Raw genomic sequence first — 115343 nt, 5'->3', positions numbered from 1 at the left:
GTTTTGAAATTTTGGTAGCAATCCAATTTTCAAAAACGTCTGTACTAGCTCTTCTATTGTTTTTTTTCTGTATACTTTTTTCGTATTCAGTAGAATAACATCTTATATATCCGTTGGGAGATTTGCTAAGTATTTTACTTGTTTTTTTTGTCTGAGCCGAGATATTTATTGATAATAATCCAGCCATTAGAAAGAATAGAATTTTCTTCATCTACATAAATTTTAATTATTTTTTTAATTTTAAAGGGTATCAAAGTTATACACTTTTATTCAATTATTTAAAATAAATTACATTTTTTTTAAAAAAAAGTAACATTTTTACAATCTCAATAAAAACTTGCTAAAATTGATACGCTAAATTCCAACTAAAACCTACATTAAACTTAGTAGAACTTTTGCCAAATCCAGGTACAATCATGGGTTTCATTTCTTCTTGTTTGGTAGAAAAAAATAAAAATCTTGGTTGAGCATTCACATCTACATATAAATTAGACTTAAATAGCTGAACTCTAGCTCCAGCAAAACCTTCTAACCAATAGGCAGACTGATTCACTGATGGAAAGGCAAGATATTGGTCGCTGCCACCAAAACCACGAATGGGAACTTTTTTGTACTCTTGATTGTAAAAACTTGCTGCCATTTTTGCTCCTGCATAAAAACCATTATTAGGATTTTCGGTATCCATAGAAAGCATATAATAGCCTCCTAATTTTCCGAAAATTCCGTTTGCACTAGCATCATAACCGTTTTTCTGATAAATATTTTTTTCAAAACCTACATCTAAAACGGCATGAAGATTTTTCTTAATCTCAGAAGAAACATATCCTTGAAATAATTTTCTATCACTAAAAGCAGATAATCCAGCATTCAGCACATCTACTCCTACTGTAAAATTGGGTTTATATTGATATTTGGTTTTTACTGAATCTTTCTCTTGAGAAAAACCCAAACAAAAACTAAAAAACAAGATAAAGGTGAGCTTTGTTTTCATTGATAATTTGATTTTGATTGAGTTCTACTTTAGTGACTGGATTGGCAGTTTCTAGAGTTCCAGTAAGGTTTTGGTAAAGTCTTTTGAAACCACAAGCTGGCGAAACATACTCAGAAGTGGTATTATAATTCAGTTTTATTTTAGAAACGTTACCTTTTTTAGTTTTTCTCACATATAATTCTGTAAAACCTGCATCATCTACTCGAATTGGAATCAATGCAGAATCTACTTTAGCAGCTCTTACAACTGTTAAAATATTATTATTACCATAATCTACATCTAAATAAAGCGAATCTAAAGTCAGCACTTTATTATCTGCACTTTTAAATTTAATTTTTAGTCGAGGTGTAGCTTCTCCACTTACGCAAACATCGTCATCGTTTTCGCAAGAAGTGAGCAAAAACCCTAAAATCAAAAAGGGAAAGATTAATTTTTTCATTTTTTTACGAGGAAATAATATTCTGAAAACGCCTATTCAACTTGAAAGTCGGTTTCAGATATTTAACTTACTATTTTGATTTTTCTTATTTCAAATTTCTAGAAAAATCTCTTTTATAAAACAAAGTTCACCATTTTCTGGAAATGATGAACTTTATTTTTGAATTATTTTACTTCTAAAGCTTTATCTATCCTGTAAACCAAATCTTCTAAATGATATTTGGTCACTGCATCTTGTGCATTTTGTGCATTTTTAGAAGCATCTGCTTTTATTTCTCTTAGAACTCCTCTGGTTAATGATTTCACATCAGAATTATCAGAAACATTTTCAGCATTTCTACCCGTACTTGGTTTACTTGCTTGAGTTCTCGCAATTAAAGTTTCTACAAAATTTTTCTGTAAATTTCTTCTGTAAATATCAATTTTAGAAGAAGATTTCAACTCAGAAAATACACTATTTTTAATATCTTGAAGATAATCATACACAGCGTAAGCATTAGCATCTAAAGATTCTCCTTCGTATAGTTTATTCAAAACACCTTCGCTTAAAACTCTATTGAGCACTGTTTTTTGAAGATTTTCTACCACTTCTACAGGCGATTTATCTATTTTGGTTAAAACAGAAGTTTTCAACAACCAATTTGGAGTGGTAAATACATTTTCTGATAAAAATTTCAAAGCTTCTTTTTGCTCTGATTTAGAAACCAATTCATAAATAGCTCCTTTTTGTTCTACCATTTTCGGCGTTTCTTTTACGCCACCGATGTATTTAGAAACATGACCTAAATATCGAGCAAACTGACCAGAAACTTGAGTAAATCTATTATTAAGACTGCTGTAATCTTCATTTGGTTTTGTACTCCACGCTTCTATGTTTTCCATGATTCGCTGAAGATTTTTCACTCCGTATTTTCCAGCAATCATAGGATTATCTCCTACTTGTTCGCTCTGCGAACGCGGATCATAAGGATTGGTTTCTGTACCAAACCAAAGTCTTGGATTCTGTAATTTTTCCATCACCCATTTATTAAGATGAGCTTTTTCTTTTTCTGGAGAATTATAGTTGTAAAATCTTCTGTAACCCCATTCTATTGCCCAATCATCATAATCACCAATTCTTGGCATTAATCCAGCTTCTCCTACATTATCTTCTGGTTGTGCAACGTAGTTAAATCTCGCATAATCCATGATTGAAGGAGTGTGTCCATTGGCTTTTAACCAAGCTTTATTTCTAAGATTTTCTACAGGAACAGTAGAACTAGACCCGAAATTATGTCTCAAACCAAGGGTATGACCTACTTCGTGTGAAGAAACAAATCTGATTAATTGCCCCATTAATTCATCATCAAAATCTACTTTTCTAGCTCTAGGATCATTCGGTGAAGCTTGTACGAAATACCAATCGTTCAACAATTTCATCACATTATGATACCAATTGATGTGACTTTCTAAAATCTCACCAGTTCTAGGATCTGCAATTGAAGGACCAGAAGCATTAGGAACATCTGAAGGTTTATAAACGATAGCCGAGAATCTTGCATCTTCTAAACTCCATTCTGGATCTTCTTTAGCATTCGGAACTTTTGCATAAATAGCGTTTTTGAAACCTGCTTTTTCAAAAGATTTTTGCCAATCATTTACTCCTTGAATTAAATATGGAATCCATTTTTTTGGAGTTAATGGGTCTATGTAAAAAACTATTGGTTTTTCTGGCTCTACCAATTCTCCTCTTTTATATTTTTCTAAATCTTTTGCTTTGGGTTCCAGTCTCCATCTTTTTACTAGAGAAACTCTTTCTACGCCTTGAGGATTTTCATCAAAATCGGTATAACCTACTGTAAAATAACCTACTCTAGGATCGAAATACCTTGCCTGCATTTTATTTTCTGGCAAAAGAATAATAGAAGAATTGACTTCTACAGTATAATTTCCGCTCACTTCAGGTTTTGGAGCACCTGGAATTGGCGAAGCTTCTCCTGCACTTCTGTTGTAGGTTTTAGTCGTATTAATTTCAATATTGGCTGGGAAAGATTTCACGAAATTGACAAAAGATTTATCTTTTTGAAAAGCGCCTACTCTAAATCCTTTCTTGAAACGAGTGTCAAAAGAAACCACATCATTATCAGCATTGATAAAATCTGTAACATCTATCACGGTAGAGTTTTTTTCTTTACCGAAAGCTTTAATGTCAAAAGCTTGTTCAATAGAATTTACGTTGTTTCTCATCACTGTTTTATACATTGCAGAGGTAGAATCTTTAGCATAATCTACGTAAGAAATAGAACGTAAAAACACTTTATCATTTGGTCCTTTCTCGAAACTGATAACGTTTTGACTGATTTGATCTCCTGCATAACCTACTGTTCCCATTCTCATTTCGGCACCGGCTTTGGTCAATCTGGTGACTACCAAAAATTCTTTTTTTAGTGCTTTATCCGGAATTTCGAAATAATATTTGTCTTCTACCTTGTGAACGGTAATAATTCCTTCATCGCTAACTGCTTTGCTGGTAATTACTTTCTCGAAAGGTTGAATTTTTTCTGGTTTTTTGTCTTTTGGTTTTGCAGTGTTTACGGTGTCTTTTTTAGCTTTTACATCTACTTTTACACTGTCTTTCTGTTGAGAAAATGCGCTCGCTGACATCATTAATGACAATGCGCAAAACAAATTCAGTACATTTTTCATTCGATATTTTAATTTTTTATTTGGTTAAAATACCTCAACTATAAGATAAAAAAATTGAGGATTCTGTTTCGAACCCCCAATTTAGTTATTTTTTTATTAATAGCGCTATATTTTCTACGTGATGTGTCTGCGGAAACATATCTACTGGCAAAATCTTCACCACATCATAATGTTCCTTCATCAGTGCTAAATCTCTAGCTTGAGTAGCAGAATTACAGCTAACATAGACAATTTTAGGCGGTGCTATTTTCAGAATTTGTTCTACCACTTTTTGGTGCATTCCGTCTCTAGGCGGATCGGTAACCAAAACATTTGGTTTTGGATGATTAGCTAAAAACTCTTCGGTGAAAACGTCTTTCATGTCACCACAATAAAACTCACAGTTATCCAAACCATTGAGTTTAGCATGTTCTTTTGCCGCATCAATTGCTTCCTGAACCGACTCGATTCCGATTACGTATTTTGCTTTTTTGGCAATATATTGTGCAATCGTTCCTGTCCCTGTATATAAATCGTATACTACATCATTTTCAGAAATTTCTGCAAATTCTAGTGTTTTTCTGTACAAATTAAGCGCTTGTTTATAATTGGTTTGGAAGAAAGATTTTGGTCCGATTTTAAATTTCAGCCCATCCATTTCTTCATAAATAAAACCTTCGCCGAAATACGTTTGCACATCTAAATCATAAATAGAATCATTCTGTTTCGGATTAATGGCAAATACCAATGTTTTGATTTGCGGGAATTTCTCTAAAATATAATCGAATAATTGTTCTCTGTTTTCCTTCTCTTCTCTGTACAATTGGAATAAAACCATCCACTCGCCTTGCGAGTTTTGACGAAGCATTAAAGTTCTCAAAAAGCCTTCTTGATTTCTTACATCAAAGAAATCTAGACCATTTTTGATGGCGTAATTTCTTACAGCTAATCTTAAATCATTAGATGGTGCTTCTTGAAGGAAGCATTCTTGCAAATCTAAAATTTTACTCCACATTCCTGGAATATGGAATCCTAAAGCATCTTTATTACCGAAATTTTCTTCGGAACTGATTTCATATTGAGTAAGCCAACGAGCATTAGAAAAAGAAAACTCCATTTTATTTCTGTAGAAATATTCTTGCTCTGAACCGAGAATTGGCAAGATTTCAAAATTTTCGATTCCTCCGATTCGTTTGATATTGTTATAAACTTCTTCTTGCTTGAAATCGAGTTGTTTTTGGTAAGAAAGGTTCTGCCATTTGCAACCACCACAAACTCCGAAATGAATACATTTCGGCTCAACTCTGTAAGGTGATTTTTCTAAAATTTCTATGGCTTCTGCTTCGAAGTATTTAGATTTAGATTTTTTCACTCTGGCATTTACTACATCACCCGGAACCGCACCAGAAATTAAAACTGTTTTCCCTTCTTCAGTTTTTCCTACGGCTACACCTTTTGCACCAGCAGTAATTAATTTAATATTTTCTAAAATAATGTTTTTCTTTTTCTTACTCATAACGTTGCAAAATTAATGTTTTAAAACTAATTTTCAGAGTGATTGTTGATTTGATGTCTATTGAAAAATAAAAAGCGGACTAAAGTCCGCTTTTTGATATGATATTTTTATCTTTTTTTAGTGACCGTGACCATCATTTGCAGAATGCTCAGTTGGTGGAGCCATCATTTCTGGAGTTTGAGGAATTCCAGTTGGAGCTTGTAAACCAGAAGCTTTGTTCAATCCATCTACTAGAGCTGGGTCTGCGATATTTAAGTAAGTTTTACTAGAAATTTTACCGTCTTTATCAATGATGATGAAACTTGGCATTTTAAATCCGTATACTGCAAATTTCTTAGCAACTTCAGATTTCATGCCACCAGTTGCATAATAATTGTTTCCTTGAATCCCTGTAAACATCGCTTTAGAAGTTTTCACGAATTGGTCTTGAGTATCATCTAAATTAATGAAAGCAAAATTCATTTTTGAACCATAGAATTTCACCATTTCTTTAAGAACTGGCATTGTGCTTTCCGTAATGTAAGGATTCCAAGAAGCGTAGAACACTAATGCTGTAGGTTTTCCTTTAAGATCTGCTAAAGTTATTTTACTGCCATCTTGTTTTACTAAACTTAAACCAGAAACATCAGTTCCTTGCTCAATTCCGTAAATTGCTTCTTCTAAATTTTTCAACTCAGATTTGATTGCAGAATTTTTGATTTTAGTATCTAAAAATTTGAAAACTTCTTGTAATTTAGGATTAGCAGGCTCTCTTAAATCATATTGAGCAGCTACCGCAGCAAGAAGATATTCTTTAGTTTTATCTGAAACATCTTTTTGTGTATCTAAGAATTTAGAGAACATTTGCACATTAGAAGTAGGAGCAGCATTCTTTTGTCCTTCGAAGAATTTTTGGAAACCTGCACTTAATTTACTGATAACGTAGTTTCTGTAATTAGGCATATCTTCTACATAGCTTTCGTTTTCTAGACCTTTCTGGAAATCTAACAATTTAGCTCCTGCTTTATATTTAGGATCATTGGTAGCTGGACCATGCATGCTTTCGTACTGAGAAGAAATCATCAATAAGGTTACATCTAGTTCTCTTTTATTGAATTTTTCTACATCGCTGTCTGGTTTTTTAACCTTAGCGATTTCATCCATTTTTTTGGTAATATCACCTTTATATTTTTCTAATTCTTTTAGGAAATCTTCTTCTTTTTTAGAAATAACAGATTGGTCTAATTTAGACATATATTGGTTAATGAATTGCTGAGATTCCATTAAGTATTCTGTATTTCCTTTAGCATCACCAGTAATTTTCATTCCTTGAGGGAAAAGCATCGCTTCAAAATCAAGATTTACTTGATCACCACCTTTTAGATAAAGGAAACCAGTGTTCCCACCATAAGTAATTACATAAACTCCATCTCTAGGAATTTCTATAGTTTCTGAGAAATTTCCTTTGGCATCTACACCAAAATTAGCAAGCGGTAAAGTTGCAATTCCTGAAGCATCTATAATTTCTAATCTTTCTAATGGTGAGCCATTAGTCACTTTACCATTTATAGTTACTTTGCCACCTTTAGAACATGATAGCATTAAAATGGAGAATAAGAATAATAAAAAATATTTTTTCATTTCTTTAAAAAAGTTGTTTTTGTTTTTAATCACGCAAAAATATACTTTTAGTTTTATTTGCAGAAAAAAACTTTGTGTTTTGGGAAAGTTTTAACGAAAAATCACCTCAAAGAAAGAGGTGATTTTTAAATTATTTCATTGATAAGGTTAATCTACTGTAGTAAATTGAGCCGCAAGAAATTCTCTGTTCATTCTAGCGATGTTTTCTAGAGAAATTCCTTTAGGACATTCTACTTCGCAAGCACCTGTGTTAGAACAGTTACCGAAGCCTTCTTCGTCCATTTGTTTTACCATGTTCAGTACTCTTCTCTTCGCTTCTACTCTACCTTGTGGTAAAAGAGCAAACTGAGAAACTTTAGCACCTACAAATAGCATAGCAGAACCATTTTTACAAGTTGCTACACAAGCTCCACAACCAATACAAGCTGCTGCATCCATTGCTTTATCTGCATCTTCTTTTGGAACTGGGATTGCGTTTGCATCAAGTGTATTTCCTGAAGTATTTACAGAAACGAAACCTCCTGCAGCCATAATTCTGTCAAATGCGCTTCTGTCTACTACCAAGTCTTTGATTACTGGGAACGCAGCACTTCTCCAAGGTTCAATAGTGATAGTTTCGCCATCTTTGAACATTCTCATGTGCAATTGGCAAGTTGTGATTCCTGTATCTGGACCGTGAGCTCTACCATTAATGTACAATGAACACATACCGCAGATTCCTTCTCTACAATCGTGGTCGAATGCTACTGGTTCGCTTCCGTTATTTACCAATTGTTCGTTTAGCATATCTAGCATTTCAAGGAAAGAAGAATCCGTAGAAACATCTGATATTTTGTAGGTCTCGAACTGACCTTTTGATTTATTATTTTTCTGTCTCCAAATTTTTAGAGTCAGGTTTAATCCTTTTTTTGCACTCATTTTTTAAATTATTTTATGGAGATTATTTATAACTTCTCGTTTTCACTTCAATATTCTCGTACACCAATTCTTCTTTGTGCAATACTTCGGCGTTGATATCATCACCTTTGTATTCCCAAGCTGCTACATATTTGTAGTTCTCGTCATCTCTTTCTGCTTCACCTTCTGGAGTAGCGTGATCCCAACGGAAATGTCCTCCACAAGATTCTTTTCTTTCGAGAGCATCTTTCGCCATTAATTGACCCAGTTCTAAGAAATCTGCCACTCTGAATGCTTTTTCAAGTTCTGTATTCATTCCATCTGCTTCGCCAGGAACTTTTACATTTTTCCAGAAATCGTTTCTGATTTCTTCTATTTCTTTAATTGCTTCTGCTAAACCTTCTGGAGTTCTACCCATACCTACTTTGTTCCACATTACGTTTCCTAGTTTTTTGTGGAAGTAGTCTACAGAATGAGTTCCTTTATTGGTTAAGAAGAAGTTTACTTTATCTTTAATTTCTTTTTCAGCAGCTTCAAATTCTGAAGAATTGGTAGGAATTTGTCCTGTTCTGATATCTGCAGAAAGATAATCTGCAATCGTGTAAGGCAATACGAAATAACCGTCTGCTAAACCTTGCATTAAAGCAGAAGCTCCTAATCTGTTTGCTCCGTGGTCTGAGAAATTAGCCTCACCAATTACGAAACAACCAGGAATAGTACTCATTAAGTTATAATCTACCCAAACTCCTCCCATGGTATAGTGAACTGCAGGATAAATTTTCATAGGAGTTACGTATGGATCGTCTGCTGTAATTTTCTCATACATTTGGAATAGGTTTCCGTATTTTTCTTCCACCCATTTTTTACCCAAAGCATATATTTGTTGTTCAGAAGGATTGTGAATATTTTTCTCAGTCGCTGCTTCTCTACCTTTTTTCATAATTTCTGTAGAGAAATCTAAGAATACACCTTCTTTAGTATCATTATTTTCGATTCCGAAACCAGCATCACATCTTTCTTTAGCAGCTCTAGAAGCTACGTCTCTAGGTACTAAGTTACCGAATGCAGGATATCTTCTTTCTAAATAGTAATCTCTATCTTCTTCTTTTATACTTTCTGGTCTAAGTTTTCCTTCTCTGATTGCTTGAGCATCTTCTAATTTTTTAGGAACCCAAATTCTTCCAGAGTTTCTAAGAGATTCAGACATCAGAGTCAGTTTAGACTGTTGTGTTCCGTGAACTGGAATACAAGTTGGGTGAATCTGTACGAAACAAGGATTTGCGAAATACGCTCCTTTTTTGTGAATTTTCCAAGCTGCAGAAACGTTAGAACCCATCGCGTTAGTAGAAAGGAAATATACGTTTCCGTAACCACCAGAAGCAATCACTACAGCGTGAGCAGAATGTCTTTCGATTTCTCCTGTTACTAAGTTTCTTGCGATAATACCTCTAGCTTTACCATCTACCATTACTAAGTCCATCATTTCGTGACGGTTGTACATTTTAATTCTACCTTTACCGATTTGACGGCTCATTGCAGAATATGCACCTAATAGTAATTGCTGACCTGTTTGACCTTTTGCGTAGAAAGTTCTCTTCACCTGAGTTCCACCGAAAGAACGGTTATCTAACTGACCGCCGTATTCTCTACCAAAAGGAACACCTTGTGCTACACATTGGTCAATGATATTTGCAGAAACTTCTGCTAATCTGTGTACGTTAGCTTCTCTTGCTCTATAATCTCCACCTTTGATGGTGTCATAGAATAATCTGTAAACAGAGTCACCATCATTTTGATAATTTTTAGCTGCATTAATACCACCTTGAGCTGCAATAGAGTGCGCTCTTCTTGGTGAATCTTGGTAGCAAAAAGCTTTTACATTATATCCTTGCTCTGCAAGAGTTGCCGCAGCAGAACCACCAGCTAAACCAGTTCCTACTACAATAATATCTATTTTATCACGGTTATTTGGTGCAACCAAATTCATGTGTGCTTTATGATTTTTCCATTTGTCTGCTAAAGGACCTGCTGGAATTTTTGAATCTAATTTGCTCATAATATTATGTAAATTATTGAGTTACGAAATGAAATACAGCTACTATGATAAATCCTAGCGGAATTAAAATAGAATACCAAGTTCCTAAAGTGTTTACACATTTTAAATACTTAGGATGTCTAGCTCCAATCGATTGGAATGATGATTGGAAACCGTGTGATAAGTGCAATCCTAATAAAACAAAAGAAACTGCATAAAAAATCACTCTCCATAAATCTGCAAACTTAGCATGTAACTCTTCCCAATATCTTGTTTCATTGATTGATAGAGCTTCTACATACTTATAATTCATCTCATGCATCCAGAAATCATACATATGCAGTCCTAAGAAAGCTAAAATTACTGCTCCAGAAATAATCATATTTCTAGAAGACCAACTAGAATTTCCGCTGTTATTTGCTACAGCATACTTTACTGGTCTTGCGTTTTTGTTTTTCATTTCTAAAACGAAGCCCATTACAAAGTGAAAGATTACACCCGCTACTAAAACCGGCTGCAACACAAATTGTATTAAAGGATTGTATCCCATAAAATGAGACGCTGTGTTAAATGCATCTTCACTAAATATCGATAGTAAATTTACCGACAAGTGAATCAACAAAAAGACAAGCAAAAACATTGCTGAAAGCGCCATTAAAAACTTTCTACCAATTGTAGATTGAGTTAATCCTGCCATTGTTTATTTATTTTTTTGAATTTTCACAAAATTAAGAATTTGTTAACGTTTGAAACTATGACAAATGTCATGTTTTTCAGTTTATAACTATTCTAAATAAATTATTATAGTCTATAATTTTTCTTATTTATGACTATAGATTTTACATTTTGAGGAACAAATACAATTTTAAAATCATTCACTCTTCTAGCAACCAAATAAGGCTCTATGATGTACTTTTTCTGCTTTTCTAAATTTTTAGAATTTTTCACAAAAAAGACTACTTTATCTTTTTCTTTAACAGAAATTATTTTTTCTTTAAAAAATTCGTGTACTAAGATTTCAGATTGAGAATTTTCATAGTAGTTAAATCCTATTCTAAGCATTAAAAATAAAATGACCAAAAATCCTACTTTGATGAGTGATTTTAAATGATGACGTGTTAAAAATTTCCTCAAAAAATAAATCATAAGAAAAAGAACGATGACTTCTGACCAATGCATTGGTATGTTTTTAAAGAAGAAAACATCAAGGCTTGCGAAAAAATGAATCACTTTCAAAACCAGTTGAACTCCAGAATCGTAAAGAGCATTTAACCAAGAAATTTCGAAGCCAAAACCCAACAAAATGGTCATCAACAATGCAAAAACGATAATTACTTCAGAAAAAGGAATCACCACCAGATTCGCAATAACCGAAATCAGAGAATATTGATGAAAATAAAAAATAACCAATGGTAAAGTCGCCAATTGCGCAGCAATACTAATCGAAATTACATTCACCAAAAAATTCTGAACATTATTTTTAGGCTTTGGCAAATATTTCAAAATCGGTTCATTGAGCCAAAAAATTCCGAAAACCGCAATAAAACTCAATTGAAATCCTACATCAAAAAGTTGATTTGTATCAAAAATCAAAATCGCTAAACCAGAAATCGCCATTGCATGTAACAAATCTGGTTTCCGTTGCAATAAAACATAGAAATAATATGCTGTAATCATAATACACGAACGAATCACAGAACTTCCAAAATCTATAAAAATTGCAAATAACCAAATGAATATCAAAGAAATAACAATCGGAACATTTCTAAAATTTGCAGGAAAAATTGGTTTCAAAAGCAGTAAAATCAGCCAAAAAATAATTGCCATGTGCGAACCTGAAATCGCCAAAATATGCACCAATCCAGATTTGCTAAAATCTTCTACCGTTTCTCGGTCCATTTCTGTTCGGTCTGCCAATATAATTCCTTTCGTAAATTCTTTAGATTTTTCAGAAAGTTTTGCTTTGTCGATATTTTTCAAAATTTCTAAGCGTTTTTGTTTAATTTTTTCGGACAAAGTAAGGTTTTCTTTCTCCGCAACTTGAAAAGAATTAGGAGCATATCCTTGAAAATAAATCTGCTTTCTACCAAGATATTTTTGATAATCAAATCCAAAATCCTGCACATTCGCTTTTACTTTGTTGAGATAAATTTCGGCTTTATAAAAATGTTTGAAATCCAGTTCCTTTTCTTCTTTTGGAACCGACAAAACCAAGCCTAAATCAACCGATTTCTCATTAACTTTCAAAATTTTGACTTCGTAGCGTTTATTTTTCTCGTTGGAATTCAGCTTTTTATCCAAAGTAAAAACCACTTCCGAAGAACTAGGAAAATTTGGAAGAACTTGTTCTTTATTATGGAGTTCATGTGCGAAAACACCTAATCCCAAAAAGAAAATTGCCAATACAAAATCTTTAATTTTGAAGAAAAAATGAATTTTTAAAAAGCTAAAAACTAAAAATAGGAAGCTAAAACTCAAAAATACATGGACTAAAACCGTTGACAAACTCAACTTTTCGGAAATAAGAATCCCGAAAATAAAACAAATCCACAAAATCAAAAGTGGTTGCTTGTTCATACAATTTGGTTATTAGTTTAACCAAATATAAAAATTTATTGAACTCACGAGTTCTTTTTCTCCATTTTTAAACAAAAAAATTCCTTAAACGTTACATTTAAGGAATTTTATACTCTTATCCAGTGTTTTTCAAGCCACTTGAAATGGCATTGATTAAACTTAATAATTTATTGAGAATTTTGTCTTTTTCTAGTTTATTTTCGTCATCTAAATTTCTCCATTGTTGTAGATATTGAAGGTGTAAATGGTGTAAAACATCTAATTTTTGGTTTCTCCATTTCAAGTTATCATATTGTCCGCTTCTTCTTTCCAGAGCAGCTTCACCGAACAATTCTTCTATCAGCTGAACTCCATTTTGATGGTCGGTAAGAAATTTATCCATCAATAGGTTTCTTTCTTCTTCATTTTGGTCTAATTCTGCATATTTTTTCATAATTTCTAGATTAGACAAAATAAGATTGGTCTCGGTCTGAATCATTAAAAATTTGAAGAAATTCCAATTTTGAGCCGCTTCTTTTAACTGTTGATATTCTTGTGGTTTTTCTGATTTCAAAATTTTGAGCGCTTCACCTAAACCGTACCAACCTGTGAGTGCGATACGAGAAAGATTCCAGCTGAAAACCCAAGGAATGGCGCGTAAATCCTGCAATGTTCTGGTTCCCGTTCTTCTAGCTGGTCTAGAACCTATTTTACTTTTCTCTAAAACATCTATGCAAGTTGCTTTACCGTAAAAATTGATAAATCCTGGAGTTTCTATTAAACTTCTATAATGTTCAAAGGATTTTTGAGCCAGAAATTCCATAGAATCAAATGGATATTGTGGTTTTTCGGTTTTGTATTTATTTTGAATAATATGTCTTGCAGTTCCAGACGAAAGTGCATTGAGATTATATTTCGCTGTCATAGGATTTCCGAAAAGTTGCGCTACAGATTCACCTTGAACGGTGATTTTCACGGTTCCAAAAACGGTTTGTTCTGGCATACTTTCTAGAAAACGATGATATTTACCACCACCTCTACTGATGGTTCCTCCAGTTCCGTGGAAGAAATAAATTTCGGTATTATGTTTTTTGCCGATTTCTGATAAAGCAATTTCTGCTTTATGAAGATTCCACTTGCTTGCAATGGTTCCGCCATCTTTATTGCTATCACTATAACCTAACATTACTTCTTGTTTTCCATCTAAATTTTTAGCTCTGCTAATTGTGATAGGATGCTGCAAGAATTTTTCTAAAATTTCTGAACCATTTTGTAAATCTTCGATAGTTTCTAAAAGTGGAACTACTCTTATTTTGGTATTAAGAAGTTGAGTTTCTCTCATTAATAGATAAACCACCAATAAATCACTTAAATTTCTGGTCATACTTACAATTAAAGAACCTATTCCTTCTGCTCCGTACTGACTGATATGTTGACGAATGACTCTATAACAATCTAAAACATTATCTGCTTCTGGACCGTAAGAAATGGTAACATCTGTAATAAAAGCATTGTTGCTCAAGACTTGGTTCAGGTAATTTACTCTTTTTTCTTCTTCCCAGTTTTCGAAATCATAATCTGTTTCACCGCTGGCTTTAAGAATCTGCGAAATAGCTTTATCATGGAAAGCGCTATTTTGTCTAATATCTAATTTAGCCAAATGAAAACCGAAACATTGAACCGCTCTTTCTACCGAGAATAATAAATCTTCGGCAATGCTTTGGAAACCATTCTGTACCAAAACTTCTCTCAGATTTTTTAAATCTTCTTGAAGCGCTTTGCTAGATTTATAATAGGTTTTAGAATCTTCAAAATTTTCTGTTATGGTATTTTCTAATTGACAAATCATAAGATTTACGAATTGTCTCCACGGTTCATAATGATTTCTTTCTACTGCTTTTTTGCCCATTTCACCTAATGCAGAAACTTTCTCCTGAATCATTTCAGAAAGCTGAAAAGGAACAGGATTAGACACCGCCGAAATAGAAATTTTCTTTGCCAAATGAATTAAATCTTCTTTAATCAATGCTAATGCGGCTTTTCGATGAAGTAAAAGTGTTTCCTTAGTCACTGCAGGTGTTACAAAAGGATGACCATCTCTGTCACCACCAACCCAACTTCCAAAATTAATTTTCGGAAAATAATCTGGATTTTTAATTTTCTGAGGATTAAGCCCTAACTCAATCCAAGAATTGATGATTTCTTGGTCACTTTTCACTAAAACATTCGGGAAAATTTTGGTAAGATAATATAAAACATTTGCTCTCTCATCTTTAATATCTGGTTTTTCTAGGTAAATTTCGCCTGTTCTCCACCATCTTTCTAGAAGCTGAATAATTTTTTCTTTAATTTCATTTTGCTCTAATTTACTGAGAGAAGTATTTTCTTTTTTCACCAAAAGCAAGTACAATTCTCTATGCAATTCTATAACTGTAACTCTTTTTGCTTCAGTAGGATGCGCAGTAAGCACAGGAATAACATGTGTAGCAGAAACCGCATTCAGCATATCTTCTTCTGTCACATTGGAATTTTTCCAAAAATGGAATGCTTCTCCCCATGAACCACGAATTGCGGTAATTTTTTCTTGGTCTTCTAATCTTCTTCTATATTGTGTAGCTCCGTTTTCTTCTACCAATGTCATCAATTGAAAATAGATACTTAATGATTGTATAATTTTCTCGCTAGACAATTCATTTTCTTCGAACTTTTTCCCTTCTTCTGTATTGTTGATTAAATCTACTAGTTCCTTTTCATTAATTCTAGACAACATTTCTGTATAGCAATCAATGATGAAAGTACGGTCCGTAGAAATTTTCTGATAATCCTTTTCGTTAAAAGCCATAATTCTTAATTTTTAACAAATTTACGCAATGAAATTGATTAAAACATGAAGAAACTATCCTGAAAACACTCACCCTTATAATAAAAAAAGAGCAACCTCTTGTTACTCTTCTATTTGTCATTTATTCTTAATTAAATTCACGAATGAGATTTAGCCAATATGTCTCTTGCAATTTTAAGATGATGCTGAGTATGAATTTTTAAAAATTTTAAAGTTTGTTTTACATCTAAATGTCCGAAATAAGGATGTTCTATATAAGATTGAGAAGGGAGATTCTTAATCATTTGTAAATTTTCTCGAACCGAATTTAGATAATTATCTATATTTTCTAGAAAGTTTTCATTTGTAGGAATAGTGAATTTCGGAGCTTTTCCTTTTTTTCTAGGTATATATCCCGAAGTCATGACCATAAATTTAGCCCAAGAAAATTTAGGTTGATATTTTTCTGGATGAGAAGTAGGCAAACCTTCTAAAATTCTAGAAATCACCAAAAGAGAGTGTTCTAAATGCCAACCAATATTGGCTTCTGAAATTTCAGGTGCATTTTTATGGGAAAATTGTTTTAAACTCTCTATTTCTGCGAGTTGTGTAATTATTTTTTTCATCATAGATTAACAATAATTTCTGCGGCGTGATTACTTGCTCCTTTTCCACCCAATTTTTCTCTGAGAAGTTCATAGTCCTGAAGCATTTTGTCACGTTTTGGCCCTTCCAGAATTTTTTGAAGTTCATCAACTAAATTTTCTGTATTGAGTTGATTTTGAATCAATTCCTTCACCACTTCTTTGTCCATAATCAAATTCACCAGAGAAATAAATTTGATATTTTTCACCACACGTTTCCCAATTTCGTAAGAAATTTTACTGGTTCGGTAACACACAATTTCTGGAACATTCAGCAACGCCGTTTCTAGAGTTGCCGTTCCCGAAGTCACCAAAGCTGCTCTAGAACATCTCAATAAATCATAAGTTTTATTGGAAACAAAATGCACATCATCATCTACAAATTTCTGGTAAAATTCTTTGGGTAAACTTGGCGCTCCTGCTATTACAAACTGATAATTTTTAAAAGAATCTCTAACCGAAAGCATCAAAGTGAGCATTTTTTCTACTTCCTGTTCGCGAGAACCTGGTAAAAGTGCGATGATTTCTTTTTCATTTAAACCATGTTCCTTTTTGAAATTTTCAACAGAAATTTCTGGCAAATCAGAAATCGCATCGAGTAAAGGATGCCCCACAAAATGCGCATCTACTTGATGTTTTTTATAAAAATCTTTCTCGAAAGGAAGAATCACTAGCATTTCGTCTACATATTTTTTGATGGTTTCTACTCTGCCTTCTTTCCAAGCCCAAAGTTGAGGAGAAATATAGTAAACTACCTTTATTCCAAGATTTTTGGCAAACTCTGCAATCCTCAAATTAAAACCCGGATAATCTACCAAAACCAAAACATCTGGTTGATAATTCTTAATATCTTCTTTGCAAAGTTTTATGTTTTTCAAAATGGTTCTAATGTTCATCGCCACTTCTAAAAAACCCATAAAAGCGAGATCTTTATAGTGTTTTACAGGTTTTTCACCCGCAACTTTCGCCATTAAATCTCCTCCCCAAAATCTGAATTCTGCATTTTGGTCTTTCTGTAAAATGGCTTTCATTAAATTACAAGCGTGTAAGTCTCCTGATGCTTCTCCTGCGATGATATAGTATTTCAAGATTTTAGATTTTTTAGATTTTAGATTTTAGATTTTCAGATGGACTAAAAATTTTTATTCTAAAAATTTGACTTAATTTTGCTCAAAGATAATAATAAAAAATGTCAGAAGATTTCGAAATAAAAAATAAAGTAGCAGAAAGCGGTTTGGTGAATTTTGATTTATCAGCACTTTCTCCTAAAGGCAAAAGAATTGGAATAGATTTGAAAGAATTTCTTTTCATGGAAATGATTTTGAAAGAAAAAGATTTCCGCAAAAAAGTTGCAGAAATAGACTCTGAAATCTATCGTGACGCTTATGTTTACGTTTATTGTTCCGTAGACGCTATTGTTCCGATTTGGGCTTATTTCCTCATCACTTCCAAACTTACCGGAGTTGCTAAAAAGATAGTTTATGGAACCAAGAAAGATTTAGAAGTGGTTTTAATGCACGAAGCCATTTCTCATTATAATTTCGCTGATTTAGAAGCTAAACGTGTTCTCGTAAAAGGCTGTAGCGAAGAAGACATTCCCGAAAATGCTTACATAGAATTGGTAGAAAAACTGAAACCTATTGTAAAATCGCTCATGTTCGGCGAAGCTTGTTCTAATGTCCCAATTTTTAAAAATTAGAAAAAGTCTCAATAAAAAAAACCGAAGATTATTCTTCGGTTTTTTTCTTTCTAGTAGTTTTTGGCTTTTCTTCAGCTACTTCTTCTTTAGGTTTTGCTGCTTTTTTAGGTTTTTCAGCTTTTGCTTCCACTTTTGGAGCCGCTACTTTAGATGTTCCTGATTTTCTTGGTCTTGTTTTTCCGTAGCTTCCTGCGGTTACTTTTCCTCTTCTCGTTTTTTTATCGCCTTTTCCCATAAATATTAGTTTTAAATGATTGGTTCTTACAAAGTTAAAAAAATTAAAATAGTACACAAATGCATTTTATCATCTTAAAAATGTATATTTTTTGGGCGTGCCTTTTTGTTTTAAGCCACTTCATTCCTTTCCAAAAAAAACAAAAAGTCGGTCTTCACCTACAATTCCTCATGCCAAAGCTTTAGCCTGCGCCTACTGCGGGATTTTCGGTTACGCCCTCACGCAAAATGCAAAGCAGAAAAATAAATTTTATCAAAATTTGAAATATTTTATTGTTTTACAATAATTATTTATATATTTGCGATATAATTTTAAAACAAATAATTATGAAATTAATCGGTAAAAATTCGGTTTTATATTGGTTGAGAATCCCATTTGCAATTTATGTTGCAGGCTTTATTTTAAGTTCTCTTTGGATTATACTTTTAGCGACGTATTATTTGTTTACAAATAATACAAATTCTTATATAAGTAAAAACTTAATTGAAAAATATAAATTTGATGAAGGACAGAAAAATGAACTGGTTGTTGAACTGATTAACTTCAAATATCCTTTTTCTTCAATGGTTGTTCAAACCGATAACTCTACATTGAGTATAATTATGACAATTATTGGTCTAATATCAGTATCTTTTATACTTTGGGGTGTCTTAAATTTTATCAATAATTTGGTGAAAAAAAATATCTTTACAAAAAACACAGTTAAAACGCTAACTGTTTTAGGTTTAGGTTTGATTATTTTAGGAATAGTGCATATTATTATTGAATACATAGACAAAACACACCATTATGGAATTGGAACACCTTTGCTTTCCATATTAATAGGTATAATTATATTATTTATTAGAGAAATTTTTTCTGAAGGTAAAAATATTCAAGAAGAAAACGACTTAACCATTTAAAACAAAAATTATGAAACTCATCGGCAAAAACTCTGTCTCTAAGTATTTCAGTTACTTTTTTTTAGTCCTTTTCTTATTTATTGCTTTTCATTTTATTTATGAAATCATTGGATTTTCGGTACTCTACTATAAATATAAAACAGGAAGCAATATTTTATCAGACTATTTTCTTCTGGGAAATGATGTAGGTTGGGCAAAAAATGAATATACCAATCCAATAAAAGATGTTCTGAAATTTAAAATTTATTTTCCATTTTCAGAACAAAATCTATTAACTGGAATTTATACTAAAAGTTTCATTATCAATAGCTTAATAAGCTCTAGCTTTTTTACAATTTTCAGTTTTGTATGCTATAAAATTACCGAAGCTTTAGGTAAAGATTATATTTTTAACTTAAAAACAATAAATTGGTTCAAAAAATTGGCTTGGTTGAGCATTCTATTTGTTCCTATTCAAATTATTAATTGGTTTTTTAATCTTAATTTAAAAATGAGTGCTAGTCTGCTTTATATTAGCTTTATATTTTTGTCATTAGGAATCATTTTATTCTTTATTATTGCTTTCTTCAAAAAAGGTTACGAACTTCAATCAGAAAACGATTTAACAATTTAGAAATATGCCAATCATCATCAACCTAGACGTAATGCTTGCCAAACGCAAAATGCAATCGCAAGAACTCGCAGAAAAAATTGGCATTACACAAGCCAATCTTTCCATACTAAAAACAGGTAAAGCCAAAGCAATAAAACTTTCTACTTTAGAAGCCATTTGCAAAGCTTTAGATTGTACACCAGCAGATTTATTAGAATATATTCCATAAAAATAGTTTTTACCATCAAAAAAACTTCTATAATCTCACTTCCATCTTCCATCCTAAAATCTTATCTTTGCAACTTGAAATTCAGAAAAATCTGAAATCAAAAATCTTACATCTAAAATTTAAATTTTATGTTCAGAACGCACACTAACGGAGAACTTACAGTCAAAAATCTTAATGAAAAAGTTACACTTTCTGGTTGGGTACAAACCATCAGAGACAAAGGTTTTATGGTTTGGATAGATTTGCGAGACCGTTACGGAATTACACAATTGGTTTTCGATGCAGACAGAACCTCAGCAGAAATTCTAGAAAATGCTAAAAAATTAGGTCGTGAATTTGTGATTCAGGCAGAAGGAACCGTAATTGAACGTGCTTCTAAAAACCCAAAAATCCCAACTGGAGAAATTGAAATTTTAGTAGAAAAATTAACGATTCTCAATAGCGCAGAATTGCCACCTTTCACAATCGAAGACGAAACTGATGGCGGCGAAGAATTGAGAATGAAATACAGATATCTCGACATTAGAAGAAATCCTGTGAAAGACAAACTGATTTTCCGTCATAAAATGGCGCAAAAAGTTAGAAATTATCTTTCAGATAAAGGCTTCATCGAAGTGGAAACTCCAGTTTTGATAAAATCTACACCAGAAGGTGCGAGAGATTTCGTGGTACCAAGTAGAATGAATCAAGGGCAATTTTATGCGCTTCCGCAATCTCCACAAACTTTCAAACAATTGTTGATGGTTGGTGGAATGGATAGATATTTTCAAATCGTAAAATGTTTCCGTGACGAAGATTTACGTGCAGACCGTCAACCAGAATTTACCCAAATAGACTGCGAAATGGCGTTTGTAGAACAAGAAGATGTTCTGGAAATTTTCGAAGGAATGACGGCGCATTTGTTGAAAGATATCACTGGAAAAGAATTTGGTAAATTCCCAAGAATGACTTTTGATGAAGCAATGAAAACTTACGGAAACGACAAACCAGACATTAGATTCGGGATGAAATTCGTGGAAGTAAATGAATTGGTTCAAGGAAAAGATTTCAAAATATTTGACGAAGCAGAATTGGTTGTTGGGATTAATGTAGAAGGTTGTGCAGATTATACCAGAAAACAAATTGACGAACTCATTGATTGGGTAAAACGTCCACAAATTGGTGCTTCTGGAATGGTTTGGATTAAATTCCAAAATGATGGAGTTGTTACTTCATCGGTAAATAAATTCTACTCTGAAGAAGACCTAAAGAAAATCGCAGAAAAATTCGGTGCAAAAGAAGGAGATTTAATGTTACTAATGAGCGGAAACGCCAATAAAGTGAGAACTCAACTTTCTGCATTGAGAATGGAATTAGGGAACAGATTAGGCTTAAGAAAAGGCGATGAATTTGCTCCACTTTGGGTAATAGATTTCCCGCTTTTAGAATGGGACGAAGAAACTGGAAGATATCACGCAATGCACCATCCTTTTACTTCGCCAAAACCTGAAGATGTACATTTATTAGAAACTGAACCAGGAAAAGCAAGAGCCAATGCTTATGATATGGTTTTGAACGGTAACGAAATTGGCGGTGGTTCTGTAAGAATTTTCAATAAAGAATTGCAGTCGAAAATGTTTGATTTATTAGGATTTTCTAAGGAAGAAGCGGAATCGCAGTTTGGTTTCTTGATGAATGCCTTCAAATTCGGAGCGCCACCTCACGCTGGATTGGCTTTCGGTTTTGATAGATTAGTTGCCATTCTAGATGGAAACGAAGTGATTAGAGATTACATTGCTTTCCCGAAAAATAATTCTGGACGAGATGTGATGATTGACGCACCTTCACCAATTCACGACGAACAACTTAATGAATTGGCATTGAAGGTTAATTTGTAGAAATTCAAAACCTTCGAGGTTTTTAGAATAAATTTGTAAATTAGAGCGAGGTTTTTGAACTTCGCTTTTTTAAATTAAAATTTTCTCCAAATGAAAAAATATTTTATCATTATTATTTTACTTATTAACAATGTTTTCATTTATTCTCAAACATACTTGGATAATACTCCTGCAAAATATTTTGATTCACTTATAAAGAATGATTTTCAAAATGAAAATTTGGTTTCATCAAATAAAATAAAAAAACAAATTTATATAGAAACTATTAAAAATGACACTTTGTTTATTAACCAGTTTGATAAATATGGAAAAATAATTGAAGAAATTAAGTTTGAGAATGGTAAAAGAAATGAAAAATGGATTTATGATTATAAAGAAAATAATAAATCTATTTCGGTATATAGATTTCAAAACAATAAAATCCTTAATGAAAAGCCAGATATTTATCTTTTTCAATTTGATCAAAGAAAGAATTTAATATTTCAAAAAAATATTTATCGTATTGGCGTTGAAATGAGTTATAAATATTTTTATGACAGCAACATTAATTTAATTAAAAGAGAAGATTATATAAATAATAAACTAACAAACTCTTATAAATATAAATTCTTAAATAATCAACTAATAGAATACATTTCTAGAAGGCATTTTTTAGAAGGCAACAAATTAAAAACAATTGAATCAGAAGATGTAATCTATTCATATAACAAAAACAAACAATGCGTGCTTATAACTGCTCAATCTTTAGGAAGAAAAAGTTTTTATAATTTTAAATATTTAAATGAAAAATTAATTGAAGAAAATTATGAAACTTATGACAATTTTGATGGAAACATAAAATATACATATGAAAATGGCTTACTAACAAATATGATTCAAGAGATACAAAATAAAGGAAAAGGAGAAACAAAAATTTTTTATGATTCAAAACAAAGAATTTCCAGAATTGAAACCTATAATAATGGAGGATTGATTTTTAGAAATTTTCTTGAGAGAAAAGACAAAACAAAAACTCTGAAACAATATTTTTTTGATAAATATAATTTTTGGACAAAAATGGAAATAAAACAAGATGAATTTTTGATTAAAAGTTATGAATATAAAATTGAATTTTACGACTAATAATAGAGAGCAAGGGAAATTTTCCTCTCTTTTTTTCTTGTTTTTTTAACATCGGATAAAATAAAAATAAATTTATCCGATATTAAGAAAAATTCCTTACCTTTGTCAAATGAATTGGCAAAATTATTCTTATCACTTTGAAGGTTTGGAAAAACACCTCGAAAGAATTCTGCAAAAAAAAACAGAATTAGATCAATTACGCCCAATTCCTAGTTATGCTGTGAAAAGCATTAAAGAAAGTTTAATGCTAGAATGGACGTATAATTCTAATAGCATCGAAGGAAATACTTTGACGCTACACGAAACAAAAATGGTGATTGAAGAAGGTTTTACCATCAAAGGAAAATCTTTGAGAGAACATTTCGAAGCGGTAAATCACCAAGAAGCGATAGAATTTGTAGAGTCTTTAATATCGGATAAACAAAATTTAAACAAAACCGATATTATGAGAGTTCATTATTTGGTTTTACAAAAAATTGAAAAAGATTTTGCTGGAATGTTCAGAACTTCTGGTGTAAGAATTTCTGGAGCTAATTTCACTCCACCAAACGCTTTTAAAGTAGATGAATTGGTAACAGAATTAATTGATTGGGTAAATTCATCAGATATAAATATTATTATAAAAGCGGCAATTTTTCATCACAGATTTGTTTGGATTCATCCGTTTTTCGATGGAAATGGTAGAACTGTACGTTTGATTTTCAATCTTTTATTGATGAGAGAAGGTTTTCCTCCTGCAATTATCCTTAAAAATGATAGAAAAAAATATTATGATGCTTTAAACTTAGCAAATAATGGAGATTATTCTAAAATTTTATTATTAGTTCTTCAAGCTTTAGAGAGAAGTTTAGACATTTATTTAGGTTCTCTCAATAATACGTATGATAATTATCGCCCGATTTCTAATATTGTAGAAGAAGAAAGGCTTCCTTATGGACAAGAATACGTAAGTTTATTGGCTAGAAAGGGAAAAATAGACGCTTTCAAGGAAGGTAGAAACTGGCTTACAACCAAAGAAGCCGTACTAGATTACATAGAAAAGCGAGAAAGAAAAAGAAAATTAAATTGATTTTTATAAATTAGAGCGAGGTTTTTTCCTCGCTTTTTTTTGGAAATTAAAAGATTATTTGATTTCTGATATATTTCAGTTTAAAAATATTATTCACGCAATAGCAATAGCGTAACTTTGCACTACTAAAAAACTATTATTATGTTCGAGTGGCTTAAAACCTTACTTTTCCCAACTGAAGACCCAAGTGTAATTCAATCATTAGTTACCATAATGCTTGCAATAGGTACTGGAGTTTTCTTTGGAAGATTGAAAATGGGCAAAATTACCTTCGGTGTTTCTGCAGTAATGTTTACTGGATTAATCTTGGGGCATTTTGGCTATAGAATGAATGAAGAAATATTCGATTTCATTAGAGATTTCGGTTTGATTTTGTTTGTTTATGGTATCGGATTACAAGTAGGACCATCATTCTTCTCTTCTTTTAGAAATGAAGGTTTAAAGTTTAATATCCTTGCTGTTTCTACAGTTTTATTCGGCGGATTCATCACTTTTCTACTCTTTAAATTCACAGGAGTGAGTATAGAAAACTTAGTAGGAATTATGAGTGGTGCTGTAACCAATACACCAGGTTTAGGAGCTGCTAAAAATACCATTGTAGAATTAAAAAATCAGTTTCCAGATAAAACATTTGACGACCCAACAATTGGTTACGCCATCACTTATCCTTTAGGTGTTTTTGGAATCATTGGTGTCATTATTTTATCTAAAGTTCTTTTAAAAATTCATCCTGATGTAGAAATGAGAAAATTCAGAATGAATAAAATTAATCGCGAAGAACCATTAATTCACAAAAAACTAAGAGTTACGAATCCTCAATATTTTGGAATTCCATTAGGTGAAGTAATTAGCAATATAGGATATGACATTGTAGTGTCTAGATTAAAACACAGTGGCGAGGTTTCTGTTTTTTCACCAAAATTAGACACAGAGCTTCAAGACAGAGACGTACTGATGATTGTAGGAAAAGAAGCTGATTTACAAGACTTCATCAAAAAAGTAGGAAGACCTTCTACTGACTCTTTCATAGAATCTGATTCTGATATTAACAAGAAAAATATTTTCGTAACCAAACCTTCTGCAGTTCACAAAACACTCTCAAATTTAGATTTGTACAATGCGTATGATGTAAAAGTAACTAGAGTTTTCAGAGCGGGTAAAGAAATGATTCCTAGACCAAGTTTAGAACTTTTCTACGGAGATATTTTGAGAGTTATCGGTACTGATCAAGGTATTAAAGAAGCAGAAAAAATCATTGGTAATCAAGAGAAAAAATTAATAGAACCAGATTTCTTATCCCTTTTCGGAGGTTTATTAATAGGGATTATTGTAGGTTCTATTCCATTGATGATACCAGGTTTACCAATTCCTTTAAAACTAGGATTTGCAGCAGGACCACTGATTGTAGCATTGCTTATTTCTAGATATGGCGGTATTTCTTTCATTCACTCTTATATCAATAACGGTGCGACTTATTTCATGAAAGATTTAGGAATTTGTTTATTCTTTGCAGCAGTAGGTATCCATGCAGGAGAAGGATTCTATGAAAACTTCATCAAATATAACGGTTGGCTATGGATTTTATATGGTTCTGCAGTAACTTTCATTCCATTAATCTTGATGGTGATTGTAGGCAGATTTTTCTTAAAAATCAATTATTTACAATTGGTAGGAATTATGAGCGGAAGTTATACAGACCCAGCTGCATTATCATTCAGTACCAATTATTTAGATTCTGACATTCCAATTCAAAGCTACGCGCAAGTTTATCCTTTGGTTACCATTGCAAGAATTTTTACAGCGAGTTTATTAATATTACTACTGACTTAAAAAATAATATTATACCAAATAAAAAAATTCCATCAATAATTTGATGGAATTTTTATTTTATAAATTTCTAAATTTTTTAGAATTATTTTCCTACTGTTTCAGGGAATCTAGCTTCTGTAAATTCTCTAGAAATAGCAGCTTTTTCGAATTTTAATTTACCGCTCATGGTTTCTAAAATCACGCCATCTTCTACTACTTGTACAATTTTAGCATGCATACCAGAAGTGGTTACTACTCTAGCGCCTGGTTTTAGAGAATCTTGAAATTGTCTTTCTTTCTTTTGCTTGGTAGTTTGTGGTCTCAAGATTAAGAAGTAGAAGATTACAATCATTAAGACAAATGGTAATATCATTGAGAAGAAATCACCTCCACCTTGTGCTTGTAGAAATATTGTTGTAAACATTTTTTTATTTTTTAGGGTTGAATATCTGCTGAGAATCTAATTTCGATAGGAACTTGTGATACGTTTGCATACACTTCTGCTGATTTATACACTACACCATCAAAATTTGTAGAATCAAATTTTAGCGTAATTTTACCTTTTTGACCAGGCATAATTGGTTCTTTAGTATAATCTGGAGCAGTACATCCGCAACCTGGTTTTACCGCAGAAATAATCAAAGGATTTTTACCTGTGTTGGTTACTTCGTAAACGTGTTCTACCACATCTCCTTTTTTGATTTTTCCGAAATTAAAATCTGGTTCAGAAAGTGCTAATGTAGTTTCTGCATGATTTTTTGCTTCGCTTACCAAGTCACTTTGTTTTACTACTCTATCATCTGCAAAAGGATCTTTTTGCTCTGTTGTTGAAGTAGTAGCAGTTGATGTTTCTGCTGCTTCATTTTTTTTACAAGAAGCTAAAGTCAAAACAGCTAGTAAGCTTAAAACTAATATTCTTTTCATTGATTCTGATTTTTTAAAAATTTCCTCAAATTTAATCAAAATTTATGCTCTAGAAATATCTTTCGTGTATTTATCTAAGATTCCGTTCACAAAAATCTGACTTCTATCGGTAGCAAAAACTTTAGAAACCTCTATATATTCGTTGATAATCACTTTTGCTGGAGTGAGAGGGAAATTATCTATCTCTGTAATAGCTGTAATTAAAATCAATCTATCCATTAAAGAAATTCTTTCTAAATCCCAATTTTCAAGTCTTTCTTCGATTTTTTTCTCAGAATTTTCCCAGTGAGAAATGCTTTGTAGTAATAATTTTTTAGCAAAATGCCTGTCTTCTTCATCTTTAAGCATTTTGATTAAAGTATGACTCGGCTGATTTTGTTTCATAAAACCAATGGTCTTCTGAATCATAGAATTCGAGATATGGAAATCATCTGCCCAAGACAATTCTAATTCTTCTAAACGCTCATGAAAATCTTCATTTTCGGCAACATATTTTAGAAATAATTTCCCAACAAACTTTTGGTCTTCTTCAAAACTTAGGCTTTCTACGGCCATATATTCTTGGTAACGCTTACTCGCAACGATTCTCTGAAATGTTTTCACCAACAATTCATCGTGTAAGTCCCACTGATATTTTTTGTGTTTTGAGTTAAAGGAAAGTCTTTCTTCGTTTTGATCAAGTTGTAAAAAAACTTGATTATTCACGAATTTCATGTTAGGATTAAGGTCTTCTTCAGTCTTAATAAATTTATTTTTACCGATTTCAATTTGTCTTTCGGCAAGATCTTTTAATGCAACCAAGAAGTTGAGTTGATAAATATAGAGATAATAGATTTTTTCAATCTCTGTAAACATATTTTTCTCTAAAACATCAGTTTTTATAGGATTCTGATGATAAGAATATAGTGTCTGCACTACTTTTTCGCGGATTTGTCTTCTTCCTAACATTTTCAAAGAGCTTTTAATAAGATGCTGCAAAGATAGAAAAAAATGCTGGAAGTAAGAAACATGAAGCCAGAAGTTATTTTTGCTTCTTTTTCAAACTTATATTTTCTGTATTTTTGCAACTATGAATTCACTTAAAACGCTTAATCCTTACTTTTGGAAACACAGAGTTCTGCTATTCTGGGGCTTGCTATTTATCATAGCATCTAACTTTTTTGCTATTTATCAAGTACAGTTTGTAGGCCAGAGTGTAGATGTTATCAAAAGTGTTTTAGATAAAAAAAGTGTAGATAAAGAATTATTATTTAATACTTTACTGATTAATGGAGCCATTATCGTAGGAACTTCAGTTTTGTCTGGAATTTTTAGATTTATGATGAGACAAACCATTATTGTAGCTTCTAGAAGAATAGAATACGAACTCAAAAATAAAATTTACAGACATTATCAGGAACTTTCGCTTACTACTTATAAAAAAACCACAATTGGGGATTTACTGAACAGACTTTCTGAAGATGTAGTGGCGATTAGAATGTACCTTGGTCCTGGTGTAATGTATGTGGCGAACTTGGTGATTTTATTAGTCATCACGAGTATTTACATGCTCATGACTAATGTAGAGATGACACTTTGGACACTTATTCCTCTTCCTATTTTGTCTTTTCTAATTTACAAAGTAAGTTCTATTATCAATCGAAAATCTAAAATTATGCAGAAAAGCCAAAGTGCGATTTCTACATTTGTACAAGACAGTTTTTCGGGAATTAGAGTGGTGAAATTTTTCAACAAAGAAAAATACATCGAAAAAAATTATGGCGAAAAAGTAAAGGATTATCAAGACAAAGCATTAGATTTAGCCAAAACAGAAGCGTATTTCTTCACCATTATTTTATTTGTTATCGGTTTATTAAATGTTGCCATTTTATACATCGGTGGTAAAAATTATTTCGAAGGAAAACTTACAGTAGGAACCATTGCAGATTTCTTCATGTATATTAACATTCTGATTTGGCCATTTTCTATGGTAGGTTGGGTTTCATCTGTTAATCAAAGAGCTGCTGCTTCTATGACCAGAGTGAATGAATTTTTGGACATAAAATCTGAAATCGTCAACAAAAATTTCGACCAATATGAAATTAAAGGCGATATAGAATTCAGAAATGTATCATACACTTATCCAAATACAGGAATTAAAGCTTTAGAAAATCTAAGTTTCAAACTAGAAGCTGGGAAATCTATGGCAATTATGGGAAAAACGGGCAGCGGAAAATCTACAATCGCATTGTTACTATGCAGGTTAATTGATCCCGATGAAGGAGAAATTTTAATTGATGGGAAAAATCTAAAAGACCATAATCTAGAATTATACAGAAAACACATTGGCTATATTCCTCAGGAAAGTTACTTATTCTCAGATACGATTGAGAATAACATTGGCTTTGCAATAGACCATCCTACGCATGATTTGGTAGAAGAATTTGCAAAAAAAGCAGATGTGCATAAGAATATTGTAGAATTCAAAGACCAATACAAAACCATGGTTGGCGAACGTGGCGTAATGCTTTCTGGAGGGCAAAAACAGCGTATTTGTATCGCAAGAGCACTCATTAAAAAACCAGAAATCCTCATCTTTGATGATTCGCTTTCTGCACTCGATACAGAGACCGAAGAAAACATCCTTCAAAACATAGAAAAAGACATTAAATCTTGCACTTCTATCATCATAACTCACAGAGAATCAAGCGCAAAAAGAGCAGACTTCATATTAAATCTTAATGATTTAGATACTACGGAAACTTCGTAAAAACTTAAAAATTACGCTAAAATCTCAATTTCTTTAAAATTTATTTTGAGATTAAAAGAAATCTTTTATATTTGTTCAATAGGATTTCTAAAATAAGTAACAATGAGTGATTACAAGGAGAGAAACGAAAATGAAATTTTCACAAAGGTGTTGAAGGCAGGTAGAAGAACTTATTTCTTTGATGTGCGCGAAACAAAAGCAGGAGACTATTATCTTACCATTACAGAAAGTAAAAAGAATTTTGGTGAGAATGGAGAAGCAACTTTCGAGAAGCATAAAATCTATTTATACAAAGAAGATTTTGCAAGTTTCAGAGAAATGTTTAATGAATCTACAGATTTTATCATCGCTCAAAAAGGTGAGGACGTAATTTCTGAAAAACATGACAAAGACTTTAAGTCTAGATCTTTCACAATCGAATCTGACGACGAAGTATAAATAAAGCACTCCTTTTTTGGAGTGCTTTTATATTTCTAAATGATTCTTTTGATCCAAATTCTTGGATTATTTTTCTATTGATTTGGCGCTGGAATACTTGAAAATCTCATGCTAATAGTGAGATTAGTATCATTAGTCGCCGTATCTTTCAATACATAAGCTACTCTAGCTTTCACAGAACCGCTTTTTACAATTTGGTCTAAAATTTTAGAAGTATCAGGATCTAAATTGAGCGTATTCCCTATATTAGAGCCAATATCTGTTCTTTGAGCCACTAAAATTTCACCAGTATTATTTCCAGAAAGATAAACTTTAATGGATTTAAAAATTCCCAATTCGCCATTCGTACTCAAGTTGGTAGCAGTCGCTTTGGCGCTAGAAATTCTAATATCTTGAACCATGCTGGTTCCTGCTCCTACATATTGAGCGAAACTTGTAGCAGAAGACGTTACAGAAATTTCTTGATTTCCTGGCACTCCTGAAGAAACCAAAACATTAGTAGTATAAGGAACGGTATTCTGCACGATGCTTTGCACTGTACCACAACTCACTGTAGTAGCTGCAATTACAAAAGCTGATAAAATTAAATTTTTCATATTTACATTTTTTTATTTTATTCTACTGTCACGGAGATATTTCCCTTCAGTTTTCCTTCTGCCATTAGATTTTTGCCAAAAATAATCTTATAGGTTCCGCTTTGTTTTTTAGTATATTTCATTTCTCTCGAAAAAGGACCATCCGCAGAACCATCTGGTAAAATAATTTGATTGATTCTGAGATTTCTACCTTTCTCTACGGTATTGATTTTAGCAGAAAGAGTGGGCTTATTAAAATTTTTAATCACGAGAATAAATTGCTGGTTCTCATCTGTAAACTCTTCACCAATGGTAAATGGAAGTTGAGAAGCATCTACAGTTCTGATGATTTTATTACCTTCTACCGTTCTCATTGCACCTCGTCTTCCTTGTGATGGTTGAGACGAATTATTTTCCATGATTTCTGTTTTAGTGGTAGTTGTATTTGCATTTTGAGAAATTCCGTTGTTTGAACAACAACTCACTCCCAAAATAGAACTCCACAAAACATTAATTAAAATTTTCATATCATCTGGTTTATCATTAGCGAGCTAATATTATACCAAAGTTACTCAATAAATTGTAGAATATTCAGCTTGATGTAAATGTTGTAACAATTCGTTAGAATTCTAAAAATTTAGTGTTTCGTAGTAAAGAATTTTTGATAAAAACGGTTTTTTATTATTCAATTCTTTTTCGTAATTCGATCTTTCACTCATATCTTTCGGGAATTTTTCTTTAAGAATTTTATCATTGTAATTCAAAGAATACAGAAATTTAAAGTCTGCTTTTTCGTTCTTAATATTGTAAACTGTGGCAATATTTCCCCAATTGATAAAACTACACACCAAAATCGTTCCGTAGAAATACCAAACCATTTGGTTAAAAAGATATGCATTGGTTTTTTGCTGATGAATTTTAATGAAAGTAAAAATCAATCCAATAATGGCTAAAATTAAAAATGCATAAACACCTAATCTTTTGTAGGTTAAGCCTAAATTCAATACGTATTCAGAATTTTTTGCAAAAGCCGAAATCACTAAAACGGCATTCAGAAATACCCAAATTTTTGCCAAAATTTTCAAAGATTTCGCTTGTGTATCAAAATTGAAACTGCCTTTAAAATAGAACATAATCACACCTATTGCCATCACAATACTCGCAATTACCGCTCCTACTCTTTCGTGCGTTTCTTCGGCAAGTTGATTGGCCGTAGCTTTTGGCAATTCTACAAACTGCTCATAATTAAACGTGATGATAAAGAATAACAATAAAATATTCAATGCTACAAAGGAAACTACACCGCTTAATCTTTCAAAAGGAAGGTCTAGAAAATCGTATGTAGGTTTCAGTTTTTTGTCTTCATTCAAAAAATCGTTTTTCAAATAATGATTGTTCTTGATAAAAAATTCATAAATCGAAAAATTGAAATAATTAAAAGCCAAGAAAAACCCTAAAATACTTAACGCAATCACTTGCCAAAGATTAATATCTAATTCATAATCAGAAAAAAGCGAAGCAAAATGTGAACTTCCGTGCGTATAAATCGCAAAGAAAATCAACAGCAGAAAAGCTGGGATTAGAACCACCGCTAAAACTTTTTGCCAAAAACTTTCGGTTTTTCTCTTTGGTAACCATTGTTCCAACTGAAAAATACGGTAAATAAAAGTCACAAAATTAATCGCAAAAACAGGAATTACGAGAATGGATTTAAGTTCTTTGTTTTTGGAAGTGAAACCCAATAAAAAAAGCGAAGTGAAAATGGCCAAAAAAGAGGCAAAATCACCATACCAAGCAAAAGCAATACTGCTTAAAATGCTGGTGAGCAAAACTGAATAAAAAGTTCGAGTTTTGAATCTTTTTTCGGTATTAAAATAAGTAAGAACCGCTACTAAAATTCCTAAAATACCGATATTTAATCCAGGTTCTTGGTCATAAAACAGTACAACAAACATTGCTGTAACTAAAAAGATTAAGTGATGTGTTTTCATAAGATGTTTTTAAAAAAAATTAACTTCCCGCAACTGGACTTCCGAAAATCCCTACCGCTAATTCTGCCCAAATCAGAAATAATGCTAACAGAATTATTACGATGTAAAACATTCTTTTGGCATTCTTTTTCTCCATTTTTAGAACCATATCTACGCAAAATGCGGTTCCAAAAAGAAGAATTCCCGCGATTAAAAAGTCAAAACCAGACCAATTAATTTCTTTGGTAAACTGCATCCCAATAAACGGAATGACTAATAATAAAGCTGCAATTCCATAAATTGCGAAGCTTCTTTGTTTGCTTGTTATCATAATTTTTAATTTAAATTTCATTTAAAGTACTTTGAATCACAAAGTAAATTTCTAAAAAATTAAAGGATTGCTCCTTTTTGATTTTTGACTAATTGTTGTCAGTTGATTGTTTTAAATTTTCAATTCTCCACTTTCAATTTTCAATTTAAAAAATTACTTTCCTAATAATTTTTCTAAAGCTGACAGATGTTCTTCGAAAGCTTTTCTTCCTGCTTGTGTAACACGGTAAGATGTTTTTGGTTTTTTGCCTACAAATTCCTTCTTGATTTCTATGTAATTAGATTTTTCTAATGCAGAACTGTGACTTGCTAAATTTCCGTCTGTTACTTCTAAAAGTTGCTTCATTTCATTAAAATCAACCCAATCGTTAACCATCAGAACGGACATTATACCCAATCTGACACGGCTTTCAAATTCTTTGTTGAGTTGATGAATCTTTAACATTTAATTCAATTCTTTTACTAATTTATTTCTGATTTTATTTATACTTCTTATGCATTATCAAACCATAAACAATATGCAAAACTCCAAAACCAATTGCCCAGAAAAATAAACCATACCCTAAAAAAAACAGTGATACAATTCCTAATGCCATTTCGCACAATCCTAAATATTTAATGTCAGAAAAAGTGTAATTTCCAGCATTAAATAGCGCTAATCCATAGAAAATTAAAGTGGCAGGAGAAAGTAAACCATGTAAACCGTGATACAATAATCCTGCGCAAAATAAACCTCCAATTCCCAATGGAATGGCAAAATTATACAATAATTTTTTGGTGGTAGCATCCCAAATTTGAAGATGATGGGCTTTGCTTTTTTTTATGGTAAAATATGCTCCAGAAGAAATCGCTAAAACCATAATAATCATCGCCACAATAACCAAATGAGTAATGATATCTTTTTCATAGTATTTTACCGTTCCCTCGAAATAATCTACACCATTTTTTTTGAAAAAGAAATAAACATAAATAGCACCAGCTAAAGCAAATAATCCTGCAAAAACGCCTGAAATTCCGCTCAAAGAAATAAATCGAGAGCTTTTTTCCATCATTTTTCTGATGTGCTGCAAGTCTTCTTGGTAGTTTTTATTTTCCATAAATAAAGCACTTTGAAATACAAAGTTAATATTTATTTTGAAACTGCAAAATTAATTTGCAGTTTCTTTCTTATTTATTTCTCAGATTTTCTTTAATTTTTTCAATATTTTTCTTGGCTGTATCTTCTAGAATAAGACTTGCGCTCATGTGAATTCTTTCTGGGGAAAGCTCTGTAAAGTGCTCTGTTCCTTCCCAAGAAACTTTTTTGATTAAAGCTAAAGCATCTGAACTTCTACTCGCCAATTTTTCTAAAAATCGTGTTATTTCTGAATCCATTTCTGCAATCGTTGGAGAAACCGAATGGTAAATATTATGCTGTTCTGCCCAATTTGCGGTACGGAAATCGGCATCTATTGCCATCGCAGTAAATTGTGATTTACCTATTTTTCTTTCAACATAAGGTCCAATCACAAATGGCCCAATTCCTAAATTAATTTCGGTGAGTGCCAAACTTGCATTCTCTGTCGCAAAACAATAATCTGCAGCACAAGCAATTCCTACTCCACCTCCAGTCGTTTTTCCCTGAACTCTTACCACTACAATTTTTCTGCAAGTTCTCATGGCGTTGAGCACTTTAGCAAAACCCCCAAAGAAAGTTTTTGATATTTCTAAATCGTTGATTTCTAACAACTCATCAAAACTTGCTCCTGCACAAAACGCTTTTTCGCCCTCAGATTTTAGTAAAATGGCTTTTACTTCTTCTTTAGCCGCTTCGTCTAAAATGGTTTGTGCTAATTTTTCTAAAATTTCGCCGGGTAATGAGTTGCTTTTTGGCGTCCCGAAAGTGATTTCGGAAATATTATTTTTAATTTCTGATATTACAAATGGTAGCATAACTAGTTTTTTAAATTAGATTAAATTGTTCAAAATGATGCGTAAAATGTTTTCTGTGCATCAACTCCATCATTTCTTTATTGAGCTTTCCAAAGACAAAATGCATATGCTCCGCTTCTGGATTTTCTCTATAATAAATCTGATATTTCTGAAGATTTTCTAAAAATTTCTCTTTGGCTTGCTCCAGATTTTTATACTTCAACACTGGTAAAGTTCCATCTTCTGGAAGGAACGGCGCAGGAAAATCTTTTGGCATTTTTCGGTGATTGTATAGAGAATCTTGATACTTTTCTAAATGCTCTTCTGGTGTGAAGCATTTCTCAGCTTCTGGTTCACCCATGCTATACAGTATAGTTGTTTCTAGATGTTCCAACATTTGCTGAGCAGTCATTTTACCCCAATTCGGCTTCGTATTTTCAGTTAAACCATTCAATAATTTTTGAATATTTCTTCTATTTAGTTCAATGAAAGGAGATTTTTTTGCCACCAAAGTCAAAATGGTAGCTACACAAACCACTTCTTCTCTTTGATTCACTACCTCAACCAACCATTTTACTACTCCACTTGGAATATTTCTACCTTTTACACCTCTGTTGATTTTTTCTTTCGCCGTCAAATAAACGGTAATGGTATCTCCAGCATAAACTGGTTTAAAAAAACTTGCATTTTCCAGTCCATAATTCGCAATAACTGGCCCTTTTTTCCCTGAAACAAATAAACCAGCCGCTGCAGAAAGGATAAAATATCCGTGTGCAACGGTTTTGTCAAAAATAGTTCCATTTAAGCTGGTTGCATCTGTATGTGCATAAAAATGATCCCAAGAAACATTAGAAAAATTGACAATATCTGCCTCTGTAAAAGTTCTTCCTGCGGTTTCTAGAGAATCTCCAACTTCCACTTCTTCAAAATATTTTTGGAAAGGATGTTTATCACTGAATTTCTTTTCTGCACCTTGTGTATAAACTTTAGTAATCGCTGTCAAAACATCTGGCGAACCCTGAATCGCAGTTTTTTGAAGGAAAAAGTGAAGTCCATTTAAACCTCCCATTTCTTCGCCACCTCCAGCTCTACCAGGACCACCATGCATTAAAGTTGGCAACGGAGAACCGTGACCTGTACTTTCTTTGGCATTATCTCTATTCAAAACAAAAATTCTACCATGAGAACTCGCCATTTTCCAAGAAGTTTCTGCCACAAATTTCTCATCATGAGAAACAATAGAACCTACTAAACTTCCTTTTCCTCGTTTTGCTAAAGCTGCAGCTTCTTCTGCATCTTTGTATGGCATAATCGTAGAAACTGGGCCAAAAGCTTCGAGTTCGTGAGATATATTTTTTTCAAAAGGTTTATCATTATAAAAAACTTTCGGAGTAAAGAAAGCTCCGTTTTCGTAATTTGCATCTACCAAATCATGCTTTCCATCGTAGATGAGTTCTGTTTCTGCTTTTAAGAGATTTACTTTTTCTTCTAAAATCTGCATTTGTTCTTTTCCAACAATAGAGCCCATTTTGGTTTCTCTGCTTAATGGATTTCCAATTTTTGTTTGGTCAAGAGCTTTTGATAACGCATTTTGAACATCACCAACTAAATTTTCAGGAACAATAATTCTACGGATTGCCGTACATTTTTGTCCTGCTTTTGTAGTCATTTCATTTTTAACTTCTTTGATGAACAAATCAAATTCTGGAGTTCCCGGTTTGGCATCTAACCCAAGAATAGAACAGTTCAAAGAATCGGCTTCCATATTGAAACGAACTGCATTTCCCGAAATTGATGGAAGCGCTTTCAGTTTTCTACCAGTATTTGCGGAGCCTGTAAACACTACAGAATCTCCATCTTTTACAAAATCTAAAATATTGCCTGGTTCGCCACAAACCAATTGAACTGCACCTTCAGGAAGATAACCGCTTTCTATCATGTCTTTGAAAACTTCATTCGTAAGATAAGAACTGTACGGCGAAGGTTTTACAACGGCTGGAACTCCTGCCAAAAGCGATGTTGACAATTTTTCTAACATTCCCCAAACTGGAAAATTATACGCATTGATTTGCACAGAAACGCCTTCACTTGGTGTCAAAATATGCGTTCCGAGATGCGTTCCGTTGGCAGAAATTTTCTGAGTTTCTCCATCTACCCAAAATGGTGTATTGGGAAGCATTCTTTTCGCCAAACCTGAATAGGTGAAAAAAGTACCAAAACCGCCTTCTATATCTACCCAAGAATCAATATGAGTGGCACCTGTTTTGTAAGAAAGTTCATAATATTTTTTCTTTCTTTCTAAAAGATACAATGCAATTTTTTTAAGCATTTCTCCACGGTCGTAAAAAGTCATAGAAGACAAGTTTTTATAACCTATGGTTCTACCAAAATGCAATGCTTCTTCAAAATCTAGTCCCGAAGTATCTGAAATGGCAACCAGTTCTCCGTTTACAGCATTGTAAAGCGGAATTTCGTGGCCGTTTCCTTCAATCCATTGTCCTGATATGTAGTTTTTTAGTTTCATTTTATGTGAGGATGTTAGATTTTAGATGTTTTGAGTTTCTTGAAAATAAATTTTAATATCATAAAAAGTAAAAATAGAATAATTGCCAAATCAAAAATAAAAACTAAATAAATTATGATTTCTGAAAATGGAAATTCCTGATTTTTAATAAATTGTTCTTGTTGTTTTGATTGCGCGTGTTCTAATGAATCTGAAATTCTCAAACCTTCTTGATTTAGATAAAACCCAAAAATATTTAGTGCAATTAGAAAAATCACTCCAAGAATTACAAAAAATATTTTTTTTGAAAATTTCATTATAAATTTTGGCTAAAGCCAATTGCTTTTTTATTTTTTTAAAAACGGGCTAAAGCCCGTTTCTATTGAATTTATTTTTCGTGGTTAAGATACTCAAATTTTAAATTTTGGAAAAATGGTGAAATTGTAACGAAATTGCGCCCCGACTTGAGTGGAGCTCTTTTTATTTTTTTAAAATAAAAAAGCGGGAACGGAAGGCGGAAATTTGGCGCCATTACTTCGTCCAAACGGAGTAATCTACAATTTTGGTGGGCGTTTGTTCTACAAATTCTATGTATGGTTCGCATGGTTGAATGGCGGTTTTTCCTTCACGAGCCAGTTCTTGATAAATAGCGGTTCCTTTGGTTTTCCAAGCAATCATTTCGTCTGAAACTTCGCGAATAATTTTCGCAGGACTGCCAACTATCAATTTTCTATTTTCCGAAATAAAACCAGTGGGAACAAAACTCAACGCACCAATAATACATTCGTCTCCAATTTTGGCATTGTCCATTACGACGGCATTCATCCCAACCAAACAATTTTTGCCAATGTGCGCCGAATGAATAATCGCGCCGTGACCAATATGCGCCGATTCTTCTAAAATAGTCGGAATTCCCGGAAAAACGTGAAGCGTACAGTTTTCTTGAACGTTTGCGCCGTCTTTGATGATGATTTTTCCCCAATCTCCACGCAAAACTGCATTAGGACCGATGTATACTTCTTCCCCAATTTCTACATTTCCTATAATTACCGCTTGAGGATGGATGTATGCTGATTTTTTGATGATGGGTTTTATGCCGTGGTATGAATAAATATTTGCCATATATTTTTATTTATGTTCTTTTGTCTTGAAACAAAAGAACCAAAAGTTCAAGACTGTGAATTCTCGGCTAAAATTTTTCATTAATTCTAAAATCCCTGAAACTCGCTTCGCTCAAACAACAGGAATTTATTAACAAATCAATTTCAAAATTTTTTAACGCCTCCAATTCAATGTCAGTTTTTTAAAAAAACTTTTAAATTTTTTCGATAATCATTGCGTAACCTTGTCCGACTCCGATACAGAGCGTACAAAGTGCATATTTTTTATTTTTTCTCTGTAATTCTAAAGCGGCAGTTCCTACAATTCTGGTTCCTGACATTCCGAGAGGATGACCTAATGCAATCGCGCCACCATTTGGATTTAATCGTTCGTCTTTTGCATCAATCCCTAATTCCTGTAAAACTGATAATGCTTGAGCTGCAAAAGCTTCGTTGAGTTCAATAATATCCATATCTTCCAACGAAAGATTGGCTCTAGAAAGTGCTTTTTTGGTCGCTTCTACTGGACCTATTCCCATAATTCTAGGTTCTACACCAACCACTGCGCTTGAAATAATTTTTGCCAATGGCTTCAAATTATATTTTTTAACGGCGTCTTCACTTGCCAAAATCATGGCAGCAGCTCCGTCATTTAAGCCAGAAGAATTTCCTGCAGTAACACTTCCTCCTTCTTTTTTGAAAGCAGGTCTTAACTTCGCTAATTTATCTAAAGTAGTATCTGGTTTTACAAATTCGTCTTGTGAAAAAATTTTCGGTTCACCTTTTTTTTGTGGAACTTCTACGTTTACAATTTCTTGAGCTAATCTTCCTGAATTTTGAGCAGAAGTAGCTTTTTGCTGAGAAAGTAATGCAAATTCATCTTGCGCTTCTCTGGAAATTTTATAGATTTCGGCTAGATTTTCCGCGGTTTCTCCCATTCCATCAACTCCGTAGAGTTCTTTCATTTTAGGATTAACAAACCTCCATCCAAAACTGCTATCAAACAACTGAACATCTCTACCAAAAGGTTGAGCTGATTTACTCAAAACATAAGGCGCTCTAGTCATTTGTTCAACTCCTCCTGCAATGTAAAAATCGCCTTCTCCAATTGCAATCGCTCTGTACGCATTGGAAATTGCTGCCATTCCAGAAGCACATAATCTGTTCACAGTTTCTCCTCCAATTTTTACAGGAAGCTCTGCCAAAAGTGAAGCCATTCTTGCTACATTTCGATTGTCTTCTCCAGCTTGATTGGCACAACCTAAAATCACGTCTTCTATTTCTTCGGCGGGAATTTGTGGATTTCTCTTTACAATTTCCTTCAAAACGATGGCTGCTAAATCATCTGCTCTTACTTCTGATAAGCCTCCTTGAAATTTAGCAATCGGTGTTCTGATATAATCTATGATGTATACTTGTTTCATATCTGATTTCGAAATTATAAATCAACTACTTTTTTATCAATTTTATAAACAGTTCCTCTGAAACTTGCGACCACCACTTTATGCTGATTGGTAATCGTAATATCATAAACTGCCGTTTTTCTGGTATCTGCCATGAGAATACTCTCTGCAAAAAGGGTGTCTCCTAAACGTACTGCTTTGGTAAAATTAATCATGCAATTGAGCGCAACTGCTGCATCTCCCATATTGTTAGAAGAAAATGCCAATGCAGAATCCGCAAAAGCAAAAGTTACTCCGCCATGAACCGTTTTTAAGCCATTAATCATCTCTTTTTTGATGGGCATTTCAATCAAACAGTAGTGTTCACGAACCTCAACCAAAGAAATTCCCATCCATTGTGAGAAATAGTCTTGATTGAGCATATATTGTGCGGTTTCTAGAGGAGTCATTCTAATAAATTCAATGTTTAAAGTTCATTTTTTCTTTTAAAAATATCTTTCCATGTGATTTCTCCATTTTTTGAAATTTTATTTACAAAAAAGAATATTACAAACCATAATAAAAACGTTACAGTCATTTTTGTTTTTTGTGAAAACACATATTCGTAAAAAGACATTTGCATTTTATTAAAAAAATATCCTAAAGTAGTGTTAATTAATACAAATAAGATAGATTGAACTAACGTTGTGATTATTATTTTTTTCATAACTTTTATTTTTTCAATTCTGATTTATTCCAGAAAAAATTTGTGATTAAAAGTCCGATAAAAGCTGCAACTCCATAAAACCAATAGTTTAAAATGTATTCAGAAATCGTATAATTATTTTTTCTAACGAATACTTCTAATAAATAGTAACCAAGTGATAAAATTATTACTTGAGTTATTGTTTGTACTAATGCAATTTTGAAATTCATAATTTATAGTTTTTTTAAAAGTGGACTTTGTCTGTATCGCTCTTCCTGATATTCCTCGTATAAATTTTGTAAGGTTTCTGAAATCTTTTGATAGCCAATTTCTTTTCCCCAATTCAATAATCCTTTCGGATAATTTACACCTTTTTGCATCGCAGTTTCTATGTCTTCATCATTGGCAATTCCTAATCTTTTTGCTTCTACCGCTTCATTAATCAACATAGAAATAATTCTCATGAAAATCATTTCATACAGACTTTCATCTTTTACAATTTCTTGATTCTTGACTCTTGATTCTTGATTCTGTTCAGAATAATCATAAAAGCCTTTTCCTGTTTTTCTACCAAGTAATTTGGCTTCGCTCATTCTTTGCTGAAGAAGTGATGGTTTGTATTTTGGGTCGTAGAAATAATCCTGATAAACCGTTTTCGTTACCGAAAAATTAACATCAATTCCGATTAAATCCATCAATTCAAATGGTCCCATTTTAAAATTTCCAAGAGATTTCATCGCGTCATCCACTTGTTCTGGAGTTGCTAAATTTTCTTCTACGATTTTCAAAGCTTCACCATAAAAAGGTCTTGCAATTCGGTTAACAATAAAACCGGGAACATCTTTAGCGATGATAGGAGATTTGCCCCAAGATTTCATTAAATCCAACATTTCTTGAGCTAAATTATTTTCAGTCAACAATCCTGGAATCACTTCAACCAAAGGCATTAATGGCGCTGGATTGAAAAAATGAATTCCGATAAAACGTTCAGGATTTTTAAGTTCTGACTGAAGCGAAGTAATGGAAATAGACGAAGTATTAGAACCCAAAACACATTTTTCCGAAACATAAGTTTCTAACTCGGCGAAAACTTTTTGCTTGATTTCTTTATTTTCGATGATGGCTTCTATGACCAAATCACAATCTTTCAATTCTTTGATTTCTTGACAAGGCTTAATTTGATTGAAAATTTCTAAGGATTTTTCAGTAGAAATTTTCCCTTTTTCCGCTAATTTATTTAATGTGATTTTTAAATTTTTTAGAGATTTTTCGGTTTGTGAGAAGTTGGCATCGTATAAAAAAACCTCGCAATGTGCAGTAGCTGCTACTTGCGCAATGCCAATTCCCATAGTTCCTGAGCCGATGATTCCTACTTTCTTCATAATATGATGATGTGATGATGTGACGATGTGATAATCTGCAAATCAACACATCATCACATCTTTTTTATTTTCCTGTATAATTCGGTTTTCTTTTTTCTAAAAATGCAGTAACTCCTTCTTTGAAATCTTGGGTTTCTGCTGCGTCTTGTTGATAAATTCCTTCTAACTCCAATTGCTCTTTTAAATCGTTTTCATAAGAATGATTGAATGCTTTTTTGGTTAATGCAATCGCTTTTGTAGGTAAATGAGAAAGCGTTTCCAGCACTTCCATAGATTTTGAAGAAAATTCTGCATCACCGAAAACATCCGCAATTAAACCCAGTTTCAAAGCATCATTTGCCGAGAGTTTTTTTCCTGTAAAAGCAAGATAATTCGCTTGTTGACGTCCTAATAATTTAGGCAACCAATACGTTCCGCCTGTATCTGGTATTAAACCAATATTTACAAAAGCTTGAGAAAAATAGGAATTTTCTGTAGCCAAACAAATATCACAAATCAGCGCTAACATTGCTCCAGCTCCAACTGCAGGACCATTCACCAAAGAAACGACTGGTTTTCTGCAATGTGCAATTTCTTCAACCAAAGGATTGTAATAGTCTACCACCATTTTCTGAATCACTCTTTCTTCCTCTACATTTCCGAGTGAAAGTGCTTCCTTCAAATTTTGCCCCGAACAAAAAGCTTTTCCTCTCCCAGAAAGTGCTACACAACGCACATTTTCATCTTCATTGCATTCTACAATAAAGTTTTTCAACTCTTGGAGTAAAACTTTATTGAGTGAATTGTAGGTTTCGGGCTGATTGAGATATGCGATTTTCAACTTACCCTCGAAATGGGTTTCTATTTCTATCTGAGTGTACATTTTCTTTAGAATTGTTAATTTGTAAAATCGTAAAGTCGTTTTTACAAATCTAATGTTTTTATGTGATTTTTTTTGGTTCTGCGATTTTGCAACTTTACAGTTCTACAATTTTACGTTAATGACATTTAAAATAATCAAAAGGTTCTAAACAATCTTGGCACTGATAACTGGCTTTGCAAAGTGTGGAACCAAATCTGCTGATTTGCGTAGTGTTTTCACTGCCACATCTCGGACATTTTTTGGGAATGTGAAGATGATTTTCGTCTGCGCCTTTTTCTGGTGGAACAATTCCGTAAGCTCTCAGTTTTTCTCTGGCTTCATCAGTCATCCAATCGGTAGTCCAAATCGGAAACATTTTGGTAACTACTTTTGCAGAAATTCCTTTCTCTTTAAATAATTTGATAATATCTTCTTCGATATTAAACATAGCAGGACACGCAGAATAAGTAGGCGTAATGATGATTTCTGCTTCTGTTTCAGAAATCATTTTTGCATCACGAACAATCCCGAGTTCCACAATGTTAATCACTGGAATTTCGGGGTCTGGAATCTGAGTGAGTATTTCTAATAAATCTTGCATTTCTACCAAACACAATTTGGATAGGTTCTTTGCATATACTGTAATTCACACAAAATATATCCAAAATATTCGGTATGAATTCCTTTTCTGCTTCCTTTTTGCATAAATTCTGAAGTTGGAACTTCTAAACCAAATTTGGCAAAATCTTCTGCGATTTTAGCTTTCCATTCTTCATGAAGTTGTTTTGAAGCAGGAATTAAACTCAGTGCCACCAAATTTTCCTCTTCTTCTACTTCATCAAAAAGTCCGCCTGTGTATTCCCAAAGATTTTCGAGAGCCGCTTCTATTCTTTTTCGGCTTTCATCTGTTCCTTGAGCAAAAATACGCATCCAAGTTTCGGTATGAGTATAGTGATATTTTACTTCTTTCAGAGATTTTTGAGCAATGGCTCTCAGTTCTTCATCTGCAGAATTGCTTAAATTTTCGTACAATAAATTTTGGTAAACCGCAAAGAAATAAGCCTTCATAATGGTATTGGCATAATCTCCGTTTGGTAATTCTACCAATTGAGCATTGAGGTATTCTTTTTCGACACGAAGCATGGCAAAATCATCTGCAGTTCTGCCGTCATTAAATAAATTTGCCGCTAAATTGTAGAAATTATTGGCTTGACCCAATTGATCAAGAGCGATGTTAATGACCGCAATATCTTCTTCCAAGTACGGACCTTTTCCGCACCATTCTGCCAATCTTTGCCCCATAATTAGGGAATCATCTGCGAGTTTTAGGATATAATTCTTCATAACTTTTGGTAGTTGGTATTTTGGTAGTTGGTAATTAGTACCAAATACTAATTACCAAAAGTCTAATTACCAATTTTTACATGTTTTTCACATCATTAGGAATTTGGTAAAAAGTAGGATGACGATAGAGTTTATCATCTGCAGGATCAAAGAATGCTTCTTTGTCTATTCCTTCACTTGTTACCACATATTTGCTGGGAACTACCCAAATAGAAGTTCCTTCTCCGCGTCTTGTATAAACGTCTCTAGCATTTTGAAGTGCCAGTTCTGCAGTTGGCGCTTGAACCGTTCCTGCGTGTTTATGAGAAAGTCCAGGTTTGGTTTGGATAAAAACTTCCCACATATCTAAATTGCTCATATATTTTGGTTGTCTGTTGTTAGTTGATGGTTGTCAGAATTTTTAAAAATAACTAATCCAATAAGTAGTAATAATGAAAATAAAATACAAAAAATTAATCCTCCATTATTCGTCTTATAATTAGAAAAATTTATATTAAATCAATAGCGTCCTAAATAAAAAAATAAGAAGGAATTAAAGTAACTCAAAGTATCTTTGAGGTTGCACAACAAAAAAACCTTCTTATGGACTCAAAATTAACATTATTTTCTCAGATTATTTCAAAAATAGACCGAGGGATTTTCAAAAAAATAGTAATTGAGAAGAAAACCGATTACCGAAATAAAGGATTTGATAGTTGGAACCACTTAGTTTCTATGCTTTTCTGTCATTTTGCCAAAAGCACTTCGGTTCGGGACATTTCCAACGGACTTCGCAGTGCCACAGGAAACCTGAATCATTTAGGGATAAAAACAGCACCTTCCAAATCTTCTATTAGCTACCAGAATGGAAAACGAGATGCAGATTTGTTTAAAGACGTGTATTTCAAACTATTAGAACAATTAGGACAGCACACGAAAGAAAGACGGATAAAACTCAAAATAAAAGTTCCTGTCTATTTATTAGATTCTACCCTTATTTCTCTATGCCTGTCTTTGTTCGATTGGGCAACATATCGAACTAAAAAAGGAGCCGTGAAAATGCATACCTTACTTGAATATGACGGGAAACTTCCTGTTTATGTGAATATTACCAAAGGAAGTGTTGCTGATAACAAGGGAGCGGAAAACATTCCTTTGGAAAAGGGAGCAGTCATTGTTGCAGACCGATTCTATAACGATTTTCCAATGCTCTCTATTTGGGACAGCAAAGGTGTTTTCTTCGTAATAAGACATAAAGAAAATCTGAAATTTGAAACTTTACAGGAACGAGAACTTCCACCAAAAGGAGCTCAAAGCATCCTAAAAGACGAAGAAATAGTACTCTCAAATCCTTTATCCAAAGAAAAATATCCAAAAAAATTAAGAAGAGTGGCTATTTGGGATAATGAAAACAAGCAAACCATTGAAATGATTTCCAATAATTTCTCTTGGGCTGCTTCTACCATAGCAGAATTATACAAGCAAAGATGGCAAATTGAGATCTTTTTTAGAGATATCAAGCAGTTGCTTCACATCAAAACCTTCATTGGAACTTCTGAAAATGCAGTGAAAATCCAAATTTGGACGGCACTTATCACTATTCTCATTCTGAAATACCTGAAATCCATCGCTAAATATAATTGGCAATTATCAAATCTGGTAGCTTTTATCCGATTGAATATTTTTGTTAAAATTAATCTTCAATTTTGGCTCGACAAACCATTTGAGCAACCGCCTGAAACCCCCAAAAACTATTATCAAGGGGTTCTTTTTTGAAATTAAATGTAAAGCTAAATGTAAAATAGGTATTTAGGCTGTTTCTATTTTTAATAATTTTTTTTTAGGACAGTATTGATATTAAATAAATAAATGTATGTTGATAATGTTGTTATAAACGAAATCAAGAATGTAATTACAAATACTTTTATATCAGAAAATTTTTGTTTACTCATGATAATATAAAATATATTTGAAATTAATAATGATGGAATTGAAATGAAAAAACCAAGAAATATTTCAAAAAATATAAATTCAATTATACCAATCATAAGTTTTGATTCACTTTTTAATTTAAAATGTAGAAAAGGAAATATTATTGAACCTATTACTAGAATAAAAATCCAAACTTTAATTAAATAAAAATCTCCAAATCTTCCTTTAAACATTTTATAAATTATCTAATTAACTCATTTTCAAATTTTCCTGTTTTGCAGCATACGCAATTGCTGCTTCTTTTACCCAAGCGTTTTCTGCTTGTGCTTTTCTTTTGGTTTCGAGGCGTTTTTTATTACACGGTCCGTTTCCTTTTAGCACTTCAATAAATTCGTCCCAAGGTAAATCGCCAAAATCATAATGCCCCGTTTCTTCGTTCCATTTTAAATTTTTATCAGGAACTTTCAGCCCTAAAAATTCTGCTTGAGGAACGGTAACATCTACAAATCTTTGGCGGAGTGAATCGTTACTTTCTCTTTTCACTCGATAATTCATAGATTTTTGAGAATTAGGAGAAGCGTCATCATTCGGACCAAACATCATCAAAGCTGGCCACCAAAATCTGTCTAAAGCATCTTGAGCCAATTGTTTCTGTTCTTTGGTTCCACGGCAAAGCGTCATCAGGATTTCGTAGCCTTGTCTTTGGTGAAAAGATTCTTCTTTACAAATTCTGAGCATCGCTCTGGAATAAGGGCCGTAAGAATTTCCCATCAACATTACTTGATTCATAATGGCAGCACCATCTACTAACCAACCAATCGCTCCAATATCTGCCCAACTTAACGCTGGATAATTAAAAATACTAGAATATTTGGCTTTTCCAGAAAGCATATCATTATAGGTAGAATCTCTATCTGCAGCTATTTCTCCGTTGTTCAGCGTTTCTGTAGCGGCATATAAATACAAACCGTGACCTGCCTCGTCCTGAATTTTTGCCAAAAGTGCCATTTTTCTTCTCAAACTTGGCGCTCTGGTAATCCAATTGGCTTCTGGCAACATTCCCACTACTTCAGAATGAGCATGTTGAGAAATCTGTCTTACCAGAAGTTTTCTGTAATCTTCTGGCATCATATCTTTGGGTTCTACCTTATTTTCGGCTTGAACGTATTGTAAAAATTTTTCTGTATCCATATTTTTGCTTTCAGCTTTCGGCAATCTGCTTTCAGCATTTTTTAAATTTTTTAATACAATATTTTTTTGATTATGAGCTCTTTTCAGCTGATTGCAGAAAGCAGACAGCGATAAGCCAAATCATAATTTTCCGTCGCTTAAATCGTCTTTTATATAAATCCCTACTTTAGAATTTACAAATTCTCCTGCCACGAAGTTTAGTTTTTGGTCTCCGTTGGTAATTTCATACTCTTTGAAAAAGTAAACTTGCCCTTCATAAGGTCCTTTTACTTCTACTTTTTTGTTGACACAATGCCAATAATGGTTCCAAATGTTTGTGCCATTTATTTTAAACTCTTCGTTTTCATCGATGGCTTTTGCGAATTTCCAATTGACCATTTTTTTAATTTTTTAGAATGAATTATACATCATAATTCAGCATCACAATATTGGTAGTAGGGTGACACTGACAAGTTAACACAAAACCTCTTGCGACTTCGTCTTCGGTAAGCGCAAAGTTTTTTTCCATAAAAACCTCACCTTCCATCACTTGAGCCTTACAGGTGCAACAAACACCGCCTTTACAAGCAAACGGAACTGGTAAGTTTTCTTTCAATGCTTTATCTAAAATACTTTCTTTTTTAGAATTGAGATGAATAGAATACTCATCATCATCTATAATCAACGTTACAAAACTTTCTAAGTTGGGTATTTTCTTGAATTCTTCGCTCATTTCTGCATTATCTTCATCATCTGGAGCGGAGAAATATTCATATAATACCTGCAATGCAGGAACTTTTCTTTCTTTTTTCAGAAAATCCGAAGTGGACTTAATCATTTCGGTTGGTCCACAAATAAAAAACGTAGAATCTTCTGGTTTTATTTCGGAATTTTTATCTAAAAGTTGTCCTAACTTTTCAGTAGTGATTCTTCCTTCAAAAAGAGCATCTTCTTGTGGTTCTCTACTCAAAACATGTGTTACCTGAAATCGCTCTGGAAATTGTGCTTTCAAAGCATCTAATTCTTCTTTGAGCAAAATATTTTGAGAATCTTTATTGCCAAAAAACAATAAAACTTTAGCATTTGGTTCTTGAAACAATGCTTCTTTGAGATTAGACAAAACCGGAGAAATACCGCTTCCTGCTGCTATTCCTACATAATTTTTGTGATTAGATGCGTGATAATTGGTACAGAAATTTCCCATAGGTTGTTGCACTTCTACCTCGTCATTTTCTTTAAGATTTTGGTTAAGAAAGGTAGAAATAGTGCCATTTTCCATCTGTTTAACTAAAATGGAAAGCGTTTGAGAATTTTCGGAAGGTGCATCTATGATAGAATACGAACGGCGAAACTCTTCTTCCCCGAAATTAAACTTGAGGTTAAGATATTGCCCCTGTTTAAATTTAAATTTATCTTGTATAGAAGAAGGTATTTCGAAGGTGATTCTCACTGCCTCATCTGTAACCTTCTGAATTTTAGCTACTTTTAATATATAAAAATGGTTCATATCAATTCATTTCTTCGGGAGTAACCCAATGTCAACAAATATAATATTTTATGCGAAAAATAAAAGATAAATTTATTTTTTCCCAATCACGCCATAAAGCAACATATCCCTTAAAAAATCGGTATGATTTTCTACATTAAATTTATCTTCTGGAATGTATCTATAAACATTATTAAGAATGTTAATAGAGAATTTAGTTACCAGTTCTAGACTTTCATCATCTTTCATACCTTTACTTTTAAGATAATCTTTAATAATACTTTCAGCAAAAGCGATATAAAAATCAATGTTTTCTAAATATTTATGCTGATGTTTAAAATCTACTCTTAGTCTAAAGATATTAGTAAAAAAAACATCGTAAAGTTTTACATTATGGAAAATAGAATTAAGGTGATTTTCTACCATTAACCTAAACCTTTCTTCTACAGATAATTTAGAATCAAGAATTTCATAATATCTTTCCATAAATCTAGTTCTCACATCCTCACTTATCCACTCCATAATTTCTTCTTTAGACTTAATGTGGGCATAAAGAGAAGCAGCTTTTATATTCATCACTTCTGCAATGTCTCTCATGGAGGTATCTGCAAAACCTCTTTTATAGAACAATTCAAGAGCTACATTTAGTATTTCTTTTTGTCTCGGAGTGAGATTCTTCATTAGTATTTGTGTTTCCAACAAATATACAATATAAATTTTCTAAAAAAATTAACATTATATAATAAAACAAATAAAAATTATGAATTTTATTTAACAAACACCTAATCATAAACAAGAAAAAATGTCAACATCCAAACTCAATAATATATAAAATCCAGAAATTTTGTCTATAAAAATTTTAAGAAATTACAGAAATCAGGAAATTTTGACCTAAAAATTACTTTAGAATACATTTTGAAGCATACCAATCAAAACCATTAATATGAACTTAAACCAATATACCACAAAATCACAAGAAGCCATTCAAAAAGCACAACAAATTGCGCTGGATTTTGGCCATCAAAGCATTGAACCTCAACATTTATTAGAAGGAATTCTTCAAGTAGATGAAAATATTTCTGCATTCTTGATGAAAAAATCAGAAGCAGACCTCAACCTTATTAGAGAAAAAAACCGTGAGGCATTAGAAAAACTTCCAAAAGTAGAAGGTGGAAACATTTATCTTTCTCAATCAGCAAATAAAATTCTTTTAGACGCACCGAATGTTGCCAAAAAAATGGGCGATGAATATGTAACCATTGAGCATCTTTGGCTTTCACTTTTAGAGGTAAATTCTGAAGTTTCTAAAATTTTAAAAGATTTTGGAGTGACTAAAAATTCATTAGAAGCAGCCATCAAAGAATTGAGAAAAGGAAGCAAAGCAACTTCGGCAAGTTCAGAAGAAACTTATCAAAGTTTAAATAAATACGCTAAAAACTTCAATGAACTCGCTGCAGAAGGAAAACTAGACCCTGTAATTGGTAGAGACGAAGAAATAAGAAGAGTTTTACAAATTTTATCAAGAAGAACCAAAAACAACCCGATTCTCATTGGCGAACCAGGTGTAGGTAAAACCGCTATTGCAGAAGGAATTGCTCATAGAATTATTTCAGGTGATGTTCCAGAAAATTTAATGGACAAAACCATTTATTCCCTAGATATGGGTGCATTAATTGCTGGTGCAAAATACAAAGGTGAATTCGAGGAGCGTTTGAAATCTGTAGTAAATGAAGTCATTAAAAGCGATGGACAAATCATTCTCTTCATCGATGAAATTCACACTTTAGTAGGAGCTGGTGGTGGAGAAGGAGCGATGGACGCTGCGAATATTTTAAAACCAGCTTTAGCAAGAGGAGAGCTTAGAGCGATTGGTGCAACCACTTTAAATGAATATCAAAAATATTTTGAAAAAGATAAAGCTTTAGAAAGACGTTTCCAAAAAGTAATGGTAGAAGAACCAGACACAGAATCTGCGATTTCTATCTTGAGAGGAATTAAAGACAAGTACGAAGCACACCACAAAGTAAGAATAAAAGACGAAGCCATTATTGCTGCCGTAGAAATGTCTCAAAGATATATTTCAGACAGATTTTTACCAGATAAAGCCATCGACTTGATTGATGAAGCTTCAGCTAAACTAAGAATGGAAATCAATTCTAAACCTGAAGAATTAGATATTCTCGACAGAAAATTAATGCAGTTAGAAATAGAACTCGCTGCAATTTCTAGAGAAAAAAATGAAGTAAAAATCAATCATCTGAAAGAAGATATTGCGAAAATTCAGGAACAAAGAAACGAAATCCACGCAAAATGGCTTGGCGAAAAACAAAAATCTGAAGATTTAACCGCCATTAAAAAAGAAATAGAATCTCTGAAATTAGAAGCAGAAAGAGCGTCTAGAGTTGGTGATTACGCAAAAGTTGCCGAAATACAATACGGTAAACTCAGAGAAAAAGAGGAAGATTTGAAAAAATTAGAACTCGAAATGCAAAAACATCAGAATGAGCTCATCAAAGAAGAAGTTACCGCTGAAAACATTTCAGAAGTGATTGCAAAATGGACTGGAATCCCAGTTACCAAGTTGCTTCAATCTGAAAGAGAAAAATTGTTAAATCTAGAAACCGAACTCCACCACAGAGTGGTAGGTCAAGAAGAAGCTATCTCTGCAGTTGCAGATGCTATTAGAAGAAATAGAGCCGGATTAAATGACGAGAAAAAACCAATCGGAAGTTTCCTATTCCTTGGAACAACTGGTGTTGGTAAAACCGAACTAGCAAAAGCTTTGGCAGAATTTTTATTTGACGATGAGAACAACATGACCAGAATTGACATGAGTGAATATCAAGAAAGACACTCTGTTTCTAGATTAGTTGGTGCGCCTCCAGGTTACGTAGGTTATGATGAAGGCGGACAATTAACCGAAGCGGTGAGAAGAAGACCTTATTCTGTAGTGCTTTTGGACGAGATAGAAAAAGCGCATCCAGATGTTTTCAACACGCTTTTACAAGTTTTAGACGATGGAAGATTAACCGATAATAAAGGAAGAGTAGTGAATTTTAAAAATTCTATCATTATTATGACTTCCAACCTTGGTTCGCATATTATTCAGGAACGTTTTGACGCTGCACAGCGTGACAAAGATGACAATATCGATTCTGAAACTTTAGAAGCAACCAAAGAAGAAGTTTTCGGATTATTGAAACAATCTCTCCGTCCGGAATTTTTAAACAGAATAGATGAAGTGGTACTTTTCCAACCATTAAGCAAATCAGAAATTGGTAAAATCGTGAATTTCCAATTAAGAGGCTTTAATCAAATGCTAGAAAAGAGAAACATCATCTTAACTGCGACTGAAGACGCTTTAAAATATCTAACCAACAAAGGTTACGATCCTACATTTGGAGCAAGACCATTAAAAAGAGTGCTTCAACAAGAAGTTCTGAACAGATTATCTAAAGAAATTCTCGCAGGAAAGATAAATGATGGAGACAGAATCACATTAGATTATTTCGAAGAAAGCGGACTGGTTTTCAGACCAGTTGAAATATAACATTGATATTTTTCATATATAACTTACCATTTAAGTTTTTCATAGGAGATCCGTCTGGAATTTTTTCAGGCGGATTTTTCTATTTTGAGAACTTTACAAAGAAATTATCTAAAAAATAAAAAATTTCTATCATTTCACACCAAAATTACAAAATCAGCAATAAAAAAAAACCTAATAAAATTAATAAATCCATAAAGAATTAAGTAAATTTAATACTCAATCATCAAAGAAAAAACCTATCTATTAAATAAAAATCAACACTTTTTGAAAAAAAATTTAAAAAAAATATTGCACACTAAATTTCAACTCTATATATTCGCAGCTGTGAATTAAAAAACAATTTTATTAAAAATTAATTTGATATGAAGAAATTACTATTCGGAGTTATAGCGCTAGGTATGTTAGCAGCATGTAACACAACAGAGGAAACTGCAAACTTAACAGAAGACACAAATGCTAGAACAGCAACTGCATCTAGAAAATCTTGTCCATCTGAAGAAATCAGAGCAGAATTACTTAAAAATGACGCAAAAGCAAGAGCAAGATTTGCTGCAATAGAAGCGGGAACTGAAAAATTCATTCAAGCTAAAAAATTAGGAAGAGTATTAGCTGATGGAACTGTAGAAATCCCTGTAGTTGTAAATTTATTATACAGAACTACAGCAGAAAATCTTTCTGATGCTAGAATCGCAGAACAAATCGCTGTACTTAATAAAGACTTTGGAGCAACTAACTCAGATATTAATAAAATCCCTGCTGAATTTGCTTCAGTAGCTGCTGGTGACACCAAAGTAAGATTTAGATTGGTAAAAACAGTTAGAAAATCAACTTCTGTAAGATCTTGGAGAACCAATGATGCCATGAAAAAAGCTTCTACAAAAGGAATTGATGCTACAGACCCAACACAATATTTCAACATTTGGGTTGTAGGTGATATGGGAAGTATCTTAGGATACGCAACTTTCCCAGAATCTGCTGGTTTATGGAATGATGGAGTTGTTTTAGCTTCTAAATACACTGGTGTAACTGGTGCTACTGCTCCATACAACTTAGGAAGAACTGCAACTCACGAAGTTGGTCACTACTTAAATCTTCGTCACATTTGGGGAGATGCAACTTGTGGAAACGATTTCGTAGCTGACACTCCTACTCAAACAGGTTCTAATGGTGGTTCACCAACTTATCCTTTATACAATACTTGTGGTGGTGTACAAAGATCTGTAATGTTCATGAACTATATGGATTATGTATATGATTCTGCAATGTATATGTTCTCTGCAGGTCAAAGAGACAGAATGCAAGCTGTAGTAGCTGCAGGTGGAGCTAGAGCAGGTTTAAGAAATTTATAAAATCCTATACATTAATGAGAAAAGCCGAATCGTTGATTCGGCTTTCTTATTTTATCTGTTTTTTAGAAAAATCCAACCCGTTCTGGTATAATGTCCATCAATTTCCATAACATACCAATAAGTTTCTGAAGGTAATATTCTTCCGTTATATAGACCATCCCAATTGAATTTTAAAACATCTTCCGCCATAAAAACTTGAGTGCCATACTTATCAAAAATTTTAAGTTTCACATTAGAGAAAAACTCAATATTAGAAACCCTCCACACATCATTATAACCATCATGATTAGGCGTAAAAGCATTTGGAATAAAAAGTACCGCCGAAGTAGCAACCGCAGTACAACTATTGGTTTGAGATTTTACATAAATCTGATAAATCCCAGCATCCAAATTTTTAAAAATATTAGAAGTTTGCCAATTTACATTGTCTAGAGAATACAAATAAGGAGGATTACCATTTTCTGCTAAAATTTCTAGAAAATTCTCCCGTGCTATAATCTGCATTTACTACCAACATATTTCCATAAGTTCCAGAGGGATCATTGGTATGATCTAATGAATTTTTCCAACCCCAAGGTAAATATTCCGTAGTATTTGAAATCGTATAATAACCATCATTGGGTGGCATTACTGACGAATAAATATAATTGGTAAATGCTGGAGATACCAATGCTGGAGAAACCGTCTGATAAGAATTATTTACCCTCCCAAAATCTTCTACGAAAATTGGAGCTCCGAACGAACCTCCACATGTTTGAGAAATTACCCTTACTGAAAAACAAAGAATTAGAAATAAAAGGAATTTAAAGTACTTTTTTTCACAAAACCTCAATTTTTTGGAAGGATAAAATTAGGGATTTAAAATTAAAAATCCCGAAAATAAATTTCGGGATTAAAAAGTTGATTTTTATGATTTCTTTTTTGCTTTTATCATCATTTCCAGCATATCCCACATTTCTTGTGGAATTTGTTCTAGCATATTAAATTCTCCAGCACCTTGCAACCATTCTCCACCATCTATGGTTACTACTTCTCCGTTAATGTACGCTGAATAATCAGAAACCAAATACGCCGCTAAGTTTGCCAATTCTTGATGTTCTCCCACTCTTCTCAATGGCACTTTTTTTCTCATATCAAATTTTTCGGCTAAATCTCCCGGCAATAATCTTTCCCAAGCTCCTTTTGTAGGGAATGGACCCGGCGCAATTGCATTAAAACGAATATTGTATTTCGCCCACTCTACAGCTAAACTCCTGGTCATCGCTAAAACTCCTGCTTTTGCACAAGCTGAAGGAACTACATAAGCAGAACCCGTCCAAGAATAAGTGGTGACAATATTAAGTACAGTTCCCGGAATTTTATTATCAATCCAATATTTTCCTACAGAAAGTGTACAGTTTTTGGTTCCTTTCAAAACAATATCCAAAATAGAATCAAAAGCAGAATGCGTCAATCTTTCGGTGGGTGAAATAAAATTTCCCGCAGCATTATTGAGCAAAATATCTATTCTACCAAATTCTTTAATCGCAGCTTCTTTCATAGCTTCTACTTCGTCCCAATTTCTTACATCGCAAGAAACACAAAGTACTTTACCGCCAGTTTCTGCTTCTAATTCTGCGGCAGTTCCTTGTAATTTTTCTAAATTTCTAGAAGTAATCACTACTTTGGCTCCTAATTGAAGAAAATATTTGGTCATGGCTTTTCCCAAACCACTCCCACCACCAGTAACGATGGCTACTTTATCTTTTAATGCGTTCTCTTGAAGCATCGGTTGCGTGTACATATTCATGACAAGTCTTGTTTAAAATTATTGCTTAAAAGTAAGCATTTATAAAATTCCGAGAAAAAAATCTATTATGTAAAGAAGATAATTCACAAAAAAAGACCGCAAAATTGCGGTCTTTTCTAAAAATATTTTGAAAGTTTCTAGTATCCGAAAATTTCTTCTAAAGAAAGTTTTTTTACTTCTCCTAGTTTTTTCATATCGTCCATAGACACTCTTTTTTCAGAAGCTACAATTGCATACGTGTAAGGTTTTCCTGAGAAATAATTCTGGTGGAATTTCTTAACATCTGCCATCGTAATTTTATCTACTGTTTCGTACATTTTCTTTCTAATGTCATCAGTAAGACCTAAATTTTTAGCGTTTAAATAGTTGTAAATGATACCATCTTGAGTAATTCTCTCTGTCTGAATATCTTTTTTCACTTGATTTTTAGCCAAATCTAAATTTTTAGGCAATTCTGGCATTTTGGTTAGCAATTCATTCATAGCAACCGTAGCATCATTAAATTTATCTGCTTGAGAACCTACATAACCTAATAAATAGTAATCTTGGTCTTTTTTCTGTGGTTGCACATAATATCCGTAAGTACTGTAAGCTAAAGCTTTACTTTCTCTGATGGTTTGGAATACTAAACTTCCCATACCTCCACCGAAATAGTTATTGAACACATTCACCATCGTAGTTTTTTCTGGGTTGTAAGTTTCTGTATTTCTAATCCATCTGGTTTCTGCCTGAACCATATCATAATCTGCAAAAAGCACTTGATTTTTAGCAGGAACTTCTTGTTTGAAAGTTTTTGCTGGAGCTGCTACTGCAAAATTTGCAGGAACTTGGTGCAATGTTTTCAACTGAGAAACAACGTTATAAACAGGAGTTGGTCCGTAATAAATTACTGTTTGCTCATAATTATTAAGGTTTTTAATTCTGTCTACTAATTCTTGAGCGGTTACCGCATTCAGTTCTTCATTGGTCAAAACATTGTTGAATTTATTTTCTGAACCATAAAGCGCATAACTTGTTAAACCTTGTAAAATAGCACCTTTGTTGGCTTTAGCATCTTTTCTAGCTTTGTTTAATCTAGCTTTAAGTGCTGCCAAAGCTTTATCATCTGCTTTTACATTATTTACCACTTCTTCGTACAATTTCACTGCATTTTCGAAGTTTTCTTGCAAACCTTCAATACTTACCGTAGTGTATTCTTCTCCTGTAGAAACATTAAAACTACATGCAATTTTGTAGAATGCTTTAGAAATTTCTTCGGCAGTCATTTTATCAGTTCCTAAAAACTGAATGTATTGAGAAGCTAAACCTTGTTTTTTATCATTCAAAGAACCGATTTTGTAACGATAGCTTAATCTGAAAATATCATTGTCTTTGTTCGGAACGTAAAGTACTTCTGCTTTTCCTAATTTAGATTTCTGAATATCTTTTTTGTAATCTAAGAAAACTGGTTTCGCAGCAGTTGCAGGCATTTCATTTATTGTTTTCACAAATGAAGACTGTTTATCTGGATTGGTTTCTACTGGTGTAATTGATGGTTTTTCAATTTTTACAGTTGCAGGAGATTCTCCTTTTCTTTTCAAAACAGCTACATAATTGTCGCCAAAATATTTATTGGCAAAAGCTACGATGTCTTCTTTTTTAATTTTAGACAAATCATTTACATACGCAACTTGGTCTCTCCAATCTAGTTCAGAAGTGAAAGCATCCATCAAAACACTAGCTCTATCACCGTATTTTTCGGTTTCGTAGATTTTGTTTTTCTTGATGTTATTGATGATAGAAGTGATAAGTTGGTCATCAAAATTTCCTTTTTTAAGGTTTTCGATTTCATTTAATACTAAAGCTTTTACATCTTCTAAACTTTGGCCAGAAGTTGGCGCAGCAGAAAGATATAAAATTCCATAATCAATTAATGAATAGGTGAAAGCTGAAGCTCTCAATAATTTTTGTTTTTTAACCAAGTTCAAGTCTAATAAACCCGCTCTTCCGTTGGTTAAAATTTGACCAACTAAGTCAGCTAACAAAGCATCTTTATCTTTATTTCCAGGCAATCTGTAACCGATGGTTAAATTTTCTGCATCTGGACCTACAATTTCTTTTACAATTGGTGCTGTAATCGCATCTTCTGGTTGGAAAGTGTATTTATCAAATGGTTTTGGTTGCATGTAAGAAAACGCTTTGTCCACTTTTGCAATTACCTCATCTGGATTAAAGTCACCAGAAAGGATAATTCCCATGTTATTAGGAACGTAATATTTATTAAAATACTTTCTGATTTCTATTAACGAAGGGTTTTTAAGGTGTTCTACAGTACCAATAGTTGTTTGTAAACCGTAGTTATGCTTTTGGAAAAGATTAGAGAATAAAGTTTCAGAAACTTTTCTCCCGTCATTATCTAGCGTTCTATTTTTTTCTTCGTAAACCGCTTCTAATTCAGTATGGAAAATTCTCAAAACTGGATTTCTGAATCTTTCTGCCTGTACTGCTAAATATTTATCTAAAGAAGCACTAGGAACATCATCTGTATAAACGGTTTGTTCAAAACTGGTGAAAGCATTGGTTCCTTGAGCGCCCATTGCAGACATCATTTTGTCGTACTCGTTTGCAATTGCATATTTTGCAGCAACTCCAGAAACAGAGTCTATTTTTTTATAAATGGCTTTTCTTTGAACTTCGTCTTTAGTAGAGTTATACTGTTCGTATAATGCGTCAATTTTTTCTAATTCTACTTTTTCTTTAGACCAATCTAATGAACCGTATTTATCAGTTCCTTTGAATAACATGTGCTCTAAATAATGCGCCAAACCAGTATTGGTTGCAGGATCTGTTTTACTTCCTGCTTTGATGGCAACATACGCTTGGATTCTAGGATCCTTATTCGTAGGACTTAAAATAACAGTTAAACCATTCTTTAAAGTGTAAAAACGAGCTTTCGCAGGGTCATTGGTTACATATTTATACGTGTAACCGCCACTCGAAGCTTCTTTCCACTGAAACTGGTTTTGGGCAAAAGCAACTACAGAAACTAATACTGCAGCAAATGCCAAAGTAAGCTTTCTAATCATATTGAATTAATTTTTTTCTATTAGACGCAAAAAATGCAAAAATGTTTCTTAAATATTCAGATTTTTTGAAAAGGAATGATTTTATCTTTCAAAAAGCAATCTTTCTCCGTGTTTTTCAGGAGAAACTTTACCATTTTCATAAGCCAGAAAACCATTCACGAAAGTATGTGTAATTTCTGAATGAAAAGTCTCGTTTTCTAGTGGACTCCAACCACATTTTGAGAGGATATTTTCTTTAGAAACTGTAATTTCTGCATTTGGATTAATGATTACCAAATCTGCTTTGTACCCTTCTTTCACATAACCTCTTTTTTCAATTTCGAATAAAATAGCAGGGTTATGACACATTTTTTCAACTACTTTTTCTAAAGAAATCTTGCCTTTTTTGAAATATTCAAACATAACAGACAAAGAATATTGAACCAAAGGCGCACCAGAAGGACATTTTAAATATTTGTTGGATTTTTCTTCCAAAGTATGCGGAGCATGATCGGTTGCAATAATATCAATTCTATCATCTAAAAGTGCTTCCCAAAGTCCATTTTTATCCGTTTCTGTTTTTACAGCAGGATTCCATTTGATGAGAGAACCTTTGGTTTCATAATCTTCGTTGGTAAAATGAAGGTGATGCACACAAACTTCAGCGGTGATTTTTTTTTCTTTTAACGGAATATCATTTCGGAAAAGCTCCATTTCTTTTGCGGTAGAAAGATGATAAACATGCAATCTCGCGCCAGTTTTTTTGGCGAGTTCTATTGCTTTTGAACTTGAAAGATAACACGCTTCTTCGCTTCTAATTAAGTGATGAAATTTCACAGGAATATCTTCTCCGTATTGTTCTTTATAGATTTCTGTATTTTTTCTGATGGTCGCTTCGTCTTCACAATGCACACAAATCGGCATTTTTACTTTAGAGAAGATTTCTTCCAAAATTTCGGGATTATCTACCAACATATTTCCTGTGGAAGAACCTAGAAAAAGTTTAATGGCCGCTACATTTCTTGGATTGGTCTTTAGAATTTCTTCTAAATTATCATTGGTTCCGCCCATCGAAAAAGAATAATTGGCGTAAGATTTATCCGAAGCAATTTTGTATTTTTCTTCTAAAAGTTCTTGCGTTACCGCATTGGGAACGGTGTTCGGTTGTTCTATAAAACTGGTTACTCCACCAGCAATTGCAGCTTTTGATTCGCTTTCTATATCGCCTTTGTGCGTTAATCCCGGTTCACGAAAATGCACTTGATCATCAATTACTCCAGGAATTAGGAATTTTCCTTCAGCGTTAATGATTTTATCTACATTTTCTTCGGAAATAGTTGAGGAAATTTTTGCTATCAAATCATTTTCAATCAATACATCAGATTTAAAAATCTTTCCTTCGTTTACGATTTGAGCGTTTTTGATTAGGGTTTTCATTTTACTTTTAGATTTTTACAAATTTAATTTAACTTTTGAGTAAAGCCAAAGAAATTTAGGTTTTTGTGAAAGTGTAAAAGTTCAATTCTAAGGTTTATGAAAAATTCGTAAATCTAAAATCCCAAATCCCAAATCTTATAGTTATTTTTGCATTCTAAAAACGCTAAAAAATTGTATAAAAAACTATTTGGACAAACCGCCATTTATGGTTTAAGTTCAGTATTAGTAAGGATTTTTCCTTTTCTTATCGCTCCTATCGTTACACGAGCATTTGGGCCAGCTGCATCTTCACCATTTGTAGATTGGTACTCTATTGCTGGAGTTATTACGGTTTTTTTAACGCACGGAATGGAAACTTCATTCTTTCGTTTTGCGCAAGAAGATGATATTGACAAAAAAACCTTAATTTCTACTACTGCACTTAGCATTCTTTCGGTAGGGTTCATTTATTTGATTTTAGGTTATGTTTTCAGGCAAGAATTAGCGAACGCTTTTGAAACGCCAGACCAAGTGAATTTTTTGGTCATTTTCTTATTTATTTTATCTTTTGATGCGTTTTCTACTATTCCTTCAGCAGTTTTAAGATTAGAAGGAAGACCTATTCAATATATGCTTTCTAAAGTAATCGGTTCATTGGTTTACTTTTTTTTAGTGGTATTTTTCATCAAATGGTTGCCTAAATTTCCACAGGGAATTCTTGGGCTAAAATACAATCCAGAAATTGGGGTAGGTTACGTTTTTATTGCTAATTTGGTTCAAAGTATTGTCACTTTAGCGATTGTAGGCAAAGAATTTGTGAATTTCAGCATCAAAAAATTTGATTTTCAACTTTGGAAAAGAATTATGAATTATTCGTGGCCAGTAATGATTGCAGGGTTGGCTGGAATTGTAAATCAAACGCTTGACAGACAATTTCTTAAATACTTACTTCCTGATAAAGAAGCGCGCCATCAGATTGGAGTTTATGGCGCTGTTTACAAAATCGCCACTTTTATTACGGTTTTCAGACAAGCTTATCAATTAGGCATTGAGCCTTATTTTTTCAGCAGTTTCAAAGATAAAAACAATCATAAAACCTATGCAGTTTTAATGGACGTTTTTGTAATTTGTAATTGCTTGATTTACATGGGATTGATGGTCAATCTTCAATGGATTTCAGAAAAATATTTGAGAAATCCACTTTACTACGAAGGCATAGAAATTATTCCGATGGTGATGTTAGGTGCTTTATTTTTAGGGATTTACCTTAACCTTTCTATTTGGTACAAACTTTCAGACCAAACTAGAGTTGGTTTATATATTTCTATCATCGGAGCAGCAATTACAGTGCTCATTAACGTTCTTTTTATTCCAGAATATGGATATTGGGCAAGTGCAACTGCTGCATTAGTAACGTTTACGAGTATGATGGTAATTTCCTACATTTGGGGAAGAATAAAATATCCTATTCCTTATAACACGGGAAAAGTAATCCTTTATCTCGTCATTTCGGTTTCACTTTCTATGATTTCGTTTTACTATTTTAGAACCAATTATATTGTAGGAAACTTATTTTTAGCATTATTCATCGGTTTTGTAGCCTTTAAGGAACAAGCCATTATCAAAAGAATTTTAAAAAGATGACCATAAAAGTAATCAACAAATCAAAACACGCTTTACCAAAATACCAAACTGCATTTTCTGCAGGAATGGATTTATATGCTAATATTTCTGAACCCATCACGCTGAAATCTTTAGAGAGAAGATTAATCAGTACAGGTTTATTCATTTCACTACCAGAAGGTTACGAAGCACAAGTAAGACCTAGAAGTGGTCTTGCCCTAAAAAACGGAATTACGGTTCTGAATACCCCAGGAACAATAGACGCTGATTATCGTGGAGAAATTGGAGTAATTTTAGTAAATTTATCGGCCGAAGAATTTACCATCAATGACGGTGACAGAATCGCTCAAATGATTATTGCTAAACACGAAACCGCAACTTGGGAAGAAGTAAACACTTTAGAAGAAACAGAACGCGGAGAAGGTGGTTTTGGCAGTTCAGGAGTCGCAAAAAAATAACAATTAAAAACACAAATAAATTTAAATTCAATAGACTATGAAAATTATAGTTCCAATGGCAGGACGTGGTTCTAGATTAAGACCACATACACTTACCGTTCCTAAACCATTAATTCCTATTGCAGGAAAACCAATTGTTCAAAGATTAGTAGAAGATATAGCAAAAGTAGCTGGTGAAAACATAGATGAAATAGCATTTATCATAGGAGATTTCGGACCAGAAGTTGAACAATCTTTGATAGAAATTGCAGAAAAACTAGGAGCAAAAGGAAGCGTTTATACGCAAGACGAACCTCTAGGAACAGCTCACGCTATAAAATGTGCAGAACAATCAATGCAAGGAGACGTAGTCGTAGCATTTGCTGATACCCTTTTCCGTGCTGATTTTAAATTAGACACCAATTCTGATGGGGTAATTTGGGTTAAAAAAGTAGCTGATCCATCTGCTTTTGGTGTTGTAAAATTAGATGATTATGGTTTCATCACAGATTTTGTAGAAAAACCACAAACTTTCGTTTCAGACTTGGCTATTATTGGAATTTATTATTTCAAATCTGCAGAGAATCTAATGAATGAAATTAATTATATTATGGAAAATGATATAAAACAAGGTGGTGAATATCAACTTACTACTGCATTAGAAAACCTTCGCCAAAAAGGAGCAAAATTCTCTCTAGGAAAAGTAGATGATTGGATGGATTGTGGAAATAAAAATGCTACCGTAGAAACCAATGGTAAAATCCTTCAATACGAAAAAGAAACATTTGCAAATTTCCCAGCATCAGCAGAAATAGAAAACAGTCTTATCATTCCGCCATGTTTTATAGGGGAAAATGTAAAAATTAAAAATTCTAAAATCGGGCCTTATGTTTCTTTAGGAAACGGAACTTGCGTAGAGAATTCTAATATAGAAAATTCTTTGATTCAAGAGAAAACGGTCATCAATCATGGTAATTTAAGCAACTCTATGATTGGAAGTCACGCACAGTACTTTGGTGTTTCTAGAGAAATTTCCTTAGGAGATTATTCGGTGTTAGATTTCTTATCAAAAGGAAATGATTAATCCACTATAAATCAATAAATTAACTAAACCACACAAAACATTTTGTGTGGTTTGGCGTTAAAATTGTAATGTTCTTCCACAAGTAACATTTACAATCATAAAATATGAAAAATTATATACTTATCCTTATTTCATCATTAGCTTTATTATCTTGTAAAGCTAGAAAAACCGTAGAACAAGCTCCTGCTCCTGCAGAAAATGTAAGTTCTAATAAAGCTTTTTTCGAAACAATTACTAAAAAAGATGCTTTTGAGAGTTTAAAAATCACCAGCAAAGTAAATGCGGAGACAGACAGATTTATCCCAACTATTGATGGAACATTTTACATAGAAAATGACCAAAAAATTTGGGCAAATTTCTCATTCCTTTTTATGTCTCAAGCAAGAGCCAATATTACTCCTGCTGGAATCAAAGCCTACGAAAAGATAAATAAGACGTATATTGATTCTAATTTTGACTATATCAACAATCTTTTGAAAGTTAATTTCATAGATTACAGAGCTTTACAAAATTTACTTTTGGGTAAAACCTTTATTCCTGTCAATGAAAAAGATTATACTTTCTTGCAAAATGAAAATGGTTATTTGCTGAATTCTGCTAAAAACCAAATTATCACGGTAAATGGCAAAACCAGTGAATACAAAACTTCACTAGAATATACTCCTGAATTGACTTTGAAAAAGGTATTTTTACAAGATATTAAAAACAATAATAGCCTAGAAGTGAGCTATAATGATTATGAAATTTTAGGTTCACAAAAACTCCCAAAAAGTGTTAAAATAATTATAAAAGCACAGAAAACAGACCAAATTTTAATAGAAAATACGAAATTTGAATTTTTGAAGATGGAAACTCCTTTTTCCATTCCTACTAATTATACAAAGACAGAAATTAAATGATGCATAAGAAACTGAGTTTATTATTAGGATTACTAGCCTTTAGCATTTTCTTTTCTCAACAAGGAAGAAAAGAACAACTGCAAAAACAAAATTCAGAGCTAAAAAAACAAATTGCTGCCATTAATGCTACTCTTGCCAAAGCTAGAGGAGAAGCAAAATTATCTCTTGCTTACCTTAATGATGTCAATAAAAAAATTGCGCTCCGAGAAAAAGTTTATAATAACACTCAGAAAGAGAAAAGATTCATAGAAGATGACATCTATCTCCGTCAGTTAGAAATCAATAAACTTAACCGTGAACTGAAAGTTCTTCGTAAAGAATATGCTGATATTCTTGTAAAAGCATACAAGAACAAAGGTGTTCAAAACAAAGTTACTTTCATTCTTTCTTCCAGAGATTTAGGAGAAGCATTGAGAAGAGTTCAATACATCAAGCAATACGGAGAATATCAAGATAAAAAAGCAGCTGAGATTAATCAAAAAGCTACTCAAATCAAAAAATCAATCGGTTTAAAGCAAAAATCTGTAAAAGAAAAAGAAAACCTTCTTAATAAGCAAAAACAAGAACTCGCTGTAATTCAAGTAGAAAGAAAACAAAAAGAAGTACTTCTAGAAGAATTTAAGAAAAACGAGGCAAAACTGGTAGGAGAACTTAGGACTAAACAAGCCGAGAATAAAAAGGTAGAAAATGCCATCAGAAATCTCATCAATGAAGAGATAAAAGCGGCCAAAGCTAAAGCTGAAGCAGATAAAAAAGCAGAAGCAGAAAGAATAAGACTAGCAAAAATTGCAGCTGAAAAAGAAAAAGCAAAAATAGACGCTGAGAATAAAGCGAAAGCTGATGCTCTTGCTCTTGCGAAGAAAAAAGCAGAAGAAGAGGAAAGAAAAGCCACAAAACTTGCCCGTGAAAAAGCAGAAGCAGAAAGAGTTGCCAAAGAAAAAAATGATGCCGAAAAAATAGCAAAAGCAGAAAAAGAGAAAAAAGAGTCTGAAGAAAAAGCAAATGCTGCCAAAGCAAAAGCTGATGAAGCTAGAAATGCATCAAAAGCATTAGCAGATAAAACAGATAAAGAAAAAGCAGCTGTAGAAGAGAAAAAAATGAAAGACTTCGGAGTGGGAGCAATTACCGCAGGAAGTAACTTCGCAGCAAATAAAGGAAAAATGTCTTTCCCTGTTCCTTCTGGTCAGGTTACCGAACGATTTGGCAGACAACCGCACCCAGTTTTCAAAGGAATTACTATTGAAAATAACGGAATAAAAGTGGTAGTTCCAAACGGAACGAGAGCAAGATGTGTATTCCCAGGTGTTGTGAGCAACATTTTGGTAAGTGGTGGCGCAAAAACTGTATTGGTTAAACATGGAGACTACTTCAGCATCTATGGAAACTTGGACAATGTAAACGTTGCCAAAAACCAACAAGTCTCTGCAGGAACCACCATTGGAAGCATCGGAACTGATTTTGATGGAAATTTTGCACTCGATTTTCAAATTTGGAATGGAGCCAATCCAGTTAATCCATTAGATTGGGTTTCGTATTAAAAAATCCTTACCTTTGTAAAAATTTTCAAAAATGATTTCACCAATTATTATACTATCACTTTCTTGGCAGCATATCCTAATTGTTGCTATCGTACTTTTATTACTTTTCGGAGGTAAAAAAATTCCTGAATTAATGAGAGGAGTTGGTAGCGGAATTAAAGAATTTAAAGACGCTGTAAAAGAAGACGAAAAAAAACCAGAAGATAAATCTCAAAATCCTTCTTAACATGTCTTTTACCGCACACGCTTGGAATATCTTCAACAAATCTGTTGAAGATTATCATTTACATGATAATGTAGACTTTCCTATCAATAATCCATTCGAAAATGGCAGTTTGGAACATCTTTTGTATACTAAGAATTGGATAGATACCGTACAATGGCATTTAGAAGATATCATTAGAGACGAAAATATTGATCCGGTAGAAGCACTACAATTGAAAAGAAGAATTGATGCTTCTAACCAAAAAAGAACTGATTTGGTGGAATATATTGACAGTTATTTTTTTCAAAAATATCAAAATATTACGCCTAAACCAGAAGCTAAAATCAATACAGAAACAGTAGCTTGGGCAATTGATAGATTTTCAATTCTCGTTTTGAAAGTTTATCACATGAACCAAGAAGCTACTAGAGAATCTGCTACAGAAGAACATAGAGCAAAATGTACAGAAAAACTCAATGTACTCCTAGAACAGAAAAAAGATTTAAGCCAAGCGATTGATCAATTACTTTTAGATATAGAAAACGGTGATGTTAAGATGAAGGTATACAAACAAATGAAAATGTATAATGACGAAAGTCTTAACCCTATCCTTTATCAAAAATCTAATTCATAAAAATGAGAAATACAATAAATTTACTTTTCGCCTTGCTTCTATTGACTTCGTGCTCGGTAGAAAAAGTAAATTTATCTCCTTTGTCTAATAGTTTTTCGAGTTATTCTACCCAAACTAGTTTTTCTGAACAGACATATAAATCTATGGAAAGGGTGAATTATCTCTCAGAAATCACCAATACGCTTACAGAATTTCCAGTTTTTAAAAATCAAAAACTCAATGCAGAAATTTATAAAATGAAACTGCATATTTCTGATTACATTTATTCTATCAAACAGAATAACAAGGCGGAACAAACTAAGGCTTATAAAAATTACACCAATTCTTATAAAACGATTCAGACCTTAAAAACAAGTCTTCCAAAAGACGATTTAGAATTACTGAATAGATATTTGGCTAAAATCAAAACAAACATTAGTCTTATAGATTCTTTCGATAGTACAGAATCTAAGTAAATCTTATCTTTACATAAAAAATTAGATGATAACATTACAGGCAGAATCATTAGTTCCTACCGATTTTGGAAACTTTAGAGTAATGGCTTTTTCGGATAGTGAAAAAGACTGGATGCCTCATATTGCTTTGGTTGCAGAAAACACAGATTTTTCTAAACCTATCAATGTTCGTTTTCACTCAGAATGTATTACTGGAGAAGTTTTCCATTCTAAAAAATGTGAATGCGGTCAGCAATTAGATGCAGCCATGAAATTTATTCAAGAAAACGGAGGCATCATCGTTTATCTTCGTCAAGAAGGTAGAAATATTGGCATTATCAATAAGCTCAAAGCTTATGCTTTACAAGAAAAAGGATTAGATACCGTTCAAGCGAATCTCCAATTAGGTCTTCCTGCAGATGATAGAGATTTTAATGTAGCAATTGAAATTTTAAAATTATTAGACGTAAAAGAAATCAATCTTCTAACGAATAATCCTGATAAAATAAAATTCGTAGAAAACAGTGAAATTCATCTCAATAAAAGAATTCCACTTCAGATGGAAGCCAATGAAAACAGCAAAGAATATCTGAAAACTAAAAAAGAATATTTCGGGCATCTTCTAGATGACGAAACAGAAAAATAAAAAAAACGCTTCGAGAATTTCGAAGCGTTTTTTAGTATCTATTTGAAATTATTTAAAGTTTAATTCCGCTTTCTAGAGCCAGAGTCATCATGGTTCTAAGAGCAGTTTCTCTTTGATCTGCAGAAATTTCTTCACCTGTTGGAATAATATCTGAAACCGTCAAAATCGTTGCTGCATTTTTCCCTAAATGTTTGGCATTAGCAAAAAGTGCGAAAGCTTCCATTTCTACTGCTGGACAATTATATTTCTCTGCAATGGCAGGAATTCCTGGTGTTTTTCTGTAAAAAACATCACTGGTGTGAATATTAGCTGCTTTAGTTTCAAGAGCTAATTCTTTAGCCGTTTCATTAATTACATCAAAGGCTTTTCCTTGGTGATACATGATTTCTTCATCCATTTCCCAAGCAAATTTAGCATAAGTAGATTCACTTGCTGCTCCATCTACATTAATCAGGTCAAAAACATTAAGATCTGTAGTATAACCACCACAAGTCCCAATTCTGATAATGGTATCTACATCATATTCTGTAAATAATTCGTAAGAATAAATCCCAATACTTGGCACTCCCATTCCACTCGCTCCTACAGAAATTTCTTTTCCTTTATACAAACCTGTAAAATAAAATATATTTCTGGTCTTGCTTACCAATTTTACATCTTCTAGAAAATTATCTGCGATGTATTTAGCTCTTAAAGGATCTCCTGGCTGTAATACCGTTTTTGCAATTTCGCCTTTTTTGGCACTGATGTGAACACTCATAATTTTAATTTTAAAAGGACAACAAAGGTAAGAACTTTTTATGGGAAAAAAATCTGATTTTTATTAACCAACAAAAAATCCCAGCAATTCATTTTGCTAGGATTTCTTTTTTGTAAAAAATTAATATATGGATGGTTTTGAATGATTTAGTGATTATTTTGGTTCTTTTAAGTTAAAATATTTCACTACCGCATTATAATCCTCGTAATTTACTTGTGAGGCAGTTCTATTTGCTCTAGAAGCTGGAACCAGTACAATTCTAAACGTTTGATTGTTAAGATAAGTAGCTCTTTCTGTACTTGTCATGGTAGATTGGTCAAAATTAGCTTCGGTTCTTACTTGAACTCTTTTTGTATCAAAAATAAAGTTGTAATCTAATTCTCTGTTATCGCTCAAGTAAAAAGTTTTAGGTAAAAGTTGCCAAATTGCACTTGCTGAGCTGTTAGAATTGATATTTCTATACACCAAAACTACATCAGAAGAAGGAATATCAATCGCTTGATCTAAGGCATAATTATTAGTAGAACTAAAAGTTCCCGTTACATCCTTCATCACAGGATACGTATCATTATCTTGAATATCTCTATCTACTACTTCGTTCATTTCGCAGCTCATCATCAATAATCCTCCGAAAATCGCAAGAACCATTAAAGTAAAATATTTTTTCATATCAGTAATTATTTGTTGGTTAATGGTTTTTACATTCCAAGTTGCGTGCCAAAATAAATTTTTAACTTTATTGTTTAATTTTCATCAAAGATTTAAAGCATTTAAAATGAAAAACACAATCATCGTTTTCTTATTGATTTTCAGCACAAAACTATTCGCTCAAACTGAAAAATTTTATCAAATTAATGGCGTAGAAAGAAAAGCACTTTTTTTTGAGCCCAAAATAAATTCAGAAAAAATTCCAGTGGTTTTTGTTTTTCACGGTCATGGTGGAAATGCGAAACACGCCAGTAGAAATCTTAAATTTCATCAAAATTTCCCCGAAGCGTTAGTCATTTATATGCAAGGAATTCCCGGAGTTACCAATTCTATTGTAGACAAAGAAGGAAAATACAACGGTTGGCAAATGAATCCAGACGAATTACAAAACCGAGATGTAAAGTTTTTTGATGAAGTTTTTTCTCAAATTTCTAAAAATCACAACATAGATTTAGACAGAACTTATGCAGTCGGACATTCTAATGGTTCTAGATTTGTAAATGTTTTATGGAAAATGCGACCAGAAAAATTTGCTGCATTCGTTATTGTTGCTGGTCCTGGTGGAAATTGGCTAAAATCTGCACCACAAAAATCTGTTTGGATCAGTTTTGGAAAAAATGATAAAATCGTGCCTTATAAAATTCAAAAATTCTCTTCCAAGCAATACTTAAAATTCTTTGAAGCCAATGAAAACACAGCACAAACAGAAGGCGAAATAACCGTTTATCAAACTTCTGAAAACAAAGAAATTATCATAGAAGACCGAAATGCAGGACACGAATTTCCACAAAATTCTATTCCAAAAATGGTAGAATTCTTGAAAAGAAATCACAGATAATTGGTTCAAAAAAGGCTAAACTCTAAGCATTTTCTTAACTTTTAATGATTTAAAATTTTAGAAATACATTATTTCTATAGCAATCACAAAAATATGTTTGTATTTTTGTTGAATAACATTGTATTTATGAAATTCATCAAAAATATACTCACTTATTTATTCATTTTAATTTTCGCCAATCTTTCGGCACAATATTTCCCCAAAAACGCTCCAAAAAATTTAGAGCAAAAAGCCGAAAAATATGCTGATTCTCTGTATCAACAATTGTCTTTAGACGAAAAAATCGGGCAATTATACATTGTAGCTTTGTACAACAATCGTGGAGAAGAAGAAGTTCAGAAAATTAGAAATTTGGTAGAAAAAGAAAAAATCGGTGGATTGATTCTCATGCAAGACAACGCAGAAAAACACATCCAATTACTGAATGAATTTCAAGGGAAATCTAGAGTAAAAATGATGATTGGCATTGATGGAGAATGGGGATTGTTCCAAAGATTTCCTGCTGCTCATAAATTTCCATGGGCTATGACTTTAGGAGCTATTCAAGACAACTCTCTCATTTATGAAATGACTTCTAAAATAGCCGAGGACTGTAAAAGAATGGGTATTTATTGGGATTTCGCGCCCGTTGTAGATGTGAATACCAACCCTTCAAATCCTATTATTGGCAACAGAAGTTTCGGGTCAGACATCAATAATGTGATTGCGAAAGGTTTAGCTTATGCACAAGGTTTACAAGACAATGGTGTTCTCGCTTCTATGAAACATTTCCCTGGTCATGGCGATACAGATACCGATTCTCATTTAGATTTACCAGTGGTTTCGCACAATTTGGAGCGACTCAATTCTGTGGAATTAGCTCCTTTCAAAGCTTTGCTTGATAAAAAAATTGGCGGAGTTATGGTAGCGCATTTATATGTTCCTGCTCTAGAAAAACAATCGGGAATTCCTGCTTCTGTTTCTTATGAAGTCATTACCAATTTGCTCAAAAAATCTTATCAATACAATGGTTTAATTATTACTGATGCTTTGAATATGAACGCTGTAGCGAAAAAATTTCCTGCAGGTGAATTAGATTTGAGAGCTTTCAAAGCGGGAAATGACATCATGCTTTTTTCACAAGACGTTCCGAACGGAAAAGCTTTGATAAAATCAGCTTTAGAAAAAGGAGAAATCTCCGAAAACCGTCTCGCAGAAAGTGTAAAGAAAATTCTGAAAACCAAATATTTATTAGGACTTCAAAATTTAAAATCCATAAACTCTGAAAATATTAATGAAGATTTAAACAACGCTTCTCACGCAGAACTTTCAGAAAAATTATATTCCAACGCAATAACTTTATTGAAAGACGAAAAAAATCTTTTGCCTTTAAGTTGCACCGAAACCTATTATTATCTTCCTTTGGAAGAAGCGCCGTTTCAGAATTTTATAGAAAATTTAAATTTAGGAACTACTGTAAAACTCATTTCAAAAAATGAAATTGCTCAAATTCCAGAAAATTCTACGGTGATTGTTGGTTTTCACAAAGACAATTCTACGGCTTACAAACCGTACAAAATTTCGCAAGAAAGTAAAAATATTTTAGCAGAATTAAACAAAAAACAAAATGTAATTTTAGACGTTTTTGGTTCGCCTTACGCTTTGAAAGATGTTGATATTTCTAAAATTTCTACGGTTTTGGTAAGTTATGAAAACAATGATTTGTCTATGAAAGCTTCTGCAAAAGCACTTTTAGGAAAAACAAAAATTTCTGGAAAGTTACCAGTTATTGTCAATGAAAATTTAAAAGCAGGAAGCGGAATTGAGAAATAAAAAAAGTTTAACCGCAAAAGCATCAAAAGAAATGATTGAAAACAAGTATTACAAAAGTAAAAAAAGAAAAACCGATCCTTTTTTTACTTTTGATTAACTCAAAAATTTATATAGCTTTTGTTCCTTTTATGGTTAAAAAAATATAATAAATTTAAAAACAGAAACGGAAAACTTCGTTTCAAAAAAATAAAATGAAAATAGGAATCCTTTGTTATCCAACATACGGTGGTAGCGGAATCGTAGCCACAGAACTCGGAATGTCTCTTGCCAAAAAAGGTTATGAAGTGCACTTTATTTCCTCTGAATTACCTGCAAGATTAGACATGACAGACCCAAACATTTTCTTCCACAAAGTAAATGTACAAACCTATCCTTTGTTCAAACATCAACCGTTTGATATTGCGCTTTCTTCCACGATTTATCAAGTGGTGAAATTGTACAAATTAGATATTTTGCACGCGCATTACGCCATTCCTTATGCTTATGCTGCTTTTTTCGCCAAGCAAATGCTAAAAGAAGAAAATGCTGATATTCCGTTAGTTACAACGCTTCACGGAACAGACATCACTTTGGTTGGTCAACACCCGAGTTACAAACATGCGGTAGAATTTTCCATCAATCAATCAGATAAAATTACTACGGTTTCTGAAAGTTTGAAAAGTGATACTTTGAAATTTTTTAAAATAACCAAAGATATTGAAGTCATCACCAATTTCATTGACAATACAGAATTTGAAGATTTAAAAACTTGCCAAAGAAATCATTTTGCCAATGAAGATGAAAAAATTCTGATTCACGTTTCCAATCTTCGTCCTGTTAAGAGAATTAAAGATGTTTTAGAAATTTTCAACAAAGTTGAAAAATCGGTAAAATCTAAATTATTGATTTTGGGAGACGGTCCAGATGTAGAAGTCATCAATGAATTCATCAATGAAAATCCGCACCTCATCAATAAAATTAAACTTCTCGGAAAAGTAGATAATTTATATCAAATTCTGAAGTTTGCAGATGTATTCTTATTGCCTTCTGAACAGGAAAGTTTCGGTTTGGCAGCATTAGAAGCAATGGCCGCAGAAACACCAGTAATTTCGAGTAATGCAGGTGGAATACCAGAGGTAAACATTCAAGGAGAAACCGGATTTTTAGCAGAAGTAGGAAATGTAGAAGCCATGGCAAGTTATGCAATAAAATTGCTTTCAGACGATAAACTTCTCGCAGAAATTAAGAAAAAAGCTAAAGCAAGAGCATTGGAATTTGACTTGGTCAATATTCTTCCGATTTATGAAAAAATGTATGAAGAAACACTAGAAGAATTTCATAAAATGGCTTAACAATCATTCTCGCAGATTCTACAAAAAGTAAATCTGCGGGAAATAAAACTAAAAAACTAAACCACCATGAACGAAAATTTACTCCAATATCTTTGGAAGTATAAAATATTTTCCAAGTTTGATTTCAAAGATACCGATGGAAACCCAGTCGAAATTCTAGATTTTGGAACATTGAACACCAATTCTGGACCAGATTTTTCTTTGGCAAAAATTAAAACGAAAAACATCGTTTTAGCAGGAAACATAGAAATTCATGTGAAATCTTCGGATTGGTATTTTCACAATCATGACCTTCAAAAAGACTATCAATCAGTAATTCTGCATGTAGTTTATTTTAACGACACAGATGTTTCTGAACTCAAAGAAGCTGGAATTCCTACTTTAGACCTGAAAGATTATATTAACGAGGAAATTCTTGCCAAATATCAAACTTTAGAAAACCAATATCAGTTCATTCCTTGCGAAAGCATCTTTGATGCTTCTAAAATTCCATTTCTTTTTTCAGAAGAGACTTTACTCAAAAAATTAGATGAAAAATCTATAGAAATTGAACATCTTTTGGCTCAATCTAAAAATAATTACGAAGCTGTTTTATTTCAAAAACTAGCCTACAGTTTTGGATTAAAAGTAAATGCAGAAATTTATCAAAATATTGCAGAAAATATTGATTTTAAAATCGTTCAGAAGATTTCTCAGAATCGATTTCAGTTAGAAAGTTTCCTTTTCGGGAAAGGAAATTTATTAGAAAAAGAAACCGAAACAAATCAAAAATGGAAGAAAGAATTTGATTTTCTGAAAACAAAATTTAAAATTTCAGAACAAACTTTTCCAGTAAAATTTATGCGGTTAATGCCTCCTTCTTTTCCAACGATTCGGCTTTCTCAGTTGGCGATGCTGTATCATCTTCAGCCCAATTTATTTTCTAAAATTTTAAAGGCTAAAAATATTCAGGAATTAAAATCACTTTTCGAAAAAGTAAAAACTTCAGAATTTTGGGAAAATCACTACACGTTCGAAAAAACTTCCGAAGAAAAAATAGAGAAAAAATTGTCTGACGATTTCATAGAAATTCTTCTCATCAATGCAGTTTTGCCTATTATTTACACATATTTTAAAAATATAAATCCCGAAAAAACTGACCAAGTTATAGACTTTTACAAAAATTTGAACCCTGAAAAAAATTCTATCATCTCTTCATGGAAAAAACTGAACGTAAAATTTAGTTCAGCATTAGAAACCCAAGCGTTTTTGTATCATCATAAACATTTATGTTCATACAAAAACTGCTTGAATTGTAATATTAGCTTGAAAATTTTAAAAGATTAATTTTTGACTTTTTTACTTCAATCTTATAGGAAGAAAATCAAAAAAATCTAATTTTTCAATTTAGGGTGTATTAATTTGGCAACGGTAGAAGTCCAACCAGTTTGGTGAGAAGCTCCTACTCCACGACCATTATCTCCATGAAAATATTCGTAGAACATCACGTAATTTTTGAAATGTTCGTCATGGTTTAATTTATCTACGTTTCCATTAAAAGCACGATTTCCGTCTTTGTCTGGCAAGAAAATATTGCACAATCTTTGACTCAAATGATCTGCCACATAATTTAGATTCTGATAATTCCCACTTCCCGTAGGAAGCTCTACTTTCAAACTTTCGTCGTAATAAAAATAAAATCGCTGAAGACTTTCTACGATTAAAAAATTAATCGGGAACCAAATCGGGCCTCTCCAATTGCTGTTTCCGCCAAACATTCGACTATCACTTTCGGCAGGCGTATAATGCACAACGTGATTGATGCCATTAATTTCTAATTGAAACGGATTTTTTTCATATACTTTTGACATCGAACGAATTCCAAATTCACTTAAAAATTCTTTTTCGTCTAACATTCTATTCAGAATTTTGGTCAATCTCGTTTTTCTCAAAATACTCATGAGATGTTTTCTTCCTTTTCCTTCTACATCCCAATGCGAAACCAATTTGGCAAGTTCAGGTTTATTTTTTAGAATCCAGTCCATTCTTTCGGTAAAATTAGGCAGTTTTTGAAGCATTTCGTGTTCTATTACTTCTACCGCAAACATTGGAATGAGGCCTACAATACTTCTTAATTTTAGAGAAATTCCAGTTCCGTCGCTAAGTTGCAATACGTCATAGAAAAATCCGTCTTCTTCGTTCCAAAGTCCATTTTTTCCTTCGCCAAGATTTCCCATAGCTTCTGCAATGTAGAGATAATGCTCGAAAAATTTAATCGCCATATCTTCATAAACTGGATTATACAATGCCAATTCCATAGAAATTCTCATCATATTCAGGGCAAACATCGCCATCCAAGAAGTTCCATCAGCTTGTTCTAGATATTCTCCATTTTTGAACTGCATATTTCTGTCAAAAGCACCAATGTTATCCAATCCAAGAAATCCACCTCCGAAAACATTCTTTCCGTTTTTATCTTTTCGGTTTACCCACCACGTAAAATTGAGCAATAATTTCTGAAAAACACTTTCTAAGAAATGAATATCTGGTTTTCCATTGATTTTTTCATCGATTTTAAAAACTCTAAAAGTGCTCCATGCGTGAACTGGCGGATTGACATCTGAAAAATCCCATTCATACGCTGGAAGCTGACCGTTAGGATGCATGTACCATTCTTTGGTCAATAATTGCAATTGATTTTTGGCAAAATCTGGGTCTAAAATACTAAAACTCACACAGTGAAAGGCTAAATCCCACGTTGCAAACCACGGATATTCCCATTTATCTGGCATAGAAATAATGTCTTTGCAATTCATGTGTTTCCATTCTACATTTCTTACATGATGTTCAAAATTCCTTTCCACAGGGAAATTTGGGTCGCCATTTAACCATTTTCCAACTTTATAATGATAAAATTGTTTGTTCCAAAGCAATCCTGCAAAAGCTTGTCGCTGCACATTTTTTTCATCTTCGCAGTTAAATTCTTTTTGAATTTCGTCATAAAATTCATCCGATTCTTTTTTTCTTACTTCAAAAACCTCATCAAAATCAAAAAAAGCGTTCTCCATTTTATGAGGAGACATTCTGAAGTCAAAAGTTTTAGTTTCTCCTCCTTCTAATTCTGTATCTATTACAAAAGCAGCTTTAGTCCCGAATTTTTTAGGATTCACCGTGTTTTTTTGATGAACGATATGATGGTTAATTCCATCTTTAAAGTATTTATTTTCAGATTTTTTCCCGAATAATTTTTCGGTATTGGTTTCATTTTCACAGAAAAGAATTTTCACGGATTTGTCCCGAGAATAAAGCTTTTTCATTCCCAAACTCTCATGTTCTATTTCTATCTGTCCACGATGGCGCGTTGTAAAATTAGGTTTATAAGAATTATAACCCCAACTCCAATTATTTCTGTACCAAAGTGTGGGGAGAATCACCAAAGGTGCTTTTTCTATATTTCGGTTGGTGACAGTAACTCTGATTAAAATATCATCATGGTGAATTTTGGCATATTCTATAAAAATATCGAAATATTCATTTTGGTCAAAAATTCCCGTATCTATAATTTCATATTCTGTTTCCTTATTGCTTCGTTCTGCATTTGTCTTGATTAAATCTTCGTAAGGAAAGGCATTCTGCGGATATTTGTACACCATTTTCATGTAAGAATGAGTAGGCGTATTGTCTAAATAATAGAAAATTTCTTTAATGTCTTCGCCATGATTTCCTTGATGGTTGCTCAATCCAAAGAAACGTTCTTTAACCATTTTATCCTTTTTATTCCAAAAAGAAAAAGCGAAGCACAAACGTTGTTTGTCATCAGAAATTCCCGCGATTCCTTCTTCTGCCCATCTGTAAGTTCTGCTTTCTGCATCATCATGACCAGTTGCTCCCCAAGTATTTCCATCAAAGGAATAATCTTCTCTTACGTTTCCCCACTGTCTATTGCTTACATAAGGTCCCCAAGTTCTGTAATTTATATCTTGTAATCGTTGTTTTTCAGCATTCATAACCATTATTTTTTAAAATAACATGATGCGAAGTTAGAAAAAAATAAAAACTATGAAATTTCATTTAGATTAATTTTTTCAATGACAATTTCTTATTGTGAAAAAAATGATATAGCTTTGCAAAAGATTTGTTCTTTCATATAATCGAAATGTTATCAAGAAAGGTGGAGAGATTAGACTCTGTGAAACCTTGGCAACCTATCGCGTTTCTAAAACGAGAAAAGGTGCTACATTCTACTCATTTTTGGGATAGATAACACATAAAAACAGTTGATTCCCTCAACTTTTCTTATAGCATTTCATTTTTTAATCACATTGAAATGCAAAATAGCGACATACTTTATCAAAATTTACAGCAAAGAATCCTTGTTCTAGACGGAGCTATGGGAACTATGCTTCAGCGATATCAGTTTACAGAAGAAGACTATCGTGGCGAGAGATTTAAAAACTGGGAATCTCCATTGAAGGGAAATAATGATTTACTTTCTCTTACTCAGCCTCATGCTATAGAAGAAGTACACAAAAAATATTTAGAAGCTGGTGCAGACATCATCGAAACCAATACTTTTTCTGCGACTACCATTGCAATGGCAGATTACCATATGGAAGATTTGGTGTACGAACTCAATTTTGAATCTGCAAAAATTGCAAGAAAAGTTTGTGATGAATTCACAGCTATAACTCCAGAAAAACCAAGATTTGTAGCAGGTTCTATTGGCCCTACTAATAAAACCGCATCTCTTTCTCCGGATGTAAATGATCCTGGTTATAGAGCCATTACTTTTGATGAGTTAAGAATTGCTTACAAACAACAAGCAGAAGCACTTTTAGATGGCGGTTCTGATATTCTTTTAGTAGAAACTATTTTTGACACTTTAAATGCTAAAGCTGCACTTTTTGCCATAGACCAAATTCAGGAAGAAAGAAAAATTCAGATTCCAATTATGGTTTCTGGAACCATTACTGACGCTTCAGGAAGAACTTTGAGCGGACAAACTGCTGAAGCATTTTTGGTTTCAATATCTCATCTTAACTTATTGAGTGTAGGATTTAACTGTGCTCTAGGAGCGAAACAATTGACGCCTTATTTAGAAACCATTTCTAATAATTCTGAATTTTACATTTCTGCTTATCCAAATGCTGGTTTACCGAATGCTTTTGGGCAATATGATGAATCTCCAGAATTTATGGCAGAACAAATCCGTGAATATGCAGAAAAAGGATTGGTAAATATCGTGGGTGGTTGTTGCGGAACAACTCCTGACCACATTGCTGCAATCGCAAATATTGTTAAAAATTATCAACCAAGAAAGTTGTCAGTTGTCGGTTGATGGTTATCGGTTTAAAAAAATATTGATGAAAAAAGAATACACAGAACTAGAAGTTTGGATTGAAGCCAGAAAATTGGTCAATATGATTTATGAAAAAACTAAAAATTTTCCAAAAGAAGAAATTTATGGACTTACAAACCAAATAAGAAGATGTTCAATTTCAATTCCTTCTAATATTGCAGAAGGATTAGGAAGAAGAACAGCACAAGATACCATTCAATTTTTGCATATTTCAAGAGGTTCGCTTTATGAATTAGAAACTCAAATTTATTTAGCGTTTGATCAAAAATATATCAATGAAATAGATTTAGAAACTTTTTTAAATCAAATACTTGCTTGTAAAAAATTATTAAACGGATTTATTAACTATTTTAAAAGTCTACAGAATGGAAACTAATCCGATCCAAAAATTCCGACAACCAACAACCAACAACCGACAACTAAAATTATCTGGTCTAGAACCTTTAATTATAACTCCAGAATCCAATTTTATCAATATTGGAGAAAGAACCAATGTAGCAGGTTCTAAGAAATTTCTCAGATTGATTAAAGAAGAAAAATTTTCTGAAGCTCTAGATATTGCTCGTCATCAATTAGAAGGAGGCGCACAGATTTTAGACATTTGTTTTGATGATGGACTTTTAGACGGAAAATATTGCATGGTTAAATTCTTGAATTTAATCGCCTCAGAACCTGATATTTCCAGAATTCCAATGATGATAGATTCTTCAAAATGGGAAATTTTAGAAGCTGGTTTGCAAGTGGTTCAAGGGAAATGTGTAGTAAATTCCATCAGTTTAAAAGGTGGTGAAGAAGAATTTATTCGTCAAGCCAAAGCCATCAAAAGATATGGTGCCGCAGTAGTTGTAATGGCTTTTGATGAAAATGGACAAGCCGATAATTACGAACGCAGAATAGAAATCTGTAAAAGAAGTTATAAACTGTTGACGGACACAGTCCGTTTTCCTGCGGAAGATATTATTTTCGACCTCAATATTTTTCCAGTGGCAACTGGAATGGAAGAACATCGCAGAAACGCATTGGATTTCATTGAAGCAACAAAATGGGTTCGTGAAAACTTGCCATATGTTTCGGTTTCGGGTGGTGTTTCTAACGTTTCGTTTTCGTTTAGAGGAAATGATACGGTAAGAGAAGCAATGCACTCGGTTTTCCTCTATCACGCCATCAAAGTGGGAATGAATATGGGAATTGTAAACCCTGCAATGCTAGAAATTTACGACGAGATTCCTAAAGATTTGTTGGAGCTGGTAGAAGATGTAATGCTGGACAGAAGAGATGATGCTACGGAAAGATTATTGGATTATTCTGAAAAACATAAATCCGTAAAAAAAGAAAAAGTAGAAGATTTAGCATGGCGAAATCAGCCTTTGCAAGACAGAATTACCCATTCTTTGGTAAAAGGAATTGACCGTTTTATTGAGGAAGATGTAGAAGAAGCCCGAATAATTTCGGCAAAACCTTTGGATGTTATCGAAGGAAATCTAATGACGGGAATGTCTGTAGTGGGAGATTTATTCGGAAGCGGAAAAATGTTTCTTCCTCAAGTGGTAAAATCTGCGAGAGTGATGAAAAAAGCGGTGGCTTATCTTCAACCATTTATAGAAGCTGAGAAAGATTCTGCTCAAAAAGCCAACGGAAAAGTATTGATGGCAACGGTAAAAGGTGATGTTCACGACATTGGAAAAAATATTGTGAGCGTAGTTTTGGGCTGTAACAATTACGAAATTGTAGATTTAGGAGTGATGGTTCCTGCCGAAAAAATTATTCAAACAGCGATTGAAGAAAAAGTAGACGTTATTGGTTTAAGCGGTTTGATTACGCCAAGTTTAGACGAAATGGTACATATTGCCAATGAACTGGAGCGTCAAAACCTGAACTTTCCGTTGATGATTGGCGGTGCTACAACTTCTAAAGCGCATACTGCGGTAAAAATAGACCCTAAATATAAAAATGCTGTGGTTCATGTAAATGACGCTTCCAGAGCAGTTGGTGTGGTAAGTTCTTTATTGAGCAATAGAAATGCAGAATTTGTTTCGGAATTGAAAACTGATTATGCCGATTTCCGTAAGAAATTTTTGAACAGACAAGTTGATAAAGAATATATTTCGATAGAAGAAGCGAGAAATCAAAAATTCAAAATCAATTGGGAAATCGAGACCATCTCTGAACCTAAAAATTTAGGCATTCAATTGATTGAAAATCAAAATTTAGAAGAACTGCATCCTTACATCGATTGGAGTCCGTTTTTCAGAAGTTGGGATTTATTTGGAAAGTATCCTCAGATTTTAGAAGACGAAATTGTAGGAGAACACGCAAAAGAACTTTTTGCTGATGCTCAAAAAATGTTGAAGAAAATCGTGGCGGAAAAATTATTAACTGCAAAAGCAATTTTCGGAATTTTCCCTGCCAATTCTAATGAGCAAGACGATATTGAACTGAAAAATGGTGAGGAAACATTTACGTTCAGAACGCTTCGTCAACAACATAAAAAATCTGATGGCAAAGAATATTTGGCTTTGAGTGATTTTATCGCTCCAAAAACATCAGGGAAACAAGACTACATCGGTGCTTTTGCGGTGACTACGGGTTTTGGAACCGATGAATTGGCTCAAAAATATGAAGCAGAGCATGATGATTACAATGCGATTATGGTAAAAGCATTAGCAGACCGATTGGCAGAAGCTTTTGCAGAATATTTACACAAAAAAGTAAGAACTGAAATTTGGGGTTATTCTAGTGATGAACATCTAGAAAATGAAGATTTAATTTCCGAAAAATATGTAGGAATTCGTCCTGCTCCTGGTTATCCTGCTTGTCCAGACCATTTAGAAAAAACCACGATTTGGGAAGTATTGAAAGTGAAGAAAAACATAGGATTAGAATTGACAGAAAGTTTGGCAATGTTCCCTACAGCTTCTGTTTCTGGATATTATTTTGCTAATCCTAAAGCGAAATATTTCGGAGTAGGAAAAATTACAGAAGACCAACTGAAAGATTACGCCGAAAGAAAAAATATAGATTTAGAATTGGCGAGAAAATGGCTATCTCCAAATTTGGTAGATTAATTTATGAGAAACGATTTTGACTTTATAGCATTTTTAAAATATAACTCTTTCGATGAAGGAGGAAGATCAACTCCTGCTAAATCAGGATATAGACCTCAACTTTATTTTGATTTTGAAAAAAATTCAACTTCTGGAAGACAAATTTTCATAAATAAAGAATGGGTTTCTCCTGGAGAAACTGTAGAGGCAGAAATAACAATGCTTTCTCCACAACTTTTTGAAAATAAATTATATGAAGGTTTAGAGTTTAAATTTTGTGAAGGCAGAGTTGTGGTTGGTTATGGAACAATTTTAAAACTTGTAAACGAAAATTTAATTAGAAAATAAATTTCGCGTGAGCGATTGCAGTGGAAATCCTTTTTTTGCTAGGAAAAAGCTTTGGCAAAAAAAGATTGCAACGGAAAGCGCGGTTTCATAAAAATAGCTTGGATTAAGTTTTGGATTTTTATGGAACACGCCCAAAATAGAAAAAATTAAAATATTTAAAAATAGGAACAGCTTGCTTCGTTCCTCGGAATGACAAATGAAAGTTACAGAACACATACAAAACGCCAACGGAAAAACACTTTTTTCTTTTGAAATTTTGCCACCTCTAAAAGGTCAAAATATACAATCGATTTTTGATGCGATTGATCCATTGATGGAATTTAATCCTGCATTTATAGATGTTACGTACCATCGTGAAGAATATGAATATGTAGAGCGCGAAGATGGACTTCTGGAAAAACGTGTAGTGAAAAAAAGACCAGGAACCGTGGGAATTTGTGCTGCAATTCAGAATAAATATGGTGTAGATGCGGTGCCGCATATTTTGTGTGGTGGTTTTTCTAAGGAAGACACCGAAAATTTCTTGATAGACATCGATTTCTTGGGAATTCATAATGTAGTCGCTTTAAGAGGAGATGCGGTGAAAACAGAAACTTATTTTAAACCAGAGAAAAACGGACATGCTTTTGCCAAAGATCTGGTAGAACAAATCGTGAAAATGAATCACGGAACTTATCTAGACGAAAGTTTAGAAAATTCTGCCTGTACAGATTTTAACATCGGTGTAGCGGGTTATCCTGAAAAACACATGGAAGCAGCAAGTCTAGAACAGGACATTTACCACCTCAAGAAAAAAGTAGAAGCAGGTGCAGATTATATCGTGACGCAAATGTTTTTCGACAATCAAAAATATCACGATTTTGTAGAAAAATGCAGAACTTCTGGTATTAATGTTCCTATTATCCCAGGATTAAAACCGATTACTACCAAGTCTCAACTGAGCATGATTCCGCATCGTTTCAAGGTAGATTTGCCTAACGAGTTGGTGATTGCCATTGCTAAAGCAAAAGACAACAAAGAAGTAAAAGAAATTGGCATCAATTGGTGTATTCAGCAGAGCAAAGATTTAATGAAAAACGGCGCTCCAGTTCTTCATTATTATTCTATGGGAAAAAGCGAAGTGGTAAAAAGAATTGCTTCTGAAGTGTTTAAAGACTAAAGCATTTTATGTCTTTCAAACGAAAGATTTCGGTCAAAAATATAACGATATGTCGCGAGTTTTCTCGTGACTTTCGTTTCTAAATTTTCGGCAATTTTAATCATCCTTGGATTAAAATCTCCAATCCATTGCATTTCGTAATCTGTATAATTTCTGGTCTTTCTGAAATGTTTTGTGCCTTCCCAAATCATAAATCCATCGATGCCTTTTCTTTGCCATTCTGGAACAATTCCGAAAACTAAGCCAACCATTTTCTTGTTTTTTATAAAAAATTTAACCATTAAAAACTTCAATTTTTCAATCCAACCGAATTTACCATTCAGGTATTTAAACCATTGATTCAAATCTGGAATGTTAATCCACATCGCAATGGGTTTATCGTTTTCGTAAATGAACCAAGAGATATTTTCGTCTAAAATAGGTTTCATGGTTTGAAACATTTTTAGCACTTTTTTCGCTTCTATTTGCTTTCCTTCACCATGATTCGCCCAAGCTTTGTTGTAAATTTCTGCAAAATCATGCGCAAATTTTTCCAATTGATTTTTTTTCCAATGAACTGCTTTCAAATTTGGATTTTTGGCATTCATTCTATGTCCATTCATAAAAACTTCTGAAACCTCATCGTAGACTTTTCTTCCGTAACACAATTGATTAAAATAAATCTGAAAACCATAATTTTCAAACAATTTCTGATAATACGGAGCATGAAAATTCATCCCGTACAACGGTTCATGAAAACCTTCAATGAGCAAACCCCAAAACTTGTCTCGCTCCCCGAAATTTATCGGTCCATCCATTGCTTCCATTCCGCGTTCCATCAACCAATTTTTACAGAAATCAAAGATGAAATTCGCTGTTTCTTGGTCATCAATACAATCAAAAAAACCAATTCCACCAGTTTTTAACTTTTGTTCATATTTTGGATTGACAAAAACCGCAACTTTCCCTACCGTTTGATTCTCTGCATTTTTAAAAAGAAATCTTTCACACGTTCCATTTCTGAAAAATTTATTTTTGTTGGGCTTAAAAACTTCTTCAACATCTTTATCTAAAGGGCGAATGTAGTTTTTCTCGTTTCTAAACAAACGAGATGGAAATTCTAAAAATTCTTTTTGCGTTTCTGGCGAATTAACGAGAATAGATTTCAGCATACATTAAAAAATCCGATTGAATGAATCGGATTTTAAATGTAGTAATTATTTTTTATTCTTTAAAAATTTGAAATATATAAGCAAAACCATTGCAATTGTAAAAAGCATCTGTATGCTAACTATCAAAATTTCATTTTTAAAAAATGCTAATCCATTTACCAAAAAGAAGGAAAGTAAATATGAGATGAAAAGTACCGCAATTAGAAACAATTTTCTTTTCCAATGCGTATTTAAAAACAATATTCCAACAAAAATTATCAATTTATTATAAATTCTATCAATAAAAAATAAAGTGCTTCTTCTCCATGAGCAAAACATAGAAAAGGAATAAATAATAATAAAATTGAATTTTTAAAATTTTTCATTTTAATCTTTCACCAAAATTTTAAGGGAATTTCCGAGAAAATGAATTATAACTTGTTATTCATTTTTCAGTAATTTCCTCAAAGTTAAGAAATAAAAAAACGCTACAAATGATTTTGTAGCGTTTTAATTTTCGTGGAGTTGGAGGAAAATGAACCTTATTAAATTCATTATATCTAATTTTATGTAAATATGCTATTTACCAATATTTTATATATATTTGTATAAATAAAAATATATTGTTTTTATGCTTAATTATATAAATATTAGCACCTATTTTAGCACCTAATGAATTCAACGTTTAAACTCAAAGAACCTAACAGCGAAAAGCAAACCCTTATTTATTTCCGCTCTTATTTTGGGAATGAAAATAAGAATTTCATCTACTCTACTGGAGAAAAAATAAAACCATCTGAATGGGATTTTGAAAATAGACAGCCAAATGATTTGAATGGAAGAACTCAAAAAGCAGAAAATCACAGAAGTATTAAAAAGCAATTAGATAGATATAGTGGTTTTTTCACTGAGATAGTTAATCGTTATAAGAATATTAATGAAGAACTGACCACGGACGTAATTAAACAAAGATTTGATGAACATTTTAAGAAGGTAACTGTCAAAAGTGATTTTTTTAGAGTTTATCAGGATTTTTTAAATGAAAAAGAAAACGATTATACAGGAAATGCAATCTCTATTTCGACACTAAAAAGGTATAAATGTAACAAGACTTTGCTTGAAGATTTCCAAAAAGATTATAAAGTTAAAATTACACTCGGAAATTTTGATGAAAAACTTTATAACAAATTTCTTAAATACTGTATTGAAGAAAAGAAGCATTCGGCAAATACTGTTCATCGTAATGTTGGACTGTTAAAAACCTTTTTAGGATGGTCTTTTGAAAAGAAATATACATACAATAATAGTTTTCTCAATTTCAAAAAGCCATCAAAATTCAGGACAGATGAAATTGCATTAAACTATCAGCAAGTGGAAGAGATTTACAATTACGATTTCAACAAAAATAAACGATTAGAAAGAGTAAGAGATTTATTTGTTTTGGGTTGTGTTACAGGGATGCGTTTTGGAAATTACAGTAGTATTTCAAAAGAAGATATTCAAGGAGATTTTATTCGTGTAGTCGATTTGAAAAGCAAAACTAAAAATCTCTCAATTCCATTGAACAGTATCTCACGAGCGATTTTAGAAAAGTATGATTATGCACTTCCAAGTATTTCCAATCAAAAAATGAACAAATTTATAAAGGAAGTTTTTCAGGAAATGGCGTTTACGGATGAAATAAAAAAGACAATGAGATATGGCGATGAATTGATAGATAAAAAATCTGAGTTTTGGGAAAGAATATCCAGCCATACCGCCAGAAGAAGTTTTATTACAATAATGAAAAACAAAAGAGTTCCAGACAAAGTGATTATGAGTTATACAGGGCATAGAAGCTTAGAAGTTTTCAATAATTATTATCGTCCTAGCGAAGAAGATAAAGTGAATTATATGAATGAAGTTTTCAAATAACTATGGATAAAAAGAAATTATACGGACACTGGTATATATGGGAAGAACTTGTTAGTTATCCAATGATGCTTTATTATTGGATCAAAGGAGATAAAATTCAAAAGATGCTTTCTGAAAGAATAGAAAAAGCAAGACGGAAAGCCGAGCAAATGACACTGACAGAAAAGAATAAAAACGAGTTTCTTATCGAATATGAAAAACTGGATAATTTTTTCAGCTACCATTTCAAGGAAATTGATAAATTCAACAGTCATAATTTTCAGGATAAGATTAACTATTGTTTGAAACAATACAGGAAGGAATCATCACAAAAATTGACTTCCTCAAATCTAATGAAATTGCAGGGCAACTTTTTGGCAGGAGCAGAGAAAACGCTATTCCTTTATTTCCTTTTATACAGGGAAAGAAAACCCAACAATTCTTTTGTGTCGATATTTTCAAGTGAGGAAAATTATAACAAATTCATTTTCGTAATGAAAAATAATTCTTATTTAGACGAAAATAACAAATTTGACATATCCGTTATTTTCTTTTCTGGAGTACTGACGTTTCTCAAAAAAAAGGGGGTAATAAAAAATGTAAAAAATATTAACATTATAAAATTATTAAAAGACGATTTTGATTTTGAAATTTCCCCATCTTCCTTTTCAAGCGGAATGCCATATCCTACTAAAGACGAAGAGAAAAAATTATTTGATGATTTATCAAAAGAACTTATGGTAAAATATTAAATTTCATTGAATTTACTATAATTCATAGATTAAAAACACAATCCGTTCATATTTGCATAGAAATTTTAAAAATCAATTCTATGCAAACAACCAATCCATTCCAAACCATTTTGGATGAATTAGGAGAAGTAAAAGACTTACTCTATTCCCTAAAGAAAGAACCTGAAATCGAGTTAAAAAAGAAATTCTATTCCATAAAAGAATGTTCTGATATTTTAAAACTCGATTACCAGACGGTACGCTCACACATTTTAAAAGGCAATATCAAAGCAGAACAAATAGGAAGATTTTACAGAGTCAACCATTTGGATTTGATGAATGCTTTAAACGAGGTCAAATCGCTTAAATATAAAAGATAGGCGAATAAGTTTTAACTAAAACAAAAAAAAATGACCTCAGAAATTCCTTACCTAAGAGTAGGCACTACCTACTATAAAACCATAGAAAAACCTTTGATTTCAGGCGATAAAATTTCCATCTTGGTTCGCTGGAATCGAGAAACCATTATCAGCGACTACGGAAAAACCTATCTTTCACAAATTCCGAAATATGACGGTTTTTGCTGTATCCCCAGTCATTTGAATTATGAAAAAATAATCGAAGGATTTTACAACATGTACAATAAAATTCCTTATCAACCGATTGAAGAAAGTTTGAATTCTTATGCTCTCAAAGAAAAAATTCAGTTTTCGCTGAACTTTATGGAACATATTTTTGGAGAACAGTTTGAGCTGGGTTTGGATTACATCAAAATCTTGCTTGAAAAACCTACCCAAATGCTTCCAATATTATGTTTGGTAAGCAAAGAGCGTTCTACGGGAAAATCCACTTTTATCAAATGGCTCAAATCCATTTTCGGGTTGAATATGACTTACATTAAAGGAGATTCCTTTAACAGTCAATTTAATTCAGATTGGGCCTCAATGCTCATTGTAGCTATTGATGAGGTGTTTTTCGACAAAAAAGAGATTACTGAGCGCCTTAAGTACCTTTCCACAACAGATAAAGATAAGAAAGAAGCGAAAGGAAAAGATCGTGAGGAAGTTGAATTTTTTGGAAAATTCATTCTTTGTTCCAACAATGAAGACAATTTTATTCAGATTGATGAAGAAGAAATTCGGTTCTGGATTATCAAAGTTAAATCTATAAAAACAGAGAATACTGAATTCCTTCAAAACCTAATTAAAGAAATTCCCTATTTCCTTCGCTATCTGATTCAAAGATCGTTCTGTAGCCAGAAACAAACCCGAATGTGGTTTACTGATTCTGAGATAAGAACAAAGGCGTTACAAAAATTGGTTTGGAAAAACAATAACAAACTTGAATCAAAAATTATTGAGCTCTTGTATGAGTTTTTTGAGAGTACCGAAGAAAATGAAATCCAAGTCATTCCGCAGGATATTTTCAATATGCTCGGAAGAATGTTCAGAAACCATTATTGGACTGTAAACGACATCCGAAAGCTTCTAAAAGAAACATGGAAACTTGAACCACAAAATAATTCTTTGGCATACATCAAATACGACATTGATTATTCAGGAAGTTTTTATCAAAATAATAAAACTGGACGCTATTTCACTATTAAAAAAGATTTCATTCTTCAAAAATTTGATGAAATGATGAATTAATTGATAATGAAAACAAAATCAATGGTTTATATCTCATCAAAACTCTCATCAAAATATAAAAACTTGATTTTTGATGAGAAACTGATGAGCAAAAAATTTGAAGTTTGATGAGATGATGAGTCTTTGATGAGAATGTAATCTTTTAAAATACAGCAACATATACGGCTGTCTCATCAATTCATCAAAATATTTGCGAAAATTAAACCCTAACATTTTTCATCTATGAACTGCAAACAATTCAACTCTGTAAAGTTGGAAGAAATCCTTGTTTCACTCGGACACCATCCAACAAAACAAAATGAAAAAGAAGCTTGGTTTCTCAATCCTTTTTACACAGAAACACAAGCCTCTTTTAAAATTAATAAAAATCTGAATTATTGGTATTTACACTCCGAAGGAATTGGCGGAAACAATGTCGATTTTATGAAAAAATATCTAAACGAATCAGTAAAAGAAGTTTTAGAATGGGCAGAAAAGCAAAATTTTTCTTCTTTTCAACAGCAGAATGTTATTCATTCAATAAATTCAAAACCAAATTATCAAATCACCGAAATCAAAAAACTCCAAAACGAACATCTTAAAAGCTATCTTCATCAAAGAGGACTTTCAAAAGTAGTATATCCGTTAGTTAAAGAAATTCATTTTACCATTGGAGAAAAGAAACTCTACGCTATAGGTTTTGAAAATTTTTCTGGAGGTTGGGAACTTAGAAATTCATTTTACAAAGGTTCATTACAGAAGAAAGATATTTCAATTGTAAATCTCAATAATGAAAATCAAAATGAAACAGGGAAAAGAATTGTCGTTTTTGAAGGATTTATGGATGCTTTGTCTTTTGTGGAGATGAAACCATTCTTCATTGGCGATTTGTTGGTAATGAATTCTATTTCATTGTTGAATAGAACCAAAGAACATTTAAAAATTTATTCCGAAATCCATTTGTTTTTAGACAATGATAAAGCAGGCGAAACTTGTAAAAATGAAATTCTGAAATCATTTCCCGAAGCCAAAAATCATTCTGAAATTTATGCTCTTCATAAAGATTTGAACGACTATTTACAATTCAAAAACAACACTGAAATCGAAAAAAAACAGCAGATAGACTTGAAATCAAAACAAGAACAAGAAGAAAGTGAAATATATCAAACTTACAAAAGAAAACGCTGATACTGCGTGCGGTTATTTTTCACCAACTATCGGCAAAAGTTAGGAGCTCATTCGCAACTTTGAAGGTCGATTCTCTCCCAACAAAGTTTCTTCTTCGCTCTGCGAGGCTTTAACCTGTATAAAATAGATACAGGTTATTAGGTAACATGAGTAAAAAAGACACAGGTTACATCATTATCAAATTTAATAAAAATGAAGACATCAATCAATTTCAAAGCGTCAAAATCTGATTCCGAAATTCATAATTTTAGAAAAAAATCATTTGATTATATCCGCAAAGATTTAACTCCTAAAAATGAATATTGGATGGAACAAAAAATTGCAGACCGACTGTTAAAAATAGAAGCCTACTGTAAAGAAAAATCAGGCAGAAAATTACAAAAAAATGCAATGCCAATTCGGGAAGCTGTGGTTGTGATTAAAGAAAATAACACAATGCAGGATTTGCACAACCTTTCAAAAAGATTGGAAGAAGAACTTAAAATCCGAATTTTTCAGATTGCCATTCACAAAGATGAAGGACATTATGATAAAGACACCAAAGAATGGAAATCTAATTACCACGCTCATTTGGTGGCAGATTGGCAGGATTTGGATACAGGCAAAACGCTGAAACATCAATCTTTTCATTATTCCAAAATGCAGGATTTAGCGGCGGAATGTTTGGAAATGGAAAGAGGTATTTCAGGTTCGTTAGCAAGATTAGAAGCAGTTGAATTTAAAATCAGAAAAAAAGAAGAAGATTTGAAAATTTTGGAAGAACGATACAGCCAAATGCATCAAGAGATGGAATCTAAAAAATCTGAAGATTTAATTGTAAAAGAATCCGATTTTCTCGGTTTTCAGAAAATAAAAACAGACAAAACCATTGAAAACTACAAAAAGGCAATCAAAACAAATAACATTCAACTTCTCAAAAATAAAACAGAACTGGAATTCAAAGAGAAACAAATTGCAGAACTCAATACCAAAATTGAAAGTCTAAAAAAAGAAGTTTCCTTTTTCAAAAGCAAAAACTCTGCGCTCTTAACCAGTGAAACTGTTTTTGCTGTTGAAAAGAAAAAATATTTGGAATCGATTGAGAATACGCTTAAAAAAAACATTTTGCAAGAAAGTATAAAAATTCCGAATATTCACACGTTTTCTAAAGACGAAATACAAGACAAGTTGATAGAAATTGTGGAGAAATGTGCGAAAGAAAATCAAATCCCAGATTCGGCTTTGGAAGAGGTTTTTAAGGATGCTCAACGCAACAAAATACTATATTCTCTACTGAGTAAAAACATCATCGAAAAGCAAACTCAAAAACTTGAAAATGAAAAGAAAAACCAAGAGAAACAGAACTTTGGAAGTAGGAGATAGAATAAATATTGTACAATCAATTGAAATAAAACTTCAGCAAAATTATTTCTAAATTTGTAAAACATAGAATTAAGCATGGATTCAAAATTTTTAGACATTCTTCATCTCATACAACAATCCCAAAACAATGCGGTAAAAGCTGTTAATATTGAATTAATCAATCTATATTGCTATTGATATTCAGCTTCTAATTTCCTTCAAAATTGATTAATAAATTTGTACTATGAAGATTCTCATTATTGAAGACGAAAAAGAATTGGCTAAAAGCATTGCCGAATATCTTTCTACAGAAAATTATTTGTGCGAAAAGGCTGCGACATTTCACGAAGCGATGTATAAAATCGAAATTTTTAATTACGATTGCATTTTGTTGGACATTACTTTGCCAGACGGTAATGGTCTTAAAATTTTAGAAGAACTCAAAAAACAACAAAAACAGGATGGTGTTATTATCATTTCTGCCAAAAATTCTTTAGAAGATAAAATAAAAGGTTTGCAAATTGGTGCGGATGATTACCTCACAAAACCCTTCCATTTATCGGAATTGGCAGCCCGAGTGTACTCTATCATCAGAAGAAAGCAATTTGACAATACCAATATCATTCAGCAAAATGAACTAACGATTGACCTATTAGCAAAAACAGCTTCAGCAAACAATAAGCCTATTATTCTCACAAAAAAGGAATTTGATTTATTGCTTTATTTTATTGGAAATAAAAATCGTGTGCTTTCAAAAAGTACTTTAGCAGAACATCTTTCAGGGGATTTTGCGGATATGTTGGATAACCACGATTTTGTATATGCCCACGTAAAAAATCTAAAAAAGAAACTGTCCGAAGCAGGGTGCGAAACTTACCTGAAAACAGTTTACGGAACAGGCTATAAATGGGAGGTTGTTTAAAATATGATTTATGAAGCCTTTACTAAATAAAACCATAAAGCCGTTTCTTATTTATGTACTTATCATTTTTATGGTAAGTGTTCCGGTTTATTATTTTGTGATTGATAATATTTGGAAAAGTGAATTAGACGAACATAATAAAATGGCTGCCTTTGCCGTACAATATAATTTTAACCGCTTAAAATTATCTGATGTTGAGCTTGAAAAGAACATTGAACTATGGAATCAAGTTCAACCCAACTCAAAATTGCAAAAAGTTGGTTCAGACGATGATTTGAAAAATAGAATATATACCGAAACCAATAAAAATATTTTTATCCAATCCCAAGAACCTGACCGTTTCCGCATCCTTTCAACAGTTGTTTACATTAACAAAAAGCCGTACCGTCTTACCACACAAACCAATATCGAAGAATCGGGTGAAACCATTGGTGTTATTATCATTATGACGGTTTTTTTCTTTATTTTAATCGTTGTTGGATTGTTGTTATTGACCAAAAAATTATCCAACTCTATTTGGAAACCATTTCAAAATACTTTAGCTCAATTAAAGAAATTTAACCTCACAAAGCAGACTGAATTAATATTTGAACCAACCGATACTTTAGAGTTTACAGAACTAAATGATTCACTTCAAAAACTGATTGCTCAAAACGTTAATGTATTCAAATCTCAAAAAGAGTTTACAGAAAATGCCTCACACGAATTGCAAACACCTTTAGCGATTCTAAAAAACAAATTGGATATTCTATTGCAAAGCGAAGGATTAACGGAAAAGCAATATCATATTGCAGAAGAAATGCATACTGCCCTCAACAGAAGTTCCAGAATTAATAAAAATCTTTTACTTTTAACAAAAATTGAAAGCCATCAATTTGATGATACCGAAATTATTAATCTAACAGAATTAATGAATCAAAGTATCTTGATATTTGAAGAATATTTTGAGCAAAAAGAAATGAAAATTGACACTCAAATTGACCAAAATATTACAATAAAAGGCAATAATGGTTTAGTAGAAGTTTTGATTAATAATTTACTTTTAAACGCCATTCGTTATACTGAATCAAAAGGAAATATTAATATCGAGCTTTCCAAAAATTCATTACAAATATCCAATTCAGGTCATAAATCTTTAAACTCTGATTTGGTTTTCAAACGTTTTATCCAGCTTTCACAGGAGAAAAGCGGAAGTGGTTTAGGTTTGTCAATCGTTGAAAAAATTACTCAATTCCATCATTGGAATATTTCATATCAATTTGAAAATAATCGCCATATTTTTTCTATAGCATTCTAAAAATTCAAAAAGTTTTCAAAGTTCAGTTGCACTTTTGTCCGTGAAATGTAAAAAAATTTTGCATTTCATTTAAACAAAGGATTATGCAAAGAATCGTATTCATACTTTGGCTAATGCTTATAAATAGTAGTGTTTTCAGCCAAAACACACTTCAAGATTATCAGCAAATTGCGGAGCAAAACAGTCCGCTTCTCAAAACTTCCCAAAACAATATCAAAATTGCAGCTTTAGACAGTTTGATGCTGAAAGCAAATTATGGTTTCAATGTTAATGTTTTGGGCGATGCTTCGTACACACCTGTTATTAAAGGATGGGGTTATGATAATGCAATTAGAAATGGGCAAAGTCTTTCGGGGATTGTGCAGGTTACAAAAGATATTATCGGAAAAGACAATCTTAAAACCCGTACTCAGATTTATTCCATCGCAATTGAGCAATTGAAAAATCAAAGAAAATTGGATGCCTTAACGCTGAAAAGATTAATAACAGAACAGTATTTATTTGCATACAGCAATCAAAAGGAATATGAAGTCCTGAAGGAAATTATTCATCTTTTTGAGCAGGAAGATATTATTCTGAAAAAGCTAACGCAAGCATCTGTTTTTAAACAAACGGACTATCTGAATTTCAAAGTGAATTATCAGCAAAACAAGTTGGCTTTACAACAAAAGTTAAATGAATGGAACGGCAATTACAGTCAGCTGAATTATTTGGCAGGTATTCAGGATGTTCAGACAAAAAATTTGGAAGCACCCGATTTCACAACGCTTTTCCCGCCTGATTATGATAATAGTATTTACGCAGACACTTACAAAACTGACAGTCTGAAATTAGTCAACGACAAAAAAATTATCGAGTTAGATTACAAACCCAAACTTTCGGCTTATGCTGACGGTGGTTATTCATCTTCACTTATGGTTACACCTTACAAAAACTTTGGGTATAGTGTAGGTTTGAGTTTGAAAGTGTCTATTTATGATGGCAAGAAGAAAAAAATGTTACTGCAACAAAACGAAATTCAATTGGACAACCAAAAGCAATTTTATAAGTTTAACAAAACGCAATACCAACAGAAAAAAGCAATGATAGAAAAGCAAATTGCCAATTATGACAAGATGATTACAATGGCAAAAGAACAGCTCTCATATTCAAAAACATTAATTGAAGCCAACTTGAAACAAGTGCCAACAGGCGATGTAAAAGTAACGGATTTCATTCTTTCTATCAATAATTATTTGATTTTAAAAACAGGTATTATCCAAAACGAATTACAAAGAAATATTTTACTCAACAATCTTCAAAACTTAATTCTATGAAAATAGTCCCTATAATTTCCATTCTGTTTTTTATTGGTTTTATTTCGTGTAAAAACGATAAAGCAGCAACGGAAACTGTTCAAGAACCTGAAGTTGCTTCAAAAACACCTGTAAAAATTGGTTATGCCACAGATACCGTTTCTTTAGACCAAAGTATTACGCTGAATGCAACGGCAGCTTATCTTTTAAAATCCGATATCAAAGCCAATACAACGGGCTATATCACGCAAGTCAACATCAAATTAGCCGACCAAGTTGGGCGTGGTCAAACCTTGTTTATGTTACAGACAAAAGAAGCCCGAGCTTTGGGAAATACCATCAATAAGTTGGACAAAAGTTTTCGGTTTTCGGGTACAAGCAGCGTACAAAGTCCGAGTAGTGGCTATGTTGATATGCTGAATCACCAGATTGGCGATTACGTGCAGGATGGCGAAGTCTTGGCAAGTGTTACCGACCAAAGCAGCTTCGGTTTTGTAATGAACGTTCCTTACGAATATAATCAGTTAGTCAATCTTGGTAATCGTTTGGATGTTTTGCTTCCTGACAATAGAATTTTATCAGGATATGTGGCGAAGATAATGCCCAATGTTGACCCTGTTTCGCAGACTGAAAAAGTGTTAGTGAAAGTAAACAATGGCGGAAAAATTCCTGAAAATCTTATCGCAAAAATTGCCTTGACCAAAGACCGAAAAAGTGGCATCGCTGTTCCCAAATCGTCTGTTTTGACTGATGACGTTCAATCTGAATTTTGGGTAATGAAATTAATTAATGATACAACTGCTGTAAAAACAATTATTGAAAAAGGTTTGGAAAATGATAAATGGGTAGAGTTAAAATCAAACAATATCAGTCTTAAGGACAGATTACTGACTTCAGGAAATTTTGGTCTATCGGATACCGCATCTGTTAAAATAGAAAAATAATGCAATGATGGATAAGAAATCTTTTTACGTTAAATACAAAAATCCGTTATTGATACTGGTGTTGCTCACGATTTTGGGCGGCGTTTTTTCATATACAAAAATCAAATCTGCCTTATTTCCGCAAATTACTTTTCCTAAAATAAAAGTCATTGCCGATGCAGGTCAACAACCTGTTGACCAAATGACGGTAATGGTTACGCGACCTTTGGAAAATGCCATCAAACAAGTGCCCGATTTGGAAGTGATTAAAAGCACGACAAGCCGTGGCAGTTGCGAGATTTCTGCATTTATGAGTTGGAAATCCAATATTGATATTAGCCAACAACAAATTGAGGGTAAAATCAATCAAATCAAAAACCGGCTTCCTGCCGATATTAATATTACAGTCGAAAAAATGAATCCCTCCATTTTGCCTGTGATGGGATTTACGCTCACTTCGTCTTCCGTTTCTGATATTGAGCTAAAGCAAATGGCTTTATATACCATCAAACCTTTTCTTTCGCAAGTAAAAGGTGTTAGTGATATTCGTGTGATTGGCGGAAAAGACAAAGAATTTTGGGCAGTGTTGAAACCCGATATAATGTCGAGTTTGGGTTTGTCGCCTGATAAAATTTCGCAAGCTCTTAATGGCACTAATTTCATCAAATCCAACGGTTATTCTTCCGATTATCGCTATTTATATTTAACGCTGACTAATACCCAATTAAAAAATCTCGACCAACTTCAAAATTTAGTCATTCAGAACGATGGCAACCGTATTATTTATTTTAGGGACATTGCCGATATTAATATTCACGAAGCCAAACAATACATAAAAGTCAACGCCAATGGTCAAGAAAGTATTTTGATTGCAGTGGTGGAACAACCCGATGCCAACGTAGTTGACCTTTCTCAAGCAATGTTGTTGAAGATAGATGATTTAAAAAAATCTTTACCCAAAGATGTTGAAATCAAGCCTTACTATAATCAGGCAGATTTTGTAAACGATTCCGTAAAAAGTGTAACCGATGCCCTTTGGATTGGGCTTTTGTTAGCGATTATTGTTGCCATTATTTTCTTACGTTCTTGGATTGCGAGTGTCACTATTTTACTCACCATTCCGATTACATTGAGTTTAACGCTATTGGTGTTGTATGCTACAGGTCAAACCTTCAATATTATGACTTTGGGAGCGATTGCAGCAGCCATCGGATTGATTATTGATGATGCTATTGTTATCGTTGAACAAATCCACAGAACACACGAAGAACATCCCGAAGTTTCGAGTAAGGAATTGGTGCAAAAGGCAATCAATTATTTGTTGAAAGCAATAGTCGGTTCTTCACTCAGCACTATTGTTATTTTTCTTCCCTTTATGTTGATGACAGGTGTTGCAGGTGCTTATTTTAAAGTGATGACTGACACAATGATTATTACTTTAATCTGTTCTTTCTTCGCTACTTGGATTTTGTTGCCTGTTGTTTATCTCGCTCTTACGAAAATCATAAAGCAAAATAAGTTTTCTCATCACGATGTGAAAGAAAGAAAATGGGTGGGCTTCTTTATCCGAAAACCGATTTTGTCTTATGTTTTTATTCTTGTTTTGATTGTGGCTTCTGCCTTAATTATTCCGAAAATCAGCACCGGTTTTTTACCCGAAATGGATGAAGGCAGTATTGTTTTAGATTACAATTCGCCACCCGGAACTTCTTTGGAGGAAACCGACCGTGAGCTTCGGGAAGTTGAAAAAATATTGAAAACAGTTCCTGAAGTGGAAACGTATAGCCGAAGAACAGGTACACAAATGGGATTTTTTATTACCGAACCCAATCGTGGCGATTATTTAATTCAGTTAAAGAAAAGTAGAAATAAAACTACTGATGAAGTGACCGATGACATCAGAGCTAAAATTGAAAAAACAGGATTGCCTTTAACGGTCGATTTTGGTCAGGTCATTGGCGATATGTTGGGCGATTTAATGAGTAGTGTACAACCGATTGAAATAAAAATATTCGGTACTGACCAAAAAACCATTGAGGATTATTCCAAAAAAGTGGCAGACGTGGTAAGTAAAGTGAATGGTACTGCCGATGTGTTTGACGGGATTGTTATTGCAGGACCATCCATACAAATTACACCTAATCTTTCTACTTTGGGGCAATACAATATTACGCCAACCGATTTTCAATATCAGGTGCAAACTTTATTGGAAGGAAATGTGGTGGGGAATATTTTCGATAATGTCCAATACACACCCATCCGAATTTTGTACAGCAACAATTCCAATGCTTCGTTAAATGAAATCGAAAATTCGATGATTGCTTTGCCAAGCGGTATGCGAAAGCCTTTGAAGGAATTTGCGACAGTACAAGTTGCAGGCGGTAGTGCAGAGATAAATCGGGAAGATTTACAGACTTTGGGCATTGTAACCGCACGTTTGGATAATGGTAATTTAGGTGGAACAATTCAAGAAATTCAAAAGAAAATTGAAGCTCAAATAAAATTACCGCAAGGTTACAGTATTGTCTATGGCGGTGCGTATGCAGAGCAACAACAATCCTTTAAAGAATTATTGATGATACTCTGCATTTCCTCATTATTGGTATTTAGTGTAATGCTGTTTTTGTTCCGAAATATAAAAGTAGCGTTGGTTATTCTGTTGGTTTCTATTTTGGGAATTTCGGGTAGTTATTTATTACTATTCTTAACCAATACTCCTTTAAATGTGGGCAGTTATACAGGACTGATTATGATGGTCGGAATTATCGGTGAGAACGCCATTTTTACCTACTTGCAATTTCACGAAAGCATCAAAGAAAAAGGAAAACAAAACGCCATTATTTATGCCATCAGTACAAGATTACGTCCTAAATTAATGACCGCAATTGGAGCAATAATAGCGTTAATGCCATTAGCTTTAGGAATTGGAACGGGAGCACAAATGCACCAACCTTTAGCCATTGCAGTTATCGGTGGTTTTATAGTCGCAATTCCGCTCTTGTTGATTGTTTTACCGACCTTACTCAATCAAATCAATTTTGATGAAAATATCCCGCTGAATGCGCAGAAACTCGCAGAAAAAGATATTTAAAATTCTGCGAAAATCGGCGAGTTCAGCGGAGGAAAATATCCCGCAGAGTACGCAGAGATATGCAGAAAATGCAAATAAACTTCTGCGAAAATCAGCGAGTTCTGCGGGAGAGTCCAATCTGCACAATCAGCGTCATCAGCATTCCGAAAATTCTAATTTTCTACAAAATCAGATTGCAACTTTGATATTATTAATTTTAAATACCAACAAAATGAATTTAAAAATCACAGCCACAAAATGTCTATCATTAATGATGGTAGCAGGATTATTGACAATTACTTCTTGTGTAGAAAACAAAAAACACAACGAAGACCAAGACGAAAAAACAGAACAAAAGGACGAACGTCACGAAAAGGCGGAAACATCGAACGAAGACAACGAGAACGAAACTGAAAATAGTAAAAATGTTGATGTTGCGTCATTGCCTCAAAGCGTGCGAGATTATGTCAATACTAATTTTGGCGGATATACGATTGGTTCCGCAGACCACGACCCAATGTGTACAGGAGAAGATGCGATAGAAGTTGTGATAAAAAAAGCAAATGCAACTGACTACGCCCTGATTTTTTCGCCCGATTGGAAATTTATTCAATTAGAAGAAGATGTAGATTTCTCAGTAGCACCTGCAATAATCAATGATGTTTTGAAAAAGGATTTCGCAGATTACACCGCATCCAAACAAATCGAAAAACTAACAATGGCAGATAAAAGCACCCATTTTTTAGTGGATGTTACAAAAGGTAAAACTTCGAAAGAAGTCATTTTTGACGATCAAGGAAAAGTAGTTTGTGTTAGCAAATAAAAGTTGAATCCACCGTATCCTAAAATTATTAATTTCCCGTTTTGTAGATTATGAAGAATTTATTTGTCGTTATTTTTTTAGTTTTTATTTCTCGTTTCGCTTTCGCTCAGCAAGTTGCAGACAGTATTAATCAGTACACTAACGATAGCATTAAGAAGGGTTCATTCGATGTATCAAAAGAGTTGAAATTTTCTTACAAGCAATTAATCATTCCTTCTGCGTTGATTGGCTATGGTCTAATTGCATTAGAAAGTGATGACCTAAAATCGCTTAATCTCGAGATTAGAGAAGAAGTCAACGAGCATATTGATGAAAAGTTTACCATTGATGATATTTCGCAATATACACCGGTTATTTCAGTATATGCCTTGAATGCTTTGGGTGTAAAAGGGAAACATAACTTTAAAGACCGAACCATAATTTTAGGAACAGCTTATGTGATTATGAGCGGAACTGTTTTCGGTTTGAAAAAATGGACAAAAGTGGAAAGACCTGATGGTTCTTCCAATAATTCCTTTCCTTCAGGACATACCGCAAATGCTTTTATGGGAGCTGAATTTTTGTATCAAGAGTACAAAGATGTTTCGCCTTGGTATGGCATTGCAGGATATGTAGTAGCGACAGGAACGGGTTTATTCAGGATGTACAATAATCGACATTGGTTTTCAGATGTAGTTGCAGGTGCAGGTTTCGGCATTTTGAGTACAAAAGTTGCCTATTGGATTTATCCTTGGATGAAAGAAAAAATCTTTAAAGATAAAAGCGAAAAGTACAGCGGAATGGCAATGCCATTTTACAACGGAAAACAAGCAGGTGTTGGTTTGGTGTTGAATTTTTAAAAACTCTTTTGTGCTTCAATGAAACAATATCAAATATTTGCCATTATATCGATGGTATTTGCAGGACTAACCTCTGTTATTGCAAAAGCGGGTTTAAAAAATGTGAGTAGCGATACAGGTCTTGCAGTTAGAACAATTTTTGTGTTTGTCTTTGTGTGGCTCAATATTTTTTTGTCCAACAATATGAAAGACTTTTCAAACTTAACTAAAAAAGATGTTTTGTTGTTGGGTATTTCCGCTCTAACTACTTCGCTTTCTTGGATATTCTATTACAAAGCCATAAAAGTTGGCAATGTTTCAGAAGTAGCACTGATTGATAAAGCAAGTATTCTAATGACAATTATTTTATCCGTTATCTTCTTAAACGAGCAGTTTACTTGGAAGATGGCATTGGGTTCTTGCTTAATTATTGGGGGCTTGTTGGTGCTAACCTTGAAATAAGAAGCAAAAAAAATAATCAAAAATAATTTCTAAATAAATTTTTATAACCTAATGTGAATAATTTAAATTAGCACCTAAATTAGCGCCTATAAATACAAAACCCTGCAAATCAATAATTTACAGGATTTTTTGTGGAGTTGGAGGGATTCGAACCCTCGTCCAAACAAGCAATACGCAAGCTTTCTACATGCTTATTTTGCTATTGGTTTTCGTCGTAAAGCAGACAGCAAACAGCCAACTTTACGCTTATCTTCTAAAATTTTCGTTCCCGAACCGAAGTTTTTCGGGACTTATTTCCGCATTTTCTATGCCTCGGAATCGAACGTCGCAGAACAGAACTTTCGGGAGACATCTTGTTTCCTTACTATACTTCGGGAAAAACGCTAATCCTACTAAGCTTCGGATTAAGCAGCAAGAGCAAACTCTTCGTTGCCAGTTAAATTCTGTAGCAAGGGATTAAAGAGATCGCGCTACGGTTCTCTGCATGCTTACTTACCCATTGGTCTTGCTGTCGAAACCAGTCAACCCCAATTTTTAAGTATGCAAATATAAGCAAAAAATGTACCTAAATTTTAATTCTGTATTTCTTTTATATTGGCGCCAAATTCACGCTATCCGTTGCAATCTTTTTTTTCAAAAAAGGATTTCCGCTTCTATCGTGGGCGCTATTCCGTTATCATTAGAACTTTTTAACCAAATTTTGAAAATTTCCTTCTTAAAAACTCATAAAAAAGTTAATCTCGGTTAAAGTTGTTTCAGCAATCAAATTTCAAAATAATTTTGAGGCTGCTAATCAAAACCCATGAAGAAAACTCTACTTCTCTTTTTATTCATTTTCGCCCATTCTTTTTATGCTCAAGAATACATTTTCGGCAAAATTACCTCAGAACAAAACATAGAATTATCTGGAGTTCTAATCCTCAACACTAGAATAGACGAAAAAGCCTATTCAGACAGCGATGGAAATTTTATGATTTCTGCAAAAAACAATGATGCACTGCGATTCGTAAAACAAAAATTTGATAGAATTACCTATTCCGTAAAATCCGAAGATTTTAAAAATTCTATAAAAATTACGTTGATAAAATCCGTAGTAGAAATAGAAGAAGTAGAAATTAAAACCAAACTCACAGGCAATCTAAAAGAAGATGCAAGTAGAGTAGAATCTGTGAGAAAAGTAAAACTCAATAAAGAAATTGCAAAATACATCACTCAAAAATCTGATCCTCTAATACTAAAACCAAAAGCAGGCGAATTTGTACAACCTAAAGGTGAAGGTTTTTCTGTAGGTAAAGTGTCTAATCAAGCAGACCAAATAGATTTAGCCGAAGATTTTCTAGAAATTCTTGGCGAAGATTATTTTACAGATTTAGGACTAAAAAAAAGTGAAATTTCAGGCTTTATTTTTCATGTAATGAGCAGTTTAGATTTAAAAAACGCTTATAAATATGGTTATCTCAAAGGAAGCGATATTGCTCAGTTCAGAAAACAAGCAGAAATAAAAATCAATGATTTTAGAAAGTTAAAGTAGTATGGAATTGAATTTGATGTATAATTTTTCGTAAATTTAAAGTTATCAAATCATCACCTAAAATCACAATTTTATGAACAAAAACATTATCGCCATTGCTGTTGCTTCATTAGGCTTCATCATTGGGCTTGGCTTATTAGGAAGCGCCATCAAAAACCGAAACAAATCAGAAAACACCATCTCTGTTACCGGTCTCGGAACCAAAAAATTCACTTCAGACCTCATCACTTGGAGCGGAAACTTCTCCAGAAATAGTTTTGAACTGAAACAAGCTTATGATGCACTTTCCAACGATCGAAAAATCATCGAAAACTATTTGATTTCTAAAGGAATTCCTAAAAACGAAATCGTTTTTTCGGCGGTAGATATTCAGAAGCAATACAATTATGTTTCAGACGCTAATGGAAGCAGTCACCAAACTTTCGCAGGTTACCAGTTAACTCAATCGGTTTCATTAGAAAGTAAAGATGTGGCAAAAATTGAAAATTTATCTAGAAATATCACTGAAATTATTAATCTAGGAATAGAATTCACTTCTTCTCGACCGAATTATTTTTACACCAAACTCGCAGAAGTAAAACAAGAAATGATTGCTAATGCGACTAAAGATGCTAAAGAACGCGCCGAAAAAATTGCAGAAAATGCAGGTTCTGATTTAGGAAATCTTAAAAAAGCAACCATGGGTGTGATCCAAATTACAGCGCCTAATTCCAATGAAGATTTTTCTTACGGCGGAACTTATAATACTCAATCAAAAGAAAAAGAAGCGAGTATTACCATTAAATTAGAATATGAAGTGAATTAGGTAAAGGTTGAGGCAAAGCTTGAGAAAAAGTGGTGTCAAAATCTTTAATTTTAACGGGGTGTTAATAAACCGTACTATAAATTTCTTGAACTAAAGTTTCTAAATTTTCAGGTTCGAAATTAGCCATTAAAAATAAATTAACAGCATATTTACCTTCGCCATAACTTGGTTGAAGGTAATTTTTTTCTATGATGCTAAAACCATTTCTTTCGTAAAATCGCAATCTTCTTTCTGCAGTTTCTGAAAGTGAATCAGGCTCAGTTTCTAAAATCAGTTTTTCAAATTTTTCTTGTAAACTTTCTAGAATTTTTTCGCCAAATTTTTGATTTCTAAATTCCTCGAAAACTTCAAAATGCTCTGAAAAATAAAATTCTTGAAGCTCCCAAATTACACAATATCCTATATTTTCATCTTCGTGATTAATGGAATAAACAAAGGTGTCTGGATTTTCGGCCAAATCTAGAAATTGGTCTTTGCTACGTCTTTCTTCTTCGGGAAAAGTCTTTTCGTAGCGGTAGAAAATTTTAGAAATTTTCTTGCGGTTTTGTAATTCTTCAAACCAAACCATTTTTATTTACGATTTACAAATTTTGATTTACGATTTTTGATTTTAATGAAAACCATTATTTATAGGTCAAAAACATTAGGTCTTCTGGTGACAAAAATATCTTTTACCCAAAGTGTAAATGCCATCATCAGATAAACCAAGAAGAAAAAACCAGCAGTCGCAAAAGTGGAATAAATGAAAAACACACGCAATTTAGAAACAGGAATTCCCAGTCTACTCCCAAATCTGGTGAGCGTTCCGAACCATTCATGTTCTACTTTGTGCCTTAAATCCGTAATAATTTTGGGTTCTCTCATTATTTCAGTTTTTCATTATTTTGATGACGGTCAAAATCTCTTTCGGTTTTTACTTTCATCTTTTTATCAAAAGCAGCTTGTAAATCTACACTAGTTTGGTTAGCCAAGCACAAAGTTACAAACAAAACGTCTGCTAATTCTTCGCCTAAATCTTTAGATTTATCAGATTCTTTTTCGCTTTGTTCACCATATCTTCTGGCAATAATTCTGGCAACCTCTCCTACTTCTTCTGTTAACATTGCCATATTCGTCAATTCATTAAAATAACGAACACCAATGGTTTTTATCCATTCATCAACTTGATTTTGTAGAATTTTTATTTCCATAATTTCTTTGTTACGAGGTACGTGTTGCGTGTTGCGAGATAATCTCGTGTCTCGAAACCCACAACTCGAAACTTTTTATTGATAAGCTCCAATAGTAGGATTGGTAGTTCTGTTCACTTGTACAATATCTAGAGGAACCAAAGCTGCTGTGGAAACCTTTCCTTTGGTTTTTGCAGGAGAAGTTGCTTTCACTCTCAAATTCATTTTTTGGGTGAAATAATTCTCAAATTTTGGATCTTCGTTTTTGATGGAATTCACAATTTTAGTATTTCCGTCCCAAGTAAAACCTGCATTTGCTGCGTCAAATTTCACCAAACAATTCTCAATGAAATAATTAAATGTTTGTCCAGAAGTTGGCTTGAATTGTATCGCATTATTTCTTTCGGTGTAAACAATAGAATTTTGAAGATTCAATGTTAAAGCGCCTTGTTCTATAGAAGTTCCATTGTTATATTCGTTAGTTGCATAGATTCCAAAACTCGGCAAAGTGCTGTTTAAGTTCCAATAATTGGCAAAAGTAGCATGTAAAAAAGTATAATTTCCGCCTTTAAAAATTCCTAAATTCGCTTGTCCACAATTGTTGACCACCAAATTTTCTGCATTTACAGTCGCATTAATTCCTAAAATTCCAAAATCTTGAAAAGTATGAACAATCGTATTTTTAAGCGTAGCAGAAGCGTGATTGAGTTCTAAACCAGTGGTTCCACCAAAAATTTTAGCATATTTTAAATTGGCAATTGCACCTTGTTCAAGCTGAATTCCGCCCCAGTTGAGAGGAAGCGTGTCATATCTCGCATCATTTCTATCTCCACGGAAAATGATTTCTTTTCCTAAATCTCCATTAGCAATCAATTGAGCATTTTTCCCGATTTTCAAATTGGCATTTTTATGAAAATAAACTTTTGTTCCTTCAGAAATAGTCAGTGATTTTCCATCAGCTAATTTCAAGTCGCCGTAAATAATTTTAGCTTTCGTATTGTTCCAAGAAGTATTGTCTGCTAAAATTTTCGGACTGTTTTCGGTAGAAATATAAAATTCTACATCTTGAACTACTGACAGCAAAGTAACATGTTGATTCGCAACTGGCGATTCTATCTGAATTCTTTCTTCGGCAATCGCTTCTGGAGCATTGGCAATAGGAGCAATTTCTACAAAAATATAAAGGCTGTCTTTTTTACGAAGCGGCACATTGGTAAATTCCGTTCCTGCTTTTCCGTCTACATTAATTCTGTAAAGTGAAGAATTTCCTGATTCCAGATAAATCTTTGGAATGGAAATATCTTTATTTTCGTCGTTATAAATTTTTACAGCATAGGTTTCGCTTCTCACCTGATTATAAACCGTGTCTAAAACCAAAGTGTCTACCGAAAATCTGAGTTTTTTGCTTGGTGCATCAAATTCTATTTCGTCTCTGTTACAAGAAATAACAAAAAGAGCCAACCAAAACCCGAAAAAAAGAAAATATTTTGTCTTCATGGAAGTTTAAAAATAAGCGTAAAGTTAATGAAAAAAGCTGAACTGTTTCTAAAAACGCAAAAACTGTAAAATTTCTTTCACAAAAACTTAAAACGCTATTTGTCAATTCAAAAAATATTTTTATTTTTGCAGTCTAAAATTAAGAATAATAAAAGCAGTGCCATTACACGCAATTATTATCAACTAAAATTTAAAAAGACAATAAAGATATGAAATCAGGAATTCACCCAGAAAATTATAGATTAGTTGTATTCAAAGACATGAGTAATGACGAAGTGTTTCTTTGCAAATCTACAGCTGAAACTAAAGATACTATTGTTTACGAAGGTACAGAATATCCATTAATCAAAATGGAAATCTCTTCTACTTCTCACCCATTCTACACTGGTAAAGTAAAATTAGTAGATACTGCAGGTAGAGTAGACAAATTCATGAACAAATACAAAAAATTCGCTAAGTAATTTAGCCGATTTTTTCATAATAAATCAGTCCTTCAAAAATTTTGAAGGACTTTTTTTGTATTTTTGAGAATAATTTTTCGTTTGTCATTCTGAATGAAGCAAAGCAAAATGAAGAATCTTTTTATTCAATAGATTCTTCACTTCATTTCATTACTCTCAGAATGACAGAAAGTTTTAATAATAAACATTCAATTAAAATGCAACTTATATTTTCTGATGCTCAATTTTGGGGAGATTTTCTTCCACTTACCTATACCAAACCAATCGCAGAACTTAGAACAGGAATTCTTACGTTTTCTGAACGTTGGAAAAAACTGTTAGATTCTTCAGAAGTTTCTTACATCACCGAAGATTATCTTCAAAAAAAATATAAATCTTACGAAAAGAAAGAAAGTTTACTGATTACTCCAAATTTTCTTCCTTCGGAAAGTGTTTTGTCTCAAATTAAAAACTTGCAACTGGCAGAAGCTTTGATTTATGAAAACGAAGTTTTGGCGGCTAGATTAAACATGGAAAACTTCTCGCTTTCGCAGATTGAGAAAATGACAGACATCACCGAAGAGCTGATTTTCTTTAAAAAAGCTACGGATTTATTTTCACTGAATGATAAAGCCATTGATTTTGATTTTGAACTAGTGACCAAAGGAAGAAATTCTGCTCCACTTTCTGAAACCAACGGATTTTTGGGCAATAAAGAAGACTTATTTATAGAAGAAGGTGCCGAAATAGAATTTGCAACGCTTAATTGCAAAACTGGGAAAATCTACATCGGCAAAAACGCAGAAATTATGGAAGGTTCTGTAGTAAGAGGAAGTCTCGCACTTTGTGAAGGCTCTAAAATTAATATGGGTTCTAAAATTTATGGCGCTACTACGATTGGTCCACATTCTAAAGTTGGCGGCGAAGTGAATAATATCGTTATCACTGGTTTTACCAATAAAGGTCACGAAGGTTTTGTAGGAAATTCTGTAATTGGCGAATGGTGCAATCTGGGAGCCGACACCAATTCTTCTAACCTCAAAAACAATTATGCTGAAGTAAAACTTTGGAGTTATCCATCTAAAAAATTTGTAAAAACTGGACTTCAATTCTGCGGATTAATTATGGGAGACCATTCTAAAACTGCCATTAACACTCAATTTAACACAGGAACTGTAGTGGGAGTTGGTGCGAATATTTTCAAAAGTGGATTTCCACCAAATCTGATTGAACATTTTTCTTGGGGCGGATTTAAAGGAGATGAAAAATTCAGATTAGAAACTGCTTACGAAGTTGCCGAAAAAGCAATGGCAAGAAGAAAAATAGCTTTAACAGAAGAAGATAAGGAAATTCTGAAATGGGTTTATGAGAATTGTTAGTCTTTTTAAACGCAAAGATTCTTTATTATTTATAAATATTTTAAGATTCGCTAAAGCGAATTGGCTAAGTTCGCAAAGATGAAAATCAAAGATTTTCTTTTAATGATATTATTGCTTTTTTCTTGCCATAAGAAAGAATCCTCTTTTTATGAAATAAAATCAGTTAATAAAGATTCTTCACAAATAATTTGGGGAAATTCAATATTTAAAAATTCTCAAAATTTTGAAAATTTTGTCTTAGATAAAGATAAAATCAAAACAAAATGGGAAAATGAAAATTTCATTATTCTACAAAGAGGAACAGGAAGTGAGGCTTGGATAAATTTAATTCTTCCTATAAAGAAAAACGAAAAACTCTTTCAAACTGATCAAGTCTTAGCTTTTGATTCAATTAATAATATTATTGTAAGACAAAATTATAATTCAGAAGAATATCCATTTCAATTAATAAAACTAAATACCTTTGAAAAAGACAGTATCAGATTTAAAACTAAAAATTGTGAATCTGTAAATATCGTCAATTGCATAGATAAAATAGATTTCAATGAAAAAGCTTTAATAATTAACTGGACTACTCCAAATAAATTTGAAAAGAATGGCAAAACAGAAATTGCAGTTTATTCATTAGAAAAACTCTTCAAAAAATAATATCTAGCCGCTTTCAACATTTTTGAAAGCGGTTTTTTAATGACTAAAAATCAAGAAAATAAAAAATTTTTATTTCTGATGTAATATTTTTACGACCTTCGTTGTCTTACCTATAGAAACTAACCTATGAACCAAGAAACATTTAAGAATACTGTATTTGTTTTGAAAGACGAGATGTATCGTTTTGCAAAGCGATTCTTGGTGAGTAGTGACGAAGCCGAAGATTTGGTGCAGGATTTAATGCTGAAATTTTGGCAAAAAAAGGATGAATTGGTACATCTCAATTTAAAATCTTATGTACTAAAATGTGTGAAAAACGAGTGCCTCAATAAACTGAAACACGAAACGGTGAAACAGAATTTTGCAGATTTTCAAATTCATAGAAGTGAACTCTACAAAATGGAAACCAATAATTTGAAGGAGAAAATTTTAGAATTTATCAATGCGCTCCCCGAAAAACAAAAATTAGTCATTCATCTGAAAGATGTAGAAGAATATGAAGTCTCGGAAATCTCGGAGATTTTAGAAATAGAAGAAAATGCAGTGAGAGTGAATCTGATAAGAGCCAGACAAAAAGTAAAAGAACAGATTAACAACCTGTTAGCGTTTGAAAACAGAAAAATTCAAAACATTTAAAACACGAAACAATGAACCCAAATATAGATAAAGAATACCAAAACATCTTCCGAGAACTGAAGGAAGAAAAAATGGATTGGAATTTCGAAGATTTCTTGAAAAAAACCGAAGAAAAACCAGAGGAAACTAAAGTAATTCCTTTGAAAAAAGGATCTGGTGGTGGCAGTCAAAAATGGTATTGGATGGCAGCAAGTTTGGTTACGCTTTTTGGAATGATGATGTTTTTTAACCCAGACATCACAGAACCAACCTTGAAACCTATTGCTTCTAATAACAGTAATTCTTCACAAAAACCAGCACAAACCAACGTCATAAAAACAACTGAAAATCAAGATATTAACAATAACTTAAACACTATCAAAGTTGCTGAAAACAACGTAAAACCAACTAAAAAAATAAATCAAGAGTTCAGAAATGAACATCAAAATATTGCTTCTCAACCAAGTAAAACTGTAGAAAATTCTCATGAAATTCTAGAAAATCCAGCAGAAGAATACAGCGCAGATTATGTAATCGTAAATGGTAAAAAAATCTATAACGAAGAAGAAGCCATCGATATTACGAAGGAAGCATTTCAACTTTTCGCGAGTAACGTTACCAAAACTATAAACCAGGCAGAGCCTATCAAAAATTTATCCATTAACTTTTAAAAAATTAATACAATGAAAAATATTATCACATTCCTATTCCTCCTATTTTTGCCAGTATTTGCTTTGGCTCAAACTGAAAAATTAGACGCAATTTTTGAAAAATATCAAGAAGCAGAAGGCGTAACTTCTATTAAGATTGCTAAACCAATGTTTAGATTGCTCAATAACATCAATATTGATGACTCAGATATGGACAAAATTAAACCGCTCATCAGTAAAATGAATGGCTTAAAAATCCTCATCATGGAAAAACCTGAAAAAGCCGAAAATCCTACCACTGCTCAGTTAGCTGCCATCAATGAAGCTAGTAAAGTAAAAAATGAAATTCTAGCTGCTGTAAAAAATCTGAAATATGATGAACTCATGACGCTGAACAGCAAAGACAATAAAATCAAGTTTTTAGCAGCAGACACAAGTTCTAATTTACTGAATAACATGCTATTAACCATTTCTTCTGAGGATGAAAACATCTTGATGATGTTAGACGGACAAATCTCTATGGACGATGTTTCTAACTTGATTAATGACGTTCAAAAAGAAGACAAAACGCCTAAAACACCAGAAAAACCTAAAAAATAAACACTGAAATCGCCATTTATACAAATTTTTAAAAATGGCGATTCTTTTCAACCATTGTCAACTAAAATTAACACTTATGAAATCATTTCTAAAACTTATAGCAATTTTCACCATTTTGGTCTCTCTGCAATCTTGTATTGTTAGTGAAAAGTCTCTCTACAACGAAGAAACAAAAGGAAACGCTACCGTTACCAAAATAAATGTTCCCATGTTTATCGTAAAACCTTACATCAAAAAAGCATTGAGAGAAGACGGTGAATCGGAAGAAGTTATTCGCCTGATCAAAAAAATTAGAAAAGTAAAAGTTTACACCGTACAAAATGCTTCTGATAAAATGGTTGCTCAATTTTCTAGACAATCTTTTGGCAGTAATTTACAAGAATTGATGAGTGTAAACAGTAAAGATTCTAAAATTAAAATTATGTCTGCCATTACCGATTCAGACACCATGATTAAGGATTTACTGATTACCGTGAGAGACGACAAAGAATTGGTTTACGTAAAAGTTTTAGGAAAATTCTCTTTGGATGACATCTCAAGAATTGCAGAATTATCCAAAAAAAATAAAGATACCGTTGCAAATAATTAAAATAAAAACTGCCTCAAAAAGGGCAGTTTTTTTAGTATAATAAATGATAAACTTTCACTTTTTTATCATTTTCAAAAAAATTGACAATATAAATGTCATTAAATTTTTCGTCTGGAATATCTTTGAACAAAGGTTGCTGAATTAATTCATTGAGCAAAACTGGGTTGATATTAGAATGCCCTGAAATAATATTGACTCCTGTGTTTTTAGATAAATCATTTTTTACAAATTCAGGAATTTCTTTTGGATTGTAAATCTTCAAATCTAATTTTTTCTCTAAAATCAAAGGCTCTAAAGTTTCTTGAGTTCTGAAAAAATCTGTGCTAAAAGCATTCTGAATTTTTACTTTTTTGAATAGTTGAGCTAAACGATTGGCTCTTTTTTTTCCAGCTTCAGAAAGATGTGGATTTTTGCCATTATTTTCTTTCTCTCCATGTCTAACAACAATATAAACCAAAGCTTTTTTATCAATGCTTTGCTTTATAGTTTTAGAAGTCGCTTTACCTACAAAAACAGTATCTACTTTTTGCTGTGCAAAAGTCAAATTAAAGCTGAAAATGGAAAGTAAAAGGAGAAATGAAGCTCTTTTAATTATTTTCATGATGTAAAATTATCTTACAAATCTAAAATAAAATTTCAAATCAGTCTACACGACATATTTTGTCGCATAACTATTCTATCTTTGTCGGAGAAAAGAAGAAAATAACGAAATTTTCTTTCTAGGTATAAACAAATTAATTGTATTTTTGATAAAATTTAAGAAAAATGAGCAGTATAGACGATAAGAAAAAAGCACTCGCATTAGTCCTCGAAAAAATGGATAAAACCTACGGAAAAGGTACCGTAATGAAAATGGGAGACAGTGCAGTAGAAGAAGTAGAAGTAATTCCGAGTGGTTCACTTGGTTTAGATATTGCTTTGGGAGTTGGCGGTTATCCTAAAGGTAGAGTCATCGAAATTTACGGCCCTGAATCTTCTGGTAAAACCACGCTTACCATGCACGCAATTGCAGAATCTCAAAAAGCGGGAGGAATTGCAGCTTTTATAGATGCAGAACACGCTTTTGACGCTGTTTATGCAAAAAAACTAGGAATTGATGTAGAAAATTTAATTATTTCTCAACCAGATAATGGCGAACAAGCATTAGAAATTGCAGATAATTTAATTCGTTCTGGAGCGATTGACATCGTGGTAATCGACTCAGTTGCAGCTTTGACACCAAAAGCAGAAATTGAAGGAGAAATGGGAGATTCTAAAATGGGATTGCATGCAAGATTAATGTCTCAAGCTTTGAGAAAATTAACAGCTACAATTTCTAGAACAAAATGTACGGTGATTTTCATCAACCAATTAAGAGAAAAAATTGGGGTAATGTTCGGAAATCCTGAAACAACTACTGGTGGAAATGCTTTGAAATTCTACGCTTCGGTAAGAATTGATATCAGAAGAAGTGGTTCACCAATAAAAGTAGGTGAAGATGCAGTAGGAAACCGCGTGAAAGTAAAAATTGTGAAAAACAAAGTTGCTCCACCATTTAAAAATACAGAATTCGATATTATGTACGGAGAAGGAATTTCTAAAGTTGGCGAAATTCTAGATCTGGGCGTTGAATTTGATATTGTTAAAAAATCTGGTTCTTGGTTCAGCTATGGCGACACGAAACTGGGACAAGGTAGAGATGCCGTGAAAGAATTACTAAAAGACAATCCTGAACTTTTAGAAGAATTAGCTGAGAAAATAAAAGTGGCTATTAAAGAAAAGAAATAATTTTTTTTTCAGATACAGAACCGGCGCGAGCAAAGCTCGCGCCAGTTTTTTTTAAAGAATACTGCGGCAGCGAAGCTGCCGCAGTATTCTTATCAATATTAAATATTTAATTGAAATTAACAAAATAGAATTCCCACTTTTACAAATTAATTTCTTCTAAAGGATTCCAAAAAATTTGTTTAAAATTCTGAATTTTATTTCCTTTTACTTCTACTCCTTCTTTGGCTAACTTTTCGGTAAATTTTGGAATACAACTTACCGCAGAAATAATTCCACAAGCACTACAAACTCTATGTGCCGGAAAATCTTCATCATAATTACTCAAAGCATTTCCTACATGGCGAGAATGATTTGGAAACCCCACTGCTTTAGCAATTGCTCCATAAGTTGTAACTCTACCGATCGGAATCATTTTGATGATTTCAAAGACTTGTTGTTTGAAGGTTTCGTTCATTTTTTTGATTTTAGATGTAAGATTTCAGACATCAGATGATTTCAAAGATAATTTTTTTATGGAATTGACGTTCGCTCAATTATTTTCCAAGTTTTAAAATTATAATATTTTTTTATCTAAAAAATGTTCCATAGGAACGCTATGTGTGTAAAAAATGATTTGTTTTGCTGTGCGTTCCGTAGGAACGCTATGTTTTTAGCGTAAATAATATATTGCGTTCCTACGGAACGCTAAATATTTTTTGGTAAATTTCTTTTTACACATATTTGGTTCCTTCGGAACCATTTTCGAAAATTTTATTTAAAAATTTTATACAAGTAAAATAAAAACCGAAAAGTAAAATTTAGCCCCGATTGCAGCGACATCCTTTTTTGTCATATTGAGCGAAGTCGAAATATGAACAAAAAAGATATAGCGAAAAGCGGGACTGTGTTTTCTAAGAATTACAAATTTTGTTGCTCCTTACACTACCCCGACTTCGCCTTGCGAAGCCACCCCTTCAAAGAAGGGGAATAAAAAAACGCCCAAAATAATTTGAGCGTTTGTATAACTTTCAGCGTCTAACTTTCGTCTTTAGCTTTATGAATTTTCTAAAATATATTTGAAAATTAATGGAGCACAAATCGTGGCATCACTTTCAACGATGAATTTCGGTGTAGTGATGTCTAATTTACCCCAAGTAATTTTTTCGTTCGGAACAGCTCCAGAATATGAACCATAAGAAGTAGTAGAATCTGAAATCTGACAGAAATAGCTCCAGAACGGAATGTCGTGCATTTCCATATCCTGATATAACATTGGCACTACACAAATCGGGAAATCTCCTGCAATTCCTCCTCCAATTTGGAAGAAACCTACTCCTTTTCCAGCGCTGTTTTTTGGATACCAATCTGCTAAGAACATCATATATTCGATTCCAGATTTCATAGTAGAAGCTTTTAAATCTCCTTTAATACAATAGCTTGCGAAAATATTTCCCATCGTAGAATCTTCCCAACCTGGTACTACAATTGGTAAATTTTTCTCAGCAGCTGCAATCATCCAAGAGTTTTCTCTTGGGATTTCATAATATTGCTCTAGAACTCCAGAAAGAATCATTTTGTACATATATTCGTGTGGAAAATATCTTTCTCCTTTAGAGTCTGCATCTTTCCAAATTTCATAAATATGTTTCTGCAATCTTCTGAACGCCTCTTCTTCTGGGATACAAGTATCGGTAACTCTATTTAAACCTCTTTCTAGCAAATCCCACTCTTCTTGAGGCGTAAGATCTCTGTAATGAGGTACTCTTTCGTAGTGAGAATGCGCTACCAAATTCATTAAATCTTCTTCTAAATTCGCTCCAGTACAAGAAATAATATCTACTTTGTCTTCACGAATCATATCTGCCAAAATTTTCCCCATTTCTGCTGTAGACATTGCTCCTGCTAGCGTAATCATCATTTTCCCACCATCTTTTAGATGCGCTACATAACCTTTTGCAGCATCTACCAAAGCAGCTGAATTAAAATGCAAATAATATTTTTCTATAAATTCGGTAATCGGTTTATTGCTCATTTTTATAAGAATTTTTGCAAAGATAAGAAATAAGAGCCAAGTAAAAAGTAAAAATTAAAAAGTAAAAATTTTATAAAAGCAAGACGTTTGTACTTATTTTTCAACTAATGTCCCGCTTTCACTACTCGCTTTTTTAGAAATTCTCCACGCACAAAATCTGAACGAAAAAATTTCTAAAAAGAGCTCAAACAAACCGTTCAATCGGGGCTAGAAAGTACTTTTGGGTTTTCTTTCCACTATTCTAAACTACCCCGTCTTCAAAAATTTTTAATTTTTGAATCCACCCTTGATTGCTTCGCTCCTTGCAGTGACAGGGGGAATTTTTGAAAACGTTCTATCCTTTGGAAAAAATATTCTAAATTATTTAAAACTATATTTAGATTCTTTCAGAATGACAAACTGTGTGTTTGCTTTGGAAACAATTGACGCTCGCTTCGCTCGCGCCATTTTAAAGTTTAATTTTATCAATCCAAAGAATTGATTAAAACATAATATCTAAAAGCCAAAATTCCTTTTTGAAAATTTGTAAGTTTCGTTGGATCAAGATGACTGTATTTTGGGAGAAATTTTTTATTGAATCGGTTAACAATTCTGAAGACTGACTTTTTCATATTTTTTTTATTTGTTTCGCTCCAATGGAGCTTCCAGCTAAACGTTATTTATAATTTCTACAAACCTTTGATTCCTATGGAACCAAATCTTATCATTTCTTAAAACCTAAATTTTCTATTTTCTTTCTTCTCAGAGAGTTTCTTTTTGCTTTCTAGACGCTTTTCTACTTTTGCTCGGCTCGGTTTGGTTGCAATTCTTTTCTTCGGAACGATGAGCGATTTATTCACCAATTCCTGAATCTTTTCAATCGCAATTTTTTTATTTTGCAATTGTGTCCTGCTTTCCGAAACGGTCAACTGAAGAATTCCATCCAAATTAATTCTATTTTTTAATTTCAAAGCAATTCTTTCTTTCTCCAAATCTGTAAATACGGCAGAATCTTCTAACTTCCACATCACGGTTACGGAAGTTTCTACTTTGTTTACATTTTGTCCGCCACTTCCACTGCTTCGGGAAGTTTTGTAAGAAAGTTCAAAGTCGAAATTTTTCATAATTTATCTCTCGCTGATAAAGCTGATTTAGCAGATATTTAACTTTTCAAATTTAATATAATTGCAAAATAAAAGACTAAACTAATGAAAATCTGCATAATCTGCTCAATCTGCGATAATCTTAAGTATTTCTTTCCTCAAAACCTTACCGTTTTCCGCTCTTGGGAATTTCTCTAAAAATAAGATTTCTTTCGGACTGTGAAACTTATTCTCAAATTTGAGATTTAAGATTTCAGATTTTAGATTTTCATCTTTTTCTCCTTCGACGACTAAAACCAATTTTTCGCCTAAAGTTTCATCTGGTTTTCCAAGGAAAACTAAATCTCTATCAATATGTTTTTTAACCAAACTTTCTAATTCTTCAGCAAAAATTTTTACTCCTCCAGAATTAATAACATTGTCAAATCTCCCTAAAAATTTGAATTGCTTTTTGTCACATTGAGCGGAGTCGAAATGCATTAGTTCTACAATATCATTCGTTTGCAAAATTTCTGGATTGAGTTTTGGCGCGAAAATCTTCAAACAGTTTCTTTCATCTACAGAAATCTCAACATCATTTAAAATCGTAAAATAATTTTCCTGAACAGGAGAAAT

General features: G+C 32.8%; 112 protein-coding genes, 1 other RNA gene and 1 riboswitch (2 of these 114 only partly in view). Of the genes, 55 read left to right on the top strand and 58 right to left on the bottom strand.

Annotated elements, in window-relative coordinates; all coding sequences use genetic code 11:
- The 13 genes from KKQ79_RS13410 to lpxB all read right to left on the bottom strand — a co-directional run.
- A protein-coding gene (locus KKQ79_RS13410; RefSeq protein ID WP_213190569.1) for a T9SS type A sorting domain-containing protein crosses the window boundary here: on the bottom strand, positions 1 to 211 show its beginning. The gene continues 1769 nt to the left of window position 1, outside the view; the window shows 211 of its 1980 coding nt (coding positions 1-211); its start codon is at positions 209 to 211; its stop codon lies off the left edge, out of view.
- Between the two features lie 129 nt (positions 212 to 340).
- On the bottom strand, positions 341 to 991 hold the full coding sequence (locus KKQ79_RS13405) for a DUF6048 family protein (protein WP_213190568.1): 651 nt from the start codon (positions 989 to 991) through the stop codon (positions 341 to 343).
- Positions 957 to 1430, bottom strand: a complete 474-nt coding sequence (locus tag KKQ79_RS13400) for a DUF6452 family protein (protein ID WP_213190567.1) — start codon at positions 1428 to 1430, stop codon at positions 957 to 959. Before KKQ79_RS13400 ends, KKQ79_RS13405 begins: the two co-directional genes overlap by 35 nt.
- Before the next feature lie 164 nt (positions 1431 to 1594).
- A complete protein-coding gene (locus KKQ79_RS13395; RefSeq protein ID WP_213190566.1) occupies positions 1595 to 4075 on the bottom strand; it encodes a zinc-dependent metalloprotease in 2481 nt (826 codons plus the stop codon).
- Positions 4076 to 4199: 124 nt separating this feature from the next.
- Complete coding sequence (gene rlmD, locus KKQ79_RS13390) at positions 4200 to 5609, bottom strand: 23S rRNA (uracil(1939)-C(5))-methyltransferase RlmD (protein WP_213190565.1); 1410 nt, start codon at positions 5607 to 5609, stop codon at positions 4200 to 4202.
- A 117-nt stretch (positions 5610 to 5726) separates the two neighbouring features.
- Positions 5727 to 7229, bottom strand: coding sequence for a TlpA family protein disulfide reductase (locus KKQ79_RS13385; RefSeq protein WP_213190564.1), 1503 nt, complete (start codon positions 7227 to 7229; stop codon positions 5727 to 5729).
- 147 nt (positions 7230 to 7376) lie between these two features.
- Complete coding sequence (locus KKQ79_RS13380; protein WP_069800736.1) at positions 7377 to 8147, bottom strand: succinate dehydrogenase/fumarate reductase iron-sulfur subunit; 771 nt, start codon at positions 8145 to 8147, stop codon at positions 7377 to 7379.
- A gap of 22 nt (positions 8148 to 8169) precedes the next feature.
- The gene (locus tag KKQ79_RS13375; protein WP_213190563.1) at positions 8170 to 10182 is read right to left on the bottom strand and encodes a fumarate reductase/succinate dehydrogenase flavoprotein subunit; all 2013 of its coding nucleotides are present in this window, start codon (positions 10180 to 10182) and stop codon (positions 8170 to 8172) included.
- A gap of 13 nt (positions 10183 to 10195) precedes the next feature.
- Positions 10196 to 10858 carry a succinate dehydrogenase cytochrome b subunit gene (locus KKQ79_RS13370; protein ID WP_213190562.1) on the bottom strand — a complete coding sequence of 221 codons (663 nt, stop codon included), beginning with the start codon at positions 10856 to 10858 and terminating at the stop codon, positions 10196 to 10198.
- A gap of 104 nt (positions 10859 to 10962) precedes the next feature.
- Complete coding sequence (locus KKQ79_RS13365) at positions 10963 to 12738, bottom strand: ComEC/Rec2 family competence protein (protein ID WP_284070064.1); 1776 nt, start codon at positions 12736 to 12738, stop codon at positions 10963 to 10965.
- Between the two features lie 115 nt (positions 12739 to 12853).
- Positions 12854 to 15559, bottom strand: coding sequence for a phosphoenolpyruvate carboxylase (locus KKQ79_RS13360; protein ID WP_213190560.1), 2706 nt, complete (start codon positions 15557 to 15559; stop codon positions 12854 to 12856).
- Positions 15560 to 15696: 137 nt separating this feature from the next.
- A complete protein-coding gene (locus KKQ79_RS13355) occupies positions 15697 to 16167 on the bottom strand; it encodes a DUF1569 domain-containing protein (RefSeq protein ID WP_213190559.1) in 471 nt (156 codons plus the stop codon).
- Positions 16164 to 17270: a lipid-A-disaccharide synthase gene (gene lpxB / locus KKQ79_RS13350; RefSeq protein WP_213190558.1), complete on the bottom strand. Its 1107-nt coding sequence runs from the start codon at positions 17268 to 17270 to the stop codon at positions 16164 to 16166. Before lpxB ends, KKQ79_RS13355 begins: the two co-directional genes overlap by 4 nt.
- 101 nt (positions 17271 to 17371) lie before the next feature.
- On the opposite strand from lpxB, the gene KKQ79_RS13345 reads away from it, so the two are divergent.
- Positions 17372 to 17881: a DUF2480 family protein gene (locus KKQ79_RS13345; protein WP_213190557.1), complete on the top strand. Its 510-nt coding sequence runs from the start codon at positions 17372 to 17374 to the stop codon at positions 17879 to 17881.
- Between the two features lie 28 nt (positions 17882 to 17909).
- Here the strand turns inward: KKQ79_RS13345 and KKQ79_RS14000 are convergent, their stop codons facing one another.
- Positions 17910 to 18116 (bottom strand): 30S ribosomal protein THX, encoded by a 207-nt coding sequence (locus tag KKQ79_RS14000; RefSeq protein WP_104794121.1) that lies wholly within the window; start codon positions 18114 to 18116, stop codon positions 17910 to 17912.
- Between the two features lie 326 nt (positions 18117 to 18442).
- Between KKQ79_RS14000 and KKQ79_RS13335 the strand changes: the two genes are divergently transcribed.
- From KKQ79_RS13335 to KKQ79_RS13305, 7 genes are all read left to right on the top strand, one after another.
- Positions 18443 to 19018: a DUF2975 domain-containing protein gene (locus KKQ79_RS13335; RefSeq protein ID WP_213190556.1), complete on the top strand. Its 576-nt coding sequence runs from the start codon at positions 18443 to 18445 to the stop codon at positions 19016 to 19018.
- 10 nt (positions 19019 to 19028) lie between these two features.
- Positions 19029 to 19631: a DUF2975 domain-containing protein gene (locus KKQ79_RS13330; RefSeq protein WP_213190555.1), complete on the top strand. Its 603-nt coding sequence runs from the start codon at positions 19029 to 19031 to the stop codon at positions 19629 to 19631.
- Positions 19632 to 19635: 4 nt separating this feature from the next.
- Positions 19636 to 19839 (top strand): helix-turn-helix domain-containing protein, encoded by a 204-nt coding sequence (locus KKQ79_RS13325; protein WP_213190554.1) that lies wholly within the window; start codon positions 19636 to 19638, stop codon positions 19837 to 19839.
- A gap of 128 nt (positions 19840 to 19967) precedes the next feature.
- Positions 19968 to 21716: an aspartate--tRNA ligase gene (aspS, locus tag KKQ79_RS13320; RefSeq protein ID WP_213190553.1), complete on the top strand. Its 1749-nt coding sequence runs from the start codon at positions 19968 to 19970 to the stop codon at positions 21714 to 21716.
- A gap of 90 nt (positions 21717 to 21806) precedes the next feature.
- A complete protein-coding gene (locus tag KKQ79_RS13315; RefSeq protein WP_213190552.1) occupies positions 21807 to 22838 on the top strand; it encodes a hypothetical protein in 1032 nt (343 codons plus the stop codon).
- 109 nt (positions 22839 to 22947) lie between these two features.
- Positions 22948 to 23907, top strand: a complete 960-nt coding sequence (locus KKQ79_RS13310) for a Fic family protein (protein ID WP_213190551.1) — start codon at positions 22948 to 22950, stop codon at positions 23905 to 23907.
- A 141-nt stretch (positions 23908 to 24048) separates the two neighbouring features.
- Positions 24049 to 25737 carry a putative transporter gene (locus KKQ79_RS13305; RefSeq protein ID WP_213190550.1) on the top strand — a complete coding sequence of 563 codons (1689 nt, stop codon included), beginning with the start codon at positions 24049 to 24051 and terminating at the stop codon, positions 25735 to 25737.
- 82 nt (positions 25738 to 25819) lie between these two features.
- Here KKQ79_RS13305 and yajC read toward each other — a convergent pair whose 3' ends face one another.
- Genes yajC through nusB form a run of 3 tightly spaced genes read right to left on the bottom strand, consistent with a single transcriptional unit; the run spans position 25820 to position 27588 of the window.
- Positions 25820 to 26140, bottom strand: coding sequence for a preprotein translocase subunit YajC (gene yajC, locus KKQ79_RS13300; protein WP_069800706.1), 321 nt, complete (start codon positions 26138 to 26140; stop codon positions 25820 to 25822).
- 11 nt (positions 26141 to 26151) lie between these two features.
- Positions 26152 to 26640, bottom strand: a complete 489-nt coding sequence (locus KKQ79_RS13295; RefSeq protein ID WP_213190549.1) for a DUF1573 domain-containing protein — start codon at positions 26638 to 26640, stop codon at positions 26152 to 26154.
- Between the two features lie 42 nt (positions 26641 to 26682).
- Positions 26683 to 27588: a transcription antitermination factor NusB gene (gene nusB / locus KKQ79_RS13290; protein ID WP_213190548.1), complete on the bottom strand. Its 906-nt coding sequence runs from the start codon at positions 27586 to 27588 to the stop codon at positions 26683 to 26685.
- A gap of 121 nt (positions 27589 to 27709) precedes the next feature.
- Between nusB and KKQ79_RS13285 the strand changes: the two genes are divergently transcribed.
- Both KKQ79_RS13285 and KKQ79_RS13280 read left to right on the top strand, forming a co-directional pair.
- Complete coding sequence (locus KKQ79_RS13285) at positions 27710 to 29389, top strand: ABC transporter ATP-binding protein (RefSeq protein WP_213190547.1); 1680 nt, start codon at positions 27710 to 27712, stop codon at positions 29387 to 29389.
- Positions 29390 to 29491: 102 nt separating this feature from the next.
- Positions 29492 to 29827, top strand: coding sequence for a DUF3276 family protein (locus KKQ79_RS13280; protein ID WP_069800699.1), 336 nt, complete (start codon positions 29492 to 29494; stop codon positions 29825 to 29827).
- Between the two features lie 74 nt (positions 29828 to 29901).
- Here KKQ79_RS13280 and KKQ79_RS13275 read toward each other — a convergent pair whose 3' ends face one another.
- From KKQ79_RS13275 to paaB, 18 genes are all read right to left on the bottom strand, one after another.
- The gene (locus KKQ79_RS13275; protein WP_213190546.1) at positions 29902 to 30423 is read right to left on the bottom strand and encodes a hypothetical protein; all 522 of its coding nucleotides are present in this window, start codon (positions 30421 to 30423) and stop codon (positions 29902 to 29904) included.
- A 17-nt stretch (positions 30424 to 30440) separates the two neighbouring features.
- Positions 30441 to 30929: a hypothetical protein gene (locus tag KKQ79_RS13270; protein ID WP_213190545.1), complete on the bottom strand. Its 489-nt coding sequence runs from the start codon at positions 30927 to 30929 to the stop codon at positions 30441 to 30443.
- Between the two features lie 102 nt (positions 30930 to 31031).
- Complete coding sequence (locus KKQ79_RS13265) at positions 31032 to 32393, bottom strand: DUF4153 domain-containing protein (RefSeq protein WP_213190544.1); 1362 nt, start codon at positions 32391 to 32393, stop codon at positions 31032 to 31034.
- 19 nt (positions 32394 to 32412) lie between these two features.
- Positions 32413 to 32703, bottom strand: a complete 291-nt coding sequence (locus tag KKQ79_RS13260; RefSeq protein WP_213190543.1) for a hypothetical protein — start codon at positions 32701 to 32703, stop codon at positions 32413 to 32415.
- Between the two features lie 153 nt (positions 32704 to 32856).
- Positions 32857 to 33147, bottom strand: a complete 291-nt coding sequence (locus tag KKQ79_RS13255; protein ID WP_213190542.1) for a winged helix-turn-helix domain-containing protein — start codon at positions 33145 to 33147, stop codon at positions 32857 to 32859.
- A gap of 34 nt (positions 33148 to 33181) precedes the next feature.
- Complete coding sequence (locus KKQ79_RS13250) at positions 33182 to 33799, bottom strand: hypothetical protein (protein ID WP_213190541.1); 618 nt, start codon at positions 33797 to 33799, stop codon at positions 33182 to 33184.
- A 70-nt stretch (positions 33800 to 33869) separates the two neighbouring features.
- Entirely contained in the window at positions 33870 to 34634 is a 765-nt protein-coding gene (locus KKQ79_RS13245; protein WP_213190540.1) for an enoyl-CoA hydratase/isomerase family protein, read from the bottom strand.
- Between the two features lie 10 nt (positions 34635 to 34644).
- The gene (paaZ, locus tag KKQ79_RS13240; protein WP_213190539.1) at positions 34645 to 37137 is read right to left on the bottom strand and encodes a phenylacetic acid degradation bifunctional protein PaaZ; all 2493 of its coding nucleotides are present in this window, start codon (positions 37135 to 37137) and stop codon (positions 34645 to 34647) included.
- Between the two features lie 510 nt (positions 37138 to 37647).
- Positions 37648 to 38238 carry an acyltransferase gene (locus KKQ79_RS13235; RefSeq protein WP_213190538.1) on the bottom strand — a complete coding sequence of 197 codons (591 nt, stop codon included), beginning with the start codon at positions 38236 to 38238 and terminating at the stop codon, positions 37648 to 37650.
- Positions 38239 to 38431: 193 nt separating this feature from the next.
- On the bottom strand, positions 38432 to 39640 hold the full coding sequence (gene pcaF, locus KKQ79_RS13230) for a 3-oxoadipyl-CoA thiolase (protein ID WP_213190537.1): 1209 nt from the start codon (positions 39638 to 39640) through the stop codon (positions 38432 to 38434).
- A 14-nt stretch (positions 39641 to 39654) separates the two neighbouring features.
- Positions 39655 to 40068: a PaaI family thioesterase gene (locus tag KKQ79_RS13225; protein ID WP_213190536.1), complete on the bottom strand. Its 414-nt coding sequence runs from the start codon at positions 40066 to 40068 to the stop codon at positions 39655 to 39657.
- Between the two features lie 17 nt (positions 40069 to 40085).
- On the bottom strand, positions 40086 to 40325 hold the full coding sequence (locus KKQ79_RS13220; protein WP_069800673.1) for a hypothetical protein: 240 nt from the start codon (positions 40323 to 40325) through the stop codon (positions 40086 to 40088).
- Positions 40326 to 40330: 5 nt separating this feature from the next.
- Positions 40331 to 40534, bottom strand: coding sequence for a hypothetical protein (locus KKQ79_RS13215; protein WP_069800671.1), 204 nt, complete (start codon positions 40532 to 40534; stop codon positions 40331 to 40333).
- A gap of 3 nt (positions 40535 to 40537) precedes the next feature.
- Entirely contained in the window at positions 40538 to 41686 is a 1149-nt protein-coding gene (locus tag KKQ79_RS13210) for a 3-hydroxyacyl-CoA dehydrogenase NAD-binding domain-containing protein (RefSeq protein WP_213190535.1), read from the bottom strand.
- A gap of 64 nt (positions 41687 to 41750) precedes the next feature.
- On the bottom strand, positions 41751 to 42548 hold the full coding sequence (locus KKQ79_RS13205; protein WP_213190534.1) for an enoyl-CoA hydratase/isomerase family protein: 798 nt from the start codon (positions 42546 to 42548) through the stop codon (positions 41751 to 41753).
- A gap of 115 nt (positions 42549 to 42663) precedes the next feature.
- Positions 42664 to 43128 (bottom strand): 1,2-phenylacetyl-CoA epoxidase subunit PaaD, encoded by a 465-nt coding sequence (paaD, locus tag KKQ79_RS13200; RefSeq protein WP_213190533.1) that lies wholly within the window; start codon positions 43126 to 43128, stop codon positions 42664 to 42666.
- Positions 43129 to 43130: 2 nt separating this feature from the next.
- Positions 43131 to 43871 carry a 1,2-phenylacetyl-CoA epoxidase subunit PaaC gene (gene paaC / locus KKQ79_RS13195; RefSeq protein ID WP_213190532.1) on the bottom strand — a complete coding sequence of 247 codons (741 nt, stop codon included), beginning with the start codon at positions 43869 to 43871 and terminating at the stop codon, positions 43131 to 43133.
- Between the two features lie 76 nt (positions 43872 to 43947).
- Positions 43948 to 44229, bottom strand: coding sequence for a 1,2-phenylacetyl-CoA epoxidase subunit PaaB (gene paaB / locus KKQ79_RS13190; RefSeq protein ID WP_069800659.1), 282 nt, complete (start codon positions 44227 to 44229; stop codon positions 43948 to 43950).
- A gap of 224 nt (positions 44230 to 44453) precedes the next feature.
- On the opposite strand from paaB, the gene KKQ79_RS13185 reads away from it, so the two are divergent.
- Positions 44454 to 45626 carry an IS4 family transposase gene (locus tag KKQ79_RS13185; protein WP_213188635.1) on the top strand — a complete coding sequence of 391 codons (1173 nt, stop codon included), beginning with the start codon at positions 44454 to 44456 and terminating at the stop codon, positions 45624 to 45626.
- A 405-nt stretch (positions 45627 to 46031) separates the two neighbouring features.
- On the opposite strand, the gene paaA is transcribed toward KKQ79_RS13185, so the two are convergent.
- From paaA to KKQ79_RS13165, 4 genes are all read right to left on the bottom strand, one after another.
- Positions 46032 to 46973 carry a 1,2-phenylacetyl-CoA epoxidase subunit PaaA gene (gene paaA / locus KKQ79_RS13180; protein ID WP_250131250.1) on the bottom strand — a complete coding sequence of 314 codons (942 nt, stop codon included), beginning with the start codon at positions 46971 to 46973 and terminating at the stop codon, positions 46032 to 46034.
- A gap of 120 nt (positions 46974 to 47093) precedes the next feature.
- A complete protein-coding gene (locus KKQ79_RS13175; protein WP_213190530.1) occupies positions 47094 to 47351 on the bottom strand; it encodes a hypothetical protein in 258 nt (85 codons plus the stop codon).
- 22 nt (positions 47352 to 47373) lie between these two features.
- On the bottom strand, positions 47374 to 48459 hold the full coding sequence (locus tag KKQ79_RS13170) for a 2Fe-2S iron-sulfur cluster-binding protein (RefSeq protein WP_213190529.1): 1086 nt from the start codon (positions 48457 to 48459) through the stop codon (positions 47374 to 47376).
- A 72-nt stretch (positions 48460 to 48531) separates the two neighbouring features.
- Positions 48532 to 49119 (bottom strand): TetR/AcrR family transcriptional regulator, encoded by a 588-nt coding sequence (locus KKQ79_RS13165; protein ID WP_213190528.1) that lies wholly within the window; start codon positions 49117 to 49119, stop codon positions 48532 to 48534.
- Between the two features lie 262 nt (positions 49120 to 49381).
- On the opposite strand from KKQ79_RS13165, the gene clpB reads away from it, so the two are divergent.
- On the top strand, positions 49382 to 51988 hold the full coding sequence (clpB, locus tag KKQ79_RS13160; protein ID WP_213190527.1) for an ATP-dependent chaperone ClpB: 2607 nt from the start codon (positions 49382 to 49384) through the stop codon (positions 51986 to 51988).
- 362 nt (positions 51989 to 52350) lie between these two features.
- Positions 52351 to 53337, top strand: a complete 987-nt coding sequence (locus KKQ79_RS13155; RefSeq protein ID WP_213190526.1) for a zinc metalloprotease — start codon at positions 52351 to 52353, stop codon at positions 53335 to 53337.
- Positions 53338 to 53388: 51 nt separating this feature from the next.
- On the opposite strand, the gene KKQ79_RS13150 is transcribed toward KKQ79_RS13155, so the two are convergent.
- The 5 genes from KKQ79_RS13150 to KKQ79_RS13130 all read right to left on the bottom strand — a co-directional run bounded on the left by KKQ79_RS13150 (position 53389) and on the right by KKQ79_RS13130 (position 59607).
- On the bottom strand, positions 53389 to 53841 hold the full coding sequence (locus KKQ79_RS13150) for a T9SS type B sorting domain-containing protein (protein ID WP_213190525.1): 453 nt from the start codon (positions 53839 to 53841) through the stop codon (positions 53389 to 53391).
- Positions 53789 to 54169, bottom strand: a complete 381-nt coding sequence (locus tag KKQ79_RS13145) for a hypothetical protein (RefSeq protein ID WP_213190524.1) — start codon at positions 54167 to 54169, stop codon at positions 53789 to 53791. The genes KKQ79_RS13150 and KKQ79_RS13145 overlap by 53 nt, the downstream gene beginning before the upstream one ends.
- Before the next feature lie 75 nt (positions 54170 to 54244).
- A complete protein-coding gene (locus KKQ79_RS13140) occupies positions 54245 to 55126 on the bottom strand; it encodes an SDR family oxidoreductase (protein WP_213190523.1) in 882 nt (293 codons plus the stop codon).
- A gap of 137 nt (positions 55127 to 55263) precedes the next feature.
- Entirely contained in the window at positions 55264 to 58191 is a 2928-nt protein-coding gene (locus tag KKQ79_RS13135) for a M16 family metallopeptidase (RefSeq protein WP_213190522.1), read from the bottom strand.
- An 81-nt stretch (positions 58192 to 58272) separates the two neighbouring features.
- Positions 58273 to 59607, bottom strand: a complete 1335-nt coding sequence (locus KKQ79_RS13130) for a dihydroorotase (RefSeq protein ID WP_213190521.1) — start codon at positions 59605 to 59607, stop codon at positions 58273 to 58275.
- A gap of 171 nt (positions 59608 to 59778) precedes the next feature.
- On the opposite strand from KKQ79_RS13130, the gene KKQ79_RS13125 reads away from it, so the two are divergent.
- The 9 genes from KKQ79_RS13125 (at position 59779) to ribA (ending at position 67086) form a co-directional block, all read left to right on the top strand.
- The gene (locus KKQ79_RS13125; RefSeq protein ID WP_213190520.1) at positions 59779 to 61230 is read left to right on the top strand and encodes a lipopolysaccharide biosynthesis protein; all 1452 of its coding nucleotides are present in this window, start codon (positions 59779 to 59781) and stop codon (positions 61228 to 61230) included.
- The gene (gene dut / locus KKQ79_RS13120; protein WP_213190519.1) at positions 61227 to 61667 is read left to right on the top strand and encodes a dUTP diphosphatase; all 441 of its coding nucleotides are present in this window, start codon (positions 61227 to 61229) and stop codon (positions 61665 to 61667) included. Before KKQ79_RS13125 ends, dut begins: the two co-directional genes overlap by 4 nt.
- Before the next feature lie 37 nt (positions 61668 to 61704).
- Positions 61705 to 62730 carry a sugar phosphate nucleotidyltransferase gene (locus KKQ79_RS13115; RefSeq protein WP_213190518.1) on the top strand — a complete coding sequence of 342 codons (1026 nt, stop codon included), beginning with the start codon at positions 61705 to 61707 and terminating at the stop codon, positions 62728 to 62730.
- Between the two features lie 104 nt (positions 62731 to 62834).
- Positions 62835 to 63629: a lipoprotein insertase outer membrane protein LolB1 gene (gene lolB1 / locus KKQ79_RS13110; RefSeq protein ID WP_213190517.1), complete on the top strand. Its 795-nt coding sequence runs from the start codon at positions 62835 to 62837 to the stop codon at positions 63627 to 63629.
- On the top strand, positions 63626 to 65167 hold the full coding sequence (locus KKQ79_RS13105) for a murein hydrolase activator EnvC family protein (RefSeq protein ID WP_213190516.1): 1542 nt from the start codon (positions 63626 to 63628) through the stop codon (positions 65165 to 65167). The genes lolB1 and KKQ79_RS13105 overlap by 4 nt, the downstream gene beginning before the upstream one ends.
- A 31-nt stretch (positions 65168 to 65198) precedes the next feature.
- Positions 65199 to 65393, top strand: a complete 195-nt coding sequence (locus KKQ79_RS13100; RefSeq protein ID WP_069800625.1) for a twin-arginine translocase TatA/TatE family subunit — start codon at positions 65199 to 65201, stop codon at positions 65391 to 65393.
- 1 nt (position 65394) lies between these two features.
- Positions 65395 to 66006 (top strand): DUF4254 domain-containing protein, encoded by a 612-nt coding sequence (locus KKQ79_RS13095; RefSeq protein WP_213190515.1) that lies wholly within the window; start codon positions 65395 to 65397, stop codon positions 66004 to 66006.
- Positions 66007 to 66008: 2 nt separating this feature from the next.
- Positions 66009 to 66461 (top strand): hypothetical protein, encoded by a 453-nt coding sequence (locus tag KKQ79_RS13090; protein ID WP_213190514.1) that lies wholly within the window; start codon positions 66009 to 66011, stop codon positions 66459 to 66461.
- A gap of 25 nt (positions 66462 to 66486) precedes the next feature.
- On the top strand, positions 66487 to 67086 hold the full coding sequence (ribA, locus tag KKQ79_RS13085) for a GTP cyclohydrolase II (RefSeq protein ID WP_069800620.1): 600 nt from the start codon (positions 66487 to 66489) through the stop codon (positions 67084 to 67086).
- A gap of 52 nt (positions 67087 to 67138) precedes the next feature.
- Here the strand turns inward: ribA and deoD are convergent, their stop codons facing one another.
- Together deoD and KKQ79_RS13075 are read right to left on the bottom strand one after the other, a co-directional pair.
- Positions 67139 to 67846 (bottom strand): purine-nucleoside phosphorylase, encoded by a 708-nt coding sequence (gene deoD / locus KKQ79_RS13080; protein ID WP_104794162.1) that lies wholly within the window; start codon positions 67844 to 67846, stop codon positions 67139 to 67141.
- A 153-nt stretch (positions 67847 to 67999) separates the two neighbouring features.
- Entirely contained in the window at positions 68000 to 68515 is a 516-nt protein-coding gene (locus KKQ79_RS13075) for a hypothetical protein (RefSeq protein ID WP_213190513.1), read from the bottom strand.
- 106 nt (positions 68516 to 68621) lie between these two features.
- On the opposite strand from KKQ79_RS13075, the gene KKQ79_RS13070 reads away from it, so the two are divergent.
- The 4 genes from KKQ79_RS13070 (at position 68622) to KKQ79_RS13055 (ending at position 73861) form a co-directional block, all read left to right on the top strand.
- On the top strand, positions 68622 to 69392 hold the full coding sequence (locus KKQ79_RS13070; protein ID WP_213190512.1) for a CE1 family esterase: 771 nt from the start codon (positions 68622 to 68624) through the stop codon (positions 69390 to 69392).
- A 126-nt stretch (positions 69393 to 69518) separates the two neighbouring features.
- The gene (locus KKQ79_RS13065) at positions 69519 to 71204 is read left to right on the top strand and encodes a glycoside hydrolase family 3 protein (RefSeq protein ID WP_213190511.1); all 1686 of its coding nucleotides are present in this window, start codon (positions 69519 to 69521) and stop codon (positions 71202 to 71204) included.
- A 191-nt stretch (positions 71205 to 71395) separates the two neighbouring features.
- Positions 71396 to 72535, top strand: a complete 1140-nt coding sequence (gene bshA / locus KKQ79_RS13060) for an N-acetyl-alpha-D-glucosaminyl L-malate synthase BshA (RefSeq protein WP_213190510.1) — start codon at positions 71396 to 71398, stop codon at positions 72533 to 72535.
- Positions 72536 to 72601: 66 nt separating this feature from the next.
- Positions 72602 to 73861: a DUF2851 family protein gene (locus KKQ79_RS13055; protein WP_213190509.1), complete on the top strand. Its 1260-nt coding sequence runs from the start codon at positions 72602 to 72604 to the stop codon at positions 73859 to 73861.
- Between the two features lie 47 nt (positions 73862 to 73908).
- On the opposite strand, the gene KKQ79_RS13050 is transcribed toward KKQ79_RS13055, so the two are convergent.
- Complete coding sequence (locus KKQ79_RS13050) at positions 73909 to 76521, bottom strand: MGH1-like glycoside hydrolase domain-containing protein (RefSeq protein ID WP_213190508.1); 2613 nt, start codon at positions 76519 to 76521, stop codon at positions 73909 to 73911.
- Between the two features lie 149 nt (positions 76522 to 76670).
- Positions 76671 to 76781: riboswitch (SAM riboswitch) on the top strand.
- Between the two features lie 60 nt (positions 76782 to 76841).
- Between KKQ79_RS13050 and KKQ79_RS13045 the strand changes: the two genes are divergently transcribed.
- The 5 genes from KKQ79_RS13045 (at position 76842) to metF (ending at position 82424) form a co-directional block, all read left to right on the top strand.
- Positions 76842 to 77852 (top strand): homocysteine S-methyltransferase family protein, encoded by a 1011-nt coding sequence (locus tag KKQ79_RS13045; protein WP_213190507.1) that lies wholly within the window; start codon positions 76842 to 76844, stop codon positions 77850 to 77852.
- Positions 77853 to 77877: 25 nt separating this feature from the next.
- Entirely contained in the window at positions 77878 to 78249 is a 372-nt protein-coding gene (locus KKQ79_RS13040) for a four helix bundle protein (RefSeq protein WP_213190506.1), read from the top strand.
- Positions 78239 to 80938, top strand: a complete 2700-nt coding sequence (metH, locus tag KKQ79_RS13035; protein WP_213190505.1) for a methionine synthase — start codon at positions 78239 to 78241, stop codon at positions 80936 to 80938. Before KKQ79_RS13040 ends, metH begins: the two co-directional genes overlap by 11 nt.
- Before the next feature lie 3 nt (positions 80939 to 80941).
- Positions 80942 to 81265, top strand: coding sequence for an EF-Tu C-terminal domain-related protein (locus KKQ79_RS13030; protein ID WP_213190504.1), 324 nt, complete (start codon positions 80942 to 80944; stop codon positions 81263 to 81265).
- A gap of 196 nt (positions 81266 to 81461) precedes the next feature.
- Positions 81462 to 82424, top strand: coding sequence for a methylenetetrahydrofolate reductase [NAD(P)H] (gene metF / locus KKQ79_RS13025; RefSeq protein ID WP_213190503.1), 963 nt, complete (start codon positions 81462 to 81464; stop codon positions 82422 to 82424).
- On the opposite strand, the gene KKQ79_RS13020 is transcribed toward metF, so the two are convergent.
- Positions 82421 to 83575 carry a hypothetical protein gene (locus tag KKQ79_RS13020; RefSeq protein ID WP_213190502.1) on the bottom strand — a complete coding sequence of 385 codons (1155 nt, stop codon included), beginning with the start codon at positions 83573 to 83575 and terminating at the stop codon, positions 82421 to 82423. The two genes, metF and KKQ79_RS13020, sit on opposite strands and share 4 nt — an antisense overlap.
- A 651-nt stretch (positions 83576 to 84226) precedes the next feature.
- On the opposite strand from KKQ79_RS13020, the gene KKQ79_RS13015 reads away from it, so the two are divergent.
- The 14 genes from KKQ79_RS13015 to KKQ79_RS12950 all read left to right on the top strand — a co-directional run bounded on the left by KKQ79_RS13015 (position 84227) and on the right by KKQ79_RS12950 (position 99945).
- On the top strand, positions 84227 to 85468 hold the full coding sequence (locus tag KKQ79_RS13015) for a tyrosine-type recombinase/integrase (protein WP_213190501.1): 1242 nt from the start codon (positions 84227 to 84229) through the stop codon (positions 85466 to 85468).
- 2 nt (positions 85469 to 85470) lie between these two features.
- A complete protein-coding gene (locus tag KKQ79_RS13010; protein WP_213190500.1) occupies positions 85471 to 86199 on the top strand; it encodes a hypothetical protein in 729 nt (242 codons plus the stop codon).
- A gap of 80 nt (positions 86200 to 86279) precedes the next feature.
- Entirely contained in the window at positions 86280 to 86558 is a 279-nt protein-coding gene (locus KKQ79_RS13005; RefSeq protein WP_213190499.1) for a helix-turn-helix domain-containing protein, read from the top strand.
- Between the two features lie 30 nt (positions 86559 to 86588).
- Complete coding sequence (locus KKQ79_RS13000; protein ID WP_213190498.1) at positions 86589 to 87827, top strand: primase-helicase family protein; 1239 nt, start codon at positions 86589 to 86591, stop codon at positions 87825 to 87827.
- A gap of 222 nt (positions 87828 to 88049) precedes the next feature.
- Positions 88050 to 88994: a toprim domain-containing protein gene (locus KKQ79_RS12995; RefSeq protein WP_213190497.1), complete on the top strand. Its 945-nt coding sequence runs from the start codon at positions 88050 to 88052 to the stop codon at positions 88992 to 88994.
- A gap of 192 nt (positions 88995 to 89186) precedes the next feature.
- Positions 89187 to 90356, top strand: coding sequence for a hypothetical protein (locus tag KKQ79_RS12990; protein WP_213190496.1), 1170 nt, complete (start codon positions 89187 to 89189; stop codon positions 90354 to 90356).
- Positions 90357 to 90579: 223 nt separating this feature from the next.
- Positions 90580 to 91257: a response regulator transcription factor gene (locus KKQ79_RS12985; RefSeq protein ID WP_213190495.1), complete on the top strand. Its 678-nt coding sequence runs from the start codon at positions 90580 to 90582 to the stop codon at positions 91255 to 91257.
- A gap of 10 nt (positions 91258 to 91267) precedes the next feature.
- Positions 91268 to 92554: a sensor histidine kinase gene (locus tag KKQ79_RS12980; RefSeq protein WP_213190494.1), complete on the top strand. Its 1287-nt coding sequence runs from the start codon at positions 91268 to 91270 to the stop codon at positions 92552 to 92554.
- A gap of 83 nt (positions 92555 to 92637) precedes the next feature.
- A complete protein-coding gene (locus KKQ79_RS12975) occupies positions 92638 to 93870 on the top strand; it encodes a TolC family protein (protein WP_213190493.1) in 1233 nt (410 codons plus the stop codon).
- A complete protein-coding gene (locus tag KKQ79_RS12970; protein ID WP_213190492.1) occupies positions 93867 to 94793 on the top strand; it encodes an efflux RND transporter periplasmic adaptor subunit in 927 nt (308 codons plus the stop codon). Before KKQ79_RS12975 ends, KKQ79_RS12970 begins: the two co-directional genes overlap by 4 nt.
- A 4-nt stretch (positions 94794 to 94797) precedes the next feature.
- Positions 94798 to 97863, top strand: a complete 3066-nt coding sequence (locus KKQ79_RS12965; protein WP_250131249.1) for an efflux RND transporter permease subunit — start codon at positions 94798 to 94800, stop codon at positions 97861 to 97863.
- The gene (locus KKQ79_RS12960) at positions 97832 to 98665 is read left to right on the top strand and encodes a hypothetical protein (protein WP_213190491.1); all 834 of its coding nucleotides are present in this window, start codon (positions 97832 to 97834) and stop codon (positions 98663 to 98665) included. The genes KKQ79_RS12965 and KKQ79_RS12960 overlap by 32 nt, the downstream gene beginning before the upstream one ends.
- Positions 98666 to 98715: 50 nt before the next feature.
- Positions 98716 to 99504 carry a phosphatase PAP2 family protein gene (locus KKQ79_RS12955; protein ID WP_213190490.1) on the top strand — a complete coding sequence of 263 codons (789 nt, stop codon included), beginning with the start codon at positions 98716 to 98718 and terminating at the stop codon, positions 99502 to 99504.
- An 18-nt stretch (positions 99505 to 99522) separates the two neighbouring features.
- Positions 99523 to 99945, top strand: coding sequence for an EamA family transporter (locus KKQ79_RS12950; RefSeq protein ID WP_213190489.1), 423 nt, complete (start codon positions 99523 to 99525; stop codon positions 99943 to 99945).
- Positions 99946 to 100074: 129 nt separating this feature from the next.
- Here the strand turns inward: KKQ79_RS12950 and ssrA are convergent.
- Positions 100075 to 100474: a transfer-messenger RNA gene (gene ssrA / locus KKQ79_RS12945) on the bottom strand.
- A 273-nt stretch (positions 100475 to 100747) separates the two neighbouring features.
- Here ssrA and KKQ79_RS12940 point away from each other — a divergent pair.
- The gene (locus tag KKQ79_RS12940) at positions 100748 to 101476 is read left to right on the top strand and encodes a hypothetical protein (RefSeq protein ID WP_213190488.1); all 729 of its coding nucleotides are present in this window, start codon (positions 100748 to 100750) and stop codon (positions 101474 to 101476) included.
- Between the two features lie 73 nt (positions 101477 to 101549).
- Positions 101550 to 102281 (top strand): SIMPL domain-containing protein, encoded by a 732-nt coding sequence (locus tag KKQ79_RS12935; RefSeq protein WP_069800596.1) that lies wholly within the window; start codon positions 101550 to 101552, stop codon positions 102279 to 102281.
- Positions 102282 to 102342: 61 nt separating this feature from the next.
- On the opposite strand, the gene KKQ79_RS12930 is transcribed toward KKQ79_RS12935, so the two are convergent.
- From KKQ79_RS12930 to KKQ79_RS12915, 4 genes are all read right to left on the bottom strand, one after another.
- Complete coding sequence (locus KKQ79_RS12930; RefSeq protein WP_213190487.1) at positions 102343 to 102849, bottom strand: GNAT family N-acetyltransferase; 507 nt, start codon at positions 102847 to 102849, stop codon at positions 102343 to 102345.
- A 59-nt stretch (positions 102850 to 102908) separates the two neighbouring features.
- On the bottom strand, positions 102909 to 103145 hold the full coding sequence (locus tag KKQ79_RS12925; RefSeq protein ID WP_371463680.1) for a PspC family transcriptional regulator: 237 nt from the start codon (positions 103143 to 103145) through the stop codon (positions 102909 to 102911).
- Positions 103145 to 103471: a nucleotide pyrophosphohydrolase gene (locus tag KKQ79_RS12920; protein WP_213190486.1), complete on the bottom strand. Its 327-nt coding sequence runs from the start codon at positions 103469 to 103471 to the stop codon at positions 103145 to 103147. Before KKQ79_RS12920 ends, KKQ79_RS12925 begins: the two co-directional genes overlap by 1 nt.
- A gap of 75 nt (positions 103472 to 103546) precedes the next feature.
- Positions 103547 to 104947, bottom strand: coding sequence for a hypothetical protein (locus KKQ79_RS12915; protein WP_213190485.1), 1401 nt, complete (start codon positions 104945 to 104947; stop codon positions 103547 to 103549).
- A gap of 209 nt (positions 104948 to 105156) precedes the next feature.
- Between KKQ79_RS12915 and KKQ79_RS12910 the strand changes: the two genes are divergently transcribed.
- The 7 genes from KKQ79_RS12910 to KKQ79_RS12880 all read left to right on the top strand — a co-directional run bounded on the left by KKQ79_RS12910 (position 105157) and on the right by KKQ79_RS12880 (position 109868).
- Positions 105157 to 105408 carry a type B 50S ribosomal protein L31 gene (locus KKQ79_RS12910; protein ID WP_069800586.1) on the top strand — a complete coding sequence of 84 codons (252 nt, stop codon included), beginning with the start codon at positions 105157 to 105159 and terminating at the stop codon, positions 105406 to 105408.
- 197 nt (positions 105409 to 105605) lie between these two features.
- Positions 105606 to 106766, top strand: coding sequence for a GlmU family protein (locus KKQ79_RS12905; RefSeq protein WP_213190484.1), 1161 nt, complete (start codon positions 105606 to 105608; stop codon positions 106764 to 106766).
- A 78-nt stretch (positions 106767 to 106844) separates the two neighbouring features.
- Positions 106845 to 107414 (top strand): hypothetical protein, encoded by a 570-nt coding sequence (locus tag KKQ79_RS12900; protein ID WP_213190483.1) that lies wholly within the window; start codon positions 106845 to 106847, stop codon positions 107412 to 107414.
- 126 nt (positions 107415 to 107540) lie between these two features.
- The gene (locus KKQ79_RS12895) at positions 107541 to 108050 is read left to right on the top strand and encodes an RNA polymerase sigma factor (RefSeq protein ID WP_213190482.1); all 510 of its coding nucleotides are present in this window, start codon (positions 107541 to 107543) and stop codon (positions 108048 to 108050) included.
- An 11-nt stretch (positions 108051 to 108061) separates the two neighbouring features.
- Positions 108062 to 108700 (top strand): hypothetical protein, encoded by a 639-nt coding sequence (locus KKQ79_RS12890; RefSeq protein WP_213190481.1) that lies wholly within the window; start codon positions 108062 to 108064, stop codon positions 108698 to 108700.
- A gap of 12 nt (positions 108701 to 108712) precedes the next feature.
- Positions 108713 to 109279, top strand: coding sequence for a DUF4252 domain-containing protein (locus KKQ79_RS12885; RefSeq protein WP_213190480.1), 567 nt, complete (start codon positions 108713 to 108715; stop codon positions 109277 to 109279).
- 76 nt (positions 109280 to 109355) lie between these two features.
- Positions 109356 to 109868 (top strand): DUF4252 domain-containing protein, encoded by a 513-nt coding sequence (locus KKQ79_RS12880; RefSeq protein ID WP_069800576.1) that lies wholly within the window; start codon positions 109356 to 109358, stop codon positions 109866 to 109868.
- A gap of 31 nt (positions 109869 to 109899) precedes the next feature.
- On the opposite strand, the gene KKQ79_RS12875 is transcribed toward KKQ79_RS12880, so the two are convergent.
- Entirely contained in the window at positions 109900 to 110469 is a 570-nt protein-coding gene (locus KKQ79_RS12875; protein ID WP_213190479.1) for a histidine phosphatase family protein, read from the bottom strand.
- A 164-nt stretch (positions 110470 to 110633) separates the two neighbouring features.
- Here KKQ79_RS12875 and recA point away from each other — a divergent pair, with 164 nt between their 5' ends.
- Positions 110634 to 111635, top strand: a complete 1002-nt coding sequence (gene recA / locus KKQ79_RS12870) for a recombinase RecA (RefSeq protein ID WP_213190478.1) — start codon at positions 110634 to 110636, stop codon at positions 111633 to 111635.
- Positions 111636 to 111774: 139 nt separating this feature from the next.
- Here recA and KKQ79_RS12865 read toward each other — a convergent pair whose 3' ends face one another.
- The 4 genes from KKQ79_RS12865 to KKQ79_RS12850 form a co-directional block, all read right to left on the bottom strand.
- Complete coding sequence (locus KKQ79_RS12865) at positions 111775 to 112089, bottom strand: MGMT family protein (protein ID WP_213190477.1); 315 nt, start codon at positions 112087 to 112089, stop codon at positions 111775 to 111777.
- A 579-nt stretch (positions 112090 to 112668) separates the two neighbouring features.
- Positions 112669 to 113646 carry a deoxyhypusine synthase family protein gene (locus KKQ79_RS12860; protein ID WP_213190476.1) on the bottom strand — a complete coding sequence of 326 codons (978 nt, stop codon included), beginning with the start codon at positions 113644 to 113646 and terminating at the stop codon, positions 112669 to 112671.
- A gap of 710 nt (positions 113647 to 114356) precedes the next feature.
- Positions 114357 to 114749 carry an alternative ribosome rescue aminoacyl-tRNA hydrolase ArfB gene (arfB, locus tag KKQ79_RS12855; RefSeq protein ID WP_213190475.1) on the bottom strand — a complete coding sequence of 131 codons (393 nt, stop codon included), beginning with the start codon at positions 114747 to 114749 and terminating at the stop codon, positions 114357 to 114359.
- Between the two features lie 105 nt (positions 114750 to 114854).
- Positions 114855 to 115343, bottom strand: partial view of an AMP-binding protein gene (locus tag KKQ79_RS12850; protein ID WP_213190474.1) — the 3' portion only. 558 nt of this gene lie beyond the right edge of the window; only the last 489 of its 1047 coding nucleotides appear in the window; its start codon lies off the right edge, out of view; the stop codon is at positions 114855 to 114857.

Origin of the sequence: Cloacibacterium caeni, from assembly GCF_907163125.1 — a bacterium.
Taxonomy (GTDB): Bacteria; Bacteroidota; Bacteroidia; order Flavobacteriales; family Weeksellaceae; genus Cloacibacterium; species Cloacibacterium caeni_B.
The sequence above is the reverse complement of the archived record's forward strand: the minus strand, read 5'-3'. Positions and strand labels throughout refer to the sequence as shown.

What these genes read in the sequence shown, in the direction of transcription:
- KKQ79_RS13405 (WP_213190568.1), bottom strand. Translation starts at nt 991, where the DNA reads ATGAAAACAAAGCTCACCTTTATCTTGTTTTTTAGTTTTTGTTTGGGT.
- KKQ79_RS13400 (WP_213190567.1), bottom strand. Translation starts at nt 1,430, where the DNA reads ATGAAAAAATTAATCTTTCCCTTTTTGATTTTAGGGTTTTTGCTCACT.
- KKQ79_RS13395 (WP_213190566.1), bottom strand. Translation starts at nt 4,075, where the DNA reads ATGATGTCAGCGAGCGCATTTTCTCAACAGAAAGACAGTGTAAAAGTA.
- rlmD (WP_213190565.1), bottom strand. Translation starts at nt 5,609, where the DNA reads ATGAGTAAGAAAAAGAAAAACATTATTTTAGAAAATATTAAATTAATT.
- KKQ79_RS13385 (WP_213190564.1), bottom strand. Translation starts at nt 7,229, where the DNA reads ATGAAAAAATATTTTTTATTATTCTTATTCTCCATTTTAATGCTATCA.
- KKQ79_RS13380 (WP_069800736.1), bottom strand. Translation starts at nt 8,147, where the DNA reads ATGAGTGCAAAAAAAGGATTAAACCTGACTCTAAAAATTTGGAGACAG.
- KKQ79_RS13375 (WP_213190563.1), bottom strand. Translation starts at nt 10,182, where the DNA reads ATGAGCAAATTAGATTCAAAAATTCCAGCAGGTCCTTTAGCAGACAAA.
- KKQ79_RS13370 (WP_213190562.1), bottom strand. Translation starts at nt 10,858, where the DNA reads ATGGCAGGATTAACTCAATCTACAATTGGTAGAAAGTTTTTAATGGCG.
- KKQ79_RS13365 (WP_284070064.1), bottom strand. Translation starts at nt 12,738, where the DNA reads ATGAACAAGCAACCACTTTTGATTTTGTGGATTTGTTTTATTTTCGGG.
- KKQ79_RS13360 (WP_213190560.1), bottom strand. Translation starts at nt 15,559, where the DNA reads ATGGCTTTTAACGAAAAGGATTATCAGAAAATTTCTACGGACCGTACT.
- KKQ79_RS13355 (WP_213190559.1), bottom strand. Translation starts at nt 16,167, where the DNA reads ATGATGAAAAAAATAATTACACAACTCGCAGAAATAGAGAGTTTAAAA.
- KKQ79_RS13345 (WP_213190557.1), top strand. Translation starts at nt 17,372, where the DNA reads ATGTCAGAAGATTTCGAAATAAAAAATAAAGTAGCAGAAAGCGGTTTG.
- KKQ79_RS14000 (WP_104794121.1), bottom strand. Translation starts at nt 18,116, where the DNA reads ATGGGAAAAGGCGATAAAAAAACGAGAAGAGGAAAAGTAACCGCAGGA.
- KKQ79_RS13335 (WP_213190556.1), top strand. Translation starts at nt 18,443, where the DNA reads ATGAAATTAATCGGTAAAAATTCGGTTTTATATTGGTTGAGAATCCCA.
- KKQ79_RS13330 (WP_213190555.1), top strand. Translation starts at nt 19,029, where the DNA reads ATGAAACTCATCGGCAAAAACTCTGTCTCTAAGTATTTCAGTTACTTT.
- KKQ79_RS13325 (WP_213190554.1), top strand. Translation starts at nt 19,636, where the DNA reads ATGCCAATCATCATCAACCTAGACGTAATGCTTGCCAAACGCAAAATG.
- aspS (WP_213190553.1), top strand. Translation starts at nt 19,968, where the DNA reads ATGTTCAGAACGCACACTAACGGAGAACTTACAGTCAAAAATCTTAAT.
- KKQ79_RS13315 (WP_213190552.1), top strand. Translation starts at nt 21,807, where the DNA reads ATGAAAAAATATTTTATCATTATTATTTTACTTATTAACAATGTTTTC.
- KKQ79_RS13310 (WP_213190551.1), top strand. Translation starts at nt 22,948, where the DNA reads ATGAATTGGCAAAATTATTCTTATCACTTTGAAGGTTTGGAAAAACAC.
- KKQ79_RS13305 (WP_213190550.1), top strand. Translation starts at nt 24,049, where the DNA reads ATGTTCGAGTGGCTTAAAACCTTACTTTTCCCAACTGAAGACCCAAGT.
- yajC (WP_069800706.1), bottom strand. Translation starts at nt 26,140, where the DNA reads ATGTTTACAACAATATTTCTACAAGCACAAGGTGGAGGTGATTTCTTC.
- KKQ79_RS13295 (WP_213190549.1), bottom strand. Translation starts at nt 26,640, where the DNA reads ATGAAAAGAATATTAGTTTTAAGCTTACTAGCTGTTTTGACTTTAGCT.
- nusB (WP_213190548.1), bottom strand. Translation starts at nt 27,588, where the DNA reads ATGTTAGGAAGAAGACAAATCCGCGAAAAAGTAGTGCAGACACTATAT.
- KKQ79_RS13285 (WP_213190547.1), top strand. Translation starts at nt 27,710, where the DNA reads ATGAATTCACTTAAAACGCTTAATCCTTACTTTTGGAAACACAGAGTT.
- KKQ79_RS13280 (WP_069800699.1), top strand. Translation starts at nt 29,492, where the DNA reads ATGAGTGATTACAAGGAGAGAAACGAAAATGAAATTTTCACAAAGGTG.
- KKQ79_RS13275 (WP_213190546.1), bottom strand. Translation starts at nt 30,423, where the DNA reads ATGAAAAATTTAATTTTATCAGCTTTTGTAATTGCAGCTACTACAGTG.
- KKQ79_RS13270 (WP_213190545.1), bottom strand. Translation starts at nt 30,929, where the DNA reads ATGAAAATTTTAATTAATGTTTTGTGGAGTTCTATTTTGGGAGTGAGT.
- KKQ79_RS13265 (WP_213190544.1), bottom strand. Translation starts at nt 32,393, where the DNA reads ATGAAAACACATCACTTAATCTTTTTAGTTACAGCAATGTTTGTTGTA.
- KKQ79_RS13260 (WP_213190543.1), bottom strand. Translation starts at nt 32,703, where the DNA reads ATGATAACAAGCAAACAAAGAAGCTTCGCAATTTATGGAATTGCAGCT.
- KKQ79_RS13255 (WP_213190542.1), bottom strand. Translation starts at nt 33,147, where the DNA reads ATGTTAAAGATTCATCAACTCAACAAAGAATTTGAAAGCCGTGTCAGA.
- KKQ79_RS13250 (WP_213190541.1), bottom strand. Translation starts at nt 33,799, where the DNA reads ATGGAAAATAAAAACTACCAAGAAGACTTGCAGCACATCAGAAAAATG.
- KKQ79_RS13245 (WP_213190540.1), bottom strand. Translation starts at nt 34,634, where the DNA reads ATGCTACCATTTGTAATATCAGAAATTAAAAATAATATTTCCGAAATC.
- paaZ (WP_213190539.1), bottom strand. Translation starts at nt 37,137, where the DNA reads ATGAAACTAAAAAACTACATATCAGGACAATGGATTGAAGGAAACGGC.
- KKQ79_RS13235 (WP_213190538.1), bottom strand. Translation starts at nt 38,238, where the DNA reads ATGGCAAATATTTATTCATACCACGGCATAAAACCCATCATCAAAAAA.
- pcaF (WP_213190537.1), bottom strand. Translation starts at nt 39,640, where the DNA reads ATGAAACAAGTATACATCATAGATTATATCAGAACACCGATTGCTAAA.
- KKQ79_RS13225 (WP_213190536.1), bottom strand. Translation starts at nt 40,068, where the DNA reads ATGACTCCTCTAGAAACCGCACAATATATGCTCAATCAAGACTATTTC.
- KKQ79_RS13220 (WP_069800673.1), bottom strand. Translation starts at nt 40,325, where the DNA reads ATGAAAAAAATAATAATCACAACGTTAGTTCAATCTATCTTATTTGTA.
- KKQ79_RS13215 (WP_069800671.1), bottom strand. Translation starts at nt 40,534, where the DNA reads ATGAATTTCAAAATTGCATTAGTACAAACAATAACTCAAGTAATAATT.
- KKQ79_RS13210 (WP_213190535.1), bottom strand. Translation starts at nt 41,686, where the DNA reads ATGAAGAAAGTAGGAATCATCGGCTCAGGAACTATGGGAATTGGCATT.
- KKQ79_RS13205 (WP_213190534.1), bottom strand. Translation starts at nt 42,548, where the DNA reads ATGTACACTCAGATAGAAATAGAAACCCATTTCGAGGGTAAGTTGAAA.
- paaD (WP_213190533.1), bottom strand. Translation starts at nt 43,128, where the DNA reads ATGCAAGATTTATTAGAAATACTCACTCAGATTCCAGACCCCGAAATT.
- paaC (WP_213190532.1), bottom strand. Translation starts at nt 43,871, where the DNA reads ATGAAGAATTATATCCTAAAACTCGCAGATGATTCCCTAATTATGGGG.
- paaB (WP_069800659.1), bottom strand. Translation starts at nt 44,229, where the DNA reads ATGAGCAATTTAGATATGTGGGAAGTTTTTATCCAAACCAAACCTGGA.
- KKQ79_RS13185 (WP_213188635.1), top strand. Translation starts at nt 44,454, where the DNA reads ATGGACTCAAAATTAACATTATTTTCTCAGATTATTTCAAAAATAGAC.
- paaA (WP_250131250.1), bottom strand. Translation starts at nt 46,973, where the DNA reads ATGGATACAGAAAAATTTTTACAATACGTTCAAGCCGAAAATAAGGTA.
- KKQ79_RS13175 (WP_213190530.1), bottom strand. Translation starts at nt 47,351, where the DNA reads ATGGTCAATTGGAAATTCGCAAAAGCCATCGATGAAAACGAAGAGTTT.
- KKQ79_RS13170 (WP_213190529.1), bottom strand. Translation starts at nt 48,459, where the DNA reads ATGAACCATTTTTATATATTAAAAGTAGCTAAAATTCAGAAGGTTACA.
- KKQ79_RS13165 (WP_213190528.1), bottom strand. Translation starts at nt 49,119, where the DNA reads ATGAAGAATCTCACTCCGAGACAAAAAGAAATACTAAATGTAGCTCTT.
- clpB (WP_213190527.1), top strand. Translation starts at nt 49,382, where the DNA reads ATGAACTTAAACCAATATACCACAAAATCACAAGAAGCCATTCAAAAA.
- KKQ79_RS13155 (WP_213190526.1), top strand. Translation starts at nt 52,351, where the DNA reads ATGAAGAAATTACTATTCGGAGTTATAGCGCTAGGTATGTTAGCAGCA.
- KKQ79_RS13150 (WP_213190525.1), bottom strand. Translation starts at nt 53,841, where the DNA reads ATGCAGATTATAGCACGGGAGAATTTTCTAGAAATTTTAGCAGAAAAT.
- KKQ79_RS13140 (WP_213190523.1), bottom strand. Translation starts at nt 55,126, where the DNA reads ATGAATATGTACACGCAACCGATGCTTCAAGAGAACGCATTAAAAGAT.
- KKQ79_RS13135 (WP_213190522.1), bottom strand. Translation starts at nt 58,191, where the DNA reads ATGATTAGAAAGCTTACTTTGGCATTTGCTGCAGTATTAGTTTCTGTA.
- KKQ79_RS13130 (WP_213190521.1), bottom strand. Translation starts at nt 59,607, where the DNA reads ATGAAAACCCTAATCAAAAACGCTCAAATCGTAAACGAAGGAAAGATT.
- dut (WP_213190519.1), top strand. Translation starts at nt 61,227, where the DNA reads ATGACCATAAAAGTAATCAACAAATCAAAACACGCTTTACCAAAATAC.
- KKQ79_RS13115 (WP_213190518.1), top strand. Translation starts at nt 61,705, where the DNA reads ATGAAAATTATAGTTCCAATGGCAGGACGTGGTTCTAGATTAAGACCA.
- lolB1 (WP_213190517.1), top strand. Translation starts at nt 62,835, where the DNA reads ATGAAAAATTATATACTTATCCTTATTTCATCATTAGCTTTATTATCT.
- KKQ79_RS13105 (WP_213190516.1), top strand. Translation starts at nt 63,626, where the DNA reads ATGATGCATAAGAAACTGAGTTTATTATTAGGATTACTAGCCTTTAGC.
- KKQ79_RS13100 (WP_069800625.1), top strand. Translation starts at nt 65,199, where the DNA reads ATGATTTCACCAATTATTATACTATCACTTTCTTGGCAGCATATCCTA.
- KKQ79_RS13095 (WP_213190515.1), top strand. Translation starts at nt 65,395, where the DNA reads ATGTCTTTTACCGCACACGCTTGGAATATCTTCAACAAATCTGTTGAA.
- KKQ79_RS13090 (WP_213190514.1), top strand. Translation starts at nt 66,009, where the DNA reads ATGAGAAATACAATAAATTTACTTTTCGCCTTGCTTCTATTGACTTCG.
- ribA (WP_069800620.1), top strand. Translation starts at nt 66,487, where the DNA reads ATGATAACATTACAGGCAGAATCATTAGTTCCTACCGATTTTGGAAAC.
- deoD (WP_104794162.1), bottom strand. Translation starts at nt 67,846, where the DNA reads ATGAGTGTTCACATCAGTGCCAAAAAAGGCGAAATTGCAAAAACGGTA.
- KKQ79_RS13075 (WP_213190513.1), bottom strand. Translation starts at nt 68,515, where the DNA reads ATGAAAAAATATTTTACTTTAATGGTTCTTGCGATTTTCGGAGGATTA.
- KKQ79_RS13070 (WP_213190512.1), top strand. Translation starts at nt 68,622, where the DNA reads ATGAAAAACACAATCATCGTTTTCTTATTGATTTTCAGCACAAAACTA.
- KKQ79_RS13065 (WP_213190511.1), top strand. Translation starts at nt 69,519, where the DNA reads ATGAAATTCATCAAAAATATACTCACTTATTTATTCATTTTAATTTTC.
- bshA (WP_213190510.1), top strand. Translation starts at nt 71,396, where the DNA reads ATGAAAATAGGAATCCTTTGTTATCCAACATACGGTGGTAGCGGAATC.
- KKQ79_RS13055 (WP_213190509.1), top strand. Translation starts at nt 72,602, where the DNA reads ATGAACGAAAATTTACTCCAATATCTTTGGAAGTATAAAATATTTTCC.
- KKQ79_RS13050 (WP_213190508.1), bottom strand. Translation starts at nt 76,521, where the DNA reads ATGAATGCTGAAAAACAACGATTACAAGATATAAATTACAGAACTTGG.
- KKQ79_RS13045 (WP_213190507.1), top strand. Translation starts at nt 76,842, where the DNA reads ATGCAAAATAGCGACATACTTTATCAAAATTTACAGCAAAGAATCCTT.
- KKQ79_RS13040 (WP_213190506.1), top strand. Translation starts at nt 77,878, where the DNA reads ATGAAAAAAGAATACACAGAACTAGAAGTTTGGATTGAAGCCAGAAAA.
- metH (WP_213190505.1), top strand. Translation starts at nt 78,239, where the DNA reads ATGGAAACTAATCCGATCCAAAAATTCCGACAACCAACAACCAACAAC.
- KKQ79_RS13030 (WP_213190504.1), top strand. Translation starts at nt 80,942, where the DNA reads ATGAGAAACGATTTTGACTTTATAGCATTTTTAAAATATAACTCTTTC.
- metF (WP_213190503.1), top strand. Translation starts at nt 81,462, where the DNA reads ATGAAAGTTACAGAACACATACAAAACGCCAACGGAAAAACACTTTTT.
- KKQ79_RS13020 (WP_213190502.1), bottom strand. Translation starts at nt 83,575, where the DNA reads ATGCTGAAATCTATTCTCGTTAATTCGCCAGAAACGCAAAAAGAATTT.
- KKQ79_RS13015 (WP_213190501.1), top strand. Translation starts at nt 84,227, where the DNA reads ATGAATTCAACGTTTAAACTCAAAGAACCTAACAGCGAAAAGCAAACC.
- KKQ79_RS13010 (WP_213190500.1), top strand. Translation starts at nt 85,471, where the DNA reads ATGGATAAAAAGAAATTATACGGACACTGGTATATATGGGAAGAACTT.
- KKQ79_RS13005 (WP_213190499.1), top strand. Translation starts at nt 86,280, where the DNA reads ATGCAAACAACCAATCCATTCCAAACCATTTTGGATGAATTAGGAGAA.
- KKQ79_RS13000 (WP_213190498.1), top strand. Translation starts at nt 86,589, where the DNA reads ATGACCTCAGAAATTCCTTACCTAAGAGTAGGCACTACCTACTATAAA.
- KKQ79_RS12995 (WP_213190497.1), top strand. Translation starts at nt 88,050, where the DNA reads ATGAACTGCAAACAATTCAACTCTGTAAAGTTGGAAGAAATCCTTGTT.
- KKQ79_RS12990 (WP_213190496.1), top strand. Translation starts at nt 89,187, where the DNA reads ATGAAGACATCAATCAATTTCAAAGCGTCAAAATCTGATTCCGAAATT.
- KKQ79_RS12985 (WP_213190495.1), top strand. Translation starts at nt 90,580, where the DNA reads ATGAAGATTCTCATTATTGAAGACGAAAAAGAATTGGCTAAAAGCATT.
- KKQ79_RS12980 (WP_213190494.1), top strand. Translation starts at nt 91,268, where the DNA reads ATGAAGCCTTTACTAAATAAAACCATAAAGCCGTTTCTTATTTATGTA.
- KKQ79_RS12975 (WP_213190493.1), top strand. Translation starts at nt 92,638, where the DNA reads ATGCAAAGAATCGTATTCATACTTTGGCTAATGCTTATAAATAGTAGT.
- KKQ79_RS12970 (WP_213190492.1), top strand. Translation starts at nt 93,867, where the DNA reads ATGAAAATAGTCCCTATAATTTCCATTCTGTTTTTTATTGGTTTTATT.
- KKQ79_RS12965 (WP_250131249.1), top strand. Translation starts at nt 94,798, where the DNA reads ATGATGGATAAGAAATCTTTTTACGTTAAATACAAAAATCCGTTATTG.
- KKQ79_RS12960 (WP_213190491.1), top strand. Translation starts at nt 97,832, where the DNA reads ATGCGCAGAAACTCGCAGAAAAAGATATTTAAAATTCTGCGAAAATCG.
- KKQ79_RS12955 (WP_213190490.1), top strand. Translation starts at nt 98,716, where the DNA reads ATGAAGAATTTATTTGTCGTTATTTTTTTAGTTTTTATTTCTCGTTTC.
- KKQ79_RS12950 (WP_213190489.1), top strand. Translation starts at nt 99,523, where the DNA reads ATGAAACAATATCAAATATTTGCCATTATATCGATGGTATTTGCAGGA.
- KKQ79_RS12940 (WP_213190488.1), top strand. Translation starts at nt 100,748, where the DNA reads ATGAAGAAAACTCTACTTCTCTTTTTATTCATTTTCGCCCATTCTTTT.
- KKQ79_RS12935 (WP_069800596.1), top strand. Translation starts at nt 101,550, where the DNA reads ATGAACAAAAACATTATCGCCATTGCTGTTGCTTCATTAGGCTTCATC.
- KKQ79_RS12930 (WP_213190487.1), bottom strand. Translation starts at nt 102,849, where the DNA reads ATGGTTTGGTTTGAAGAATTACAAAACCGCAAGAAAATTTCTAAAATT.
- KKQ79_RS12925 (WP_371463680.1), bottom strand. Translation starts at nt 103,145, where the DNA reads ATGAGAGAACCCAAAATTATTACGGATTTAAGGCACAAAGTAGAACAT.
- KKQ79_RS12920 (WP_213190486.1), bottom strand. Translation starts at nt 103,471, where the DNA reads ATGGAAATAAAAATTCTACAAAATCAAGTTGATGAATGGATAAAAACC.
- KKQ79_RS12915 (WP_213190485.1), bottom strand. Translation starts at nt 104,947, where the DNA reads ATGAAGACAAAATATTTTCTTTTTTTCGGGTTTTGGTTGGCTCTTTTT.
- KKQ79_RS12910 (WP_069800586.1), top strand. Translation starts at nt 105,157, where the DNA reads ATGAAATCAGGAATTCACCCAGAAAATTATAGATTAGTTGTATTCAAA.
- KKQ79_RS12905 (WP_213190484.1), top strand. Translation starts at nt 105,606, where the DNA reads ATGCAACTTATATTTTCTGATGCTCAATTTTGGGGAGATTTTCTTCCA.
- KKQ79_RS12900 (WP_213190483.1), top strand. Translation starts at nt 106,845, where the DNA reads ATGAAAATCAAAGATTTTCTTTTAATGATATTATTGCTTTTTTCTTGC.
- KKQ79_RS12895 (WP_213190482.1), top strand. Translation starts at nt 107,541, where the DNA reads ATGAACCAAGAAACATTTAAGAATACTGTATTTGTTTTGAAAGACGAG.
- KKQ79_RS12890 (WP_213190481.1), top strand. Translation starts at nt 108,062, where the DNA reads ATGAACCCAAATATAGATAAAGAATACCAAAACATCTTCCGAGAACTG.
- KKQ79_RS12885 (WP_213190480.1), top strand. Translation starts at nt 108,713, where the DNA reads ATGAAAAATATTATCACATTCCTATTCCTCCTATTTTTGCCAGTATTT.
- KKQ79_RS12880 (WP_069800576.1), top strand. Translation starts at nt 109,356, where the DNA reads ATGAAATCATTTCTAAAACTTATAGCAATTTTCACCATTTTGGTCTCT.
- KKQ79_RS12875 (WP_213190479.1), bottom strand. Translation starts at nt 110,469, where the DNA reads ATGAAAATAATTAAAAGAGCTTCATTTCTCCTTTTACTTTCCATTTTC.
- recA (WP_213190478.1), top strand. Translation starts at nt 110,634, where the DNA reads ATGAGCAGTATAGACGATAAGAAAAAAGCACTCGCATTAGTCCTCGAA.
- KKQ79_RS12865 (WP_213190477.1), bottom strand. Translation starts at nt 112,089, where the DNA reads ATGAACGAAACCTTCAAACAACAAGTCTTTGAAATCATCAAAATGATT.
- KKQ79_RS12860 (WP_213190476.1), bottom strand. Translation starts at nt 113,646, where the DNA reads ATGAGCAATAAACCGATTACCGAATTTATAGAAAAATATTATTTGCAT.
- arfB (WP_213190475.1), bottom strand. Translation starts at nt 114,749, where the DNA reads ATGAAAAATTTCGACTTTGAACTTTCTTACAAAACTTCCCGAAGCAGT.